At 73.3% G+C, this 111205-nt stretch carries 100 protein-coding genes, 1 tRNA gene and 1 pseudogene (2 of these 102 only partly in view); 54 read left to right on the top strand and 48 right to left on the bottom strand.

What is annotated here, in order from left to right; genetic code table 11:
- Positions 1–881, top strand: partial view of a chromate efflux transporter gene (gene chrA, locus GGQ91_RS23020; RefSeq protein WP_075380009.1) — the 3' portion only. Its footprint begins 361 nt before the window's first position; 881 of the gene's 1242 nt are visible here — the last part of the coding sequence; its start codon lies beyond the left edge, outside the window; it ends in the stop codon at positions 879–881.
- 174 nt (positions 882–1055) lie between these two features.
- Here the strand turns inward: chrA and GGQ91_RS23025 are convergent, their stop codons facing one another.
- Positions 1056–2189 carry a nickel/cobalt efflux transporter gene (locus GGQ91_RS23025; protein WP_075380008.1) on the bottom strand — a complete coding sequence of 378 codons (1134 nt, stop codon included), beginning with the start codon at positions 2187–2189 and terminating at the stop codon, positions 1056–1058.
- 10 nt (positions 2190–2199) lie between these two features.
- Positions 2200–2478: a metal/formaldehyde-sensitive transcriptional repressor gene (locus GGQ91_RS23030; protein WP_043389372.1), complete on the bottom strand. Its 279-nt coding sequence runs from the start codon at positions 2476–2478 to the stop codon at positions 2200–2202.
- Positions 2479–2566: 88 nt separating this feature from the next.
- Here GGQ91_RS23030 and GGQ91_RS23035 point away from each other — a divergent pair, with 88 nt between their 5' ends.
- From GGQ91_RS23035 to GGQ91_RS23055, 5 genes are all read left to right on the top strand, one after another.
- Positions 2567–2770 (top strand): DUF1289 domain-containing protein, encoded by a 204-nt coding sequence (locus tag GGQ91_RS23035; RefSeq protein WP_043756617.1) that lies wholly within the window; start codon positions 2567–2569, stop codon positions 2768–2770.
- Positions 2771–2956: 186 nt separating this feature from the next.
- Positions 2957–3283, top strand: a complete 327-nt coding sequence (locus GGQ91_RS23040) for a YnfA family protein (protein ID WP_182592918.1) — start codon at positions 2957–2959, stop codon at positions 3281–3283.
- A gap of 407 nt (positions 3284–3690) precedes the next feature.
- Complete coding sequence (locus tag GGQ91_RS23045; protein ID WP_043756614.1) at positions 3691–4071, top strand: hypothetical protein; 381 nt, start codon at positions 3691–3693, stop codon at positions 4069–4071.
- A gap of 125 nt (positions 4072–4196) precedes the next feature.
- Positions 4197–5540 carry an efflux RND transporter periplasmic adaptor subunit gene (locus GGQ91_RS23050; RefSeq protein WP_043756612.1) on the top strand — a complete coding sequence of 448 codons (1344 nt, stop codon included), beginning with the start codon at positions 4197–4199 and terminating at the stop codon, positions 5538–5540.
- 11 nt (positions 5541–5551) lie between these two features.
- Positions 5552–8800 carry an efflux RND transporter permease subunit gene (locus tag GGQ91_RS23055; RefSeq protein WP_182592919.1) on the top strand — a complete coding sequence of 1083 codons (3249 nt, stop codon included), beginning with the start codon at positions 5552–5554 and terminating at the stop codon, positions 8798–8800.
- A 118-nt stretch (positions 8801–8918) separates the two neighbouring features.
- On the opposite strand, the gene GGQ91_RS23060 is transcribed toward GGQ91_RS23055, so the two are convergent.
- Positions 8919–9173: a hypothetical protein gene (locus tag GGQ91_RS23060; protein WP_043356624.1), complete on the bottom strand. Its 255-nt coding sequence runs from the start codon at positions 9171–9173 to the stop codon at positions 8919–8921.
- Between the two features lie 933 nt (positions 9174–10106).
- On the opposite strand from GGQ91_RS23060, the gene GGQ91_RS23065 reads away from it, so the two are divergent.
- The 4 genes from GGQ91_RS23065 to GGQ91_RS23080 are packed head-to-tail and all read left to right on the top strand — an operon-like array spanning position 10107 to position 13400.
- Positions 10107–11561: an FAD-binding oxidoreductase gene (locus tag GGQ91_RS23065; RefSeq protein WP_043356621.1), complete on the top strand. Its 1455-nt coding sequence runs from the start codon at positions 10107–10109 to the stop codon at positions 11559–11561.
- An 18-nt stretch (positions 11562–11579) separates the two neighbouring features.
- The gene (locus GGQ91_RS23070; protein ID WP_043356619.1) at positions 11580–11993 is read left to right on the top strand and encodes a DUF4383 domain-containing protein; all 414 of its coding nucleotides are present in this window, start codon (positions 11580–11582) and stop codon (positions 11991–11993) included.
- Positions 11990–13117: a hypothetical protein gene (locus tag GGQ91_RS23075; protein WP_343066847.1), complete on the top strand. Its 1128-nt coding sequence runs from the start codon at positions 11990–11992 to the stop codon at positions 13115–13117. Before GGQ91_RS23070 ends, GGQ91_RS23075 begins: the two co-directional genes overlap by 4 nt.
- Positions 13101–13400, top strand: coding sequence for a hypothetical protein (locus GGQ91_RS23080; RefSeq protein ID WP_182592921.1), 300 nt, complete (start codon positions 13101–13103; stop codon positions 13398–13400). Before GGQ91_RS23075 ends, GGQ91_RS23080 begins: the two co-directional genes overlap by 17 nt.
- A gap of 9 nt (positions 13401–13409) precedes the next feature.
- Here the strand turns inward: GGQ91_RS23080 and GGQ91_RS23085 are convergent, their stop codons facing one another.
- The 12 genes from GGQ91_RS23085 to GGQ91_RS23140 form a co-directional block, all read right to left on the bottom strand.
- On the bottom strand, positions 13410–13754 hold the full coding sequence (locus GGQ91_RS23085; RefSeq protein ID WP_043389361.1) for a hypothetical protein: 345 nt from the start codon (positions 13752–13754) through the stop codon (positions 13410–13412).
- On the bottom strand, positions 13751–14557 hold the full coding sequence (locus tag GGQ91_RS23090) for a hypothetical protein (RefSeq protein ID WP_246410870.1): 807 nt from the start codon (positions 14555–14557) through the stop codon (positions 13751–13753). The genes GGQ91_RS23085 and GGQ91_RS23090 overlap by 4 nt, the downstream gene beginning before the upstream one ends.
- A gap of 143 nt (positions 14558–14700) precedes the next feature.
- Entirely contained in the window at positions 14701–15591 is an 891-nt protein-coding gene (locus GGQ91_RS23095) for a lysozyme inhibitor LprI family protein (protein WP_287089829.1), read from the bottom strand.
- Positions 15592–15729: 138 nt separating this feature from the next.
- On the bottom strand, positions 15730–16149 hold the full coding sequence (locus tag GGQ91_RS23100) for a hypothetical protein (protein WP_052083589.1): 420 nt from the start codon (positions 16147–16149) through the stop codon (positions 15730–15732).
- Between the two features lie 121 nt (positions 16150–16270).
- Positions 16271–17071 (bottom strand): hypothetical protein, encoded by an 801-nt coding sequence (locus tag GGQ91_RS23105; protein ID WP_043389357.1) that lies wholly within the window; start codon positions 17069–17071, stop codon positions 16271–16273.
- Between the two features lie 67 nt (positions 17072–17138).
- On the bottom strand, positions 17139–17918 hold the full coding sequence (locus GGQ91_RS23110) for a hypothetical protein (protein ID WP_182592923.1): 780 nt from the start codon (positions 17916–17918) through the stop codon (positions 17139–17141).
- A gap of 53 nt (positions 17919–17971) precedes the next feature.
- Positions 17972–19318, bottom strand: a complete 1347-nt coding sequence (locus GGQ91_RS23115) for a hypothetical protein (RefSeq protein WP_182592924.1) — start codon at positions 19316–19318, stop codon at positions 17972–17974.
- Positions 19319–19327: 9 nt separating this feature from the next.
- Positions 19328–20767 (bottom strand): peptidoglycan-binding protein, encoded by a 1440-nt coding sequence (locus tag GGQ91_RS23120; RefSeq protein ID WP_043355317.1) that lies wholly within the window; start codon positions 20765–20767, stop codon positions 19328–19330.
- Positions 20764–22125 (bottom strand): hypothetical protein, encoded by a 1362-nt coding sequence (locus GGQ91_RS23125; protein WP_182592925.1) that lies wholly within the window; start codon positions 22123–22125, stop codon positions 20764–20766. The genes GGQ91_RS23120 and GGQ91_RS23125 overlap by 4 nt, the downstream gene beginning before the upstream one ends.
- Positions 22126–22147: 22 nt before the next feature.
- On the bottom strand, positions 22148–24103 hold the full coding sequence (locus tag GGQ91_RS23130) for an AAA family ATPase (RefSeq protein ID WP_182592926.1): 1956 nt from the start codon (positions 24101–24103) through the stop codon (positions 22148–22150).
- A 69-nt stretch (positions 24104–24172) separates the two neighbouring features.
- A complete protein-coding gene (locus GGQ91_RS23135; RefSeq protein ID WP_043355315.1) occupies positions 24173–25273 on the bottom strand; it encodes an AAA family ATPase in 1101 nt (366 codons plus the stop codon).
- Positions 25274–25276: 3 nt separating this feature from the next.
- Entirely contained in the window at positions 25277–25870 is a 594-nt protein-coding gene (locus GGQ91_RS23140; RefSeq protein ID WP_043355314.1) for a hypothetical protein, read from the bottom strand.
- A gap of 274 nt (positions 25871–26144) precedes the next feature.
- On the opposite strand from GGQ91_RS23140, the gene GGQ91_RS23145 reads away from it, so the two are divergent.
- The 3 genes from GGQ91_RS23145 (at position 26145) to GGQ91_RS23155 (ending at position 29829) form a co-directional block, all read left to right on the top strand.
- A complete protein-coding gene (locus GGQ91_RS23145; protein ID WP_043389341.1) occupies positions 26145–26777 on the top strand; it encodes a LuxR C-terminal-related transcriptional regulator in 633 nt (210 codons plus the stop codon).
- Between the two features lie 85 nt (positions 26778–26862).
- Entirely contained in the window at positions 26863–27687 is an 825-nt protein-coding gene (locus GGQ91_RS23150) for a hypothetical protein (protein WP_182592927.1), read from the top strand.
- Between the two features lie 495 nt (positions 27688–28182).
- Positions 28183–29829, top strand: coding sequence for a hybrid sensor histidine kinase/response regulator (locus GGQ91_RS23155; RefSeq protein WP_075379991.1), 1647 nt, complete (start codon positions 28183–28185; stop codon positions 29827–29829).
- Positions 29830–29860: 31 nt separating this feature from the next.
- Here GGQ91_RS23155 and GGQ91_RS23160 read toward each other — a convergent pair whose 3' ends face one another.
- The 7 genes from GGQ91_RS23160 to urtA all read right to left on the bottom strand — a co-directional run bounded on the left by GGQ91_RS23160 (position 29861) and on the right by urtA (position 36623).
- Positions 29861–30145: a hypothetical protein gene (locus GGQ91_RS23160; RefSeq protein ID WP_182592928.1), complete on the bottom strand. Its 285-nt coding sequence runs from the start codon at positions 30143–30145 to the stop codon at positions 29861–29863.
- Positions 30146–30305: 160 nt separating this feature from the next.
- Positions 30306–30443: a hypothetical protein gene (locus GGQ91_RS23165; protein ID WP_236952905.1), complete on the bottom strand. Its 138-nt coding sequence runs from the start codon at positions 30441–30443 to the stop codon at positions 30306–30308.
- 371 nt (positions 30444–30814) lie between these two features.
- Positions 30815–31510, bottom strand: a complete 696-nt coding sequence (gene urtE, locus GGQ91_RS23170) for an urea ABC transporter ATP-binding subunit UrtE (RefSeq protein WP_182592929.1) — start codon at positions 31508–31510, stop codon at positions 30815–30817.
- Positions 31511–31512: 2 nt separating this feature from the next.
- Positions 31513–32316: an urea ABC transporter ATP-binding protein UrtD gene (gene urtD / locus GGQ91_RS23175; RefSeq protein WP_182592930.1), complete on the bottom strand. Its 804-nt coding sequence runs from the start codon at positions 32314–32316 to the stop codon at positions 31513–31515.
- The gene (urtC, locus tag GGQ91_RS23180) at positions 32313–33467 is read right to left on the bottom strand and encodes an urea ABC transporter permease subunit UrtC (RefSeq protein ID WP_182592931.1); all 1155 of its coding nucleotides are present in this window, start codon (positions 33465–33467) and stop codon (positions 32313–32315) included. Before urtC ends, urtD begins: the two co-directional genes overlap by 4 nt.
- A 5-nt stretch (positions 33468–33472) precedes the next feature.
- Positions 33473–35047, bottom strand: coding sequence for an urea ABC transporter permease subunit UrtB (gene urtB, locus GGQ91_RS23185; RefSeq protein WP_182592932.1), 1575 nt, complete (start codon positions 35045–35047; stop codon positions 33473–33475).
- A 280-nt stretch (positions 35048–35327) separates the two neighbouring features.
- Complete coding sequence (gene urtA, locus GGQ91_RS23190; protein WP_182592933.1) at positions 35328–36623, bottom strand: urea ABC transporter substrate-binding protein; 1296 nt, start codon at positions 36621–36623, stop codon at positions 35328–35330.
- 326 nt (positions 36624–36949) lie between these two features.
- Here urtA and GGQ91_RS23195 point away from each other — a divergent pair, with 326 nt between their 5' ends.
- Positions 36950–37168 carry a DUF6894 family protein gene (locus GGQ91_RS23195; RefSeq protein WP_182592934.1) on the top strand — a complete coding sequence of 73 codons (219 nt, stop codon included), beginning with the start codon at positions 36950–36952 and terminating at the stop codon, positions 37166–37168.
- Positions 37169–37476: 308 nt separating this feature from the next.
- Positions 37477–38256, top strand: a complete 780-nt coding sequence (locus tag GGQ91_RS23200; protein WP_043756572.1) for a Crp/Fnr family transcriptional regulator — start codon at positions 37477–37479, stop codon at positions 38254–38256.
- A gap of 49 nt (positions 38257–38305) precedes the next feature.
- Here GGQ91_RS23200 and GGQ91_RS23205 read toward each other — a convergent pair whose 3' ends face one another.
- Positions 38306–39022, bottom strand: a complete 717-nt coding sequence (locus GGQ91_RS23205; RefSeq protein ID WP_043355062.1) for an HWE histidine kinase domain-containing protein — start codon at positions 39020–39022, stop codon at positions 38306–38308.
- A gap of 57 nt (positions 39023–39079) precedes the next feature.
- Positions 39080–39811 carry a Crp/Fnr family transcriptional regulator gene (locus tag GGQ91_RS23210; protein ID WP_043355059.1) on the bottom strand — a complete coding sequence of 244 codons (732 nt, stop codon included), beginning with the start codon at positions 39809–39811 and terminating at the stop codon, positions 39080–39082.
- A 425-nt stretch (positions 39812–40236) separates the two neighbouring features.
- Here GGQ91_RS23210 and GGQ91_RS23215 point away from each other — a divergent pair, with 425 nt between their 5' ends.
- The 5 genes from GGQ91_RS23215 to GGQ91_RS23235 are packed head-to-tail and all read left to right on the top strand — an operon-like array spanning position 40237 to position 45319.
- Positions 40237–41178, top strand: a complete 942-nt coding sequence (locus tag GGQ91_RS23215; protein ID WP_182592935.1) for an ABC transporter ATP-binding protein — start codon at positions 40237–40239, stop codon at positions 41176–41178.
- Positions 41175–42068 carry a branched-chain amino acid ABC transporter permease gene (locus GGQ91_RS23220; protein WP_043389310.1) on the top strand — a complete coding sequence of 298 codons (894 nt, stop codon included), beginning with the start codon at positions 41175–41177 and terminating at the stop codon, positions 42066–42068. Before GGQ91_RS23215 ends, GGQ91_RS23220 begins: the two co-directional genes overlap by 4 nt.
- A 7-nt stretch (positions 42069–42075) precedes the next feature.
- Positions 42076–43110, top strand: coding sequence for a branched-chain amino acid ABC transporter permease (locus tag GGQ91_RS23225; protein ID WP_182592936.1), 1035 nt, complete (start codon positions 42076–42078; stop codon positions 43108–43110).
- A 33-nt stretch (positions 43111–43143) separates the two neighbouring features.
- The gene (locus GGQ91_RS23230; RefSeq protein WP_043358078.1) at positions 43144–44511 is read left to right on the top strand and encodes an ABC transporter substrate-binding protein; all 1368 of its coding nucleotides are present in this window, start codon (positions 43144–43146) and stop codon (positions 44509–44511) included.
- Between the two features lie 7 nt (positions 44512–44518).
- A complete protein-coding gene (locus tag GGQ91_RS23235) occupies positions 44519–45319 on the top strand; it encodes an ABC transporter ATP-binding protein (RefSeq protein WP_182592937.1) in 801 nt (266 codons plus the stop codon).
- Positions 45320–45346: 27 nt separating this feature from the next.
- On the opposite strand, the gene GGQ91_RS23240 is transcribed toward GGQ91_RS23235, so the two are convergent.
- The 3 genes from GGQ91_RS23240 to GGQ91_RS23250 form a co-directional block, all read right to left on the bottom strand.
- Positions 45347–45568 (bottom strand): hypothetical protein, encoded by a 222-nt coding sequence (locus tag GGQ91_RS23240; protein WP_075379980.1) that lies wholly within the window; start codon positions 45566–45568, stop codon positions 45347–45349.
- 91 nt (positions 45569–45659) lie between these two features.
- The gene (locus GGQ91_RS23245) at positions 45660–46889 is read right to left on the bottom strand and encodes a hypothetical protein (protein ID WP_182592938.1); all 1230 of its coding nucleotides are present in this window, start codon (positions 46887–46889) and stop codon (positions 45660–45662) included.
- Positions 46890–46942: 53 nt separating this feature from the next.
- Entirely contained in the window at positions 46943–47221 is a 279-nt protein-coding gene (locus GGQ91_RS23250) for a hypothetical protein (protein ID WP_043389298.1), read from the bottom strand.
- A gap of 535 nt (positions 47222–47756) precedes the next feature.
- Between GGQ91_RS23250 and GGQ91_RS23255 the strand changes: the two genes are divergently transcribed.
- The 4 genes from GGQ91_RS23255 (at position 47757) to GGQ91_RS23270 (ending at position 52676) form a co-directional block, all read left to right on the top strand.
- The gene (locus GGQ91_RS23255; RefSeq protein ID WP_043354144.1) at positions 47757–47963 is read left to right on the top strand and encodes a hypothetical protein; all 207 of its coding nucleotides are present in this window, start codon (positions 47757–47759) and stop codon (positions 47961–47963) included.
- A gap of 13 nt (positions 47964–47976) precedes the next feature.
- Complete coding sequence (gene cysE / locus GGQ91_RS23260) at positions 47977–48849, top strand: serine O-acetyltransferase (protein ID WP_179698537.1); 873 nt, start codon at positions 47977–47979, stop codon at positions 48847–48849.
- Positions 48850–49282: 433 nt separating this feature from the next.
- On the top strand, positions 49283–50716 hold the full coding sequence (locus tag GGQ91_RS23265) for a family 2B encapsulin nanocompartment shell protein (protein ID WP_043389294.1): 1434 nt from the start codon (positions 49283–49285) through the stop codon (positions 50714–50716).
- Positions 50703–52676 carry a family 2A encapsulin nanocompartment cargo protein cysteine desulfurase gene (locus GGQ91_RS23270; protein WP_182592939.1) on the top strand — a complete coding sequence of 658 codons (1974 nt, stop codon included), beginning with the start codon at positions 50703–50705 and terminating at the stop codon, positions 52674–52676. Before GGQ91_RS23265 ends, GGQ91_RS23270 begins: the two co-directional genes overlap by 14 nt.
- Before the next feature lie 236 nt (positions 52677–52912).
- Here the strand turns inward: GGQ91_RS23270 and serA are convergent, their stop codons facing one another.
- The gene (serA, locus tag GGQ91_RS23275) at positions 52913–54136 is read right to left on the bottom strand and encodes a phosphoglycerate dehydrogenase (RefSeq protein ID WP_081948924.1); all 1224 of its coding nucleotides are present in this window, start codon (positions 54134–54136) and stop codon (positions 52913–52915) included.
- A gap of 271 nt (positions 54137–54407) precedes the next feature.
- Between serA and GGQ91_RS23280 the strand changes: the two genes are divergently transcribed.
- On the top strand, positions 54408–55427 hold the full coding sequence (locus GGQ91_RS23280; protein WP_043354137.1) for a zinc-dependent alcohol dehydrogenase family protein: 1020 nt from the start codon (positions 54408–54410) through the stop codon (positions 55425–55427).
- Positions 55428–55452: 25 nt separating this feature from the next.
- On the opposite strand, the gene GGQ91_RS23285 is transcribed toward GGQ91_RS23280, so the two are convergent.
- The 5 genes from GGQ91_RS23285 to GGQ91_RS23305 form a co-directional block, all read right to left on the bottom strand.
- On the bottom strand, positions 55453–55680 hold the full coding sequence (locus GGQ91_RS23285) for a YjiS-like domain-containing protein (protein WP_182592940.1): 228 nt from the start codon (positions 55678–55680) through the stop codon (positions 55453–55455).
- 224 nt (positions 55681–55904) lie between these two features.
- Complete coding sequence (locus GGQ91_RS23290; RefSeq protein WP_043389287.1) at positions 55905–56597, bottom strand: helix-turn-helix transcriptional regulator; 693 nt, start codon at positions 56595–56597, stop codon at positions 55905–55907.
- A 70-nt stretch (positions 56598–56667) separates the two neighbouring features.
- A complete protein-coding gene (locus tag GGQ91_RS23295) occupies positions 56668–57438 on the bottom strand; it encodes an anti-sigma factor family protein (protein WP_043354133.1) in 771 nt (256 codons plus the stop codon).
- Positions 57435–57977: a sigma-70 family RNA polymerase sigma factor gene (locus tag GGQ91_RS23300; RefSeq protein WP_043389281.1), complete on the bottom strand. Its 543-nt coding sequence runs from the start codon at positions 57975–57977 to the stop codon at positions 57435–57437. Before GGQ91_RS23300 ends, GGQ91_RS23295 begins: the two co-directional genes overlap by 4 nt.
- A 337-nt stretch (positions 57978–58314) precedes the next feature.
- Positions 58315–58584, bottom strand: coding sequence for a GCG_CRPN prefix-to-repeats domain-containing protein (locus tag GGQ91_RS23305; protein WP_043756560.1), 270 nt, complete (start codon positions 58582–58584; stop codon positions 58315–58317).
- Positions 58585–59081: 497 nt separating this feature from the next.
- Between GGQ91_RS23305 and GGQ91_RS23310 the strand changes: the two genes are divergently transcribed.
- Positions 59082–59642, top strand: a complete 561-nt coding sequence (locus GGQ91_RS23310; RefSeq protein ID WP_182592941.1) for a hypothetical protein — start codon at positions 59082–59084, stop codon at positions 59640–59642.
- 230 nt (positions 59643–59872) lie between these two features.
- On the opposite strand, the gene GGQ91_RS23315 is transcribed toward GGQ91_RS23310, so the two are convergent.
- Positions 59873–60703 carry an outer membrane protein gene (locus GGQ91_RS23315; RefSeq protein WP_083683394.1) on the bottom strand — a complete coding sequence of 277 codons (831 nt, stop codon included), beginning with the start codon at positions 60701–60703 and terminating at the stop codon, positions 59873–59875.
- Positions 60704–61731: 1028 nt separating this feature from the next.
- Between GGQ91_RS23315 and GGQ91_RS23320 the strand changes: the two genes are divergently transcribed.
- The gene (locus tag GGQ91_RS23320; protein WP_043355782.1) at positions 61732–62214 is read left to right on the top strand and encodes a DUF2721 domain-containing protein; all 483 of its coding nucleotides are present in this window, start codon (positions 61732–61734) and stop codon (positions 62212–62214) included.
- A 246-nt stretch (positions 62215–62460) separates the two neighbouring features.
- Positions 62461–62640, top strand: a complete 180-nt coding sequence (locus GGQ91_RS23325; protein ID WP_043355784.1) for a hypothetical protein — start codon at positions 62461–62463, stop codon at positions 62638–62640.
- 17 nt (positions 62641–62657) lie between these two features.
- Here GGQ91_RS23325 and GGQ91_RS23330 read toward each other — a convergent pair whose 3' ends face one another.
- From GGQ91_RS23330 to GGQ91_RS23340, 3 genes are all read right to left on the bottom strand, one after another.
- Entirely contained in the window at positions 62658–62915 is a 258-nt protein-coding gene (locus GGQ91_RS23330) for a hypothetical protein (protein WP_043355792.1), read from the bottom strand.
- A gap of 311 nt (positions 62916–63226) precedes the next feature.
- On the bottom strand, positions 63227–63580 hold the full coding sequence (locus tag GGQ91_RS23335) for an energy transducer TonB (RefSeq protein ID WP_182592942.1): 354 nt from the start codon (positions 63578–63580) through the stop codon (positions 63227–63229).
- A gap of 208 nt (positions 63581–63788) precedes the next feature.
- On the bottom strand, positions 63789–63965 hold the full coding sequence (locus GGQ91_RS23340) for a hypothetical protein (protein ID WP_159020300.1): 177 nt from the start codon (positions 63963–63965) through the stop codon (positions 63789–63791).
- Positions 63966–64136: 171 nt separating this feature from the next.
- On the opposite strand from GGQ91_RS23340, the gene GGQ91_RS28665 reads away from it, so the two are divergent.
- The 4 genes and pseudogenes from GGQ91_RS28665 to GGQ91_RS23360 form a co-directional block, all read left to right on the top strand.
- A complete protein-coding gene (locus GGQ91_RS28665) occupies positions 64137–64550 on the top strand; it encodes a catalase family protein (RefSeq protein ID WP_246410873.1) in 414 nt (137 codons plus the stop codon).
- On the top strand, positions 64468–65436 hold the full coding sequence (locus GGQ91_RS28670; protein ID WP_246410875.1) for a catalase family protein: 969 nt from the start codon (positions 64468–64470) through the stop codon (positions 65434–65436). The genes GGQ91_RS28665 and GGQ91_RS28670 overlap by 83 nt, the downstream gene beginning before the upstream one ends.
- Positions 65437–65672: 236 nt before the next feature.
- Positions 65673–66713 carry an AraC-like ligand-binding domain-containing protein gene (locus GGQ91_RS23355; protein WP_075379970.1) on the top strand — a complete coding sequence of 347 codons (1041 nt, stop codon included), beginning with the start codon at positions 65673–65675 and terminating at the stop codon, positions 66711–66713.
- A 355-nt stretch (positions 66714–67068) separates the two neighbouring features.
- Positions 67069–67218 (top strand): annotated as a pseudogene (locus tag GGQ91_RS23360) (methyl-accepting chemotaxis protein); the annotation flags it as partial.
- A 24-nt stretch (positions 67219–67242) separates the two neighbouring features.
- Here the strand turns inward: GGQ91_RS23360 and GGQ91_RS23365 are convergent.
- Positions 67243–67386 (bottom strand): hypothetical protein, encoded by a 144-nt coding sequence (locus GGQ91_RS23365; RefSeq protein ID WP_167380411.1) that lies wholly within the window; start codon positions 67384–67386, stop codon positions 67243–67245.
- A gap of 466 nt (positions 67387–67852) precedes the next feature.
- Positions 67853–68149: a hypothetical protein gene (locus GGQ91_RS23370; RefSeq protein WP_043355801.1), complete on the bottom strand. Its 297-nt coding sequence runs from the start codon at positions 68147–68149 to the stop codon at positions 67853–67855.
- Positions 68150–68783: 634 nt separating this feature from the next.
- Between GGQ91_RS23370 and GGQ91_RS23375 the strand changes: the two genes are divergently transcribed.
- The 10 genes from GGQ91_RS23375 to GGQ91_RS23420 all read left to right on the top strand — a co-directional run bounded on the left by GGQ91_RS23375 (position 68784) and on the right by GGQ91_RS23420 (position 90967).
- Positions 68784–69893, top strand: a complete 1110-nt coding sequence (locus GGQ91_RS23375; RefSeq protein WP_043382316.1) for an ATP-binding protein — start codon at positions 68784–68786, stop codon at positions 69891–69893.
- Complete coding sequence (locus tag GGQ91_RS23380) at positions 69890–72190, top strand: DUF5682 family protein (protein ID WP_182592943.1); 2301 nt, start codon at positions 69890–69892, stop codon at positions 72188–72190. The genes GGQ91_RS23375 and GGQ91_RS23380 overlap by 4 nt, the downstream gene beginning before the upstream one ends.
- Positions 72191–72238: 48 nt before the next feature.
- Entirely contained in the window at positions 72239–76108 is a 3870-nt protein-coding gene (locus GGQ91_RS23385; RefSeq protein ID WP_182592944.1) for a DUF4132 domain-containing protein, read from the top strand.
- Between the two features lie 14 nt (positions 76109–76122).
- Positions 76123–80013 carry a DUF4132 domain-containing protein gene (locus tag GGQ91_RS23390; protein WP_182592945.1) on the top strand — a complete coding sequence of 1297 codons (3891 nt, stop codon included), beginning with the start codon at positions 76123–76125 and terminating at the stop codon, positions 80011–80013.
- Positions 80010–81140 (top strand): VWA domain-containing protein, encoded by a 1131-nt coding sequence (locus GGQ91_RS23395; RefSeq protein ID WP_182592946.1) that lies wholly within the window; start codon positions 80010–80012, stop codon positions 81138–81140. Before GGQ91_RS23390 ends, GGQ91_RS23395 begins: the two co-directional genes overlap by 4 nt.
- A 9-nt stretch (positions 81141–81149) precedes the next feature.
- Complete coding sequence (locus tag GGQ91_RS23400; protein ID WP_182592947.1) at positions 81150–83090, top strand: SWIM zinc finger family protein; 1941 nt, start codon at positions 81150–81152, stop codon at positions 83088–83090.
- Between the two features lie 195 nt (positions 83091–83285).
- Complete coding sequence (locus GGQ91_RS23405; RefSeq protein WP_182592948.1) at positions 83286–86417, top strand: hypothetical protein; 3132 nt, start codon at positions 83286–83288, stop codon at positions 86415–86417.
- Positions 86414–88078, top strand: a complete 1665-nt coding sequence (locus tag GGQ91_RS23410) for an SWIM zinc finger family protein (RefSeq protein ID WP_182592949.1) — start codon at positions 86414–86416, stop codon at positions 88076–88078. The genes GGQ91_RS23405 and GGQ91_RS23410 overlap by 4 nt, the downstream gene beginning before the upstream one ends.
- Positions 88079–88406: 328 nt before the next feature.
- Positions 88407–90221 (top strand): reverse transcriptase family protein, encoded by a 1815-nt coding sequence (locus GGQ91_RS23415; RefSeq protein WP_182592950.1) that lies wholly within the window; start codon positions 88407–88409, stop codon positions 90219–90221.
- Positions 90218–90967, top strand: coding sequence for a sel1 repeat family protein (locus GGQ91_RS23420; RefSeq protein ID WP_182592951.1), 750 nt, complete (start codon positions 90218–90220; stop codon positions 90965–90967). The genes GGQ91_RS23415 and GGQ91_RS23420 overlap by 4 nt, the downstream gene beginning before the upstream one ends.
- Positions 90968–91402: 435 nt before the next feature.
- On the opposite strand, the gene GGQ91_RS23425 is transcribed toward GGQ91_RS23420, so the two are convergent.
- The 3 genes from GGQ91_RS23425 to GGQ91_RS23435 form a co-directional block, all read right to left on the bottom strand.
- Positions 91403–92506, bottom strand: coding sequence for an adenylate/guanylate cyclase domain-containing protein (locus tag GGQ91_RS23425; protein WP_043355495.1), 1104 nt, complete (start codon positions 92504–92506; stop codon positions 91403–91405).
- 328 nt (positions 92507–92834) lie between these two features.
- Positions 92835–92910: transfer RNA gene (locus GGQ91_RS23430), tRNA-Ile, on the bottom strand.
- A 37-nt stretch (positions 92911–92947) separates the two neighbouring features.
- The gene (locus tag GGQ91_RS23435) at positions 92948–93625 is read right to left on the bottom strand and encodes a DNA-3-methyladenine glycosylase family protein (RefSeq protein WP_182592952.1); all 678 of its coding nucleotides are present in this window, start codon (positions 93623–93625) and stop codon (positions 92948–92950) included.
- Positions 93626–93813: 188 nt separating this feature from the next.
- Here GGQ91_RS23435 and GGQ91_RS23440 point away from each other — a divergent pair, with 188 nt between their 5' ends.
- The 3 genes from GGQ91_RS23440 to GGQ91_RS23450 all read left to right on the top strand — a co-directional run bounded on the left by GGQ91_RS23440 (position 93814) and on the right by GGQ91_RS23450 (position 95075).
- A complete protein-coding gene (locus GGQ91_RS23440) occupies positions 93814–94371 on the top strand; it encodes a metallophosphoesterase (protein WP_075379960.1) in 558 nt (185 codons plus the stop codon).
- Positions 94372–94438: 67 nt separating this feature from the next.
- Positions 94439–94756 carry a hypothetical protein gene (locus GGQ91_RS23445; RefSeq protein ID WP_075379959.1) on the top strand — a complete coding sequence of 106 codons (318 nt, stop codon included), beginning with the start codon at positions 94439–94441 and terminating at the stop codon, positions 94754–94756.
- A gap of 73 nt (positions 94757–94829) precedes the next feature.
- On the top strand, positions 94830–95075 hold the full coding sequence (locus tag GGQ91_RS23450) for a hypothetical protein (protein WP_075379958.1): 246 nt from the start codon (positions 94830–94832) through the stop codon (positions 95073–95075).
- Between the two features lie 238 nt (positions 95076–95313).
- Here GGQ91_RS23450 and GGQ91_RS23455 read toward each other — a convergent pair whose 3' ends face one another.
- On the bottom strand, positions 95314–96075 hold the full coding sequence (locus GGQ91_RS23455; protein ID WP_043382349.1) for a sigma-70 family RNA polymerase sigma factor: 762 nt from the start codon (positions 96073–96075) through the stop codon (positions 95314–95316).
- Positions 96076–96446: 371 nt separating this feature from the next.
- On the opposite strand from GGQ91_RS23455, the gene GGQ91_RS23460 reads away from it, so the two are divergent.
- From GGQ91_RS23460 to GGQ91_RS23485, 6 genes are all read left to right on the top strand, one after another.
- Positions 96447–97628 carry a YihY/virulence factor BrkB family protein gene (locus GGQ91_RS23460; protein WP_075379957.1) on the top strand — a complete coding sequence of 394 codons (1182 nt, stop codon included), beginning with the start codon at positions 96447–96449 and terminating at the stop codon, positions 97626–97628.
- A 407-nt stretch (positions 97629–98035) separates the two neighbouring features.
- A complete protein-coding gene (locus tag GGQ91_RS23465) occupies positions 98036–98746 on the top strand; it encodes a helix-turn-helix domain-containing protein (protein WP_182592953.1) in 711 nt (236 codons plus the stop codon).
- Between the two features lie 111 nt (positions 98747–98857).
- Positions 98858–100171, top strand: a complete 1314-nt coding sequence (gene larC, locus GGQ91_RS23470; protein WP_182592954.1) for a nickel pincer cofactor biosynthesis protein LarC — start codon at positions 98858–98860, stop codon at positions 100169–100171.
- Complete coding sequence (locus GGQ91_RS23475; RefSeq protein WP_182592955.1) at positions 100168–100989, top strand: ATP-dependent sacrificial sulfur transferase LarE; 822 nt, start codon at positions 100168–100170, stop codon at positions 100987–100989. Before larC ends, GGQ91_RS23475 begins: the two co-directional genes overlap by 4 nt.
- Positions 100986–101666, top strand: coding sequence for a nickel pincer cofactor biosynthesis protein LarB (larB, locus tag GGQ91_RS23480; RefSeq protein ID WP_043355532.1), 681 nt, complete (start codon positions 100986–100988; stop codon positions 101664–101666). Before GGQ91_RS23475 ends, larB begins: the two co-directional genes overlap by 4 nt.
- Positions 101667–101763: 97 nt before the next feature.
- Positions 101764–102873 (top strand): aldo/keto reductase, encoded by a 1110-nt coding sequence (locus GGQ91_RS23485; RefSeq protein WP_043355534.1) that lies wholly within the window; start codon positions 101764–101766, stop codon positions 102871–102873.
- A gap of 63 nt (positions 102874–102936) precedes the next feature.
- Here the strand turns inward: GGQ91_RS23485 and GGQ91_RS23490 are convergent, their stop codons facing one another.
- Together GGQ91_RS23490 and GGQ91_RS23495 are read right to left on the bottom strand one after the other, a co-directional pair.
- Positions 102937–105210: a xanthine dehydrogenase family protein molybdopterin-binding subunit gene (locus GGQ91_RS23490; RefSeq protein WP_182592956.1), complete on the bottom strand. Its 2274-nt coding sequence runs from the start codon at positions 105208–105210 to the stop codon at positions 102937–102939.
- 238 nt (positions 105211–105448) lie between these two features.
- On the bottom strand, positions 105449–106018 hold the full coding sequence (locus GGQ91_RS23495; RefSeq protein ID WP_075379953.1) for a PepSY domain-containing protein: 570 nt from the start codon (positions 106016–106018) through the stop codon (positions 105449–105451).
- A 210-nt stretch (positions 106019–106228) separates the two neighbouring features.
- On the opposite strand from GGQ91_RS23495, the gene GGQ91_RS23500 reads away from it, so the two are divergent.
- Entirely contained in the window at positions 106229–106477 is a 249-nt protein-coding gene (locus GGQ91_RS23500; RefSeq protein WP_043355542.1) for a hypothetical protein, read from the top strand.
- Positions 106478–106481: 4 nt separating this feature from the next.
- Here GGQ91_RS23500 and GGQ91_RS23505 read toward each other — a convergent pair whose 3' ends face one another.
- A complete protein-coding gene (locus GGQ91_RS23505) occupies positions 106482–107246 on the bottom strand; it encodes a 3-hydroxyacyl-CoA dehydrogenase (RefSeq protein WP_236952901.1) in 765 nt (254 codons plus the stop codon).
- Positions 107247–107625: 379 nt separating this feature from the next.
- Here GGQ91_RS23505 and GGQ91_RS23510 point away from each other — a divergent pair, with 379 nt between their 5' ends.
- Positions 107626–108402, top strand: a complete 777-nt coding sequence (locus GGQ91_RS23510; protein WP_182592957.1) for an SGNH/GDSL hydrolase family protein — start codon at positions 107626–107628, stop codon at positions 108400–108402.
- Between the two features lie 26 nt (positions 108403–108428).
- Positions 108429–108716: a hypothetical protein gene (locus GGQ91_RS23515; RefSeq protein ID WP_210281411.1), complete on the top strand. Its 288-nt coding sequence runs from the start codon at positions 108429–108431 to the stop codon at positions 108714–108716.
- Between the two features lie 11 nt (positions 108717–108727).
- On the opposite strand, the gene GGQ91_RS23520 is transcribed toward GGQ91_RS23515, so the two are convergent.
- Positions 108728–109507, bottom strand: a complete 780-nt coding sequence (locus GGQ91_RS23520) for a GNAT family N-acetyltransferase (protein ID WP_182592959.1) — start codon at positions 109505–109507, stop codon at positions 108728–108730.
- Positions 109504–111205 carry the 3' portion of an amino acid adenylation domain-containing protein gene (locus GGQ91_RS23525; protein ID WP_182592960.1) on the bottom strand. 1244 nt of this gene lie beyond the right edge of the window, so the window shows 1702 of its 2946 coding nt (coding positions 1245–2946); its start codon lies off the right edge, out of view — the gene reads right to left on this strand; it ends in the stop codon at positions 109504–109506. Before GGQ91_RS23525 ends, GGQ91_RS23520 begins: the two co-directional genes overlap by 4 nt.

The raw sequence follows: 111205 nt of genomic DNA on the forward strand, positions 1-111205 counted from the left end.
CCCTGTCCGGCCCGGTGGCCGAGGGCGCGATCCACGGGCTCAAGCTGGTCGCCGTCGCGGTGGTCGCGCAGGCGGTCTGGGGCATGGCCCGCGCGCTGGCGCCGGATCGGCCGCGCGCCGGCATCGCGGTGGCGGCGCTGTTCCTCACCGTGTTCGTCGCCGGGTCGGTCGGTCAGGTCGGGGCCATCGCGCTCGGTGCCCTCGCCGGCCTCGTGCTCTGCCGGCTGCCGCCGCAGGAGCAGGCCGGGCTTCTCGCCTTCCCGGTGTCCCGACGGGCCGGCGCAATCGGCCTGGTCGCCTTCGCGCTGCTCCTCGTCGTCCCTCACCTGCTGGCCGCCAGTCTGCAATCCCAGGCTCTGGCGCTGTTCGATGCCTTCTACCGCTCCGGGGCTCTGGTGTTCGGCGGCGGCCACGTGGTCCTTCCGCTGCTGCAGGCCGAGGTGGTCGCCCCGGGCTGGGTCGGCCCCGGCACCTTCCTCGCCGGATACGGGGCCGCCCAGGCCGTGCCCGGGCCGCTGTTCACCTTCGCGGCCTATCTCGGAGCCGTCGCCGGACCGGCACCCCACGGCGTGGTCGGTGCGGCCATCGCGCTGGTCGCGATCTTTCTGCCCGGTCTGCTGCTGGTCTACGGCATGCTGCCCTACTGGGACGCGCTCCGGACGCGACCGCTGGCCCAGGCGGCCATGCGCGGGACCAACGCGGCGGTGGTCGGAATCCTCGGCTCCGCGCTCTACGATCCCGTCTGGACCAGCGCGGTCGGGAACGCGCGCGACTACGCGGTGGCCGTTCTCGCCTTCGGGCTCCTGACCGTCGGCCGGACGCCGCCCTGGATGGTCGTCGCACTCACGGCCCTGGGCGGCGTCGCCCTGGCCCTGCTCTGACGGATCGCTGTCGAGGCCTCGGGCAGCCGTGCGCGATCCGGCCGCCTGCTGAGACCTTCCGGGGGAATCGCCTGCCATGCCCGAGCCCGTCCGTTTCCGGCCGTGCGATAGGCTGTCAGCCCTGGGCCGGAAGGTCGAGGCCGCCGCCGGCGTTTCAGACCCGGCAGTCGTCGCTCACCCGACCGATGTCCCGACCGATGTCCCGGACTGGGCCGCCTGCGCCGCGGCGGCGTGGCGGAGGCCGTCCCAGCCGAGCCAGCCGGTGTAGAGGCCGACCAGCACGATCAGCGCCGCCGAGGCGTACGGCGCCCGGCGTGCGAACGCGCCGAACCCGGACCAGCGGCCGGCCACGTGCCGCACGCTCAAGGCCGCGACGACGCCGGCCGAGACCATCGTGAGCGCCAGCCCGATGCTGAAGCAGGCGACCAGCGCGAAGCCGAGGCTCAACTGCTTGAGCTGGATGCACAGCAGCAGCACCGTGATGGCGGCTGGGCACGGGATGAGCCCGCCGGTCAGGCCGAACAGCACGATCTGCCCCGTGGTCACGGTGCGGCCCTGGAAGCGGCGGCGGATGTCCTCCGCGTGCGCCCTGGCATGGGCGTCGTCCTCGTCGCCGAGGTTCATATGATCGTGGTCGTGGTCGTGCTCCGCGAAGGCGACCTCGTGCATCTCCGACCCGGCCGGGCCGTCGAGGCGGACACGCGCCGTGAACGCGTGGGGCTCGGGGATCTCGTCCCGGCTCTCCAGGAAGCCTTCGCGCGCGACGAATCCGAACGCCTGCCGGGCGCCATCCGGGCGCACCGTCTCGACCGTGACGGCCGCGGGGACCGGCAACGATCCGCCCTCGGCCCGCAGGCGCCAGCGCGGCGGCACGCCGTCCTCGAACACCTCCAGCGTCAGCGCACCGTCGCGCGTGACGATGGGCCGATGCGCGTCAGGGTGGTGATGGTCGTGCGCGTGATGCTGCTCGCGCCAGGTCCGCCACGCCATCCAGAACGCGACGCCGAGGATGAGGGCGGCCGAGGCGAGCTGGAAATACGGCTCGGCGGCCTCGCCGCCCCATTCCCGGCCGAGGTACTGGCCGCCCAGCGCGATGGTCCAGACCACCGCCGTGTGGGAGAGCGTCGCCGCCAGCCCGAGCAGGACCGCCTGCAGGACCGTGCCGCGCACGGCGATGATGAACGCCGCCATCATGGTCTTCGCGTGACCGGGCTCCAGGCCGTGGAGGGCGCCCAGCAGGATCGCGCTCGGCACGAACAGCCAGGCATGGGCGGTCCCCTGCTGCAGCAGGTCGGCGAACGGCGTCATGGGGCGGCCTTCATTTGAGGTAGGTCCGGACCACCTCGATCAGCTCGGCGGCGCCCCGGGCGCGCTCGGCGTCCGGTTCCGCGTCCGGGTTCACGACGTGGTGACGGATGTGGTCTTCCATCAGCTCGGCGGTCAGGCCGTTGATGGCCCCGCGCATCGAGGCGACCAGCATCAGGACGTCGGCGCAGCCGAGTTCGGCCTCCAGGGCCCGCTCGACGGCTTCCGCCTGTCCCTTGATCCGGCGCACCCGCGCCAGGAGCTTGGCCTTTTCCTTGACCGTGTGGGCCATCGCGGGCTTCCTCGTCGTAGTGACGTATAGGGGGGTACCCTATATGTGTCCAGCGGCGGACGGGCCGCCTGGCGTACGGAGCCCTAACATGAAGACGGACGACCCCTGCATCGGGGTTTGCCAGTGGGACGGGCGGACCGGCTGGTGCCTCGGATGCGGCCGCACGGTCCCGGAGATCCGCGCGTGGCGGAAGATGACGCCCTACCGGAAGACCGCTCTCGTTCGCGACCTGCCGCGGCGGATACGGCAGATCGCCGCCGTACAGGCCCAAGCCGGTCCCGACAGGACCTGACGTGGCGCGTGGACGGCAGCGTGCGCCCGGGCGCAGCTTGGCGCCGGCGGCGCCCGCACGGCTCGGCCGCCTCAAGCCGGGACGGGAGGAGGTCGAGACGGCGCCGGCCCGCCGCGTGGTCAGGACCGGCGCCTCCGGCCCGTGTCGCCGGTTTGCCGCACGCACGGCGCATGCGAACACGCGCCCATGCTCACCTATCCCGCCTTCGCCGCGGCCGCCTTGGCCGAGATCGCCGGTTGCTTCGCCTTCTGGGCGTGGCTGCGCCTCGACAGATCCCCGTGGTGGCTCGTCCCGGGGATGGCCTCGCTGGCGCTGTTCGCCTCCCTGCTGACTCTCGTGGAGAGCGGGGCGGCGGGACGCGCCTATGCGGCCTACGGCGGCATCTACGTCGTCGCGGCCATCCTGTGGCTCTGGGGCTTCGAAGGCCACCGGCCCGACCGCTGGGACATCGCCGGCGGCCTCGTATGCGTGCTCGGCAGCGCCCTCATCCTGTTCGGGCCGCGGGGCGCCTGAGCCTCCGCCGACCGCCCCGGACCGTCGTTCGGTCCGGGGCGGTCCGGGGCGGTCCGTTCCGTCGGCGAAGTCGTGGTTGGGGGGATGGGGGCCCCGTTCATCGAAGAACGACCTGTCCTCGTCGCGGCGCGGATGGTGATGCCGGCCGACGTGGTCGTCGACGTGGTCGTGCGGCCGCCAGTCGCCGGAGCCGCCCGCGGAGGATTGGGCGTCTGGCGCCAGGGCGAAGAGGTGTCGTCTCCTGTCGGGTCTCTCCCGATGCCGGCCGAGCCAGGCTGTCGCGACGGCGTTGAGCCGCGACGGACGGTGACATTCCGCACTCCGTCGGCCGGACCGGCGACCTGACCGCCCGGCGTTTCACCCCCGCGTCTTGTGGCCCGACGCCCGAATCGCCCATAAGGAGCACGATGAAGTCGGCGGGACGCCAGCGAGCCTTCGGGGCCTGGACGGGGTGGTGGGCGACCGTCGCCCGCGCGCTCGCGCTCGTCCTGGCGCTGGCCGTCGCTCTCCCGACCGCCGGCCTCGCCGAGGACCTGGCGTATCATCAGAACCATCCGGGCCACGACCGGACGGAGCTGGTCATGGCGTCGGACCTGACGCCGGCCTCGGCCCGGGCGGCGGATCCCGGCATCGCCTGCCACGTCCATTGCGGCTGCCACGTGGCCATGCCGTCGGACGGCCTCGCCCCCGTTCCGCCCGCCCTGCCGTCCCGACCCTGCTACGCCCCGGTCGACGCGGCGCGCGCCTCGATCTCCCCCGACCGCCTGCCGCGTCCGCCGCGCGCCTGAGGTGACGCCGCGACGGCGCGCGTCCTGAACCCCGGGTCCGAGGCCCCGGGGCCGCTTCCTCACGTCATCGCAACGGGACCGGCCCGGAAGCCGCCACGGCACCGGCGCCCCGACGAGCAGGCATCATGCGCATTCTCCTGACTGCGGCCCTGGTGGCCGCCGGCGTCCTCGTGGGCGCCGCCGTTCCCGCCGTGTCCGGCTTCGTTCGCGGCCTCCTCGCCGCGGCCGGGTTGCCGCCGGCCCTCCACACCTTCGCCGCCGGGCCTGGCCCAGCATCGCCGGGCGAGCCCCGCCACGAAGCGGGCGGCGGCCACGACCACGGCAAGGCCGCCGCCCCCAAGGCGGGCGCAGGCCACGCTCACGGAGCGCACGAGCCTTCCGAAGCCGAGGGCGCGGAGGGGCACGTCACGATGACCGCCGAGCAGATCGAGAACCAGGACATCAAGGTGGCCAAGGCGGAAGGCGGCCTGCTGTCGAGGCACATCCTCGTCCCCGGCACGATCACCCCGGACACGGACCGGATCGCCCGCGTCCCGGTCCGCGTCGTCGGCACGGTGTCCGAGATGCGCAAGCGCCTCGGCGACGACGTGCGGAAGGGGGACGTCGTCGCCGTCCTCGACAGCCGCGAGGTCGCCGACGCCAAGAGCGAGTACCTCACCGCCATGGTCCAGTCCGACCTCCAGAAGGTCAATTTCGAGCGCCAGCAGAGGCTGCTGGCATCCGCGGCGGCATCCCAGGCGGCGTTCGACAACGCCAAGGCCGTGTTCCAGGAGAACCAGCTCCGCGTCGACCTCGCCCGCCAGAAGCTCTCGGCGCTCGGCCTGAACGCCGCCGAGGTCGCCGCCGCGCAGAAACGCGACGAGGCGACGCCCAACGCCTCGACCCTGCGCCAGTACGAGCTGCGGGCGCCCATCTCCGGCCGCATCGTCGAGCGCAAGGTCGACGTGGGCACCGCCGTCGGCAAGGAGGGCGACCCGGCCGACGTCTACACCGTGGCCGACCTCTCCACCGTCTGGATCGAGCTCGCGGTGCCGACCTCGGACCTCGACGAGGTCCGGGAAGGCGCCCGGGTCACCGTGAACCGCGGCGGCCGCAGCGTGCAGGGGAAGGTGGTGTTCGTCAGCCCGCTGCTGAACGCCGACACCCGGTCCGCCCGGGTGGTGGTCTCGCTGCCCAACCAGGACATGGCCTGGCGTCCGGGGACCTACGTCACCGCCGAGGTCGAGACCGAGACGGATCGAGTGCCCGTCCGGGTGGCCAAGGCCGCGCTCCAGACCGTCGAGGGCAAGCGCGTCGTCTTCGTGCGCACCGACGAGGGCTTCGAGAAGCGCGAGGTCGAGCTCGGGCGCGCGGATGACGACGCCTACGAGGTGGTCTCCGGCCTCAAGGCCGGCGAGGACATCGCGGTCGCCAATACCTTCCTCCTCAAGGCCGAGCTCGGGAAGAGCGAAGCCGGCCACGAGCATTGAGGGGCCGAGACATGATCAGCCGCATCCTCGACGTCTCGGTCCGCCAGCGCTGGCTCGTGCTGCTGCTGTCGCTGCTCGCCGCCGGCTTCGGCGGCTACGCGGTGACGCAGCTGCCCATCGATGCGGTCCCGGACATCACCAACAACCAGGTGCAGATCAACACGACCGCGCCCTCGCTCGCGCCGGTCGATATCGAGAAGCAGGTCACCTACCCGGTCGAGACCGCCCTCGCCGGCATCAAGGGGCTCGAATACACCCGCTCGCTCTCGCGCAACGGCTTCTCGCAGGTCACCGCCGTCTTCGCCGAGACGCTCGACATCTACTTCGCCCGCCAGCAGGTGGCCGAGCGCCTCGCCCAGGTGAGGCGGGACCTGCCCCCCGGGGCAGAGCCCGCCATGGGCCCGATCTCCACGGGCCTCGGCGAGATCTACATGTGGTCGATCCACTACGCGAAGCCCGGCGAGCGAACGCTCTCGAAGGCGGGCGCGCCGGGCTGGCAGCCCGACGGAAGCTACCTGACCCCCGAGGGCCAGCGTCTCAGGACCGCGCTGGAGCAGACCGCGTACCTGCGCACGGTTCAGGACTGGATCATCCGGCCCCAGATCAAGACCGTGCCCGGCGTGGCCGGCGTCGACGGGATCGGCGGCTTCGAGAAGCAGTACCACGTCCAGCCCGACCCCGATAAGCTCGCCTCCCTCGACCTGTCCTTCTCGGACGTCGTCCGGGCGCTGGAGGCGAACAACGCCAACCAGGGCGCTCGCTACCTGGAGGATAACGGCGAGGGCTACGTCGTGCGCGCCGCCGGACGCCTCGAGGACATGGACGACATCGGCAACGTCGTGGTCGCGACCCGCGGCGGCGTGCCGGTCCGGATCCGGGACATCGCCGAGGTCCGCATCGGCCGCGACCTGCGCACCGGCTCGGGCAGCGAGGACGGCCAGGAGGTCGTCATCGGCACCGCCCTGATGCTGATCGGCGAGAACAGCCGCACGGTGGCCGCCGCGGTCGACGCCAAGATGGACCAGATCCGCAGGAGCCTGCCCCCCGGCGTCGCGGTCCAGACCGTCCTCGACCGGACCCGTCTCGTCGAGGCGACGGTGAGGACGGTGGTGAAGAACCTGTCCGAGGGCGCGGCCCTCGTCATCGTCATCCTGTTCCTGCTGCTCGGCAACATCCGGGCGGCCGTCATCACGGCGCTGGTCATCCCGGTGGCGATGCTGATGACCCTGACCGGGATGGTCGAGGCGAAGATCTCGGCGAACCTGATGTCGCTCGGCGCCCTCGACTTCGGCCTCATCGTCGACGGGGCGGTGATCATCACCGAGAACGCCCTGCGCCATCTCGCCGAGAAGCAACACGCCCTCGGGCGGGCCCTCGAGACCGAGGAGCGCCTTCAGACGGTGCGGGCGTCGGCTGAGGAGATGATCAAGCCGTCCCTCTACGGGCAAGCCATCATCATCCTGGTCTACGTGCCGCTCCTGACCTTCACCGGGGTCGAGGGCAAGATGTTCGCGCCGATGGCGCTGACCGTCATCATCGCGCTGGTCTCGGCCTTCATCCTGTCGCTGACCTTCGTGCCGGCGCTGATCGCCATCGTCATCACCGGCACGGTCACCGAGAAGGACAACCTCATCATCCGGGCGCTGAAGGCGGCCTACCGGCCGGTGCTCGGGGCTGCGGTGCGCGGTCCCCTCGCCTTTCTCGGGGCGGCCCTGTTGCTGCTGGTCGGGGCGGGCGTCCTGTTCACCCGGCTCGGGACCGAGTTCATCCCGCAACTCGACGAGAAGAGCATCGCGCTCAACGCCACCCGCATCCCCTCGACCTCGTTGACCCAGTCGCAGGCGATGCAGCTCAAGGTCGAGCAGGTGGTCTCCAAGTTCCCGCAGGTCGCCTACGTGTTCTCGAAGACCGGCACGGCGGAGGTCGCCTCCGACCCGATGCCGCCGAACTCCTCCGACACCTTCGTCATGCTCAGACCGCAGGAGGCGTGGCCGGACCCGAGCCTGTCGAAGGCCGACCTGCAGGCGCAGATCGAGACGGCGGTGGGGGCGCTCGCCGGCAACGTCTACGAGTTCTCGCAGCCGATCCAGCTCCGCTTCAACGAGCTGCTCGCCGGCACCCGGGGCGACCTCGCCGTGAAGGTGTTCGGCGAGGAGTTCGAGCCGATGCTGAAGACCGCCAACCAGATCGCGGCGGTCCTGAAGGGCATCGACGGCGCCGAGGACGTGAAGGTCGAGCAGACGGCGGGCCTGCCGTTCCTGGAGATCAAGATCAACAAGGCCGAGGCCGCCCGCTACGGCCTCAGCACGGGCGCCATCCAGGAGGTCATCGGCGCGGCCATCGGCGGCAAGGATGCCGGCGTCGTCTTCGAGGGCGACCGGCGCTTTCCCATCGTGGTGCGCCTCACCGACACGGTGCGCGAGGACCGCGAGGCCCTGGAGAATATCCCGGTGCCCCTGCCGCCCGGCCCGAACGGCCGTGCGCGTTCGGTCCTGCTCAAGCAGGTGGCGGGCTTCTCGGTCACGGAGGGGCCGAACCAGATCAGCCGCGAGAACGGCAAGCGCCGGGTGGTCGTCACCGCCAACGTGCGCGGGCGCGACATCGGCTCCCTCGTGGCGGAGGCGCAGGCCGAGGTCGGGCAGCAAGTGCCGTTGCCGCCGGGCTCCTTCGTGACCTGGGGCGGCCAGTTCGAGAACCTCGCCTCGGCCAAGCAGCGGCTGATGGTGGTGGTGCCGGCGTGCTTCTTCCTGATCTTCCTGCTGCTCTACTCGGCCCTGGGCTCGCCGCGGGACGCACTGCTGGTGTTCAGCGCGGTGCCGCTGGCGCTGACCGGCGGCATCGTGGCCCTGTGGCTGCGCGGCATGCCGGTCTCGGTGCCGGCGGCGGTCGGCTTCATCGCGCTGTCGGGCGTGGCGGTCCTGAACGGGCTCGTGATGCTGACCTTCATCAAGCAGCTCGTGGCGGAGGGGCGCCCGAAGCGGGAGGCCATCCTGGAGGGCGCGATGATCCGGCTGCGGCCGGTGGCGATGACGGCGCTGGTCGCTTCGCTCGGCTTCGTGCCGATGGCCATCGCCACCGAGACCGGGGCCGAGATCCAGCGGCCGCTCGCCACCGTGGTCATCGGCGGCCTGATCAGCGCGACCCTGCTGACGCTGGTGGTGCTGCCGGCTCTCTACGCCCGCTTCGGCAGGGTCCGGCCCGCGACGGCCACGTCCCGGGCGCGCCAGCCGGAGCCGGTCCACCGCGAGGCCGCAGAGTAGAGGCGTGCGGTCAGTCCTCCCGCTGGGGTGGCCTGGCCCGGCTCATGTCGCGCCGGTCGCAGGGCCGGGCCGCACGCCGGATCCCGGGGAACGGGGCCCCTCGGGGGCCCCGACCAGCTCACATGCGGTGATGGCGGTGCATATGCCGCGTCATGTGCCCGCGATGATGGTGATGGCGCATCATGTGCCCGTGGCGGTGATGGCGCATCATCCGGTGGTGATGGTGGCCGTGCATCCGGTCCATGCGGACGGAGACCACGTCCGACGGGGCGCTCACGGCGCCGGGCAGGCCGGGCGCGGCCGAGGCCGAGGTCGCGGCGCCGGCCGCGCCGAAGGCGGCCAGGACGGCGACGACCAGCAGGGACTTCCTCATAGGCGTTCCTCTCAGGGTGTCGGCGCGCCGGTCATCGCCGGCGGCTCGGTGCCGGCCAGGGACTGGTCGGCAGGGAGGCAACAGCCAAGCTCACGACACCGTTCCGCACGGCGCGCGCGCCGCCTCGGGCATGCTTAAGAGGCCGAAGGGCTCACGGACGACGCGCCACCGCGCTCGGCAGCGACCCGCGAGACCCACGCGCAAGCGAGCGCCCGAATGGCGTCGCGCGTCGGATCCGCCTCCGGCAACGGATCTGCAGGCGCCGCTGGTCCCGCCGCGGCCGATATCCGCTCCAGCGCAGGGGATGAAGGCCGGCGAGTGGCCACGAGGCGGAAGGTCAGTGTCAAGCCGCGATGGACAATCGCGTGCCTTGAGACGGCTTCGGCCGCCGGGCGGTACGAAGAATCTCGGAAGTCCCGCGGGGGAGACGGCCGGTTTTCTCCGCGCACGCAGAACACTCCGATCCCGGAGCCGGACACGCGCCGGATCCGGCCAGAATCACGCTCTCGGGACAGGCGGGCGTCACAGGGCCGATCGGGTGTCGCCACGGGCCCTGGCCGGACGGACGGGCGGCCGACCGACGATGCGGCGCCCCTCTTACCCCGCGGCCCCCGCAGGGCTTCGTCCTCCCGTTGGGCGGGGCCTTCCCACAGGCGGCAGGCTCGCCGTCACGGGCGCCTGTGGGAAGGCCCGCTGGCAGCAGGTCACGCAAGACGGCATCCTGGCGGGCCTTGAGCAGGCGCAGGACCCGCGCGGCCGGCCGCTGGAATGGGCGAACGAGCCGCCGCGTGCGAAGAGGGCCGGCCGGTTTGTCCGGCCGTATCGCGCTCCGTGCGCGATCTCACGCCGGCGGGCCCGGACCCGTCGCAGGGTAGGCCGGCGGGGCGAGCCGGTCGCCCCGCCGGAGCGAATCGAGGGCTGGGGGCGACGGTCATGGCGGGGATACGACCGAGCAGGCGCAGGATCCTCGCGGGCGGCGGCGCCCTGGCGGCCGCCGCGCTGCTGCCGCGGGCGGCCCGGGCCGCGCCGCGGATCATCCTGAACGATGCGAGCGGCCTCAACCCGACCCCGGTGGCCCGCCACGCCGTGCTCCCGACAGGGTCGACCGAGGCCCTGATCGAGGCCGTGCGCGCCGAGATCCGGGACGCCGCCGCCGCCGGGCGGCCGGTGGCGGTCGGCGTCGCCCGCCATTCCATGGGCGGCCAGAGCCTCGCCCGCGACGGGACGGCCGTGACCCTGGAGGGTGGCCCGATCGAGCCCGACACCGCCGCCGGCCTCTACCGGGTCGGGGCCGGCGCGCGCTGGTCGCAGGTCATCCGGCAGCTCGACCGGATCGGGTTCTCGCCCGCGGTGATGCAGTCGAACAGCGATTTCGGGGTCGGCTCGACCTTCAGCGTCAACGCCCATGGCTGGCCGGCCCCGCGCGGGCCCTTCGGCTCCACCGTCCGCGCCCTCCGCCTCGTCCTGGCCGATGGCAGCCTCGTCACCTGCTCCCGCACCGAGAACGCCGAGCTGTTCGGGCTGGCGATGGGCGGCTACGGCCTGTTCGGGATCGTGGTCGACCTCGTGGTCGAGATGGTGCCGAACCGCCTCCTGACGCCGACCTTCGCGGTGATGCCGGCCGCGGAGTTCGCGCCGGCCTTCGTGGCGGCGGTGGAGCGCGACCCGCGGCTGCGCATGGCCTACGGCCGCCTCTCGGTGGCGCAGGCCGGGTTCTTCGAGGAGGCGATCCTCGTCACCTACGCGGAGGCGGAGCACCCGCCGCAGGTCCTGCCCGCCGCGGCCGCGCAGGGGGCGTTCTCGGCGGTCTCGCGGGAGATCTACCGCGCCCAGGTCGGCAGCGAGTTCGGCAAGCGCGCCCGCTGGATCGCCGAGACCCGGCTCAACCCGACGCTCGACCCCGGCCTCGCCACCCGCAACAGCCTGATGAACGAGCCGGTGGCGAACCTCGCCTCGCGCGACCGCAACCGCACCGACATCCTGCACGAGTATTTCGTCCCGCCCGAGCGGTTCGACGCGTTCCGCGCCGCCTGCCGGGAGATCATCCCGGGCTCGGGCTGCGACTGCCTCAACGTGACCCTGCGCTACGTGGCGGCGGACCCGGACTCGACGCTGGCCTACGCGCCTTCGCCCCGCATCGGTGCTGTGATGTCGTTCTCGCAGGGGCTCACCCCCGGCGACGAGGCCGCGATGATGCGCATGACCGAGGCCCTGATCGAGCGCGTCGTGGCGCTCGGCGGGGCCTATTACCTGCCCTACCGCCTGCATGCCCGGCGCGACCAGATGGCCCGGGCCTATCCCAGGCTCGACGCCTTCGTGGCGGCCAAGCGCCGGTACGATCCCGGGCTGCTGTTCCGGAACGCCCTCTGGTCGACCTCCATGGCCTGACCGCGCAAGGATCCGCTCATGAGACCCACGCCCCCACAGGCGGCCGCCCTCGCCTTCGCGGCCATCCTGCTGTTCGCCGCCGCCACCGACTACATCCCGGCCTTCCGGGACGCGGAGGGCCGCGTCTTCGGCCTGTTCCGGCTCGACGTCTACAAGGACGCGCTCCACCTCGCCTCCGGCCTGTGGGCGCTCGCCGCCGCCCTGTGGTCGCGGCACGCCGCCGTGACCTTCCTGCGGGCCTTCGGGGCGATCTACCTCCTCGACGGCGTGGTCGGGGTGATCACCGGGTCGAGCTTCCTCGACCTGTCGCTGTTCCTGAAGGGCTTCCAGGACAGCCCGCTCCTCTCGAACGGCCCGCACCTGAGCCTCGGGCTCGCCGGCGTGGTGCTCGGCTGGTGGCCGTGGCGCGCCGCCGCGGCGGGCGCGGCGTGAGCCCCCGTCCCGCCCGTCGCCGCCGCCGGGCCGCCCGCTGGGCGGCCGCCGGCCTGGCCCTCCTCGCACTCGCCTGCGCCCTGCCGGTCGCGGCGATCGAGGGGGGCTGCGCGGTCGCGCCCGATCCCACCCTGCAGGGGCGTGCGGGGGGCGGCTCGCGCTTCGGGATCGCCGCCGACGGCTACAAGCGCGCGGCCGGCGACAGCTACCTGACCTTCCCCGAATGGGACATCGTCCACGCCTACGCGGACCTCGCCGGGGTGACGCGATCCGCCTCGGAATCGGCCTTCGACTACTGGGCGGCGACCACCGGCTTCTGGACGAGCCTGTGCGGGGCGACCCGGGCGGCCGGGCGCACCGGCGACGTCACCGCGGGCCAGAAGGTCACCAACTACGTCATCGGCCTCAGCTTCACGGCCGAGATGCTGATCCAGGGCGCCTACGAGCGCACCGTCGGGGCGCTGACCGCGTGGTGGCGGGGGCCCGAGCCCACGGAGGAGGACCGGTTCAACGCCCGGCTGCTCGCGGATTACGCCGTGTTCCTGCGCCAGACCCCCTGGTACCGCTACCCGTTCGACGCGGAGCTGTCCCGGCTCTGGCGCGATGTCCCGTTCACGCCGTCCCTGCGGGCGGTCGAGCGGCGCGGCGCGCTCTCGCTGCAATACGGGGTGAAATGGGCCTACGCCCAGGGGATCGCGTGGCTCGCCGGGATGGACCCGGCCGGCCTGACGATCCGCAGCGTCGTGGCGGGGCTCGACGCCGCCGACGCGGCCGCCGACCCGCGCATCACCCGCCTCGGCCCCGTCCCGGCCGGCGATGGCGGACCGGCCGCCCTGATCGAGACGCCGCGCTACCGGGCCTTCACGGAGATCTTGCGGGGCCTGGGGGCGCGCGGCCGGACCGTGCTGGAGATCGCCGGCAACGACCGGATCCTCACCACCGTCCTCCTGCCGCCGGGTCGGACGGTCGCCCTCGCCGGGGCCGAGCCGCTGTTCGCGATGCCGATCCAGTCCGAGCCGGGCTGGCAGCGCGTCGGCTACGACACCGCGGTGGAGCAGCTCGTCGAACAGATCCGCGCCGTCGAGGCCGCGGGGGGCCGGTTCGAGCATGCCTACGATTACTGATCGGCGCCCCCGGCGCGGCCTGCCGATCGCCCCGGCGGCGGCGGCGCTCGCCGGGTGGCTCGGCGTGACCGCGCTGACCGCCCTCGCGGTCCAGCCGGAGACCGTGGTGGCGCTCGGGAACCCCGCCGCCCTGGCGGCCGCCGACGACGGGGCCCTGGTCTCGGCCGGCCGCGCGTATCTGGTGATCCGGCCCGCCGCGCCGGGCGCGGTCCGGCGCCTCTACGCGGGGGGCGCCTGGCTGGTCCTGCCGGCGCCCGGGACCGGCTGCCTCGGCGCGCGCTGAGGGCGGTGCTCAGTAGGGATCGGACCGCTCGAGGATCTCCTGCCCCATCAGCACGCAGCTCCCGGGCATCGGCGCGTAGATCAGCCGGATCCGATAATCGCCCTTGTCGATGCTGCCCTCCGCCTCGATCACCTGGAAGCGCCGCGTCCCGACCAGGGACGCGACGGTGCCGACGGACCGAACGGAAGCGGGATCGACCGTGGCCCGCGCGTCGCCGTCGCTGTGGAAGCGCAGCAGCTTGAGGGCCTGCCGCTCGGCCTCGGCCGCGCAGGGCGGCGCGGGCGCCGCGACCGCGGCGGTCGCGGCCGGCCCCGTCGCCGCGATCAGCGCCAGCGCCCGCAGGATCCGTCTCATCGGCACGTGACTCCGTATTCGTGGACCTCGGGCAGGTCCCCGTCGCCCGTCGTGGTCACCGAGAGCGTGCCGGCGGCCCCCGCATACCGGAAGCTGCAATAGGCGAGGCCCGTCCCGGAACAGCCGTCGACCTCGATCACGCCGCGCCGGGCGAGATCCCGCTCCCGCGCATCGTCGCTCGGCGGACCCTTCACCGGCGTCCAGCCCGCGGCGATCAGCGCCGCCCGGGCCGTGTCGATCGGCTGGCCGCGGATGGCGGGGACCGCTCCGCGGCCACCGCAGACGGATTCGACCGCGGGAAGCGGCTCCAGGGACAGGGTCCCGTCCGGGCGCAGGGTCAGGTCGCCCACCGGAGAGGGCGGCAGATCGCCGTCCCAGAGGCGCACGCCGCCGGCGCGCGCCGCGATCCGGCCGACCGCGCCGGTCCGGCCGGCGCCGTACACGAGGGCGACGAGGCGCGTCCCGTCGAAGAGGCCGACATTGCCGTCCGCGATGAGGCAGGTGCCGCTCGTCCCCTGCTGCAGGTCGCTGGCGAAGCTGACGGCCCGGTAGCGGCCCAGCGCCGCTTCGCCGGTGACGAACCAGTCCCGGGCGGCCACGGCCTGCGCCGCCTCCGATTGTGCCGGCACGACCTCGCCCGGGCAGCCGGCCTGGCGCCCCGCCCCGCCCGGGGCCCGCGGCAGCGCGGCGAGGGGCACGAAGCGCAGGCCCTTCACGGCGGAAGTGACGCGTGGCGCCGGCGGCCCGTCCTGCGCAGCGGCCGATCCGGCGAGGGGCAGGCCGAGCATCAGGCCGAGGGCCAAGGCGGGTGCCCGGCCGGCTCGGCCGATGCGCGGGCGCCGAGGAGCCTCCCCGGCTGCGCCACGGCCTGCGCGCAGCCGAAGGCCGGCGTCACCCGGATGGCGGCTGCGGGCCGGGTCCGGCAAGGGGGCGTCCGGTCTCATCGTCACTTCCCGTTCGGGTCGCCCGCGCGCGCCGGCGGGCGCGACCCCGGTTCCGTCCCGGCCGCCGGAACCGGGTCGGGCGGCGGATAGGCGGGGTCTGTCAGGCAGGTCGAGAGCCAGGTCTCGGCCTCGGCGTCCGAGGCCAGCTCGACATCGAGGACGGCCCGAGGGCCTGCGGGCGCCGTCGTCGCGCTGGCAGTCGCGGCCGCCGGGACGGCAGGCCGCGTCCAGCGGCCGACGGGGTTTTCGGGACCCGGGCATTCCGCGTCGTCGCCCCCGCCGATCGTGCAGGTCGCGACCGTTCGCACGGCGCCGTCGACGACCCGCCCGACCGTGCGCGTCTCGGTGGTGTGCCCGCTCGCCCAGTCGTCGGACAGCGTGCAGACCCGGTCGCCGTTCTGGAAGCGCCGGCTGCCGAAGCAGCCGTAGACCCGGTCCTGCCCGACGGGCAGGAAATAGCAGGCCGTGTCGAACCCCGCGAAGGGGCCGCCGGTGAACCGTGCCGCGAAGGCCCGCTGGCGCAGCGCCGCCGCGATCCAGTGCGGCCGGGCCGGATCGCTCTTCGCGCGGCCGGACAGGTCCTCGGTCCGGGCCCGGATCGCCCCCAGCACGATGGTGCGCGCGTCGGCCGCGTCCAGGTCGCCGAGCCACGTGTCCCGGGCCGCCACCCAGCGCTTCTGGCTGGCGATCAGCATCGCCCGGATCTCGGCGTCGTCCGTGCCGTGCAGGAGGCCGGCATAGGCCGAACCCAGGGCGGCATCGGCTTTCCGGAGCGCCGCGTCGGCGCAGATCATGCGCTCGAGCGGGCTGGCCGCCCTGCGGCAGTCGATCGCCCGGGCCGCAGACGGCGCCAAGAGGGATGCGGCGACGGCCGCCACCAGGAGCCGCGTCACGGCCGGCCTCGCACTGAACGGCGCATCTGAACCTCGCATCCGGACCGCGCGCCCGGGCAGCGCCGCGGAGCCACGCCGCTCCCCCGTGACAGGCCGCGGGGTGCGGGCGGACGCCCGCAGCCGCGCGCCATCCGGGCCCTACTGCGCCGCGGCATCGACGACGCGGCACAGGTTCTGGTCGACGTCCTGACCGATCTGACCGGCCTGCACCATGAAGAGGGCGTCGACCCGGCTGCCCGTCCCGGCCTTGCGCACCACGACCCGCAGCGTCTGCGGTCGCCCCGAGCCGGACGTCTCCTGCTGGGCCGTCAGGGTCCCGAGCTGCTTCTCGACGTGCACGCCCACGAAGCCTTCGGCCAGGACCGCCCGCGTCACCCGGTCGAACGCGGCCTTGGGGCTGACCGAGGGGAAGATCATCCACGTCTTGTAGGTGATGGCCTGAAGCATCGGCGTCCCCTCGCTCCGGTAATGGTCGCGGCATGTCTCCGCCGCGGCCGCCGGGAGCGCGAGTGTGGACAGGATTGCCGCGTGGACGAACGCGGTTTGCATCGATCCCATGGGGCGCCTCTCACTTCGTTCTGGCGTGGACTTGGCGGACCTGCGCGGCCGGGTCCCGGTCGGGCGTCGATCCGTACGGGTGCGGGAGGCCGGTCCGCGCCGGCCGGCCCCCCGCAGGGTCTCAGAGCTGCGGCGCGGCCGGTGGCCGGGGGCGCGGCGGCGGCGCCATCTCGCGCGGTGCCGGGGGCTCGGTCCGCGGCGGCGCGCCGGACGCGGCCGCCTCCGCCTTCGGAGGCTCAGCGACCGGCGCCGGCCGCGGGGCCGCGACCGAGCCGCGGACCGTGTCGCGCAGGAAATCGCCGGTGCTGGTGCCGGCCTCCCGGGACGCCGGAGCCGGCGCCGCCCGGGCCGCCGGTGCGGCCTGGCCGCTGCCGCCGTCGCGCGGCACCGGCACCTGCGACACCGCCGGGGCCCGGCGGGGCTCGCCCGGCGGCACGGTGATCCGGAACGTGTACGGCACCGTGGACCCGTCCCCGAAGGTGACGGCGACCGACAGGGTGTCGAGGCCGGAGAAGTCGGTGCGTGCCGTGTAGTAGAGCGACATCGCGTCCTTCTTGGCGTCCTCGCAGCCGTCCGGCTGCCGGATCTGCGCCCCGGTCTCGTCGACCTTGCCGCTGAGGATCCGGAATTCCCGCCGCTGCTCGATGCGCCCGCCGCGCGGCGGCCTGACGAGTTCGATCGTGGCCGCGCGCGAGCGGCACCCCTGCGTGGCGAAGTAGTAGGTGAAGCCCTGGAGGAAGATCCGCTGGCCGGGGCGCGCGGTCTTGTTCTCCACCTCCGCCCGGGCCGGCAGGGCGAGGCAGAGCGGCAGGCAGAGCGCTGAGCCGAGCGCCGACCCGAGGGCCAGGACGCCGGCGCCGGTGCGCCGTCGCGGTCGGGTCGGTGCTGCGGATCGGGGAGCGTTCGGAAGGTGCTGATGCACGGGCCTCGTCCTCGGCTTGGCGATGGGGGGGGCGGCCTCCGCCGCAGGGCTGACCGTCCGCGGCGCGTCAGAGCTGCGGCGCGGCGGGCGGGCGCGGCGGTGCCAGTTGCTGTGGCGGCAGCGCGGGCGGTGCGGGCGTGCCGGATACGGGCGCCGCGGCCTCTGCAGCCTTCGGGGGCGGCGAAGCCGGTGCCGGCCGGCCGGCCGGGACCGCGCCGCGGACCGCGTCGCGCAGGAAGTCGCCGGTGCTGGCCTCCTGAGGCGCCGGAGCCGGAGCCGCTCGCTCGGCCGGAGCGGCGCGCGCCGTCGGGGCCGGCCGCGAGAGGCCCGCGTCGCGGGGGGCGGGTGCCTGGGACACCGCCGGCGCCCGCCGGCCTTCGCCCTCGGGCACCGTGATCCTGTAGGTGTAGGTCGCCTCCTCGCCGGTGACGAAGGTGACGATCACCGACACCGTGTCCAGGCCGGAGAAATCGGGCCGGGCCGTGTAGTAGAGCGCCCGCGCGTCCCGCTCGACATCCTGGCAGCCGTCCCGCGACGGGGTGCCGTCGGTGTTCCGGCCGAGGACCAGGAATTCGCGCCGCTGCTCGATGCGTCCGCCGCGGGGCGGCGTGACCAGTTCGACCGCGGCCGCCGGAACCGACGGGCAGCCCGGCCGGGTCTCGTGGGTGGCGTAGCCGTCGAGGCGGATCCGCTGTCCGGGGCGCGCGGTCACGCTCGTGGATCCGGCGAGCGCCGGCCCCGCGAGGCAGAGCCCGAGGAGGCCGAGGAGGCCGAAGAGGAAGCCGAAGCCGGGTCGCCCAGGCCGCACGACCCCGGCCGCTCTCGACTTCGGGACGCTGTGTGCCATGGGACTCCTCCTCGGCCTGCGGGACGGGCGGTCGTGGACCGCGGGCGGGACGCTCACTTCGGGTCGGAGCGCTCCAGGACCGGCTTGCCGCCATCGGTGCGGAACCGGACCGCGTAGGTGCTGTTCGTCGACTGGGCGTTGCACGTGATGACCACCGGGCCGCCCATCGGGTTGGGCAACTCGCAGGTGCCCTTCACCTTGATGGTGGACTGGTCGCGCTCGGCGTACATCAGCTCGTCGATGGGCTGGCGCAGGGTGCCACCCGCGACGAGGCCCTTCGCCGAGGCCAGGAACGCCATGGCCTTGCCGTCGGTGGTGCCGAAGATGAACCCGGCCTTCGGGCTCCCGACGACGGAGGTGTTCACCGCACCCGAGGCGCAGAGGGCGGTGAGGTCCTCCCCGTCCATCACCAGGGATTCGCAGCGGCCCTTGAAGGACAGCTTCAGGAACGTGCCCGGCGGCGGGTCCCGCGCCTCCGCGGTGTCGCGGGGCGCGGGCGGTGGAGACGGTGACTGCGACGGCGGCGGCGGCGTGTCGGGCGGGGCCGGAGCCCGCGCTTCGGCGGGCCGATCGCGGGAAGGCGCGGTCCCGCCGTCCCGCCGGTCCCAGCCGCCGCGAGGCTGGCCGGGCTGCCAGACGCAGAGACGGACGCCGTCATTGTCCCAGCAGGGGCCGCTCGGGGACAGGGCGCCGAGGGATTCGGCGGCGCGCAGGCCACCCGACGACCCGTTCCAGAAGGCGGTGGCCTTCAGCGGGTTCTGCGGGTCTCGGACGAGCTGCGCCACGACGTCGAGCTTGCTCCCGGAATAGGAGCGGATCTCGAAGCCGCGGGCACCGGTCTGCCCGGTCTCCGCCCGGAACTGGCAGGCCCCGTCGAGGCGGACATCGCCGGCGACCTCGAGGTAGCAATCGGCGGCCCGCGGCGCGCCGGCCTCGGGCGCCGCCGCGGGAGCCCCGCCGAAGCCGGGGCGGCCCTCGCCGACCTTCCAGGCGCAGACCCGGCTCCGGGACCCGGTCCAGCAGGCGCCCTCCGACGTGACGCCGTCGGAGGGGCCGTCCTCGGGCTTGCCGCCGGGCTCCCGGTTCCAGGTGGCCGTGCCCCGGCCCGGCGCCGTCACCGACACGACCACCCCGTCGCGCAGGTAGCCGTTGTCGTAGGTGGCGAGGCGGAACCCGCCCACGCCGTAGCTGCGCGCATCGGTCAGGAACTCGCAGACCCCGTCGATGACGGTCCTGCCGTCGGCCGCGAAGAAGCAATCGGCCTTGCGGACCTTGATCTGCGCCTGCGCGGCGGCGGGCAGGAGGAGGCCGGCCGACAGGGCGGCGGCGAAGAGGGCGAGGCGGCGCCCGGCCCGAGGGGCCGGGAACCGCGCAGGATTCGAACGGCGGCGGGGGGCCATGGCCGTCTCCTATGGATTGCCGAGGAGGCGGCGGGCCGCCTGGATGGTGCGGTCGTTGCGCTGGTCGACGACGCGGCCCTGGTAGAGATTCCGGTCGGCGAGGCGTTGCTGGAGCGCGGCCCAGAAGCCGACGCCCCATTTGTCCTGCTCGAGGTTCTGCAGGATCTCGGTGGACTTGAGTTCGAGGGCGCGGATCGTCATGTCGGCCGCCTTGCCGGGATCCCGCTGCAGGCCGGCGCCGCCGATATCGAACAGGAACGCCGCCGAGGCCGCCGCGGGGGCGAAGGAGGCCTCGCCCGCGAGGCGCTCCAGATACCGCCGCGCCAAGAGGCCGTCGGGGGCGGTGATCCGCTGCTCCGTGTTCGCCGGCGACAGGAGCAGCGCGTAGAGATACTGCGCCACCGAGACCCCGCTCTCCGCCAGGCTCCTGAGCTTCGCCTCGTCGGCGGCGTTGGTGGTGGCGCTCTTGAACAGCGCCATCAACGCCTCGACGCTCGGCGCGGAGGCGGGTGGTGTCGCGGGCGGCGGCGTGCCCGGCTTTCCGGGGCCGGAATTGCCCGCCCCGGAATTGCCAGCCCCGGAATTGCCCGCCCCTGGATTGCCGGTCCCCGGATTGGTCTGCGGGCCGGCGGCCCTGCCGGCCAGCGCCTGCACGGCCGCGCGCGTCTGCGGCGTCGCCGACCCGTCGGCGGGGCCCGTGTAGAAGCCGCGCTTCGCGAGATTGCGCTGGATCGCCGCCACGAGGTCGGGGGGCTGGCGGCCGAGCTCGTCCGTGAAGGTGGTGACCGCCAGCGGCAGCTTGGCCGCCACCGTGTCCATGTAGAGATCGGCGGCCTTCTGCGGATCGCGCGGGACGCCGCTCTCGGCATCGGTGTAGCAGCCGGCGATCCAGTAGAGCGTCGACCAGGAATCGAGATAGGCGTTCCGGGCGGCGACCGGGTTCGCGTGGAAGGCCAGCCCGTAGCGGCAGCCCCGCTTGAGATCGTATTGGCCGCGGCCTCTGTTGAGCAGGAGTTCGGTCATGCCGCGCTGGGCCCCGGGGAAGCCGAGGTCGGCGGGCTTCTGGTAGTAGGTCAGGGCCTTGGCGGCGTCGGGCTTGACGGGATTCTTGACGTAGAGCGCGGCCCATTCGGGATTGTAGAGGGCGCCCATGAACGAGCGGGCGCTGACGTCGCCGGCCTCGGCACCCGCCTTGAGCTTCTCGAAGGCGGCCCTGTCGCCGTCCTTGCCGGCCTTGTCGAGCAGGTCGAGATAGAGCTTCTCGTTCTCCTTGCTGTCGGCGGGCTTGCCCCACTCGCCCGCGGGCTTCAGCAGCGCGAGGGCGAGGCCGGCCAGGAGCGCGACCGCGGCCTGGGGCAGGACCAGCCAGGCGAGGCGGTAGCGCGCATCCGCGTACCAGAGCGTCGCGTGCGCCCGGAGCCGGTCGGTCCCGATCAAGACGCCGCTCATGACTTGGCTTTCATGTAGGCGCGCAGGGCCGTGATGACCGCCGGATTGCGCGTGTTCTCGACCGGGAGCGTGTAGAAGCCGCGGGTGGTCAGTTCGGCCTGGAGGGCGCCCCAGAACCCGTCGCTCCAGTGCCCCGCCTCGGGGAACAGCAGCCAGAAGGTGATCTGGTCGTCCTTGAGGTCGATGCCCCGCAGGGCGAGGGCCGCGGCCTTCCGGGGATCCTTGGCGACGTTGCCGTAGCCGGAATCGTGGAGCACCGCGGCCTCGCCCGCCGCCATGCCGTTCCCGGCGGCCGCGGCGCGCTCGTAGGCGGCCACGGCGACCTGCGCGTCCGGCGCGAAGACGTCGCCCTTGTTCATCACCGGGTTGAACAGGCGCGCATAGGCGGTGAGCGCGTCCGCGTCCCCGGCATCGGCCCGGCCCTTGAGCTCGGCCAGCTTCCGCCGGTCGCCGGCCCGGGCGGCGGTCGCGAGGGCGATCACCTCCGGATCCGGGCCCTTGGGCGCCATCCGCCGCGGCTCGGGCCGCGGGGTCGCGACCGTGTTGGTGATCCCCGCCTCCACCTGGAGGGCCGTGATGATCCCGGGATTGGGCCGCCCGTCCACGGGGCCGATATAGCGACGCTGCTCGGCCAGATGCCGCTGGAGGCCCGACACCAGGGCGGGGTTCTGCTGGCCGAGATTGTTGATGAAGGCGTCCATCGTCGGCCGGTGCTTGCGCCACAGCACCGCGGTCACCAGCCCCCCGGCCCGGACCGGGTCCTGCGGCAGGCCGCTCTCGGGCTCGACGTAGCAGGTGGCGAGCTTGACGGTGAGCCGCTCCTCGCCGGTGATCGTGCGCTCGAGCGTCTCGGGATCGTCGAACCAGGTCTGGGCGAGGCGGCAGCCGCGCCGGAGGTCGCGGTTGGGGTTGGCCGGATCGAGCAGCACGTCCGCGAGGCGCGCGACCGCCAGGAGGTCGCCGATCGCGGCGCCCGGTCCGTAGAGGGCGGCCGCCCGGGCGAAATCGTTCGGCGCGGGCTTGCTGGGGAAGTAGGCGGCGGTCAGCGGGTCGTAGAGCGTCCCGAGCTTGGTCGCGGCGTCGATCTGGCCCCGGGTGGCCGCGGCGGTCAGCGCGTCGAACGCCGTGCGGTCGCCGTCCTTGCCGGCCCGGTCGCGCAGGGCGCTCAGCTCGGCGATCCGCGCCTTCGAGGCGGTGGCCGGCTGACCCCAGACGCCCTGCGCGGCCAGCGCCATGCACAGGCCCGCCACCGCGCAGGTCACGGCCTGCGGCAGGGCGAGCCAGGCCAGGCGGTAGCGGCGATCGTCGTACCAGAGGGTCGCGTGCGCGCGCAGCCAGTCCTCGCGTGCGATGCTCATGGCCGCGACGGCTCCCGGGCCGTCACGACAATGCGGCGGGGCGCGGGGCGCCGCCGCCGAGCGCCCGCTCGAAATCCACGAGCTCGAACTGGCCGTAATCGCCCAGGGGATCGCTGGCGAGCCGCATCGCCTGGGCCTCGCGCAGGCGCTCCAGGAGGGTGCGCATCGCGCGGGCATTCGCCCAGTCGTGCCGCTGCGCGCGCTGCTCGACCCACGGGATCAGCAGGGTCTCGAAGCGCGGCGGCAGCCGGAAGGATTGCCGCGACGCCATCAGGCGCAGGATCTCGACGAGGTCGTAAGGATCGTAGGCCGGGAATTCGACGGTCTTGGTGAAGCGGCCGGCGAGGCCGGGATTCGTGTCGATGAACCGGGCCATGTCGTCGGTGTAGCCGGCGACGATCACGATGATCCGGTCGCGGTTGTCCTCCATGAACTTGAGGAGGGTGTCGATCGCCTCCTTGCCGAAGTCGCCCCCGCCCCCGCCGCCCTCGGCCAGGGTGTAGGCCTCGTCGATGAACAGGATGCCGTCGAGGGCCTCGCGGCAGCGCTCCAGGGTCTTGGCCGCGGTCTGGCCGACATAGCCCGCCACCAGCCCGGCCCGGTCGACCTCGACCACGTGCCCCTTCCGCAGGACGCCGAGCGCCCGGAAGATGTCGCCCATGATGCGCGCCACCTCGGTCTTGCCGACGCCGGGCGGGCCGGTGAACACCATGTGCTGGCTCACCGCGCCGACCTCGATGCCCTCGGCGCGGCGCCGGGCATCGACCAGCACCCGCGCCGCCACGGTCTTCACCTGCTCCTTGACCGGCGCGAGCCCGATCATCGCGTCGAGGCGGGCCATGACCTTCCGGGCGGCGTCCATGTCGACCGCGCCGCCGGCCTGGCGGCCGAGGGCCGCGGCGATGTCGGCGGGTTCGAGCCGGTTGATGTCGCCGCCGGGGCTGGCGGCGAGGCGCAGCGCCTGCGCCTGGCGGGCCTTCTCCAGCACCGTGCGCATCTCGCGGGCATTGGCCCAGTCCTCGGCCTTGGACCGGGCGCCGACATAGGCCGCGAGGTCCTTCTCGAACCCCTCCGGCATGACGAAGCCCTGGCCGGCCGCCATGCGCTTCAGGATCTCGGCGAGTTCCGGCGGGCTGTAGGGCGGGAACTCGACGGTCTTGGTGAAGCGGCTGGCGAGCCCCGGATTCGTGTCGATGAACCGGCGCATGTCGTTGGTGTAGCCGGCGACGATCACGATGATCCGGTCGCGGTTGTCCTCCATGAACTTGAGGAGGGTGTCGATCGCCTCCTTGCCGAAGTCGCCCCCGCCCCCGCCGGCGGCGGCCAGGGTGTAGGCCTCGTCGATGAACAGGATGCCGTCGAGGGCCTCGCGGCAGCGCTCCAGGGTCTTGATCGCGGTCTGGCCGGCATAGCCCGCCACCAGCCCGGCCCGGTCGACCTCCACGACGTGGCCCTTGCGCAGCACCTTCAGCGCCTTGAAGACGTTGCCGAGGATCCGGGCGACCTCGGTCTTGCCGACGCCGGGGGGCCCGGTGAACACCATGTGCTGGCTCATGGCCGCCACCGGCAGGTTCTGGGCGCGGCGCTGCTGCTCCACCTGCATCCGGGCGATGACGCCCTTCACCTCCAGCTTCACGGGGTCGAGGCCGACCATGCCGTCGAGGGTCGCGAGCGCGGTGGCCAGGAGGTCCTTCTTCTCCGCGCCCGCGCCGTCGTCCACGAAGCGGATCGGGCGGATCCTGCGGCTCGCCCGGGCCTGGTCCAGGGCGCGCCGCGTCGCCTCGATCCGCGCCGGGATGTAGCTCGCCGCCAGGAGGCCCCCGACGAGGCCGCCGAGGATCAGGCCGTTGCGCAGCAGAGCCGCGGGCGTCGCGGCGAGCGGCCCGAGCAGGTCCGGCCGCAGGGCGACCAGCAGGCCGGTGGCACCCAGCACGATGACCGCGAAGAGCGCGACCGGATGCTTGTCGAGGCGTTCCATGGACGTGACAAACCTTGGTGCTGGCCGTGGTGCTGAACGGGCGCGGGGCGTCCCGCGATCGTCTCGCCGTCAGGCGTCCTCGCCGGTGGCGCGGAGCAGATCGACGATCTCCAGGCGGCGCAGGTCGCCGCCCTGCAGGGCGACCCGGGCGGCCTGGGCCTCGCGGGCCTTCTCCAGGAGGGTCCGCATCTCGCGGGCGTTCGACCAGTCCTCGGCGCGGGACCGCTGCGCGAGCCAGGGGGTGAGCGCCGCCTCGAACCCCTCGGGGAGCGCGAATTGCTGCCGGGCCGCCATGCGCTTCAGGATCTCGCAGAGATCCTTCGGGCTGTAGGGCGGGAATTCGACGGTCTTGGTGAAGCGGCCGGCCAGTCCCGGATTGGTGTCGATGAACCGGCGCATGTCGTTGGTGTAGCCGGCGACGATCACGATGATCCGGTCGCGGTTGTCCTCCATGAACTTGAGGAGGGTGTCGATCGCCTCCTTGCCGAAGTCGCCCCCGCCGCCGCCGCCGGCGGCCAGGGTGTAGGCCTCGTCGATGAACAGGATGCCGTCGAGGGCCTCGTGGCACTTCTCCAGGGTCTTGGCTGCGGTCTGGCCGACATAGCCCGCCACCAGGGCCGCGCGGTCGACCTCCACGAGATGCCCGCGGCGCAGCACCTCGAGGGACCGGTAGATCTCGCCGATCGCCCGGGCGACCTCGGTCTTGCCGACGCCGGGAGGCCCGGTGAACACCATGTGCTGGCTGATCGCCGCCACCGGCAGGCCCTCGGCGCGCCGCCGCTGCTCCAGTTCCAGCCGCGCGATCAGGGCGTTGACCTCGCGCTTGACCGGCGCGAGCCCGACCATGTTCTCCAGATTCGCGATCACGGCCTCGGGAGACCGGGCCTCCACGACCCGGCGCGGCGCCACGATCAGGCGCGGCAGGGCGAGCAGGCCCCCGGCCGGCTGCCCGAGGCCGGCCTCCGCCTTGCGGGCGGCCGTCGCGGTCGCGGCGAGGCCCAGCGCCGCCAGCAGGGCGACGGCGATCCCGATCGCCGCCCTCCACCGCAGCTCCGCTCCGGCGGCGTTCCACCAGGCGACCGGGCCGTAATCGGTGCTCAGCAGGAGCGGCGTGAGGACCGCGACCACGAGGCCGGAGACGACGAAGGGGAGGATGGCGGATTTCGACATCCGTCAGCCTCCGCAGGGCTTGCTGGTGTTCCAGATCACGGGGATCCGCTTGACGCCCGCGGTGGTATCGACCGTCAAACCCGGGGTCAGCTCGACGAACACGTCCTTGGCGGCGCCCTCGATGACGATCTCGCCCTTGCCGGCCTCGTAGGGGGCCGGGAACGGGACCGCGATGTTGATCGGCCCGTCGGTGATGTTGAAGGCCGGCGACAGGTAGTTCCCGGCGCGGATGCGCACCACGCCGCCGGCATCGGCCTTCGTCTTCGACAGGCGCATCAGGCCCAGGGGCGCCCGGCAGGCCTTGGCTTCGGCGACGATCTTGTCCTTCTCGTCGGCGGGCAGGGTTTCGGCGGCCTTGTCGATCGCGCCCGTCTTGACGAGGTTCAGGGCCGGCCGCTCGGCCGTCCCGGCGGTCTCGCCGCCGCCCGAGAGCAGCACGCCCGCGACGGCGCCCGCTGCCACCAGCCCGCCCACGATCGCGATGAGGCTCGGCGACAGGGCCGGCTTGGCGGATGCCGCCGGGCTCGGGGCCGCGTGGGGACCGGACAGCCTGTCCTGAGCCTGCCGCTCAGCATTCTGGCGCTCGACTTCCGACATCCAGCAGGCCCCCGAACATGGAACGACGTAATTCGTGCGCCGCATCGGCACGCACGACAGGACAAACAGCCTTGATGTTTTTGGAAAGATTCAAAAGAACCGGCGGCCGATGCCTGTCATCATGACGGGCTGACTTCTAGGCATGCGGAAAAAACCGGTCTACTAGTGTATCTGACCTATCGTCGCACCCTTGACAGGGCCTGGATTTCATCCGGCATGGCCCTGTGCTGGGGACGTCGTGGGGAAAGATTCCGATGCTGCGATCGGGAGTGGAATGAACGGCTCCGCGCGCGAGACCCTCATCGTCGCCGACGATCATCCGCTGTTCCGCGAGGGCATGCGGCGCATCACCGAACGGCTCTATCCCCAGGCCCTCGTCCGGGAGGCCGCCACGATGGAGCAGGTCCTGGCAATGGCCCGCACCGGGCCGCCGCCCCGGGCGTTCTTCCTCGACCTTCTGTTCCCCGGCCTCGATCCCCGGCACTCCATCGGTGCGCTGCGCGTCGAGTTCGAGCGGGCCTCGATCGTCGTCGTGTCGATGACCGACGACGAGGGCCTGATCCGGACCGTCATGGCCGAGGGCGCCGACGGCTTCATCGGCAAGGCGTTGCCGGCAGCGGAGATCGCCCAGGCGATCGCGGCGATTCGCGACGGGGAGTTCGTGATCCGGCGAAGCCCCGTCTCGGGCCTCGCCCTACCGCGCGGACCGCTCCCGCCCCTGACGCAGCGCCAGCGCGACGTGCTGCGCCTCGTCGCCCGGGGGCACACCAACAAGGAGATCGCCCGGGAACTGGATATCTCGCCCTTCACCGTCCGCATCCACGTCTCGGCGCTCCTGCGGGCCCTCGACGTCACCTCCCGTTCCGCGGCGGCCGCGAAAGCCGCGACGGCCGGTGTCGGTGAATGAGGGGGGAGGGGCGGCGGCTGCGGCGCGTCCGATCGTACACCTGTCCGAATGTCGCCGTCGCGGACCCCGTGGCAAAGGCCGGGGCATGAGGCGATCGGGACACGGGGTCGGGCGTCCGGCCCGCATGCGGCGTCTGGCGGGTCTGGGCCTGGCGGGGCTGTCCGGACTGGCCGCCCGGCCCGCTGCGGCCGATCCCGACCTCGCCATGCTGCCGCATGCCACGGTGCTGGCGGCGGTCTGCGGGCGGCCCGCCGACAAGGAAGCCGAGACCTGCCGGATGAAGGACGGCCGCACGGCGGAGTTCTGGACCGCCGCGATGTTCTCCACCGAGACCGGGAGCTGGTTCACCGGGTTCGTCACGATGCCGGCGCCGGGCGAGGATGCCGCCGCGCCCAACCGGCGGAGCGTCGCGGCCGCCACCTACGCCCTCAAGGACATGCGCTGGCGTCTCGCGGGGGTGCAGACCCTGTCCGGGCGGATCGGGACCGGAAACCGCAACGGCAGCGCCCCGGCGGTGGACGAGCAGCGAGGCGCGGTGTTCAAGCCGCTGAGCCGGGGGCGCCTCCTGATGGGCCTGCGCCTTGCGGCTTCCGGTGCGGCCGGGGCCCGCGACTTCTCCTTTCTCCTCCTGCAGTTCTACGGGGCGCCGACGCGTTGGGTGCTGGCGGGCGAGGTTTCGGCCGGCTCGGACGGCTCGGCCGCCTGCGTCGAGGAGGAGCCCTGCCGGATGGGCACGAGCGAGGGCCGGCTGGAGATCCGGCCGGAGGATCCCCGCGATCCCGCCGCGTGGCCCCCGGTCCGGGTCACCCTCAGCGGCACCGTGCTGGGCGCGGACGGCAGCCTGCGTCCGGCCACGGACCGGGATGCCCGCCTCTATCGATTCGACCCGGCCACCGGCACCTACCGCTGAGGCCGGCCACCCGGCCGGCCTCCCGGAGGGCCACCCGCCACGCCACGGGGTGCCGGTCGCCGGGAGCACTCGGCCGTGGAGCGAGACTATTTTTGCAGTGTCGTAAACAAGATCACACTGAATATTTTCCAAATCGATGTTGTTGCGATGATCGGACTGGGCTGTGTCGAGGATTGTCGAGGATTGTCGAGGATTGTATAGCCGCCCGGCGCCCGGAAATGCCGTCCGCGTCGCCCGATCGCCCCTTCTTTTTACCACTGGTAGTGCTGCTCACCCTCAGGTAGGCTTGAGAGATCTGTCCTCGGTCGGCGACGGTTGCGGCCGTTGCCCGGGTCCGGGCGGTGATACGGCTGGGCAGTTCGCACGATGACGCGACAGCAGGATACCGGGGCCGGCAGGAGGGGGGGCGGGCCGTATGCCGGAGGCGCAGCCCCCATGAAGTCCCGGGACGGCGTCGGGGCCGTGCCGTTCGCTTCCGGCCCGGCCTGATCGCCGATGTTCCAGCCGCGCCGCCAGCGGGACGAGGCGTACGACAACGAGAAGGCGCAGGCCCTCATCCGAGCCGTCGTCATCGGCTGCGCCTGCCTGTATCTCCTGCCCCAGATCTACGGTGGCATCGCCCCGCCGGAAGCCCGGTTCGTCGCCTATCTCGTGACCGGCCATTGGGTCTTCGCCGTCGCGCTGTACGGCTGGATCGCCCGGCATCCCGGCAGCAACACGCCGCGCCGCGTCGTCACCTTCGCCCTCGATCTCGGCGGAATGACCTACGCGATGGCCGTGGGCGGCGCGCCGTTCCTGCCGCTCTACGCGATCGTCATCCGGCTGATCGTCGGCAACGGCCTGCGCTACGGGGGCACCTCCCTGAAGGCGTCCACGGCCGCGGCCCTGGTCTCGCTCGCGGTCACGACGTATTTCAACGCGTACTGGCGCGGCAATCCGTTTCTCGTCCTGACGCTGGCGGCCATCACCGTCCTCGTGCCGACCTACATCTACAGCCTCCTGGAGCGTCTGCGCCGCGCCTATGAGCGCGAGCAGGAGGCGAACCTGTCCAAGTCGCGCTTCCTGGCTCAGGCGAGCCACGATCTGCGCCAGCCGATCCATGCCATCAGCCTGTTCACCGCCTGCCTGCGGGACGCCGCGCTGGGTCGGGAGGAACTGCAGATGGTCGAGAACATCGACCGGTCGCTGCAGAGCGTCTCGCGCCTGTTCAAGTCGCTTCTGGATATCTCGACCCTCGACAGCGGCCGGGTGGTGCCCCGCCCCGAGCCTGTCCCGATCAACGACATCCTCGACGACGTGTGGCGCCAGAATTCGGAGGCCGCCCAGCTTGCCGGGACGGTCCTGCGCCGCCGTGCCTGCGCCAGCGTCGTGGACACCGACCGGGCGCTGCTCACGACGATGCTGCAGAACGTCGTCAACAACGCGATCAAGTACGCGCCCGGCCGGCCGATCCTGATCGCGTGCCGGCGGCGGGGCGGTCGGCTCGCCATCCAGGTCTACGATCGCGGCCCGGGAATCCCGGCCGAGCATCAGGACAGGGTCTTCGACGAATTCTACCAGATCCGCCGCCGCGGCGACCGGGACGTCGAGGGCGTGGGCCTGGGCCTGCCGATCGTCCGGCGGCTCGGCGCGCTGCTGGACCTGGCGGTGACCCTGCGCTCGGTGCCGGGGCGCGGAACCTGCGTGACCATCGGCGACCTCCCCCTCGCCGAGGCTCCGGTGCCCGCGGCCGCGCGCGACGCCCTCGACCCGCCGGCGACGATCGGCGGGCTGCGCGTGCTGCTGGTGGAGGATGACGGCGCCGTCCTGCGGGCGACGGCCAGCCTGCTGCGCAAATGGGGATGCCGCGTTCAGGCCGAGGCCGGGATCCCCGCTGCGCTGCCCGAGATCGACCTCCTCATCACCGACTTCGAACTCGGGAGCGGCGTGACGGGAACGGAGTGCATCGCGGCGGTCCGCGACCTGGCGGGCCGTGCGCTGCCGGCGGTGGTGATGAGCGGCCATGACGAGGCGCGCGTGCGCGAGGATCTGGGCGCACCGGACATCCCGATCCTCTCGAAGCCGGTTCGGCCGGCCGAGCTGCGCTCCGTCCTCATCGCCGCCAGCATCAGGCTGCGCCCGCGGCCGGTGCCGGTCGCGTGAGGCCGGCACGCATGCGGTCGCGGATTTCCCCTTACCGGGCCAGATCGCGCCGGTCCTTGCCGGTACCCTTGCCGGGACGCTCCGTCCCCTCCCCGCCGGCCTGAAAGTCGATCATCGCCTTCAGCAGCGCGTCCCGGGTGAGGCCGTGCTCGGTGGCGATCTGCGAGACGATCCGGAGCGCCTGGGCGGCGGGGGAGCGGTCGGTCACCGGCAGCCGTGCGAAGGCCTGGCTGACGCGCGTGCCCGCCACGTATCCGATGACGATCCCGACGATCACGCCGCAGGCTCCGGCCAGGATCAGGACGCCGATCTTCATGAGTCACCCGTCAGCGGTTGCGAGGCTGGCGCCTTCTGACCCTCCTGCGCGGGTGCTTTCAAGCCGGACCGTGCCGGCCCGGCAGCCGGCGGGACGCCCGCGTCGCGCGGAGCCCGATTCTCACAGGCGGGCGATGGCGTGACCGAATCGGTCGCCGCCGTCAGCCCTGCTCCGCGCGGTCCGCACCGTCGCGCGATTCGGCCTCTCGGCGGGCCGCGCGGGCCTGGGCGATGAGGTCGATGGCCGTCAGCGCGGCGTTCGCCCCCGTGCCGCCGGCCAGCAGCAGACCCGGCGGCATCGTCCGGATCTGGGGGCGGCCGCTACGACCGCCGCGGCGTCCGGTTCTTCGATCGGTCGCGTTCGTCATGAGGCCCCACCGCCTGTCAGCGCGGACCGGTCTGCGGACGCGGCCTTGGTAGGGAGATGGTGACCAGCTCGCCGGTGATCGGATCCAGGATCGTCATGGGCGCCCCCGTGGTTGACCCCCATGGCGAACCCAAATTGTGGTTTAACCTTGGCCGAACGAGGCGGTGAACACAGATTTCGTGACCGGCGTTTCGGATGCCCATCGTCTGATTGCTGAACATCCGTCCGAATAATCGGATCGGAGGGCCGGATTCCCAAGTGCCTCCGGCGCAGCACCGGCAGGGGCGCGGCGACCGGCGCGCCCTACACCGACATCCACCGGAGCACGTCGGCCTCGACCATCCCGGCCCGGGGGCCGGCGAGCACCACCTGCCCGCGATCCATCACCGCGTAGGAATCGCAGAGGTCGCGCGCCCACGCGAAATACTGCTCGACCAGCACGATCGCCATCTCGCCCCTGGACCGGAGATAGGTGATCGCCCGGCCGATATCCTTGATGATCGAGGGCTGGATGCCCTCCGTGGGCTCGTCGAGCACGAGGAGCTTCGGCCGGGTCACCAGCGCCCGGGCGATGGCGAGCTGCTGCTGCTGGCCCCCCGAGAGATCGCCGCCGCGCCGGTGCAGCATGTCCTTGAGCACCGGGAACAGGTCGTAGATCTCCCCCGGGATGTGGCGGTCGCGGCGCTTCAGCGGCGCGAAGCCGGTCTCCAGGTTCTCCTTGACGGTGAGCAGCGGGAAGATCTCGCGGCCCTGGGGCACGAAGGCGATCCCGGCCCGCGCCCGGTCGTAGGGGGCGAGGTTCTGAATGGGACGGCCGTCGAGCCGGATCGCGCCGGAGCGCACCGGCTGCTGGCCGACGATCGCCCGCATCAGCGAGGTCTTGCCCACGCCGTTGCGGCCGAGCACCGTCGTCACCCGCCCGGCCTCGGCCGTCAGGGAGACGCCGCGGAGCGCCTGGGCGGCGCCGTAATAGAGGTCGATGCCTTCGACACTGAGCATGGTCATCGTCCCAGATAGACTTCGACCACCCGCGGGTCGGCCGAGACCGCGTCGATCGAACCCTCGGCCAGCACTGCGCCCTCGTGCAGGCAGGTGACCCGGCAGCCGAGGTCGCGGACGAAGTGCATGTCGTGCTCCACCACGAGGACGGCGTGCTCGCCCGCGATCCGCCGGAGCAGCCGGGCGGTCTCGGCGGTCTCGGCGTCGGTCATGCCGGCCACCGGCTCGTCGACCAGCAGGAGCTTGGGATCCTGGGCGAGGAGCATGCCGATCTCCAGCCACTGCTTCTGGCCGTGGCTGAGATCGGCGGCCGGGCGGCCCCGGTGGGCCAGCAGGCCGACGGTCTCCAAGAGGGCGTCGATCCGCGCGGCCTCCACCCGGTTGCGCCAGCCGAACAGGGAAGCGAAGGCCGCGCGGGGGCCTTTGAGGGCGAGGAGGATGTTGTCGGCGACCGTGTGGCTCTCGAACACGGTCGGCTTCTGGAACTTGCGGCCGATGCCGAGGTCGGCGATCGCCGGCTCGTCGCTCCTGAGCAGGTCATGGGTGCCGTCGAACAGCGCGATGCCGCTGTCCGGCCGGGTCTTGCCGGTGATGCAGTCCATCATGGTGGTCTTGCCGGCGCCGTTCGGCCCGATGATCGCCCGCAACTCGCCCCGGGCCAGGGTCAGCGACAGGCCGCGCAGGGCCTTGTAGCCGTCGAAGGTCACCCGCAGGTCGTCGAGGTAGAGGAGCGCGTCCGTCTCCCGCTTCCGGTTGGCGGGACCGCGGGCCGCGGCATCCGGAGATTCGAGGAGGTCGGTGGTCATGCGCCCTGCCCTTGCTCGACGCGTTCCGGGGCGATCTCGGGCTCCGGCGGCAGCTTGGCCGCCGCGCGCCGGCTGCCGAGCCGCTCGATCGCGGTGCCGACGAGGCCGCGCGGCAGGAACAGCGTCACGACCACGAACAGGGCGCCCAGCGCGAACAGCCACGCGTCGGGCATCGCGCCGGTGAGCACGGTCTTGGCGTAGTTGACCAGCACGGCGCCCAGAGCCGCGCCGACCAGCGTGCCGCGCCCGCCCACCGCCACCCAGATCACCGTCTCGATGGAGTTGGTGGGGGCGAACTCCCCCGGGTTGATGATGCCGACCTGCGGCACGTAGAGGGCGCCGGCGACGCCCGCCATCATGGCCGAGACCGTGAAGGCCAGCGTCTTGAAGTGCTCCGGCCGGTAGCCGAGGAAGCGCGTGCGGCTCTCGGCATCGCGCACGGCGATCAGGATCTTTCCATACGCCGAGACCGTCATGACCCGGGCGATCAGGTAGCCCGAAGCCAAGGCCACGCCGGTCGCCACGAAGATGCCGACGCGGAAATTCTGGGACTGGACGGAAAATCCCAGAAGATCCTTGAAGTCCGTGAGGCCGTTGTTGCCGCCGAGGCCCATGTCGTTGCGGAAGAAGGCGAGCATCAGCGCGTAGGTCAGCGCCTGGGTGATGATCGACAGGTAGACGCCCGTGACCCGCGACCGGAAGGCGAGCCAGCCGAACACGAAGGCGAGCAGCCCCGGCACCAGCAGCACCATCAGGGCCGCGAAGGCGAAGTGGTCGAAGCCCAGCCAGTACCAGGGCAGGGCCTTGTAGTTCAGGAACACCATGAAGTCGGGCAGGACCGGGTTGCCGTAGACGCCCCGGGAGCCGATCTGGCGCATCAGGTACATGCCCATCGCGTAGCCGCCCAGCGCGAAGAACGCCCCGTGGCCGAGCGAGAGGATGCCGCAATAGCCCCAGACGAGGTCGAGGCTCACCGCGAGCAGCGCGTAGGCGAGGTACTTGCCGAACAGCGAGACGAGGTAGGTCGGCAGGTGCAGGCCGGAGCCCTCCGGCACCGCGAGGTTCAGCACCGGCACGGCGCCGCAGAAGGCGGCCAGGACGGCGAGGAAGATCCAGCCCTTCAGGTCGATGAGAGGGGGGCGGGACGGCATGGGGCTCACGATTCCACCGCCCGGCCCTTGAGCGCGAAGAGGCCGCGCGGGCGCTTCTGGATGAACAGGATGATGAAGACCAGGAGGCCGATCTTGGCGAGCACCGCGCCGACATACGGCTCGGCGAGCTTGTTGACGACGCCGAGTGTCAGCGCCGCCACCAGCGTCCCCCAGAGGTTGCCGACGCCGCCGAAAACGACCACGAGGAAAGAGTCGATGATGTAGCCCTGGCCGAGATTGGGCGAGACGTTGTCGATCTGCGACAGCGCCACCCCGGCGATGCCGGCGATGCCGGAGCCGAGCCCGAAGGTCAGGGCGTCGACGTAGGGGGTGCGGATGCCCATGGCGGCGGCCATGCGCCGGTTCTGGGTGACCGCCCGGGTCTTCAGGCCGAACGACGTTTTTCTGAGCACGAACAGCAGGCCCAGGAACACGGCCAGCGCGAACGCGATGATCCACATCCGGCCCCAGGTGATCGACAGGCCGTAGAAATCGAAGGCGCCGCTCATGAAGGCGGGGGCGCCGACCTCGCGGTTGGTCGGGCCGAAGATCGAGCGCACGCCCTGCTGGAGCGCGAGGCTGACCCCGAAGGTGGCGAGCAGCGTCTCCAGCGGGCGCCCGTAGAGGAAGCGGATGATGAACCGCTCGATCAGCACGCCGACAAGGCCGGCGACCAGGAACGCGCAGGGGATGCTGATCGCCAGCGACCAGCCGAACAGGGACGGCGCCTGGGTGCGGATCAGCTCCTGCACGCCATAGGTCGTGTAGGCGCCGAGCATCACCATCTCGCCGTGGGCCATGTTGATCACGCCCATCACCCCGAAGGTGATGGCGAGTCCGATGGCGGCGAGCAGCAGGACCGAGCCCAGCGAGATCCCGTACCAGACGTTCTGGAGGGCCCCGAGGATCGCGAGCCGCGTCTCGATCGCCGCGATGCCCCGGGCGGCGGCATTGCGCACCGCCTCGCTCGGATCCGCCGCCAGACCGCGCAGGATGCCCATCGCGTCGCCATCGCCCCGGGCCTGGATGGCGGGAATTGCGGCAATCCGGTCGGTCTCCGCGGTGCCGGGCCTGGCGAGCAGCACGGCGGCGCGGGCCTCGGTCAAAGCCTGCCGGACGGGCGCGCTGGTCTCGCGCGCCAGGGCGGCGTCGAGGGCCGGCAGGGCCGCCGCGTCCCTTGCCTTGAACACCGCGTCGGCGGCGATGCGCCGCTTTCCCGGATCGGGGCTCGCGAGGTCGAGCTGCCCGCGGGCGGCTTCGATCGCCCGGCGGACCCGGTTGTTGGCGCGCACGGGCTTGAGGTCGGGACTGTCGGCGGCGGCGGCGCCGGTCCGGGCGTCGACCAGAGTGCCGCCCTGCCGGATCAGCAGGGTCCTGTCGGCGGGGCGCACCAGCAGCCGTCCGTCCGACAGGGCCGACAGGATCGCGTCCGCGCGCGGGTCGCCGCTGGCCGCGAGGCCGGAGACGCCCGCCTCGATCTCGGCGTAGCCGTCCCCGGCGAGCTGGCCGTAGGGATCGGGCGCCTGGGCCAGCGCGGGGGCGGCCAGCAGAAGGACGAGGAGGGTGAGGAGACGGAGCATCGAGACTTTCGTTGCGCCTGGGAAGCGGGACGGGGACGCGTGCGGCACCTGAGTTCGCCAACGGGCGGCCGCGGTCTGCACGGATCGGTCGATGCGAGGCGCGACGGGCCCCCTCTCCCGGGCGGGAGAGGGTTGGGGTGAGGGGTGCGCGCTGTCCGGAAGGACCTGATCCCTCACCCTGTCCCTCTCCCGCACGGGAGAGGGGACCCGCGCCTCACCGCGATCCGAAGGTGCCGGACCGAACTGGAGGTCCGGCACCTTCGTTCAGCGGGAGCGCCCCTCAGGCGCCGCCGCAGGTCTTGGTCTTGGTGTTGTAGTTGCCGCACTTGAGCTTGACCCAGTCGGCCTCGAGGTCCTTCGAGCCCTCGAGCTGCTTCGACCACGCCTCGCCGGGGATCAGCGTGTCGGTCTTCCAGACCACGTCGAACTGGCCGTTCGCCTCGATCTCGCCGATGAAGACCGGCTTGGTGATGTGGTGGTTCGGCAGCATCGTGGCGGTGCCGCCGGTGAGGTTCTTCTGCTCGATGCCCGGCAGGGCGTCGATCACCTTGTCGGGGTCGGTGGTGCCGGCCTTCTCGACCGCCTTCACCCACATGTTGAAGCCGATATAGTGGGCCTCCATCGGGTCGTTGGTGACGGCCTTGGGGTTCTTCTTGAACGCCTGCCACTTCTTGATGAAGGCCTCGTTCTCCGGGGTCTTGATCGATTCGAAGTAGTTCCAGGCGGCGAGGTGGCCGACCAGCGGCTTGGCGTCGATGCCGGCGAGCTCCTCCTCGCCCACCGAGAAGGCGACGACCGGGATGTCGGTGGCCTTGATGCCCTGGTTGCCGAGCTCCTTGTAGAACGGCACGTTGGCGTCGCCGTTGATGGTCGAGACCACGGCGGTCTTCTTGCCGGCCGAGCCGAAGGCCTTGATCTTCGACACCTCGGTCTGCCAGTCCGAGAAGCCGAACGGCGTGTAGTTGATCAGGATGTCCTCGTCCTTGACGCCCTTGGACTTGAGATAGGCTTCGAGGATCTTGTTGGTGGTGCGGGGGTAGACGTAGTCGGTCCCCTCCAGCACCCAGCGCTTGGCGCCGCCGCCATCCTCCGACATCAGGTAGTCGACGGCCGGGATCGCCTGCTGGTTCGGGGCGGCGCCGGTGTAGAACACGTTCCGCTCGCTCTCCTCGCCCTCGTACTGGACGGGGTAGAACAGGATGTTGTCGAGTTCCTTGAACACCGGCAGCACCGACTTGCGCGACACGCTGGTCCAGCAGCCGAACACGGCCGCGACCTTGTCCTTGCTGATCAGCTCGCGGGCCTTCTCGGCGAAGAGCGGCCAGTTCGAGGCCGGGTCGACCACCACCGGCTCCAGCTTCTTGCCGAGCACGCCGCCCTTGGCGTTCTGCTCGGCGATGAGCATCAGCATCGCGTCCTTGAGGGTGGTCTCCGAGATCGCCATCGTGCCCGACAGCGAGTGCAGGATGCCGACCTTGATGGTCTCCTGAGCCCGCGCGGGGCTTGCCCCCAGGGCGCCCATCGCGAGCCCGGCGGCCAGCGCGGCGGCCGAAGCCCAAGTTCCAAATGCCTTCATGGCGGTCCCCTGCGTCGTCTTCCTTGCGACGGTTCGGGGCTTCGCAAATCGTATGCCACATATTTAGGCATGCCTCATCGCGCGGCGGCCCGGCCGGAGCGGCGCACAGATGGGCGGCGTTTCGCCCGCGAGACCGGCAGCTTCATGCTGCTTCGGGCGGCGGCGGGATCAACCGGTGGGCATCTGCCATCGGGTTTTCGCCGACACGTTGATCGGGCGCGGATCGATGCCACTTACCTCAACCCGCGGCGCGCGGACGCGTCGCCCGACGGGCGGCAGCCCGCGGGCGGGTCGAAATCGGGTCCGGGCCTGTGCAGAAGGATGATATGGCAGAGCGCTACTATTTTCGCCTGAGCAGCGACGGCGAGACGATCGAGGACGAGGTGGGCGTCCTGGCCGCGTCGATCGCGCAAGCGGAAGCGGAAGCGCTGGTGCTGATCGAGGAGTTCCGGCGCGCCGGCGATCTGCCGGACGCCGGGGAGGGCTGGCGCATGGAGATCCACGACGGGGCCGGCACCGTCCTGCGCACGCTTCGGCTTTCCTGATGCGCCGGGCTCACCCGCGCGATCCGGCCGAGCCTGGGCCTGACGGGCGGGTCTGCACGGCCTTCCCGTCGCGTGGCTCGTCCCGGCGCAGGCTGTGGATCCCAAACGGTCCGGCTCTTGCCCGGTTCTGCTGAACGCCGCATCCGGGCAGCGGTATGCCCGGCCGTTCAATGGTCCGGCGGATCGAGGCCGTCGGCATCCGGGGCCGGACGAGACGGTGATGTGATGACCCGAGGGAGTAGGAATAGGCGGTCGCGCGTTTACGCTGGCGCGGCTCGTGACGCGGCGCGGTCCTTCCGGAACATCCCTTGAACCCCTTCCTTCGCAAGCTGGCGCTGCGCGCAGACCTGGATGAGGCCGACATGGCCGCGCTGGACGCTGCGACCAGCGCGACCGCGCAGGTCGAGGCGGGGCGCGACTTGGTCTCGGAAGGCGAGCGGCCCGACGCCGCCTACGTGATCCTTCAGGGATTTGCCTGCCGCTACAAGCTCGTGCCCGACGGGGGGCGATCGATCCTCGCCTATCTGGTGCCCGGCGACGGCTGCGACCTGCACGCCTCCCTCCTGAACCGGGCGATCCACTCCGTGGCGACGCTGACGCCCTGCACCGTCGCCTCCGTGCCCTACCGGACGATCAAGGAGCTCGCCGCCCGCCGGCCCAACATCTACCGCGCCCTGTGGTGGTCGGTTCTGGTCGACGAAGCCGTGCTCCAGGAATGGCTGGTCGGGGTGGGGCGCCGGTCCGCCGACCGGCAGGTCGCCCATATCATCTGCGAACTCTTCGCCCGCCTGAATGCCGTCGGCCTCGGCCTGGAGCCCGACTACCGCCTGCCGCTGGCGCAGTCGGAACTGGCCGACACGGCGGGGCTCTCGAACGTCCACCTCTCGCGGGTCCTCTCGGATCTGCGCAGGGCCGGACTGATCGAGAGCGGACGCAAGAGCGTGCGCGTGCCGAACCTGAAGCGACTGCAGGACTTTTCCGGCTTCACGCCGGATTACCTCCTCCTGCCCGGATCGACCCAGACCCCGGAGGCGCTCGGCGCGCTCCCCCAGATGACCGGCCAGGTGCGGGCGGCGTCGGGACCGTGAGCGCCGCCGGGGCCGGTGGGGGCCCGCATCGTCCTCCCGGGCCCGGATCTCACCGGCTGTCGCCGTCCCACGCCGTCTCGGGATCCTCGGCGACGTGGCGCCCGATCCGGGCGGTGAGCGGCACGCGGATCGCGCAGCGCAGCCCATCCGGCGCAAAGTGCAGATCGACCGCCGCGCCGAGCTCGTAGGCCAGCATCTCCGTCAGCACGTCCGTGCCGAAGCCGCGCCGGCACGGGGCCGTGATCCCGCTGCCGCCGGTCTCGGCCCAGGCGAGGCTGAGGACAGGCGGCTCGACCTCCAGGTTCACCCGCCACGTGGCGCGGATCCGGCCCTGCGGGAGCGCCAGGGATCCGTGCTCCACCGCGTTGCTGGTCAGTTCGTGCAGGGCCAGCGCAAGAACCTGGGCGGTCTTGGGGCGGAGGCGGACCCGCGGGCCGGCGAGGGTCGCCTGCTCCCCTTCCCGCGCGAGGTGGAACATCAACTCGTCCGAGATCAGGGTGTGCAGGTCGGCATCGCCGAACGCGTCCGTCGCGGCCTGCACGCGCATGATCGCGCCGAACCGTCCGTCGAGATGCGCCACGTAGCTCTCGACATCCGCGGCGCTCTCGGCGGACCGGTGCATGACCGTGCGCAGCATCGCCATCGTGTTGCGCATCCCGTGGCGCAGGCTGTCCGGAAGGCCGGCTTCGTCGAGCAGCCGGCGCAGGCGTGCGTTGTCGGCCTCCAGAGCCGAGAGTCGCTCCGCCGGGTCGCGAGGGTCTGTCATGCCGGGCCACTCCGGATGTCGTTCAACCTGCCTCAATCGCCACGGGGCCGGCAGGGTTCAGCATGCGACGATGCGGTCGACCTCCGTGCGGTGCAGATAGGCGGCGTCGAAATGCGCGAGCCGGGCGAGCGCCGCCGGGTCGTGGATGGTCAGGCGCCGGCTGCGCAGGGTGATCAACCCCAGGCCGCGCAGCTCCTGAAGCGTCCGATTGATGTGCACGCTGGTCTGGCCCATGGCGTCGCCGAGATCGTTCTGCGTCATCGGCATCGCGCAGGTATTGCCGTCCGCCAGCCCGATCGCCGTCAGCCGCGCATGCAGCTCGCAGAACAGGTGGGCGAGGCGCTCGATGCCGGTCCGGCTGCCGAGGCTGACGGTCCACTCGCGCTGGATCGCCGCGGTGGCCAGGCTCTCGCGATGGAAGGCCAGGTCGAGCCGCGGGCTGCGGGCGGTCAGATCCCGCATCGCGCTGCCGGAGATCTGGCCGAGGAGCACCGGCGTGATCGCCCCGATCGTGTGATCCATCTCGTCGAGGAGGAACACATGCGGATCGCACGGATCCCCCGGAAGCAGGAGCGAGACGATCTGGCGGCGCCCGTTGGCGAACTGCCGGTACCGGCAGGCCCAGCCGTCGAGGATCACGTTGATGGCGCGGGGATCGTCGCCCTCGTGGATGATGTCGGTGCGCGGGGCGACCATGCGGCTCGGGCCCATGGCGTCGGCCAAGCACATCCGGTCGTCTTCCGAGAGCCGGACGTAGCAATTGAGCTTCTGCGCGAGCGGGCTTGGCATGGCTGCATCTCCGCAACGGCCTGAGCGTGCAACCCTACATTTTGTTTCCGCGCATGAATACTTACATGGATTAGTTTATGCTACCACAAGGTGTCTTTCCGCCCCTGCTGCCGGGCTGATTCAGCGATGTCCGGGCTCTGTCGCCGCGCCGACAGGGCAAGATCTGACCGTCCCGTGCGGCCCGTCGGCGCGACGATGGAGGCGATCTCGTGCCGCGGCTCCCCAGCGGGAGAATGTTCGCGTGTCGTCCTGAAATTGGAAAGACTGTGCTTTTGACTTCATTCGCCCTGAGCAGCAGGATTTGAACAGCAGGAGCGTCGAACTGTCCTCCCGGGACGGATCATCGTCTTGCGTCTCGTCTTCTCTCAACGGGTGCCGCCGGTTCGCGCCGAAGCGGGCGGCCTGTCCTGAACGGAATCCGGATCATGCAGCCTGCGCTGCGCCTCGTTCGAACGGGACGGGACGGCAATCGGCCCCTCCTCCCGGGGCCCGCCCCCCGCCCGGCTGCCGTCCCCGCCCCCGGCGGGAGCCCGCATCGGGACCGGGCGGGACGGGTCCTGTCGGTCGAGGGGCTGTCCCTCGCCTTCGGCGGCACGGTGGCCTTCGCGGAAATCGACCTCGCGGTCGGGGCCGGCGAGATCCATGCGGTGATCGGGCCGAACGGCGCCGGCAAATCCTCGCTGATCAACGCGATCACCGGCCTCTATGCGCCTCAGGCCGGGCGGGTGCGGATCGGCGCGGAATCCTTCGCCCGGGTGCCGGCCGGGCGGCTCGCCGCACTGGGCGTGGCCCGGACCTTCCAGAACCTCGCCCTGTTCACGGGCCTGAGCGTCCGCGACAACGTCCTGGCGGGGCTCGCGGCGGCCCGGCGCGCCGGGCTCGGGGCCCAGATCCTGGGCCTGCCGTCGGCCCGGCGGGAGGCGCGGGCGCACCGCGACGCCGCCGAGGCCGTGATCGGCCGCCTCGGCCTCGGAGCCGTGGCCGACCGTCCGGCGGGCAGCCTCCCCTACGGGCTCCAGAAGCGGGTCGAACTCGGCCGGGCCCTGGTGGCCCGGCCGCGACTCCTGCTCCTCGACGAGCCGATGGCCGGCATGACGGCGACCGAGAAGGCCGAGATGACCGGCTTCATCCGGGCGGCGCGGGAGACGTCCGGGGCCGCGATCGTCCTGATCGAGCACGATATCGGCGTCGTCATGCGCCTCTCCGACCGGGTGACCGTGCTCGACCACGGCCGCCGCATCGCCACCGGCACGCCGGCGGAGGTGCAGGCGGACCCGGCGGTCATCGCCGCCTATCTGGGACTCGCGGACGGGGATGCGGACGGGGATGCGGCCGCGGATGCCGACACGGGCGCGGCCGCCGCATGAGCCCGGATCTCGCCTTCCTGATCGAGGTCGTGGTCGGCGGCCTCCTGTCGGGCGTGATGTACGCTCTCGTGGCGATCGGCTTCGTGCTGATCTACAAGACCTCGGGCGTGCTGAACTTCGCGCAGGGCGCGATGGTGCTGTTCGCCGCCCTCACCTTCGTGAGCCTGACCGAGCGCGGCCTGCCCTTTCCCGCAGCGCTCGCCGCGACCCTCGCCGCGATGGGGGTGGTCGGCCTCGCGGTGGAGCGGACGGTGCTGCGGCCGCTGGTCAACCAGCCGCCGATCACCCTGTTCATGGCGACGCTGGGCGTCGCCTACGTGATCGAGGGCGCGGCCCAGCTCGCCTGGGGCACCCAGGTCCACGGGCTCGACCTCGGCATCGACGACACGCCGATCGATCTCGGCGGCGTGCTGGTGAGCCGGTTCGACCTGTTCGCCGCCGCGACCGCCGGCCTGATGGTGGCGCTCCTCTCCGCCTTCTTCCGCTACACCCGCACCGGCCTCGCCTTCCGGGCGGTGGCGGACGATCCGCTGGCCGCCCTCAACACCGGCCTGCGCCTGCCCCGGATCTGGTCGGCGGTCTGGATCGCCGCCGGGATCGTCGCGCTGGTGGCGGGGCTGCTCTGGGGCGCGCGGCTCGGCGTGCAGTTCTCCCTGTCGCTGGTGGTGCTGAAGGCCCTGCCGGTGCTCGTGCTCGGCGGCTTCGATTCCATCGCCGGGGCGATCGTGGCCGGGCTGATCGTCGGCGCGGTGGAGAAGGTGTCGGAGGTCTATCTCGGGCCCGTCATCGGCGGCGGCATCGAGGGCTGGATCGCCTACGTGGCGGCGCTGGGCTTCCTGCTGGTCCGGCCGTCGGGCCTGTTCGGCCTGCGCGCCGTCGAGCGGGTCTGAAGACGCCATGGACGCCCTCCCCCGCGCCGCGCCGCGCCCCCACCTGCCCGCCGGAGCCCTCGGCCTCGGCGCCCTGCTGGTCCTGGCCTACGGGATCGTGCCGCTCACCGGCACGAGCTACCTGTTCGAGGCGCTGCTGACGCCGTTCCTGGCCCTGGCGCTGGCCGGCCTCGGGCTCAACCTGCTCACCGGCTATGCCGGGCTGCTCTCCCTCGGCTCGGCCGCCTTCATGGCGGTCGGGGCCTACGCGGCCTTCAACCTGTCGCTGCGCCTGCCCGGCCTGCCGCTCCCGGCGTCACTCCTGCTCGCCGGCTTCGTGGCGGCGCTCGCCGGGCTGGCGGCGGGGCTGCCGGCCCTGCGCCTGCGGGGCTTCTACCTCGCGGTCTCGACGCTCGCCGTGCAGTTCTTCGTCGCCTGGGCGCTGAACCGGATCGGCTGGATCTCCGACGACAGCCCCTCGGGCGTCATCACCGCTCCCCGACTGGTGGTGGCCGGCCTGTCCTTCGACGATCCGCGCGGGCGCTACCTGGTCTCGCTCACGGTGGTCACGCTGCTGACCCTCGTCGCGTGGAGGCTCGTGAGCTCCCCCACGGGCCGCAACCTCGTGGCGATCCGCGACAACGAGACCGCCGCCCGCCTCGTCGGCGTGAAGGTCGCCCGGACCAAGCTCCTGGCCTTCGCGGCCTCGTCCTTCGTGATCGGGATCGCCGGGGCGCTGTGGGCCTTCGCGTATCTGCGCACCGTCGAGCCGGCGGGGTTCAACCTCGACCGCTCCTTCCAGATCCTGTTCATCGTCATCATCGGCGGCCTGGGCACCCTGCGCGGCGCCTTCCTGGGCGCGGGCTTCATCGTGGTGCTGCCCCTGCTGCTGGCCCGCCTCGGCGCGGCGCTCCTCGGCGACGGCTTCGATTCCGGCACCCTGGAGATGGTCCAGCGCATCGTCCTCGGCGCCCTGATCGTGGCCCTGCTGATCCGCGAGCCCGCGGGCCTCGCCGCCCTCCTCGACCGGGCCGGCCGCCGCCTCGGCCGCCGCGCCGCCTGATCCCCTCCCCGTCTGACCAACCCCAGGACGACCATGCCCCTGACGACCCGCCTCCGCGCCGCGCTCCTCGCCGGCACCGTGATGCTCGCCGCCGCCGCGCCGCGCGCCGGATGGGCCGACGAGCAGTATTTCCCGCTCCAGAGCTACCGGGTCGGCCCCTACGCGGCCGGTGGGACCGGCTTCTTCGGCGGCTTCATCGACTATCTCAATCTGATCAACGCCCGGGACGGCGGCGTGAACGGCGTCAAGCTCACCTGGAGCGAGGGCGAGACCCAGTACGAGGTCGAGCGCGGGGTCGAGGTCTACGAGCGGCTGAAGTCCCGGCCCGGCATCGCCGCCTGGAACCCGCTCTCGGTGGGCATCGCCTACGCGATGATCGACCGCATCACCGCCGACAGGGTGCCGCTGGTCACGATCAACCACGGCCGCACCGATTCCACCGACGGGCGCGTCTTTCCCTACGTCTTCCCGCTGCTGCTCAACCCCTACAGCGAGACGAGCGGCATCATCCAGTATCTCGGCACCCGCGCGGGCGGCCTCGACAAGCTCAAGGGCAAGACCATCGCGGTGCTCTACCATGGCTCGCCCTACGGCAAGGAGACGATCCCGATCTACGCGCAGCTCGCCGAGCGGTACGGCTTCACGGTCGCGCAGATCGAGGTGCCCCATCCCGGCAACGAGCAGCAGTCGCAATGGCTGACGATCCGGCGCCTGCGGCCCGATTTCGTGGTGCTGCGGGGCTGGGGCGTGATGAACCCGGTGGCCCTCAAGACCGCCCAGAAGACCGGCTTCCCGGCCGACCGCATCGTCGGCAATGTCTGGTCGAACTCGGAGGAGGACGTGATCCCGGCAGGCGACGCCGCCAAGGGCTACGTCGCCATCACCACCCAGGCCTCGGGGACCGCCTATCCGGTGATCCAGGAGGTCGTCGGCAAGGTCTACGGGGCCGGCAACGGCAACCTCGCCGACAGGAAGCGGATCGGCAGCGTCTACCACAATCTCGGTGTGCTGAACGGCATCCTCAACGTCGAGGCGGTGCGGATCGCGCAAGGCAAGTTCGGTGCGCGCACGCTCACCGGCGACGAGGTGCGCTGGGGCTTCGAGCACCTGCGCCTCGACGAGGCCCGGGTGGCGGCGCTCGGCGCCAAGGGCCTGTTCCACTCGATCAACGTCACCTGCGCCAACCACGAGGGCGAGGGCCGCGTCACCTTCCAGCAATGGGACGGGGCGAAGTGGACTGTGGTGTCCGACTGGATCGCCCCCGACTGGGCGAGCCTGCGCCCGATCATCGAGGCCTCCGCGACCGCCTACGCCAAGGAGCACGGCCTCACCCCGCGCGACTGCGCGGCGGAGGAGGCCGCGGACGCGGCCGGCAAGCAGGCCGCCGCGGCGGCCCGGTGAGCGCCCGATGAGCGCCGCGCCGACCCTTCTGCAGGTCGAGGCCCTGGAGGTCGTCTACGGCGGGGCGGTGCACGCCCTGCACGGCGTCGACCTCGCGGTCCGGGCGGGGGAGATCGTCGCCCTGGTCGGCGCCAACGGCGCCGGCAAGACGACCCTGCTGCGGGCGGTGTCGAACCTGCTGCCGGCCCTGCGCGGCCAGGTCACGGCCGGGCGCCTCGCCTATGACGGACGCGACGTGACGCGGACCCGGACCGACGCCCTCGTCCGCGCCGGGCTCGTGGGCGTGCTGGAGGGCCGGCACTGCTTCCGGGGACTGAGCGTCCAGGAGAATCTCGTCGCGGGCGGACTCGGGCGCGGCTCGGGCCGCAGCGACGTGCGCGCCGACCTGGAGCGGGTCTACGGCCTGTTCCCGCGCCTCGCCGCGAAGCGGGAGGTCGCCGCCGGCCTCCTTTCGGGCGGCGAGCAGCAGATGGCGGCGATCGGCCGGGCCCTGATGGGACGGCCCCGGCTCCTCGTCCTCGACGAGCCGTCCATGGGGCTCGCGCCCCGGGTGGTGGAGGAGATCTACCGGGTGCTCGCCGGCCTGAACCGGGCCGAGGGCCTGACCCTGCTGGTGGCCGAGCAGAATGTCCGTCTCGCCCTGCGCCACGCCCACCACGCCGTCGTGCTGGAGAACGGACGCAGCGCGCTGGCCGGCAGTGCCGCGTCCCTGCGGGCGCGGGACGATGTCCGGTCCCTGTATCTCGGGGGGGCCGAGTGCCCCGAGGCGGCGGCGCCGCCCGAGGCGCGCCGCCGCGCGCCGGCCTGACGGCTCTGGCCTTCCGTGGGGCCTGCGTCAGGATTCCAGATCGGCCCGGCGCAGGGACCAGAGCATGGTCCCGTTCGCGTCGACCAGCCACAGGGCATTCACCGCATCGTCCTCGATCGTCAGTGAGCGTTTGTTGGCGAGGCGTACCGCTTCCTTCGCGTCCGCGGCCGTGAGCATCTCGTCGAGGCGCGGCGCGCCGATCTCCCCGTCCGCGCCACGAACCGCCCCGCGCAGGCGATAATCCGGCATCCATCGACTCCCGTTTCCGACCAGGCTGCCTGAGGTTTGGCGGCGGATGCGAAGATAGGCGCCTGCGCGGCGTGTCGAGAGGGGCGGGCCGCTACGGCCCGGCGCCGTTCGCCAGGATCTGCTGCGGCGCGGCGAGGAACAGCGCCCGCAGCGCGGCGGCCGCCGCGTGGGGCGGCAGGCCGAGGGCGTGCCGCGTGCCGGCGATCCGGGCGGCGCAATCCGCCGACCGGGCGGCGTCCGGGGCTGCCGCGGCCGCCTCCGCACCGTCCGGCCGCCCCGCCTGCGTCCGGGCGAGGAGCGGTGCGAGCCCGCGCGACGCCGGCCGCTCGGCCCGCAGCCGCGCATCGAGCGCCACGAGGTCGCCGGCCGCGAGGATGCCGCAGGCGGCCGTATCCTGCGATCCGGCACTTCGCATCATCGCCAGGATCCGGTGTCCCAGGGCCCGGACGACCCCGTCATCGGCCGCCCGGAAGCGCCGCTGCAGGTAGCTGGCGGCCATCCGCCTCAGGCCTGCCGCGGCCTCCGCCTCGGGTCGGCCGGCGGCGTAGCCGTCCCTGTACCACCGGGCGATCGGGTCGAGCCCCGCCGCGTCGGCCTGCTGCAGGATCGGCAGGGTTCGCAGGATCGCGGCCCGGGCCCCGGCCGCGCTCGGATCCGCGTCCAGGGTCGAATCGGGGAAGCGGTCCGGGCCGACGACCTCGGTGACGATGCCGGCCGCGCGCAGCTCGGCCGCGGCCGGGATCCAGATCCCGGCCGGAGGCACCGCCAGGGCCCGCGCCACGAAGGCCGCTGGCAGGCCGGCGGCCCGGTAGGCCGCCCGTTCCGGCGCGGAATTTACCGGGCGCATCCGGCCCTGCGCCCCGATCTCGTAGGGGGCGTGGAAGCCGAGCCGGCCGCCGGTCGCGAGGTAGCGCGTCCGGCCGCGGACGAAGATCAGCGTGCAGGCCGAGGCGCAGGCGTCGGGGACGTAGGTGGCGAGCCCCCGCGCCGCCACGAGCGCCCCGATCGCCGCCCCCTCTTCCACCAGGCCGCCGTCGCTGGTGAGATGGAGGCGCGCGATCTGCGGGTGCGCGGCGAGGAGTGCGGCGACCCGTGCGGCCACACCCTCGGTGAGATCGCCGGCGAGTCGCAGGTCCCGGCCGCCCGGCCCGACCGTGAGCCGGGCCGGGACGGCCGGCCCATCGGCGGCAGACGCCGCGGAGGCCGCGCCGCGGCCCTTCGGCGGGTGCGCGGCGGCCGGGCCGGCGGCTCCCAGCGCCAGGGCGAGGGCGCAGGCAGCCGTCCCCGTCCGGCGCCTCCACCCGGGGGGGAAGACCGACATGACAGGTGTCCATCGTTCGTGTTCGGGGAGGCCGGCGTGGCCAGACGGCGCGCCTACTGGAGGTAGGCGACGAACATCTCGGACACGGCCCGTGACGCGTAGGCTTCCGGGCTCTCGCCCCGGCGGATCGGGAAGGCCTCGGCCACCCGGCGGCCGGCGAGGATCCGGTCGACCTCGTCGGGCATCAGGCCGTCGTCGAGGGCGCTCGCGAGGGCGGCGCGTTCATGGGAGGGATGGGAGCGGACGCTCCGGGTCAGGATTCGGCCGAGGGAAACGGCCGCTTCGGCGCTCAGGTCGGGCTGGGTGCTCCGGCTCGTGTCATAGGTCAGCATCGGTGTTCGCCTTTCGTGTCTGATGTCGTGCGCTCTCCTCGTCTTGGATGCGGCAACACGGCAGACACGGCGCAGTCGTCCCGGCGATCCGTTTCTTGCTGGCGATCACGGCAAACCTCCATTCGGCTCTGCGTCGACTGCGCGCCGACACCGTCAATCTAGAGGCCGGGGCCGAGAATGTGCTGCCAAATTGGCGAGGACTTGCAGCGCAGGTCGTTCGTCGAAGGCGCACCCTGGAGCAGAAGCTCAGGTCCGGCCCGGGCAGGCCGGCATCGTGGCCGCGATCGAGGACGCCCGTTCCGGCCCGAGGCCGGGCGCACGGGGCTTGCCAAGGCAGGGGCGATGCGTAAATATCAATATATAACAAGGGCTTAGCGAAGATGATGCTCCCGTTTCGCCCGCGCACGGTCGAAACCTTCTCCGCCGGACCGGGGTGCCCGGAAAAGACTTCCCGCCAACGCCGCCGGCCCGGTTCCGGCGCCGTTGGCCGCCGAATCAGGCCGCCGCGACCGGCCGTTCAAGGAGAGCCGACACCATGACCCCAGGGCGGATGATGCAGGGCGACGAGGTCGTGTTCGCGCGGATCGACCTCGCGGAGATTCTGGGGATCTGGCGGCATGCCCGGGGCCGTGTGGTGGGCATCCACCCCCCGGGCAATGCCCCGGCCACCGTGGACGTGAAGTTCCAGGGGCACGACACCCTGAAACGTTATCTGCCCGACCTGTTCCGCCCGGTGCGGTGACCGGCGGCGCCCGATGCATCACGCCGCCCTGCCCCCCGCGGGGGCCACATTGGCCGTGGTCCAGCCGCCGCTGCGCGTCACGAGCCGCGGCACGGCTGAGGCCGAGGTCTGGGCGGACCTGCGCGCCGAGGCCGAGGCGGCCTTGATCGAGGAGCCGCTCTATGCCGGCATCATCCAGGCCACGATCCTCGACCAGCGCTCCCTGGCCCAGGCCTTCGCCTACCGCCTCGCGCACCGGCTCGGGGACGGCGACCTCGCCCGGCTGTCGATGCGCGACCTGTGTCTCTCGGCCTTCGAGGCGGATCCGCAGGCGGGCGCCCACGCGGTGCGCGACCTCGTGGCGATCCGCGAGCGCGACCCGACCTGCCGCCGCTTCCTCGATCCGTTCCTGTTCTACAAGGGGCTGGCGGCGCTGGAGGCCTACCGGGTCGGCCACTGGCTCTGGCACCAGGGCCGGGCGACCCTGGCGCTGCACGTCCAGAGCCGGATCTCGGAGGTGTTCGGCTGCGACATCCACCCGGCGGCCCGGATCGGCTCGGGGGTGTTCATCGACCACGCCACCGGGGTGGTGATCGGCGAGACGGCGGTGATCGCCGACGACGTCTCGATCCTCCAGTCTGTGACGCTCGGCGGCAACGGCAAGGAGAGCGGCGACCGGCATCCCAAGATCGAGCGCGGGGTGCTGCTGAGCGTCGGGGCCAAGGTTTTGGGCAATATCCGGGTCGGCGCGGGTGCCAAGGTGGCGGCCGCCGCGGTGGTGCTGCAGGACGTGCCGCCCCACACGACCGTGGCGGGCGTGCCGGCCCGGGTCGTCTCGCGCCTGCCCGTCGGCGAGGAGCCGGCGCTCAGCATGGACCAGTCCTTCGGTTACGGGGACGGCATCTGAGGCGCGCCGGAAAATCCTTCCCGTGAAACAAAGTCGCCCGGCCTGCGCCGCGCGCCCCGATGGGATGAAACTAAATTCTTCGATCCGGCGATCGCACGATCGCTATGTCCTTTGCGTCGGGTATGCCAAAGGTGCAATTCCTATGAAGCGGCCTAAAATGGGGAAATCATTCCGTTGACCCTTGGGCGAGTCGGGCCTTATCCAGATCCTGTCGGGCCGAACAAGAACTGAGGCCGGATGAGCGGCGGACGAGGATTGTCCGATCGCTGGAAAATACATCATTCGACTGGCGGTCATGCGGTCTGCCGGCCCGTGATCATCATCAAATCATGATCAAGACGTCTCGCGCCGACCCCGCATACGCTGCGGGACGAACCGCTGCTTGCGGATGGATGCGGCGCGCCTGCAACCCTGAATGGAGTGAGGACGAACGATGAGCGGACCGGGTCTGAGCGTGAGCGCCACGGCGGCACGCAATCTCGCGACGGCGACCGTCACCTCGGTCCAGAACGCGGCCAACACGCCGCGCTGGCTGCTCCGGCTCCTGCCCTTCGTTGACGTGGCGGGCGGGGTCTACCGCGTCAACCGCCGCGCCGTCGTGCTGGCGCGCCCCGGCCGGATCGATCTCGCCGCCGAGGAGAAGGGAGACGGCAAGGGAGAGGGAGACGGCAAGGGAGACGGCAAGCGCCGGGTGATCCGCCCCGCCTCCCTGCGGGCCGTGCCGTTGTTCAGCCGGCTGGGCGATGCGGAGCTCGCGGCCCTGGCGGCTCAGTTCACCGAGAGCCGGCACAAGGCCGGCGATGTGATCCACGAGGAGGGCGCCTCCGGCCGCAGCCTCACGGTGGTCGCCGATGGAACCGTCGAGCTGACCCTGTCTGGCCCCTACAAGGGCCGCCTGCGGCAGGGCCTGGCCACGAAGGGCGACTATTTCGGCGATGCCGGCTTGGCCGGCGAGCGTGCGCCCGCCCCGGCCGTGAAGGCCCTGTCGGCGGTGACCCTCCTGACGCTGGACGCCGCCGCGGTGGAGAGCGAGGAGATCCGCGCCAGGATCGCCCAGTACCGCGAGGAGCGCGACCGCCTCACGGGCCACACCAACTCCTACGGCGAGCAGGGCATCGAGCTGCTGGCTGTCCATACCGGCGAGCCGCGCCTGCCCACGACCTTCGTGGATTACGAGGTCGATCCGCGCGAGTACCACCTCTCCACCATCCAGACGATCCTCAACACCCATACACGGGTGACCGACCTCTACTCCAACGAGATCGACCAGCTCCGCGAGCAGATCCGTCTCACGGTCGATGCCGTGAAGGAGCGCGAGGAGTGGGAACTCCTGAACAATTCGCAGTTCGGCCTGCTCCACGAAGTCGGTCCGCGCCAGCGCATCCCGACCCGCGGCGGCCCGCCCACCCCGGATGATCTCGACGAGCTGCTGACGCTGGTCTGGAAGAAGCCCGCCTATTTCGTGGCCCATCCCCGCGCCATCGCGGCCTTCGGCCGGGAGGCGACCCGCCGGGGCGTGCCGCCGGTCGTCGTCCACCTGTTCGGCGCGCCGTTCATCACGTGGCGCGGCGTGCCGCTGGTGCCGAGCGACAAGCTGCCCATCGACATCGACCCGGTGACCGGCGCGCAGACCACCTCGATCCTGCTGCTGCGGGTCGGCGAGGGCGAGCAGGGCGTGGTCGGCCTGCAGAAATCCGGGGTGACCGGCGAGATCGAGCCCGGCCTGTCGGTGCGCTACATGGGCACCAACGACCACTCGATCGCCTCGCACCTCGTGACCCGCTACTTCTCGGCCGCCGTGCTGGTCGAGGACGCGATCGCCCGCCTCGATAACGTGCTCCTGGGCAACTACCATGACTACGCCTGAGGCGACGGCCCTCGCGGTGCCCGGAGCGAGCCCGGGCGACCTCGCGCACGCGGATCTCGTCGGGCGCCTCGCCCGCGAGATCTACGGTCAGGGGCAGGCGGCGAGCCAGCCCTTCGCCCCCACCCTCCCCGCGGGCCCGCAGGTCCCGCAGGCGCTCGACAGCGTGCCTCAGGGGTTCGGCGGCGCTCCGCTGCCGAGCGGTGCCGTGGGCGTGCCCTCGGCACCGGCCGCCGGGCTGCCCGCGGGGATCCAGCCCGACCTGTCCGCCCTCAGGGCCCGCGCCTTCGGCGCGTCGCCGGCCGGCGTCCCGGGCCTCACCGGCCCGGGCCTGCCGAATCTCGGCCCCGCCGGCCCGGCCTTCGCCGGGACCGCCACGATCCCGCCGGTCCACCCGGTGAGCTCGCCTCCGGCCCTGCCGGACATCTCGTTCCCGGGCGGGCCTGAACTGCACCGGCAGGTCGCGGCGGATCACCCCCGCGCCCAGGCCTTCGCGCATGCGCTCGCCCCGCACCTCGTCCCGGCCGACCCGTCGCAGGCGGGCGTGGACGAGGCGCAGGAGAGCTTTCGCAGGACCGGCCGCCTCTCGCGGGCGCCCGAACCGGCCGCCGACAACCTGTCGGACTATTACTTCCTGACCCTCGGCCCCCGCCCGGCCCGGACGGCTCCCGCGACGCCGCGCGTCGAGCCGAGCCGCGCGCCGGGCCCCGCGCCGCGGGCGCTCTCGCACGGGTCGAGCCCGGTCGCGGCGCCCTTCGACGTGGCGTCTATCCGCCGGGACTTCCCGGCCCTGCACCAGAGCGTCAACGGCCATCCGCTGGTGTGGCTCGACAACGCCGCGACGACCCACAAGCCGAAAGCCGTGATCGACGCGACGAACGCGTTCTACGCCCGGCACAATTCCAACATCCACCGCGCCGCCCACACCCTGGCGGCGCGCGCCACCGACCTGTTCGAGGGCGGGCGCGAGGCGGTGCGCCGCTTCCTCAACGCGCCCTCCAAGGACGACATCGTCTTCCTGCGCGGCACCACGGAGGCGATCAACCTCGTCGCCCATTCCTACGGCCGGGCGCAGATCGGCCCGGGCGACGAGATCATCGTCTCGACCATCGAGCACCACGCCAACATCGTGCCCTGGCAGATGCTGGCCCAGCAGACCGGGGCGACGCTCCGGGTGATCCCGGTCAACGACCGGGGCGAGATCATCTTCGAGCAATACGCGGCCTTGCTGTCGGGCCGCACCAAGATCGTCTCGGTGACGCAGGTGGCCAACGCGCTCGGCACCGTGAACCCGGTGCGGGAGATCATCCAGCTCGCCCATGCCTACGGGGTGCCGGTGCTGGTCGATGCGGCGCAATCCGCGCCGCACATGCCGCTCGACGTGCAGGCGCTGGACGCCGACTTCCTGGTCTTCTCCGGCCACAAGGTGTTCGGGCCGACGGGCATCGGCGCGCTCTACGGCAAGGCGCACCTGCTCGCGGCGATGCCCCCCTGGCAGGGCGGCGGCCACATGATCGAGGACGTCACCTTCGCGAAGACGGTGTACAAGGGCGCGCCGGAAAAATTCGAGGCCGGCACGCCCGACATTGCCGGGGCGGTGGGGCTCGGGGCGGCCCTCGACTACCTCGCGCGGATCGGCCTGCCGGCGATCGCCGCCTACGAGCACGACCTGCTGGACTATGCGCAGGCCGGTCTTGCCGACGTGAAGGGCCTGCGTCTGATCGGCACGGCCCGGGAGAAGGCGAGCGTGATGTCCTTCGTGATCGAAGGCCAGGAGAACGAGGCGGTCGCCCACCACCTCGATGCCCGCGGCATCGCGGTCCGTTCGGGCCATCACTGCGCCCTGCCGGCGCTCCGCCGGTTCGGGGTCGACCAGTCGGTGCGGGCGTCGCTGGCCTTCTACAACACCCGCGCGGAGGTCGACGCCTTCCTGACGGCGCTGCACACCCTGCCGCGGCACTGACCCCGGGGGGCGATCGGATCCGCGCCGCGCTCGTCCTCTGCAGGGCGGCGACGCGATCTCGGGTCTCGCCCATGGGTCTCAGGACGGGGCGCGGGTCCCCTCGCCCGTGCGGGCTTGCCAGGAACAGATCTCGGGCGAGCCCGAGCTCTGTGGGAGGCGCACGCGCAGCGGTCGCAGTGGTGTGGACCTCGTCGCCCGCACGGGGCGACGAGGTGGGGCAGCCGTCGGCGTCAGCCTCACGCCACCGCCGGCCGGAGGTGCCGCGTCCGCACCGTACCGTCGATGGCCCGTAGCGCGCCGAGTACCGCGTCCGCCTCGCCAGGCCCCACCGACGCGTCCACCACGACGTAGCCGTACTCGCCGTCCGTCTGCAGGTACTGCGCGTCGATGTTGAGCGACCGGCCCGAGAAGACCGCGTTGATCTGCCCGAGCACGCCGGGCACGTTCCGGTGGACGTGGAGGAAGCGGGCGCCGGACCGGCGCGGCGGCAGCTGAACCTGCGGGAAATTCACCGCGCCGAGCGTCGAGCCGGTCTGGGCGTAGTCGACCAGCTTGCGGGCCACCTCCGCGCCGATCCGATCCTGCGCCTCCTCCGTCGAGCCGCCGATATGCGGGGTGAGGATGACGTTCGGCAGCCCCTGCAGGGGCGAGACGAAGCGCTCCGCGTTGGAGGTGGGCTCGACCGGGAAGACGTCGATCGCGGCTCCGGCGAGATGGCCGTCGCGCAGGGCCGCCGCCAGGGCGTCCAGGTCCACGACCGTGCCCCGGCTGTTGTTGATGAGGTAGGCGCCGGGCTTCATCGCGCGGATGCGCTCCGCGCCCATGAGCCCGTGGGTCAGCGGCGTCTCCGGGACGTGCAGGCTGACCACGTCGCTGGCGGCGAGCAGCGCGTCGAAGCTCTCGGCCGGCTCGGTGTTCCCGTGACGCAGCTTGTCGGTCAGATCGTAGAAGATCACGCGCATGCCCATCGCCTCCGCGAGGTTCGAGAGCTGCGCGCCGATGTTTCCGTAGCCGACGATCCCCAGCGTCTTGCCGCGCACCTCGAAGGCGCCGGAGGCCGACTTGTCCCAGCCGCCGGCATGGGCGGCGATCGAGCGCGGCAGGATGCGCCGGAGCAGCATCACGATCTCGCCGATCGTGAGTTCGGCGACGCTGCGCGTGTTCGAGAACGGCGCGTTGAAGACGGGCACGCCCCGGGCGCGCGCCGTCTCGAGGTCGACCTGATTGGTCCCGACGCTGAAGCAGCCGATGGCGGTGAGATCGGGCAGGGCGTCGAGCAGCGCGGCGGTGACGTGCGTGCGGGAGCGGATGCCGAGGACGGTGACGTCGGCCAGATCCCGGGTATCATCGGGGCTGACGGCACGAGGCAGCTGGCGGATGTCGCCGATCCCGGCCTGCGTGAAGATCCTGGACGCCGTCGGCGCTATGCTTTCGGTCAGAACGACGCGCTCGGTCGACACGGTCTGTGCTCCTTCCACGGACGGGATGCGATCCGCGACCTTGCCGCTGGTGTCGCGGAGCGGCAAGGGCGGGAGGGGCATGCGCCCGGCTCCTGCGCCCGGCTCCTGCGCGCGGCTCCTGGGCGCGCCGGTCCCGGACCGGAGCGCCCGTTGCGGGCCGTCCGCCCCGGCCCCCGCGGCGGACGGTCCCCGTCCGTCGTCTCGACGCCGGGCGTGGGGCCTGCCAGTGTCCGCCTCCCGGCGGCCGCGGCCGCGGAGCGACAGGTGCATCATGACCGGATCGACAGCCCGGGCCGTCATCGTCCAGCCGGGCGGCGGCTTCGACAAGGTGACCTTCGGGGAGCGGCCGGTGCCCGAGCCGGGGCCCGGCGCGATCACCGTCCGCCTGCGGGCGAGTTCCCTCAACTATCACGACTATGCCGTGGTCAGCGGGATGTGGGGGCCGAGCGAGCCGCGCGTCCCGATGTCGGACGGCGCCGGCGAGGTCGAGGCCGTGGGACCCGGCCCGAACGACTTCGCGGTCGGCGACCGGGTGGTCAGCACGTTCTTCCCGACCTGGACCGAGGGCACGCCGCGGGTCGAGGGCTTCGCCACCGTGCCGGGCGACGGGGTCGACGGCTATGCCCGGGAGCGGGTCACCGCGCCGGCCAGCGCCTTCACCCACGCGCCGAAGGGCTGGGACCACGCCGAGGCGGCGACCCTGACCACCGCGGCGCTCACCGCATGGCGCGCGCTCCACGCCGATGCCGGCCTGAAGAGCGGTGACGTCGTGCTGGTGCAGGGGACCGGCGGCGTGTCGCTGTTCGCCCTGCAATTCGCCAAGGCGGCGGGGGCCACGGTGATCGCCACCTCGTCCAGCGACGACAAGCTGGAGCGCCTGCGCGGGCTCGGCGCCGACCACGTCATCAACTACCGCGCCGACCCGGCCTGGGGCGAGACCGCCCGGCGGCTGACCGATGGGCGCGGCGTCGACCACGTCGTCGACGTCGGCGGTCCGGCGACGCTGGAGCAGTCCATGGCCGCCGTCCGCGTCGCCGGCCACATCTCGGTGATCGGCATCCTGTCGGGCGTGGCCGGGGAATTGCCCCTGGTGCCGGCGCTCCTGAAGCAGATCCGCCTGCAGGGCGTGCTGGTCGGCAGCCGCCGCCACCAGATCGAGATGGTCCGCGGCATCGAAGCCTGCGGCCTGCGGCCGGTGGTCGACAGCCGCTACCCCCTCGACGAGCTCGTGGCGGCGTTCCGCCACCAGGAAAGCAACCGCCACTTCGGCAAGATCTGCATCGCGATCTGAGCGGGCCTGAAGGGGTCTGGCCGGTTCAGCGGACGGCGATCCCGAGCGTCGTGGGCAGCGCGATCGTCCGGGATGCCTCCGGCTGGCTCGGCCGGGCCAGCATGTGCGAACAGCCGTTCTCGCAGAAGGCGCGGAGCGTGCGCCGGTCGAGCCCGATATCGCTCAACATATCGTCGTCGAGGGCCGATAAGATGCGCATGTTTCGCGCGGCGATGCGGTTTTTTCGAATGTATTTAACGAACGAGAGGATCATGATCTGGTCTCCGTTGCGCCAAAAAATCGGTTCTTTATCCAATTTCGGCCGGATCAGTGTCGATGAATCGTCTCTTTCTCGCATCACCTGTTCAGGTTACTGCGTGTTTTCGAAGTAGACTTGTTTGCCGGGGGGCGAGCCTGTTGCGGCCTGCCGCCTGACAGGGCAGGCTCTGCCGGTCCAGACGACGCCCCTCCGTCCCGCACGGGAAACCGAGGACGGCTCTACACACCCGCGATCGGCTGCGGGCAGAGCAGGAGCAGGCGCATCAACTCGGCCTGGCGGCGCGTCCCCGTCTTCTCGAAGAGGTGACGCAGGTGCACGCGTGCCGTGTTCCGGGTGATCTGGCGGCGCGTCGCGCTCGCCGCGAGGTCGTTCCCCGCCAGGATGTCGATGGCCAGGGCCGCCTCCGCGGGGGTAAAACCGAACTGGTCCTGCAGAACGCCGGGATCCGGCAGGCGTGGCGCCGCGGGGTCGATGAGGCGCAGGAGAACCGCGCCCTCGGCGATCGGGCGGAAGGCCCCGGGGATCGCGCAGGCGGCGACCAGGAGTGTCCCGTCGGGGCCGTCCAGGCGCACCGCTGCGCCGCGCTGGCCGGCGGCGCAGCGGTCGATGACGCGGCGGAGCGTCGCGCTGTCCTCCGGCCCCGCGCCGCGCAGGCCGCCGTGCTCGAGGCGCAGAAGGCCCCGGTCGATGAGGGATTGCGCAGCCCGGTTCAGGAAATAGGGCCGACCGCTCCGGTCGGTCACGGCCAGCCCCTGTTCGAGATGCTCCGCCAGGAGGTGGAGCGCGGCCTCCACCACGAACGCGTCCGGGACGGTGGGGGCGCCGCCGGACTGGGACCGCCGCGCGTGCACCGGGCCGGCCTCCGGCATGCCCCCGGTTCTGCGGATGTTCATGTGCGATTGACTGATCACGCCAGGTTCCTCGCCGCATCGACTCCCCGATATCAGTAACAACCCGTCGGAAATGCCGATTATTCCCGTTTCAGCTCGGACGTCCGCCGGCCCGAGACCGGAACAGGTCGGCGAAGGCGCGCAGGTCGCGCGGGTTGAGGTCCGACACCGCCCAGTAGGTGAGGTCGCCGAGGTGCCAGCGCTCGATCGTGGACCCGTCCCGCCGTCCCTCGCCGTCCGCAGCCCCGTCGGCGGCGGAGACCACCGTGACGCTGATCACGTGCCGGTCGCGGCGATAGACCAGGGTCGGCACGGGGGTGCCGGCGACGATGTCGACCCGGCCGCCGATCAACGGGAAGCCCCGATCCGACAGGTCCGGAGCCTCGGGCGCGATGGTGGTCCGTCCGTTGAACCAGGGTTTCACCACGTGCCGGTCCGAGGAGGCGACGTCGAAGGGCTGGGGCGCCGCGAGGCCGCGGAGGTGGCCGGCGAGCACGGACGCGCCCGTATCGGGGGCGCCGCCGGGGCGGTCGAGATAGACGGCCCCGGCGCCGAGCGCGGCGCCGCCGGCGAGACCGAGGAGCAGCGTCGCGGCCAGCACCTGCCAGGAGCCGAGCCGGGTGCGGGATGGGGGCGGATCGGAGAAGCCGATCTGCTCGATCACGCCCGCCCGCAGGGTCTCCGGGGCCGACGGTCCCGCCAGAGGGCCGCGCAGGGCGCGCGAGAGGTCGCGGAGGCGCTCTGCCATCGCCCGCGCCGCGGGGTCCGCGGCGAGACGGCGCTCCATGGCCAGGACTTCGCCAGGGGACAGTTCGCCGTCCGCGTAGGCGCTGAGGAGCTGGAGGGTCTCGTCGTCGGTCATCGCCCGTCCTTCGCGAGCCGTACAAGCAGATGCTGCCGCGCGCGGCCGAGGCGCGACATCACGGTTCCGATCGGGACGCCGGTCACCGCGGCGATCTCCCGATAGCTGAGGCCGTGGTACTCGCGCAGGATCAGCGCCTCCCGGAAGGCCACCGGCAGGGACCCGACCGCCCGGGCGAGCTGCCCCGCCTCGTCGCGGGCGATGAGGGTCGACTCGGGCGTCTCCGGGGCCTCGGCCAGGGCGCCTCCGGTCTCCAATTCGGCGCGGGCTTCGGGGGCGAGGTCGTCGGCGAAGACCACCGCCCGCGGCCGGTGCCGCTGCAGCCAGGAATAGCCGGTGTTGCGGACGATCGTCAGGAACCAGGCTCGGGCATTGCCTTCGGCGAACCCCTCGATCGCCCGGTACGCGCGCAGACACGCCTCCTGCATCACGTCCTCGGCGTCGGTGGCATTTCCGGTGAGCCAGTGCGCGAGCCGGTAACCCTCGTCGAGGCGCGGCAGGACGAACTGGCTGAAGCGCGCCCGCGCCAGGGTCGTCATGTCGGCGGCCGGGCCGGGCCCGCCCCGTCGAGAGCCTGCGAAGCCATGGGGTCCCGACCCTCGTGCTCCAGACCGCAGCGTGGTGCCACACGATCAGGAACCGGTGGGCGGCGGGATTTATTCCCGCCCCGCGCCGGGACTTTCGGTCCGACGGCGCGCGGCTCTGCGGCCGGGCCCCGGCCTGCCTGGCGGCACGGGCCGGATGCGCGATCCCGGGCGTTCGCGTCCCTTCCAACGGGAAGGGGCAGGGCCGCCTCCTCGGAGACGGCGCCTGCCCCTGGATCAGCTCGCGGCTCGCGTCACGGTTCGGTGCCGCGATCGATCCCGAGCCGTCGGATCAGTAGCGGCAGACCCGCCGCGGGCCCCAGGGAGTCGGGCGGAAGAAGCAGCGGGGGCCGTAGAAGCGCGGACGACGGTAGATCGGCCGGCAGCGCCCGTACGGGCCGGGCGCCCAGCCGGGTCCACAGCCGAAGGCGACGGTGCTGACAGACGCGGGGCCGGTGATCGCGGCGGCTCCGGCGGGTGCCAGGGGCGCCGCGCTGGCGGAGACGAGGCCGAGGCCGCCGATGACGGCCGCGGTCGCCGCGAACATCTTCACGTGCATCATGATCTGACCTTCTGTTCGATTTGTGCCGGTCGGGACCGACACAAGGCCACGATAGAATGGTCGTCTCGCCTGAATGTGGGCTGACCTCCGCCATAACCGTCCAGAAACAAACATTCCGGAACCCTCCGGCGGCGGCCGCCGAGAGCAGACTTCCGGTCCGAACCGGCGTGATCGACGGCTCCTGAGGCGCTGCGGATGGGGGGCCTCGGCCGCCGACGATGACGCCCTTCGGCTCGCGCAGGGGCTTGCTCAGGGGCTTGCGCCGGATCGGGCTGCTGCGTCTTCCGCTCCCGTTCCCGCGCCTTGAAAGGCGCTCAATCCTGGCCGCCGTCGGGCCGATCCCGCTCCGCTCCGAGACGCGTCCCCTCCCCGGGGATGGCATCGCGGGGCGCCGGGGCGCGGGACCGTACCGGGCGGGGCGCGGGGAGTGAACGCGCCGCAGGAACAGAGCCGCAGGGCTCGTGTTGTCTGCCAAATCTTTTTCACGAGGCGCGACGATGTCGGGTACAGCGAAGAAGACCGACCCCAAGCTGTGGGAGAAGGTCAAGACGCAAGTCACGAAATCGGACAAGGGTGGCAAGCCTGGGCAGTGGTCGGCGCGCAAGGCGCAGATGGCGACCGCCGAATACAAGAAGGAAGGCGGTGGCTATGCCGGCAAGAAGACGGCCGACAACCATCTCCGGCAATGGACCGACGAGGAATGGGGCACGAAATCGGGCGAAGAGAGCGGCAAGACCGGTGAACGATACCTGCCCAAGAAGGCCCGCGAGAGTCTGACGGACAAGGAATATGCCGCCAGCACGGCCAAGAAGCGGGCCGATACCCGCAAGGGCAAGCAGTTCTCGAAGCAGCCGGAGGCCGCCGCCGAAAAGGCCGCCGCAGCGCGCAAGGACGGCAGGAAGGACGGCAGGTCTGCCGGACAGGGCAAGGCGTCCGGCAAGGGCTCCAGCCGGTCGGAGCCGACAAAGGCCGAGTTCATGCGCAAGGCCCGCGCTCAGAACGTGCCTGGCCGGTCGCGGATGTCGAAGGCGCAACTGGAACACGCGGTCCACGCCTGAGGCGTGACGCGGAGGGCCATCGCCAGGACGCAAGACGTCCCGGGCAAGACGTCCCGGGCAAGACGTCCCGGGAATGACTCCCGGGACGCTCCTCGGCTCAAGCGGCCAGTTTGATCGGGCTGGGGATGCTCAGGTCGAGAAAGGATACGGCCTGCTCAGAGGGCCTCGCGCTGTCCCGGTGGCCGGGACGCAGCCCCCCGCGGCGCGGGGGGCGCGATCGCGCGAGGATCTCAGTACGAGCCGAACTTGTAGTTCAGGCCGGCGCGGACGACGGCGAACTCGTCATCGCGGCGGCCAATGGTGTTGTACGCCACCGGGAAGTTGTTGGCGGCGTTGATGACGAACGCGCCCTGGTTGCGGGTGTTGCGGTCGAGGTTGACGTACAGGCCTTCGACCTTGAGCGTCACGGCCGACGAGCGGAAGAAGTTCAGGAAGGAGTCGGTGGGCAGGGCGTACTCGATGCCGCCGCCGACGGCGTAGCCGGTGCGGAAGCTGTCATTGCCGGCGAAGCCGCCGAAGGAGCGGTCGGCGCTGCCCGAGCCGTAGGCGAAGCCGCCGGTGCCGTAGAACAGCACGCGATCGAAGGCGTAACCGATGCGGCCGCGGACGGTGCCGAAGAAGTCGAGGCTGGAGAGGCCGCGCGGGTCGGTGACGTAGTAGCCGGGAGCCAGCGGGCCGACGACGAAGGCGTTGTTCCGGTTACGGCCGAAGTCGAGGTACTGGGCGTCCGCCTCGATACCGACGACGATGCCGGAGCCGGGGGTGAACTGGAAGTTGTAGCCAACCTGGCCACCGCCGGAGAAGCCTTCCTGGTTGCGCTGGTTGAAGAAGGCGGTGGTGCCGTTGCCGTACGGGAAGGGCACGGCGAAGCTGTTGGTGTTGTTGCTGCTGGCGTCGAAGGCGTAGCCGGCGTTGATACCGAAATAGGCGCCGGTCCAGGTGAAGACCGGGACGGGGGTGAAGACCGGCGGCGGGGCGGCGCGGCGCGGCAGGTCGGCGGCCGAGGCGGCGCCGGTCAGGAGGGCCGTGGCGGCGCTCGCGAGAAGAAGCTTCTTGATCATCTGGTCCTCTGTCTCCCGTTGTGCGGGATGTGTGCGGGGCGGACAGAACGACAGGGCGCGCCAGGGCGATAGTGCGTCGCCGCAACAGCCCGGATACGGGCCCTCCCGCCAAGACAGCCAAGTGTGCTGGGGCACATCCCGATCGGGATTGGTCGAAGCGCTCTCGACCATGTGTATCGGAGTGTTTCCGAGAACAAAAAGCCCCGCCGCGCGGTGCGGACGGGGCTGAAGTTCGTTCGTAAACGTTCCCAGGACCAACCAGGAAGCTTCGACATTCACTAGAGCCTACCGGCAGGCGGCCCGCAAGTCCGTCTGCGACCCGAAGAGCGGTTAACATTAATTTACGAACAGCCCAGATCGGTCCCCCGGATTGCCCGCTTGCGCGAGGCGGGAGATCTGCTCCGGTCCGGGAGCGTATCGGATCGTTGCCCGTCGGGTTCGCGCCGGCCCGGCCCTGATCTTCCGGCGTCCGACGGCGGATGCGCCCGCGCGAATAGGGGGCCCGGCCGGATCCGGATCTCGGGCGGACGACCGTGAGTCCGGCCGCGGCCCCATGGACCGATCGATCTCCCGGGGCGCCGCAGATCTCGCGCAAGACCCGGTGCCGGCTCCCGGTGCGGACCCGCTCCGCCCGGCCTGTGGGGAAGAACCTGCGGCCGCCGCACGGCCGAACGGCCGCGGCTTTCCCGGCGCATATCAGGCCCTATCTGCCCGGCCTCGTCATCGGTGGAGAGTTCAGGAGACGCGCATGGGACCCGTCGCGCTGCCTTCGATGCCGGTCCTCCCGGCCCGTATCGGGATCGGGCATCTGTGCCCCACGCCCGCCGGGAGGCTTCGGTGACGGACACGCCGGCCCCCTACATCGCGGTCGCGTTCCTCTCGGCGCTGTTCCTGCTGGTGGCCGGGCTGCAGGCGGAGGGGCTCCTATGGTAGGCTGCTCCGCCCGGGACCCGTGCGCACCCGCGCCTCCATCCGCACCGATGCCCGGCCGCGCCGGGACATGACATGTCCGCGAGCGTAGCGCGTCGATGTTCGGCTTCTCCCTCAATGCGACCGAGCCTGACAGCGTCGCGCACATCATCCAGGTGGCGCTCGCGCCCGCCTTCCTGCTGTCGGCCCTGGCGACGCTGCTCAACGTGTTCTCGACCCGACTCGGCCGGATCTCCGACAAGGTCGACAGCCTCTCGGCGGAGACCGCCCGGGCCACGGCCGCCGAGGCTGTCCGCCTCACCCGCCGTCTGACCTTCCTGCGGCGGCGCTCCTTCGTGCTGGACGTGGCGGTGGTCCTGGCCTCGCTCGGAGGCGGGCTGATCGGCCTGGCGGTGCTGACCCTGTTCGTCGGGGCCCTGCGCGACGCGGCGACCGCCTCCGTCCTGTTCGCCTGCTTCGGCGCGGCGCTGATCTGCACGGTGGCGGCGATCGCGGCGTTCATGACCGAGATCCTCATGGCCGGCCGCGGTGTGCGCGACGAGGTCGAGCACCGTCAGGATGCGGTCACGACGCCACGGTGATTCCGCATCCGAATCACCCGGGCCGCGCCGGGGCCGGTCCAATCCTCGAATGCGCCCCGCAACGGTGCGCCAGCGGTGCCCCCGTGGCGCTTCGTGGCGCTTCGGGGCGTGCGGGGCGCCGTTCAGAGTGCAGAACGGTCGATCCGTGGTCGCGCGGACGGCCATGAACGATTGCGGCGTGCGGGAACCGGGCCTTAATCTTCCGACGGCCTGATGCCGCCGTCGGCTTCGCCTGAGTGTTCCGTGATGAGCTTCGCGATTATGATTGCTCTCGTTGCCGGAGCGCTCTGCCTCGGAGTCCTGTCCGCGCTCCTGCCGTTCGGGGGGCGGGAGGCTGAGGAACCGCAGGACCTGCTCCCGTACGAGGATGAGTTCTTCGATCTGGGCGGCCCGGTGATCGATCTCGAGGCGCGCCACACCCCCTGACCCCGCCGGGAGGTGTCCTACGGGATGCCGGATCCCACCGTGCCGGGCGGCGGCGTCTGCCGGGCAGACCAGACGACCCGGCCTGCGGGGTCCCTCAGAGCCGCCGAGCCCGACCGGCCGGAGAGCAACTGCGTGAAGCGTGCCTTCGCGGTGGCGACCGCCGCTTCGTCGGTGGCGCCGGGAATCTGCTCGTCGTGGATAATGATGCCGCCGGCGCTCTCCCGGTGGACGATGCATTGCAGCCGGTAGGGCACCGGGGTCTCGATCGGGGCCATGGCGATCTCCTGGCCGGTCATGGGGGCGGCGCGCCGCCAGAGCCGGCGCGGCGACGCAGGATTCCGGACGGCGGCCCTTTGTCGGTCCGGATGGCGAGGACGCCGCAGGACATCCAGCCGGCCTGGGATCGATGACTGGCTCACCTCCTTACCAGATTCCTTCGGCGCGGGCGGGGCTCCCCGCCGCGGTCTTCGCGCCCGCCCCGGCCGTCGCCGGGGCACCCCGGTGACACGTCTCAAGGCTCTCGAAGCGCGGTTCTCGCCCCTGCTCGCCCGCCGGGTCAGCGGCATCCCGGGCCGGCCATGGGGCCCTAGCCGCGCCGGCGCCCGATGACGCGTGGGCGGTGCGTCGGCCTGTCCGGCAGGCGGGATGGGCTCGATCCGCCCCGGTCGTCGGCCGACGTCCGGGGCGCGGGCAGCAACAGGGGCGGCGGTCGGGGGCGCTCGACGACGACCGCCTCAAGCAGGACCGGACGTATCGTCCGTGTGGGCCGCGTCACGGGCCCCGGCCGTGTCGCGAGGGTTCCGAGGGCCCAGAGCCCGAGGCAAAGCAGGCCGATGAGGATCCCGTCCCAGGACGGCTCGGTCCGGCACATCAGGATGCCGGTCCCGGTGAGGGACGCCCCGGCCGCGAGCAGGCGCGGTGTCGGATCGGCGGAGTTCATGCCGTACCCTCCGTGGCGTTCCCTGAAGACGCGTGAACGGCATCGCTACACTTGTCGGCAACCCCCCTGTTCTCCCCGATGCACACAGCGGTCGCTGTGGTCGGTTCCGGCGAGCGCATCTCGATCCGCCAGCCCGGGATGGGATATCGGCGCCGCACGTCCAGCCGCACGTCCAGCCGCCCGGCCCGTTGCTCGGCGCGGCGCGGATTCAGACCTCCACCTCTTCGACATGGAGGCCTCCGGCCCGCAGGTGGCTCGGGATCCGGGTGCTGTCGCGGAAGCCGGCTGCGCGCGCCATCGCGTCGAGGGCTGCAAGGGGATCGAGCGCGGAGCCGATCCAGAGGATCGCCCCCGTCGCCGCCTGCATGATCCGGAACACCTTCACGCCACGCCCCAGGTCTCGACCTTCGGACAAGCTCGGGGGGCTGCCGGGTGTTCCCGGCGGAAACGGCGCGGCCCGCAGCTCCCGCCGCCCTAAATGCCCGGAACGGCCTGCATCCGAACGGTTTGCGGCTCGGATCCGCTGCCCGGCGCCCCCGAGTCTTCCCCGAGGCCCATGACCGCCTTCATTCGCTACGCGCCCGACCTGGAGGCTCCGCAGCCCGATGAGGCGGTGGTCCATGCGGGCATGGTCGAGCAACTCGCCAAGATCCAGGGCCCCACCCTGAAGGATGACGGCCACGCGGTGCGCGGGATTCATGCCAAGGCGCACGGCCTGCTGGTCGGCTCCCTGGAGGTGCTGCCCGGACTGTCCCCCGCGTTCGCCCAGGGCGCCTTCGCGGCGCCGGGGCGCCACGATGTGGTTTTGCGCTTCTCGACCAATCCCGGCGACATCCTCGACGACAGCGTGTCGACACCCCGGGGCCTCGCCATCAGGAATCTCGGCGTTGCCGGCGAGCGCCACCGACACCCCGCAGGTGTTCAAGAAGGGCTTCTCGGCCCTGCTGCGCGGCGTCGAGGCGGTGCTTGAGGGACTCGGCACGAAGAGCCCGACAGTCATCGCCCTCGGCGGTCATCCCGAAACCCACATCCTGGGCGAGACCTTCTACAGCCAGGCGCCCCTGCGCTGGGGCGATTACGTCGCGAAGGTCGCGGTGGCGCCGGTCTCGCCCGAACTGACCGCGCTCACGGGCGCCGCCCTGAACGTCAACGGCAAGCCGAACGGCCTGCGCGAGGCGGTCGCGGCCTTCTTCGCCGCGCAGGCGGGCGTCTGGGAAATCCGGGCTCAACTCCTCACCAATCGCGAGACGATGCCGGTCGAGGGCGCTTCGGTCCCCTGGCCCGAGGCCGAGAGCCCCTATCGCCCTGTGGCGCGCATCACCGTGCCGCGTCAGGAGGCCTGGAGCGACGCGAAGGCGCGGGCTCGCGATGACGGCCTCGTCCTCAGTCCTTGGCACGGCCTCGCCGCCCATCGTCCGCTCGGCGCCCTCATGCGCGCGCCGAGTGGTCTATCCCCGCTCGGCCGGCTTCCGGGCCGAGCACAACGGCTGCCCGATCCACGAGCCGGGCAGCGCGGCCGCATTCCGGGTCTGGATGCTTGCACGGGCATGCCCGAGGTCCGCGGCCGATTCGCGCCGCTCCCGTCCGGGCGGGAACAGGGCGGGCCGGGGGCGGTTCTCGAAGGCAAGCCGGCATGGGCCGGCACGTCGAGAATCCGATCGGGATCCAGGAGAGCCATGACCAGCCGAACCGTTCAATCCGCCCTGCTCGCTCTCGCCCTCGTCGCCGGCAGCGCCGGGATGGCCGCCGCGCAGAGCACGCCCAACGGCAACACCTCGTCCCCCGGCGCCCCTGCGGGCGACAACAGCACCGGCAACGGTGCCACCGGCAGCGGCGCAGCCCCAAGCGGACGGTAACGGGGCTCGACCATCAGGATCGCGGTCCGCGATCCTCACAACCGTGTCCCGTCCCGTCCCGCGGCCGACCGGCCTGCGGGACGTTCCACCTCCGGCACCGGATCCCGCAGGACAGGACGAGCCCGGAGCGCAGAGTCCGGTGTTTGGAACGGAGTGCCACTTTTCTAAGCAGCAGGAATCGCCATACTGGCGGCGGGGCCGATGCCATGTGCGCGGTCCGGACCACAACACGGGCGATGCGACCAAAACCGATCCTGCTGCTCACGGGTGAGAGCCCCGGTCATCGTCAAGCCGACGATTGGCGCGACGCCGTCGCGCCGTTCTGGGACTTCACGATCCGCAAGGAAGATCTGTCCGATTTCCGCGGTCAGTCGCGGGTTCGGCACCTCGGCACCGCGATCGTCTGCAGCGCCCGCGCCTCCGGGCTCCGGTTCGTGCGCGAGCGTGGCCTAGTGGCCCGGATGGGCGTCGATCACATCGTCGCCCACATGCGTGTCTCCGGACAATCGAGGGTGGCGGTCAGCGGCAGGGAGCAGGATTGCGCGCCGGGGGACATCTGCCTGTTCGACCTGTCGCGGCCCCTCTCCGCCGCCTCCACGGATTACGAGGCGATCACGGTCGTCCTGCCGCGGCCGCTCTTCGGCGTCCGGCAAAGCGCGCTCGACACCCTGCACGGGGCGGTGATCCGGGGTGCGACGCCGTTCGGCCGGATGCTCACCGACCACTTGCGCTCCCTCAGCACGCACGCGACCGGGTTCTCGGAGCCGGAGGCCGCTGCGGCAGCTGAGGCCACGGCGGCGCTGCTCGGTGTGGCGGCCTTGGGCCTGCCGCAGGAGGATGGGGGCGTCCAGCCACTCGAGCGGGCCCCCCTGCTCGTCGCCATCCGGCGCTTCATCGAGGCCGAGCTTGCGTCCACGGACCTGACCGCCGAGGCGATCGGGCAGCGGTTCGGCGTCTCGCGCAGCGCCCTGTACCGGCTGTTCGTCCCCCTCGGGGGCGTGTCCGGCTATATCCGGCAGCGCCGGCTCGCCCGCGCCTATCGGGACCTCGCCGCCGGCGACGGGCGCTTCGCCCGCATCTCCGATGTGGCGTATCGCTGGCGGTTCGAGAGCCCCGCACATTTCACCCAGGCCTTCCGCGCAGAGTTCGGCTGCGCCCCTCGGGATGTCCGCGCGCAGGTCGCGATCGAACCCGGGAAATCGTCGGGCACAGAGCCGGCGGCCCCGTCGGAGACCTGGACCGACTTCTACGATTGGGTTCTCAAGCTGGCGGCCTGAGCGGATTCGGGCTCCGAACCGCGTGCCCCGGCTCCGGCGGGCGCTCTGGAGCCGCGATGACCTCCGGGATTCGGCAGCGGCACCCGCGGGTGTCGATCCCGGCCTCTCAGGGCACCTCCCGTGGCGCTGCCATCGGGCGATCCGCATGGAAGCAGCCGGGATCGCCTCCCCGGCGCTGCGGCTTCTGCCTTGCCCGATCCCGTCCGGTAGCCTGCCGCCGGCCCGGCGGCAGCGTCGTCCAGCCGATGGAGCCGCGCTGCGACGCACTGCCCGCCGGGACCTTCCGGTTCCTGCGGCAGGGGGGCGCCGGTCTGGTGCGGGGGATCGATCCTGGTTCGCTGAATGATGCGGCGTCGCCCCGATCGAGGCCGCCCGCGCCGGTGAGGCGGGCCGGGGCTTCGCCGTGGTCGCCGCGGCGGTGAAGGTGACCGCCGGACAGACCGCCCGGACGACGGACGAGATCGGCGGCCGGATCGCCGCGATCCGGGCGGCGACCGAACGGGCCGGGCCGGGGCGGCGGCGGTCTCGCTCAGGCCGGGAGGATGTGCAGCATCCCGCCGACCATGCCGAGAGCCCCCATGCCGATCAGCCCGACGGTGATGTACAGCCGCATCCGGCTCGCGTCGGCGGCCGACGACGGGGGGATGTCTTCGGGCAGGTCGGACCAATCCATCAGGTGAGCATAGCCGGTCGGGTGGGCGGGAGGCGCCGCCCTAGGCCGGCCCGATGACGGCTGGATGACGGGGCCGCCGCAGCGGCACAGGTCCCGGCCATGCTGCTGGCGCGATGCCGCCGCAATGCCGCCGCGGTGCGCCGCCGCGGTGCCGCGACGGCTTCACGAGCAGAACGTTCGCTGCCCGGGCGCGCAGGGGGACGGCGCCGCCGTCCTCGAATCCCGGCGTCTCCGGCAGGTCGACGGCCTTCATCAGGGCCCTGCGACCGGCTCCGCCTCGACCTGGGCCATCGCGGCCCCGCCCTTCGATCGCCGTCGCCGTGGCGGGGATATCGTTGCGCGCGCCGTGCTCCATGGGGCCGCCGCATTGCGCGGCCCGTCCGGTTGCCGCCCCCGCCTGTCGCGGCTGGGGCTCCGGCTTCAGGGGCGGGATCGTGGGCCGGATCCCGCCCCGACATGAGGCGAATCAGCGACGGTCCGGGGCTCCGGCCGCGCCGCCGGCCTTGTCGCCGCCCGGCTGGAAGCCGGCCGCATTCGGCGGTCCCTTCATCCGGCCGTCCTGTTTCGGCATCTCCGAGCCCGGTGATCCGGTCGTCGTGCCGGTCGTCGTCCCCGTCGTCGCGCCCTTCCCCGTCTCGTCCTTGCCCGTATAGCCGGCCGCATTGGGCGAGCCCTGCATGCGGGGGCCGGTATTCTCCGCGGCCGTGGCGGCCGCGCCCGTCGCCAGGAGGCCCGCGACGGTCAGGCTGATCAACGTCTTCATGTGTGAATCCTCGGAACGCTTCCCCAGGCTGCCTCTACCGGGCCTGTCGGGAGCAACGCGGCCGGACGGATCCCGTTCACGTCCCCGGGATCGGGGTTGCGCGAGCGCCGGGCCTGCGGGGAAATACTTGCTGCGATGCAATATTTCCGCGTCCGAGAAGGCGCGGCGCGCGTTTCGCGGAGTGATGTATTGATTTATCTTCGGGCTTGAGCGGGTTCGAACAATTGCAATCCACGGCAGAATCTGATTGAATATTCGTATACGTCGCGTCCTATCGTGGTGACTGAATTCGCTTGTGGCCTCTCGGGCTGCGCGAGGAGGTCGAGCATGTACGCTTTGGCCAAGACCAAAGAGAGAACCGACTGGGAGCTGGTCGTCGTCTTCGGTGGCTGGATCGTCTTCGAGATCGCGATCCTGACGTTGTGCTTGGTGTCGATGTAGGCGCTCTCGGAAAGACATCCGTTCTGGCCCGTCCGGTGCCGTGCGGGCCGGCCGGACGCATGCGCCGGGCCACCAATGCTTGGAGATGCTCGGAGATGCTCGGAGGCGCTTGAGAGACATGCCCGTGCCGGGGCATGCTCTGCCGATCGCAGGACACGCCGACAGGATCGGCGCGACGGCAGGGGACGGGTGCATGGCGAAGGCGGTGCGGGCGGGCGGCGATCGCGAGGCGCGTCAGAGACCCCCGGCCGAGGACGTCCACGCTGCGGAACTCGCCCGCCTGCGGGCCGAGGATTCGGCGCCGCGGCCGCCCGGCTGGCAGCTCTCGCTCCAGGCCGTGCGGCGCTTCATCTGCGGTGACGGCGCGACCCCCGCCAAGGTGGTCTGCGCGCCCGCGCTGGTGGAGCGGGCCATGGTCACCCTGGCGACCTCGCGCGCCCTCCTGCTGATCGGGGAGCCCGGGACCGCCAAGAGCCTGCTCTCGGAACTCCTCGCCGCCGCGATCAGCGGGTGCTCGACCCTGACGATCCAGGGCGGTGCGTCGCTGACCGAGGACCAGATCCGCTACGGCTGGAACTACGCGCTGCTCGTCGCCGAGGGGCCGAGCCCCCGCGCCCTGGTGCCGGGCGCCCTCCATACCGGCCTCAGCGCGGGGCGGATCGTCCGCTTCGAGGAGCTGACCCGCTGCCCGCTGGAGGTGCAGGACAGCCTGCTCTCGGTCCTGTCCGACCGGGTGCTCGCCGTGCCGGAACTCACCGGCGCGGACGGGATGGTCTACGCGCGCGACGGCTTCAACCTCATCGCCACCGCCAACACCCGCGACCGGGGCGTGAACGAGATGTCGGCGGCCCTCAAGCGCCGGTTCGGCTTCGAGACCGTGTTCCCGATCGCCGATCTTGAGGCCGAACTCGCCCTGGTGCAGCGCGAGGCCACCGCGCTTCTGGCCCGGTCCGGCGTGCCCCGCAGCCCGGATCCGGAGGTGCTCGAACTCCTCGTGACCTGCTTCCGGGAGCTGCGCGAGGCCGTGGATACGGAGGGCACCGGCATGGAGCGGCTCTCCTCCGTGATGAGCACCGCGGAGGCGGTCAGCGTCGCCCACGCCATCGGGGTGAAGGGCCATTTCCTGCGGGGCGATGCCGGCCAGCCGGAGGACATCGTCGCCTGCCTCGCCGGCACCGCCGCCAAGGACGACGCGGAGGATCTCGCCCGCCTGCGCCGCTATCTCGACCAGCGCGTCAGCCGCCGCTCCGGCGCGGCGTGGCGCCAGCTCTACGCGGCGCGGCACCTCCTCACACCGCAATGAGCGGTCCCGCGCCGGATTCCGGCCGCCTGACCGTCATCGGCGTACGCCACCATTCCCCGGCCTGCGCCGGGCTCGTCCGGCGCAGGATCGCGGCGTTGCGGCCGGCCTTCGTGCTGATCGAGGGTCCGGTGGACTTCAACCCGCACCTGCCCGACCTCGCCCTCGGCCACGACCTGCCGGTGGCGATCTTCTCGTTCCGGGCGGATGCGACCGGCAGCGCCGCCTCCTACACGCCGTTCTGCGCCTTCTCGCCGGAATGGCAGGCGCTGGAGGCGGGCCGGGCGGTGGGTGCGCAGACGCTGTTCTGCGACCTGCCGGCCTGGGACCCGGCCTTCGGACGCCGCGCCAACCGTTACGCCGACCCGCACGGGGCCCGCACCGAGGCCGCCGAGCGGGCGCTGGCCGCCGCCCTCGGCGTCGCCGACCAGGACGCCCTCTGGGATGTCCTCGCCGAGGCGGCCTCCGAGGCGGAGCTGCCGGCCCGGCTCGACCGCTACTTCGCCCTGCTGCGCCCGCCGGGCACGGACGATCCCGCCGAGGCGGCCCGCGAGCGCTTCATGGGCGCCTACGCGGCCCACGCCCTGCGGGCGGCCGGCGACCGGCCGGTGGTCCTCGTCTGCGGCGGCTGGCACGCGGACGCCGTCCGGCGCCACGCCGCGCAGGCGGACGGGACCCGGCCCGAGCCGGCGCCGCCGGAGCCGGACCTGCGCACCGGCAGCTACGTGGTGCCCTACGCCTATCTCCGGCTCGACCGGTTCTCAGGCTACGCGGCCGGCATGCCGGCGCCGGGCTATTACGAGCGCGTGGCCGAGGCGGGCCTCGCCCCCGCGGCCGACTGGGCGATGACGGCGATCACCGCGGCCCTGCGTGAGGCCGGACAGGTCGTCTCCACCGCCGACCGCATCGCCTGGCGGGTCCATGCCGAGGCCCTCGCCCGGCTGCGCGCCCATCCGGCGATCCTGCGCGCCGACCTGATCGACGCGGCCCTCGCCGCCCTGGTGAAGGACGCCCTCGACCGCCCGCCCGCCTGGGCGGCCGGCGGCGCTGCGCCCGGCCACCCCGCGCTCGCCGCGATGCTGCGGGCGCTCACCGGCCGGCGCGAGGGACGCCTCGCTCCCGGCACCCGGCAGCCGCCCCTGGTGGCCGACGTCGCCGAGCGTCTGCGCGCCGCCGATCTGGAGCCGGGGCCGGCGCGCCGCAGCATCGACCTCGACTGGGCCGAGCCGGGCGACCGGGCGCGGGCGCACCTGCTGCACCGGCTGGCGCTGCTCGGGCTGCCGGGGATCGCCCGCGAGGGGCCGGACCGCGCCGAGCCCGGCCTGCCGCGGGAGCGCTTCACGCTCGTGCGCCACCCGCACTGGCTCGGCGCCCTGATCGAGGCCTCGCTCTGGGGCGGCACCCTGGAGATGGCCGCCGCCGCCCGGATCTCCGCCCGGGTCGAGGCGGCGCCGGATTCCCTCGCCGTTCTCACCGGGGCCCTGTCCGACGCGCTGTTCGCCGGGCTGACCCTGGAGGGCGATCTGCTGGCCCGCTTGAGCGCCGGCATCGCGGCGGCGCACGACGTGGCCGCTTTGGGCGCCGCCGGGGCCGGGATCGTGCGGCTGTACCGGTTCGGCGACGCCTTCGCGCCTTCGCGGCCCGCCCTCGCCCGCCTCTGCGCCGCTCTGGCGGCCCGGGCGCTCTTCGTCGTCGAAGGCATCCGGGAGCCCCGCGCGGGGCTCGGCGCCATCCCGCTGCTCCTCGCCTGCCGCGACCTGTTCCGCGAGGTCGGCGCCGAGGTTGCGGGCCTCGACGAGCTGCGCGGGCCCTTCGCCGCCATGCTCGGCCGGCGCCTCGCCGACCCGGAGACGCCCCCGGCCCTCGCGGGGGCGGCCCTCGGCTTCCGGGTCGCCTGCGGCGCGGCCGGCTCGGACCCGGAGGCCGCCCTGTCCCGGCTGCGCCGCTTCGGCCTGCCCGCGACGCTGGGCGACTTCCTCGCCGGCCTGTTCGCCCTCGCCCGCGAGGAGATCGCCGCCGACGCCACCCTGGCCTCCGTCGAGGGGCTGGTGGCCGCCTGGGGCGATGAGGATTTCCTGCGGGCGCTGCCGTCCCTGCGGATGGCCTTCGCGTGGTTCCCGCCCCGGGAGCGTGAGCGCATCGCCGTGGCGATCCTGCGCCGGAGCGGCCTCGGCGAGGCCCGGGCCGAGGTCGAGGCCCTGGCCTGGATGCGCCAGCGCGCCCGCCCGGCCGATCAGGCCGAGGCCCTGGCCCGCGAGGCGCGGGTCGCCGCGCGGCTCGCCCGCTACGGGTTGACCTGAGACGCGACAAGGAAAATTTTACCGCCGCGCCACGGGGGAGAGGACTGCATGCAGCGTTACGAGCTGACGGCGGGATCATCGGCGAAGTTCTGGGAGGCCGGGACCGAGGACAGCGTTCTCATCGTGAGATTCGGCCGGCTCGGCACGCAGGGGCAGTCCAAGACCAAGAGCTTCGCGAGCGCGCAGGCGGCTCGGGTCGAGCTCGACCGGCTGGTGCGGGAGAAGACCGCCAAGGGCTATCGCCCGGCCGGCGACGCCGCACCGGCTTCGGCCGCCGGGGCGACAGCCCAGGCCACGGTTGCCCAGGCCACGGTTGCCCGGGCCGCCGATTCCGAAACCGCCGAGGCTTCGCCGGCCCCCGCCGCCCGGGCGGAGGCGCGCTGCACCCCGGCAACCGGCGGCGCCCCGATCTTCTCCGGCACGCCCCTGCCCACGCGCACCCGCCCCGGGCCGCCCCTCGACGCCGCCGCCGACTGGGCCGCCTTCGCGGCGCGGATCCGCCCGCTTCTGGAAACCGCTCCCGACGAGGCCCGCGCGCCGGCCGAGGCCCTCGCCGCCCGGCTCGACGGTGCGCCGCCGGCCCCCGACCACGCCGAGGCCCGGCACTGGCTGGAGCAGCTCGAGGCGGCCTGCCCGGCGCTGAACCAGCGCCTCTGGGGTGCCAAGCCCGGACCGCAGGGGCCGGCGGCCCGGGCGGCGTTCACCCATTTCGCCCGCTGGCTCGTAGCCCGCTCCGGCACCGGGACGCTCGTGGCCCTGTTCGACCGGCTGCAGCCCCGCCCCTCCGGCCGGTACGGCTCCCTGCCGGTCTCGGCCTGGGACATGCCCACCGCCTTCGGCATCCGGGCCGCCCTGGCCGCCGCCCCCGAGGCGGAATACGCGGAGGCCCTGGAGGCAGCCCTCCGGCTCGCCGCCGCGGAGCCGGAGCCGACCCTCGCCCGCTGGCTCGCGGCGGTCTTCGCGGATGACCGGCCCGGCGCCGACCATGCCCTCTGCGCCCGCGCGGTGCTCGCGCGCTGCGACCCGCCGGATCCCAAGGCCTACGGCAATTCCCACGCCGCCCTGCCGCTGATCGTCGACCTGCCGCCGAGCCAGGCCGCGCCCTGGTACGCCGCGCCGTTCCACCGGGCGACCCTGGCGACCTGCGATGTCGGGGCCGAGGAGGCCGCCGCCACGGTGATCGCCGTCGCCGACGCGGCCGGCGAGCCGGCCACCCCCGCCCTCGTCTGGCTCCTGGAGGGAGCGGTCGGACCCGAGCGCACGCTCATCGCCCGGGCGCTCCTGGAGACCCGGGCCGCCGACGCCCTCGACGCCCTCCTGCCCTTCGTGGGCACCAAGCTGGTCCGCGACGCCCTCGACGCCGCAGACGCGGCCTTCCCCGACTGGATGCTGCGGGCCTATCTCGGGGCGCTCCATGGCAAGGGGGAGCCCGCCTTCGGCCCGCGAGCCGTCACGCTCGCCGAGCGCCACGGACATGAGACCGCCCGCGCCTGGGCGGCGGCCGACGGGGGCCGGGGCGCGGGGCGCCTGGACCGGCTGCTCGCCGCCGGCAGCGGGCCGCAGGCGGCGCCGGAGGCCCTGCCGCCCGTGCTCCGGGACCCGCCCTGGCGGCGGCGCGGGGCCGCGCGCGCCCGGCCGGAACGGGTGGTGGCGCCGATCCCGACGCCCTTCGCGCACGGCTTCGACCCCGAGCAGGCCCTCGACCGCAGCACCTTCTACTTCCAGGCCGGAACGCTTGTGGAGGCCATGACGGACCTCGCGGCGCGGATCTGCGCCACCGAGGCGGAGGCTCTCTACGACATGCCGATCCCGCCGCCGGCCGAGCCCGTGCCGGCCGCCGACGCGGATCCCGCGGCGGCCCTGGCCTGGCTCGACCGCCGGCTCGACCTCACCCGCGAGCAGTTCACGGGCTTCTTCTACTTCAACTACGGGCCCTGGTTCCGGATGGTCGGGTGGCAGCCCGAGCCCCTGGCGCTGATGCTGTGGGAGAAGACCGGGCCGCAGCGCGCCCATTACGTGGCGTGGCGGCGCACCATCGCGGTGATGCTGTCCCGCTTCGGCGAGCGGGCCGTGCCCGGCCTCGTCCGCCTCGTCGCGGCGGATCCGGCGCAGCTCCTGCCGGAGGTCGAGCCGGTGGACGCCGCCGACCTCGCCCCGGTCGCCGCCCGGGTCTTCCACCGCACCCGCAAGCTCCGGCCGGCCGCGGCCGCGTGGCTGCGCGCCCATCCCCGCACCGCGGCGCTGCGGCTCCTGCCCGAGACCCTCGGGCCCGCCGGCCCTGACCGCGACGCCGCCGACGCGGCCCTGCGCTTCCTCGCCGCCGAGCCCGCGGGGCGCGCCGCCCTCGACGCCGCCGTCGCGGCCTATGCGGAGCGGGATCCCGGCGTGACCGAGGCGGTGGCTGCCGGGGTCGACAGCGACCCGCTGGAGCAGGTGCCGGCCAAGCCGCCGAAGCTCCCCGACTGGGTGGTCCCCGCCGCCCTGCCCCGCCCGGTCCTGCGGAGCGGCGGCGCCCTGCCCGACGCCGCCGTCACCGCCCTGTGCGAGATGCTCGCCTTCTCGGACCCACTGACGCCCTACGCGGGCGTCGCGCAGGTCCGCGCCGCCTGCACGCCGGAGAGCCTCGACGCCTTCGCGGTCGCGCTGTTCCAGTCCTGGATCGCCGCCGGCGCCAAGGCGACGGGGGAATGGGCCCTGCAGGCGCTGGCCCTGATCGGCGGCGACCACGCCGCCCGCGACCTCACCCGTCAGATCCGCGCCTGGGGGCAGGCCGGCCTGAAGCCCCGCGGCCGGGCCGGCATCGCCGTGCTCGCCGGGATCGGCACCGACGTGGCGCTGATGAACCTCAGCGCCATCGCCGAGAAGAGCCCGCTGCTGCAACTGCGCGAGGCTGCCCGCGCCGCCATCGTCGACGCCGCCGAGGCGCGCGGCCTCGACGAGGTCGACCTCGCCGACCGGCTCTCCCCCGATCTCGGCCTCGACGCCCGGGGCGGGCTCGACCTGTCCTTCGGGGAGCGCCGGTTCCGGGTCGGCTTCGACGAGACGCTGAAGCCCGTCCTGCGCGACGCCGAGGGCCGGCGGCTCGCCGCCCTGCCCCGCCCGACCAAGGCGGACGATCCCGAGGCCGCCAAGGCGGCGTCCCGGCACTGGGCGGCCCTGCGCAAGGACGCGGAAGCCGCCGCCGGCCTGCAGGTCACCCGGCTCGAGGCCATGCTGGCGTCCCAGCGCCGCGTCGCCCCCGGGGTGTTCTGGCCGTTCTTCGCCGCCCACCCGCTGATCCGCCACCTCGCCGGGCGCCTCGTCTGGGGGTTCTATCCGGACGGTGCGCCCGCGACGCCGCCGGGGCACGTCTTCCGCCTCGCGGAGGATCTCTCGCCGACCGACGCCGCGGACGACGCCCTCGCCCTCGACGTCGCGGCGGCCGAGGGCGTGGTCGGCCTCGTCCATCCCCTGCACCTCGACCCGGAAGCGCTGGCGGCCTGGAGCGGCTTGTTCGCCGATTACGAGATCGCCCAGCCCTTCCCGCAACTCGCCCGCGAGACCTTCGCGTTCACCGAGGCCGAGCGGGGCGGCGCCGAGACCCTGCGCTTCGACGGAATCCGGGTGGGCGGCCGCCGCCTGCGCGGCCTGCGGCCCCAGGGCTGGTCGACCGACACCGGTGGCGAGCACGTCCATGCGGTGCAGCGGCCGGTCGCGCTGCCCGACGGAACCCGCCTCGTCGCGGTCCTGCGCTTCGAGGACGGGTTCTGGCACCGGCCCGGCCCGGAGGGCGACGGGATCCAGACGCTGCGGACCCTGACCCTGTCCGAGACCGGCTGGCGCGCCGCGGCGACCCACCGGTTCGGCGACCTCGATCCGGTGACCGCCAGCGAGGTCCTGCGCACGCCGAGCCTGCTCGCCGCCGCCGGCGACGCGTGAGAGGGAGACAGCCCATGGAACGCTACGAGCTGGTCGAGGGCAGCGCGGCCAAATTTTGGGAGGTCGGTGTCTCCGGCCCGACGCTCACCGTCCGCTTCGGGCGCCTCGGCACCCAGGGCCAGAGCAAGGACAAGACCTGCGCCGATGCGGCCGCGGCCGTGAAGGAAAAGGACAAGCTCGTCCGCGAAAAGACCGCCAAGGGCTACGTCCGCGCCGACGGAGCGGCGCCCGCCCCGGCCGCGGCGTCCGCCCCGGCACCGACCGCCGCCGCCAGGAAGCCCGCCCCGGCGCAGGCGTCCGGGCCGGCCGGCGAGACGGTTGTCGAGCCAGCCGCGGAGCGGGCCGCGGAGCCGGCCGCCCCGCCGCCCGCCGAGCCCCCGCCGGCTGCCCCGGCGGAGCCCGTCCCGCCCCCCGACCCGGCCGCGGTCTTCGAGGCGGTGCCGCTGCCGACCCGCCTGCGCCCCGGTCCGCGCCCGGACGCGGCGGAGGCTTGGCGGGCGATCGCGGCGCCGTTGGCGGCCGCGCTCGGCGATGCCGAGGCCGCGCGCCTCGCCGGGGCGCCGCCGGACCGGGACGGCCTCGCCGCTTGGCTGGACGCGATCGTCGACGCCGCGGAGGCGCGCCGACACGGAAATCCGTCCCGGGCCGCCACCGGCGACGCCATCCTGCGGCGGGCGCTGGAGGCGATCCTACGCTACGCCGTGGCCCGGGGCGGGACGGAGGCCGTCGCCCGGCTGGCCGACCGGCGCCGCCCGACCCCGAAGACGCCGCGCCCCTACCAGCGCCTGTCCTGGGCGGAGCCGCTCCACCTCGCCCTGCGGGCCGCCCTGGTGCACGCCCCGGAGGCCGATTACGACGCCGCGGTCGCGTTCCTGAATGCGCGGATCGCCGAGGATCACGACTGGCCGGCGGCCTGCGCCTGCGCGTTCATCCTGGCCGACGACCGGCCCGCCCCGCACCCGCTCCAGCCCCGCGCCGTGCTCGAAGCCGCCGCTTCCGCGGGGATCGACGTGACGGCCGATACGGCCTTCGTGCCGCTGCTCGCCGATGCGCCGCCGGACGCGGTGGCGCCCTGGCGGACCAAGCGCAGCTACCATTTCTACTTCGTCTACTGCGCCGTCGACGCGGCCGAGGCGGCCGCGACCCTGCTGGCGGTGGCCCGCGCCGCCGGGCAGCCGGCCCTGCCGCCCCTCGACTGGCTGCTGCACTACGCCACCGACGACCAGCGCCGGACGGTCGCCCTGGCGATCCTGTCGACGGGGGAGGCCGGCGCGCTGCCGGCCCTGCTGCCCCATCTCCACGAGAAGCCCGTCGCGGCGGCCCTCGACGCGGCACTGGAGGCCGATCCCGCCGCGATCCTGCCCCGCTGCCTCGCCGCCCTCGCGGGCGGCCGATCGGAGCCGGCCCTGCGCGCCCGGGTGAACCGGGCGCTCGATATCCACGGGATCGACCGGGTCCGCGGCTGGCTCGCGGCGTCAGGCGGGCGTGGAGGGGGGATCCTTGAAGCCCTGGCGGAGGCCCGCGCCGTGCCCCTCGCGGAGCCCGCCGCCTGGCCGCGGGTGCTGCGTGACCCGCCCTGGCGGGCCAAGGCCCGGACCCGGGACGACCTCGTCCTCGCCCTCACGCCGCTGCCGACGCCGTTCGCGCATGCGGTGCCGGAGGTGGCGCCGAGCTACTGGCGGGAGCGGAATGCCGTGACCCTCAATGGCCTGGAGGCCCTGCCGGCCTTCGTCACGGCCGCCGAGCTGGCCCATCCGACGCAGGGCTGGAGCCGGATCCCGCCCCCGCTCTCCGAGCCGCCGCGCGACGACCCGCCGGCCCTGATCGCCTGGGTCGCCGCCCGCGTCGCCCAGATCGACGAGGCCTGCCGCTACTGGGCGAACTCGCCCTATCGCCAACTGGTCGGCAGCCTGGAGCGGCAGCCCGAGCCCCTGGCGCTCGCCATCTGGGCCCAGTCGCGCGTCGTTGCGGGATGCTTCCACGTCTCGCAATGGCCGGAGATCGTGTGGGCGATGCTGTCGCGGTTCGGCGAGCGGGCGATGCCGGGCCTCGTCGGGCTGGTCGAGGCCGATCCGGTCGGGCTCCTGCCGGCGGTCCTGGCGGTGGACGATGGCCGTCTCGCCGTGCCCGCCGCCCGCGCCCTCACGAAGCTCAAGAAGGCCCGCGAGCCAGCGCTGGCCTGGCTGCGCCGCCATCCCGAGACCGCCCTCATCCGCCTGCTGCCCGACGCCGTGGGCCGGCCCGGGGCGCTGCGCGACGCCGGCGAGCACGCCCTGCGCGTGCTGGCGCAGGACCGGGCGGACGGCCGCGCCATCATCACTTCCGTGGCCGCGCGCTACGCGGACCAGGCACCGGACGTGACGGAGGCGGTCGCGCAGGTGCTCGACCGCGATCCCCTCGCCCGCGTCCCCGCCAAGGTCGGCAAGCCGCCCGCCTGGGTCGTGCCGTCCATGCTGACCCGCCCGCGTCTGCGGGACGGGACCGCCCTGCCGGACGCGGCGATCCTGACCCTCTGCGAGATGCTGTCCTTCACCAACCCGGACGCCGTCTATGCCGGCGTGCCGATGGTCCGCGAGGCCTGCACCGAGGCGAGCCTCGCGGCCTTCGCGTGGGACCTGTTCTCCGCCTGGATCGCCGCCGGGACGCCCTCGAAGGACGGCTGGGCCCTGCGCGCGCTGGGCTGGTTCGGCACCGACGCCACGGCCCGCGACCTGACCCGCCTGATCCGCCGCTGGCCCGGCGAGGCCGCCCACGCCCGCGCGGTCACCGGACTCGACGTGCTGGTCGATATCGGCACCGACGTCGCGCTGATGAACCTAAACGGCATCGCCGAGAAGCTGAAGTTCAAGGGGCTCCAGGAGAAGGCCCGGCAGAAGATCGCCCAGCTCGCCGAGGCCCGCGGCCTCACCCCCGAGGAGCTGGCCGACCGGCTCGCCCCCGACCTCGACCTCGACGAGCGCGGCGGCCTCGACCTCGATTTCGGCCCCCGCGGCTTCCGGGTCGGGTTCGACGAGACCCTGAAGCCCTGGGTCCGGGACGCCGCCGGCCAGAGGCTCAAGGACCTGCCCAAGCCCGCCAAGGCCGACGATGCCGGCAAGGCCGCGGCGGCGGTGGCCCGCTGGGGTGCCCTGAAGAAGGACGCGCGGGCCGTGGCGAGCCTGCAGGTGGCCCGCCTGGAGGCGATGCTCGCCGGCGCCCGCCGGGTCCAGCCGACGGTGTTCGGCCCCTGCTTCGCCGCCCACCCGCTCGTGCGCCACCTCGCCCAGCGCCTCGTCTGGGCCACCTTCGCGGATGCCGACCCGCGGACCGGCCCGGGCCTGACCTTCCGGGTGGCGGAGGATCTGACCTTCACGGATGCCGACGACGCGCCGCTCGACCTCGACCTGACCGGGGCGGCTCCGGGCCTGATCGGCCTCGTCCATCCCCTGCAGCTCGATGCCGGGGCGCTGGCCGCCTGGGGGGCGCTGTTCGGCGATTACGAGATCGTCCAGCCCTTCCCGCAGCTCGCCCGCGAGACCTACGCCTTCACGGAGGCCGAGGCGGCCGCATCGACCACGAGCCGCTTCGCCGGGACCGTGGTGGAGGCCAACCGCCTGCGCGGCATGGCCGCGAAGGGCTGGCCCCTCGGGTCACCGCAGGATGGCGGTGTGGTCTGGTGGATCGAGCGCGCCGTCACCTTCCCGGGGGGCGCCGCCGGCCAGGCCTCGCTGATCTTCTCGGAGGGCCTGTTCACCGGCGCGGTGGAGTTCGAGGACCGGGAGCAGACCCTCGGCGACCTGACCCTCGGCTCGCCCTGGAGCAACCGGACGGAGCCGGGCCAGCGGACCTTCGGCGCGCTCGCGCCGGTGACGGCGAGCGAGCTCCTGCGCGGACCGAGCCTCCTCGCCGGGACGCGGCTGCGGTGAGCCTCGACCCCGTCACGCGCTGGCGGCTCATCCTGGGCGAGGCGGCGGAGTCCGCCTGCGCGGGGGCCGGCTGCGCCCTGTCGGGGGAGGCCGCCGCCATGGATCAGGCCCTCGACTGGCTCTACGGCCGCGACGCCGACGGCACGGCGCGGGGGGAGCGGCGCCAGGGCGGCCGCGAGGGCTCGACCCTGACGGTGCCGGGCTGGATCAACGCGGTCCACACGCTCTTCCCCCGCGAGACCATCGAGCGGCTGGAGCGCGACGCGATCGAGCTCTACGCCATCGACGACGTGGTCACGAACCCCGAGGTGCTGGCCCGGGTCGCGCCGAACGAGACGCTGCTGAAGGCGGTCCTGCGCACCAAGCACCTGATGGCGCCCGACGTGCTGGTGATGGCCCGCAAGCTCGTCCAGGAGGTGGTGCGGCAGCTGATGGAGCGGCTGGCCCGGGACCTCGCGGTGGCGTTCTCGGGGGTGCTCGACCGGCGGCGGCACACGCGCCTGCCCGGCGCCCGCGACCTCGACCTGAACCGGACGATCCGCGACAACCTGCGCCACTACGATCCCGAGAGCCGGCGGATCACCGTCGAGCGGCTGCACTTCTTCGCTCGGAACCGGCGGCAGATGCGGCCCTGGCAGGTGATCCTGCTCGTCGACCAGAGCGGGTCGATGCTCGATTCGGTGATCCACGCCTCGGTGATGGCCGCCTGCCTGTGGAAGCTCCCCGGCATCCGCACCCATCTCGTCGCCTTCGACACGGCGGTGGTGGACCTGACCCGCGATTGCGACGACGCCTGCGAGCTGCTCATGAAGGTCCAGCTCGGCGGCGGCACCGATATCGGCGGGGCCCTGGGCTACGCGGCCGGCCTGATCGCGGCGCCGGAGCGGGCGATCGTGGTCTTGGTCTCCGACTTCTACGAGGGCGCGAGCGAGGCCGCCCTGGTCGCTCAGGTGCGGGCGCTCTCCGGCCAGCGCACCCGCGTGCTCGGGCTCGCGGCCCTCGATTCGGCGGCCCGGCCCGCCTACGACCGGGCGATGGCCCAGCGGCTCGTGGCGGCCGGTGCCGAGATCGCCGCGATGACGCCCGGCGAACTCGCCGGCTGGCTCGCCGCCGCGATCCGGAGCTGAGCCGCGGCGATGGCCCGCCCCGACCTCCGCGCCCTCACGGATGACGGCCTCGTCCAGCTCGCCAATGCCGGCCTGGTGAAGCGCGCGCTGCGCGAGGTGGCCGCCGGCCAGGGGCCGGCCCTCGCGGAGGCCGAGGACGGCACCGTCGAGGCGCGCTTCGCCGACGGCACGGTCACGCGGCTCGGCCCCGGCCGGCCCCCGGGCGAGGCCAGCTGCACCTGCCCGGCGAGCGGGATGTGCCGCCACCGGGTCGCCCTCGTCGTCGCCTACCGGGCCGCGGCGGTCGCGGATGGACCGGCGCAGCCAGCCGCACCCGCGGCGGTCGCCTGGGATCCCGGCAGCCTCGACGGCGCCGCCTTCGAGGCGGGGCTCGGCGGCGCGGCGGCGGCGGAGCTGCGGCGCCTCCTGGCGGGTGGGATCACGGTCGGGCTGGAGCGCGGCGCCGTGCCGGCCGCGCGGCTCCCGACCGCGACGGTGCGCTTCCTCGTGCCCGACGCGGTCGGCTACGCCCGCTGCGACTGCGCGGCGGGGGGCGGCTGCGCCCACGTCGCCCTGGCGATCCGCGCCTTCCGGGCGGCCGGGGGCGCCGCCGAGATCCGCCTGGGCGGGGCGGCGCCGGCCGGAGCGGAGGCGGGGCCGGCGGAGGAGGGACTCGCGGAGGCCGCCGACCGGGTGGTCGCCGGCCTGCTGGAGGCCGGGGTGGTATCCGGTCCGGAAGCCCACGACGCCGCCCTCGTCCGGCTGCGGCGGGTGGCCGAGAGGCGGGGCGCCACGCAGATCCTGCTGGCCGAGGCGGACCTGGCCGGGCAACTCGCGGCCTATGCCGGGCGTCACGCCGCCTACGACGCGGCCGTGGTCCTGGCGCTCGCCACGGAACTCCTCGGCCGCGTCCGGGGCGGGGAGGCCGCCCTCGGCGTCGGCCAGCCCTACGAGACCGCCATGGGCAGGACGCGCCTCGTTTCCCTGGGCGCCCGGCTCCTCACCCGCGGGCGCGGCGCCAGCGCCCGGGTCGCCCTGGCCGACACCGATACCGGCGCGCTCCTGGCCCTGGAGCGCGATTTCGCGCCGGGCGAGGCCGAGGTGGATTTCGTCGGCAGCCTGCCCGGGCGGCTCCTGGGATCGGGCCTGTCCGTCTCGGGCACCGGCCAGGGCCAGATCCTGACCAGCGTCGCCCGGCGCCGGGCGGACGGGCTCCTCGCCCTCGGCCGGGGCGCGCAGGGCCGCACGGCCCTGCTGCCGCGGGACGCCCGCGTGACCGTGCCGGCCCCCCTGGCGGCGCGGGACGTCCCGTCGATCCTGCGCCGTCTGGCCGAGCGGCCGCCGGCCTTCCTGCGGCCGCGCGACCGGCTGGAGGCCTTCCACGTCTTCCCCGTCGATGCGGTCCTGGGACAGGCCTGGGCACCGGGCGCCCAGACGTGGCAGGCCGCCGTCGAACTGCCGGAGGCGGGCGGCACGCTGCATCTCGCCCGCGCCTACGACCCCGCCGCGCCGCACGCCCTGGACGCCCTCGCGGGCGCCTGCTCGGGGCGCTGGGGACCGGTGCGGCAGGTCGCCGGCCCGGTGCGGATCGCCGACGGGGCCCTGGTCTGCGATCCCTGGTCGGTGTCGGTCGACCGGCTCGTCGTGCCCGACCTCGCCGCCCCGGACGGCGCCGGCCACCCGATCCCGCCGGCACCGGACCTGGGGCCGGCCACGCTCCTCGACGAGGCGGCGGCACTCCTGGCGAACGCCCTCCATGCCGGGCGGCGGGCCTTCGCGGCGAACGCCCGCGCCGGCGGGGCCGACCTCGTGGCGCGCCTCGCGGCGGCGGGGCATCCCGCCACCGCCGCGCGGCTCTCGGCCTTCCTCGCCGCCGCCCTGGCCCCCCCGGGCGCGGAGCCCGATCCTTTCGCCCGGGCTGCCCTCTGGGTCGCCGCCATGCGGGATGATCCCGGGCCGGCGGAGGGCTGATCACGGAATCGTGGGGACGCGGTTGCCCCATCCGGCGCCCTGGGGCAGCTTGCCGCGGTTTCGGGCGCCGTGATTCGCCGGCCGTCCCGTCCCGATCGTTGCGTGAGGAGCCCGAATGCGCGGATCCGTCGATCGTCGCCCAGGCCTGGGCCATCCCGTTCGTCCGGCGCGCGGCCCGCACGCCCACGCGGTGGCATGAGGGTCGTCCGCGCGGCGCGCCTCCACCTGCGGGACGCCACCTCCGACAAGGTCTACGACGTCGATCTGATCGAGAACGAGGCCCTCGGGACGCCCGAGCGCTACTTCGTCAACACACGCTACGGCCGGCGCGGCGCGACCCTGCGCGAGGGCTCCAAGACACCCCAGCCCCTCACCGCCGAGGCGGCGGCCCGGGTGTTCGACAGCGTGATCGTCGCGAAGATCAACGGCGGCTACCGGCGGATCGACGGCCTGGAGCCCTCCGCCGCGTCGGAGCCGTCGGCCGACGGGCGCGCGGCCGTGCTGCGGGCGCGGCTCTCCGCCTGCCTGCACCAGCGCTGGCCCGAGCGGGAGCGCGACCGCCTGCTCTGGCGCATCGGCGAGCTGCGGCTGGCCGCGGCCGCCCCGGACCTGATCGACCTGGCGCGGGCCCTCGGTCCGGCGCAGGCGAGCTACGCTCTGGTCTGGGCGCTCGCCCGGGCGGCCGGCGCGGAGGCGGGCCCGATCCTGGACGCGATCGCCGCCGACGCCCCCGGAAGCGTCGTCCGGGACCTCGCCCGCTTCGCCCTGGCCGCCCCGCTCACCGGGGCGTATCGCCCGCCGGAGGCCGAGCCGGACCTGCCCGGCATGGTCGCCCGGCCGGCCGAGGCGGGCGACGTCGACGGCCTGTGCGGGGCGCTGGACGGCCTCGCCCGGCATGATCCCGGCCGGGTCGGGCCGGCCCTGGTGGCGCTGGGCCGGCTTGCCCAGGGGCGGCCCGCGCTGCACGCGACGCTTTGCGCCGCCCTCCTCCGGCTGCCGGCGCGGCCACCCTACCTGATCGGCCTGCGGCGCCTGTTCAAGCACGCCGAGATGGCCGACGATGCCGCCCTGTTCGGCGCCGCCGCCCAGCGCTTCGAGACCGCGCAGGCGATGTACCAGGCCGGCCGGAGCCACGCCTACGTCCCCGACCTCCGGCGCTACGTCGCGGTGGACGCGGCGCGCCACGGCCCGGAGGCGCGGCTCGGCCTGTCCACGGCCACCCGCGCCTACATGAAGCGGCGGATCTGGCGCGCCCTGCGCAAGCGCGGCGCCGTCGGCGACCCGGCCTTCACCGCGCTGGCGACGGGCTTCCTGCTGGCCCTCGGGCCGGAGGATCTCGACCCCCCGACCCGCTGGACCGCCTGGGGGCGCAAGCCGGACGGGACCTGGGGCCGGCAGGCGCGGGCACGGGGACCGCTCGGCCGCAACTGGACGGCGAGCCAGCTCCTGTACCGCCACGCCCCGGAGGCCCGGCCGCGGACGGGATCGCTGACCTTCCTGGAGACCGGCGCCGTCGATCCCGACCGGCGCGACGAGGCCTTCCCGGATCTCTGGAGCGCCCGTCCGGACCTGGCGCTCCGCCTCGCCGCCGAGGGGCGGATCGAGCCGGTGGCGCGGCTGGGGCTGCGGGTGCTGCGCGCGGACCCGGGGGCCTGCGCGGCTCTGGACGCCGCCGCGATCGGGCGCCTCCTGGCGGCCCCGCACGACGCCGTGCGGACCTTCGCCTTCCAGATCGCCCAGGCGCGCCTCGCCGCCGGGATCGCCGATTCCGCCGACCTCGCCGCCCTGGTGGCGGCGCTGCTGGCCGCAGCCCTGCCGGAGGCGCGGGCGCTTGCCCTGCGGCGCCTCGAGGCCGGGGCGCCGGTCGTCTGGTCGGATCCGGACCTCGCCGCCGCGCTGCTCACGAGCCCGGAGCCGGATGTCCAGGCGGCGGTCCCGGGGCTCGCCCGGGCGCTGCCCCCAGGGCTCGCGGCGCCCCTGGTCGCGCGGCTGGTGGCGTGGCTGCGGGCGATGCCGCCGGAGCCCGACGCCGCCGCGACGGCCGCGATCCGGGCCCTGCGCGCCGCCCTGCCCCTCCTGTGGCCGGACCACGACCTGCCGGTGCAGCCCGAGACTGCCGCCGCCCTGATCGCGCACCCGGCCGCCGCCACCCGATCGGCCGGCCTCGCGCTCCTGGCGCAGTCTCCTGCCGGAGCCGACGGCCTGCCCCCGGAAAGCTGGGACGCGCTGATCGGCACGGGCTCCGAGGACATCCGGATTGCCGCCCTGGTCCTGCTGGCGCGTCTCGACGACGCGCGGCTCGGACCCTACGCCGAGCGGATCGTCGCCTTCGCCAGCGGGCCCGGCAGCGCCGTCCGGCAGGCCGCCCGGCCCCTGGTGGCGCGCCTCGCGGCGGCGGATCCGGGTCTCGCTCCCCGCCTCGCCCGGGAGCTGATCGGCAGCCTGTTTCGCGCGGCCCCCGACGACGCCTACGCCGCCGACGTCGTGGCCCTGCTGCGCGAGGCCCTGCCGGGGGAATGCGCCGCCCTCGACGACGGCACCCTGTGGCGCCTGCTGCAGGCCCGCGCCGACGGCGCCCGCCGCCTCGGCGCCGCCCTCCTGCCCGACCGGCGCCCCGCGGCCTTCAGCGTCCGCCAGATCGCCCGGCTCGGCGGCCACCCGTACCGGGCGGTGCGGGACTGGGCGATGGCGGCCTTCGCGGCCGACCCGGCTCGGTTCCAGGCCGCGGCGGCCGAGGCCGTGCTCCTCGTGGAGAGCGACTGGCCCGACACCCTCGCCTTCGCCCGCAGCTTTTTTGAAACGTGGCCGGAGGCTGCCTGGACGCCCGGGGCGCTCGCCGTGGTCACCGACAGCGTCAAGCCGGAGGTCCTGGCCTTCGCCCGCCATCTCCTGCGCAGCCGGCTCCGGCCCGAGGATGCGGAGGGGCAGGTGCTGCGCCTGCTGGAGCACCCCGCTCCGTCCATGCATCTCCTGCTCACCGAACTCCTGACCGAGCAGGCCGTGGCGAGCGAGGCGGCCTTCGCGCGGCTGATCCCCCTCGCCCGCATCGTGATGCTGCAGGTGCTGCGGGGCCGGGTCGCCAAGGACCGGATGGCCACCTTCCTCCGGGCCGAGGCCCTGCGCAGCCGCGTCCGCGCCGAAGCGCTGCTGCCGCTCTTCGCCGATCTCACCCTGAGCGGCACGGCCCGGGACCGCAGCGCCGCGATCCTGGCGCTGCGCGACATCGCCGAGGCCCATCCCGGCCTCGCCGTGCCCCTCGTCCGGCGGCCGCCGGAGGTGCGGGGGCCCATCTCTCCCTCGGCACCCGTCTCGGAAGGGGCTCGATGAACTTCGTCCATCGCTACCTCGGCGAGAGCCGGGCCGTCTCGGATGCGGACGCGACCCGGCTCGGCTTCGTCCCCGACACGTTGCGCGAGCCGACCTACTTCGCCGGGACGGTGGCGCGACACCTGCCGTTCCGCGAGGCGATCTCGGCCCTGCATCACGTCGTGGTGTCGGACCTGCGCTTCAAGCCGAAGGACCGCACCGCCTATTTCGCGTGGCTCCAGGCCCACGAGCAGGAACTCCTGGCCGAGGCCCTCGCCGAGAAGGACAGCCTGCGCGCCGAGATCGAGGCGCTGCGCGCCGAACACCGGGACATCGCGGCCCGCTCCGACGCGGTGATGCGGCCGTTCTACGACGCGCGGAAGCGGTACTTCGACTACCTCTACCGGGAGAATTTCGACGCCTGGATCGTCCTCGACCCGGTCATCACCGTCCATCCGGACGAGGTCTTCTTCGAAGCGTTCAGCCTCGACGAATCGAGCTACGGGCGCCTGTCCTGCGACCACGACACCTTCGCGCGGATCGGCGACATGGCCTGCGGCACGACCAACATCGACTACAGCCACGCCCTCTACGACGAGTTCCAGAAGATCCGCAGCTACCGCGATACCGAGCTGGCGATCGACCCGACCGGCTTCGCGGTCCAGACCTCCGGCGAGGCCGCCTATCGCGAGGACAAGATCGAGCTGCCGGATTCCTGGATGGGGGGCTTCCTACAGGTGTCGAGCGCCATGGCGCAGCCCGCCCACGTGGTGGACCTGCACCCGGTCGACATGCACGCGATCCTGACCCGCCTCGCCGCGCGCCGGGAGCGCCACGGCCCGCGCGCCCTGCGGTTCCTGCTCGAGCCCGGCCGGCCGGTCAGCGTGCTGATCGAGCCCTGGAACGAGCGGCTGACCTTCCGGCGCTCGATCTACCGCGGCGGCGAGGCCGCTGAGATCCGCCTGTGGGGCCGGCGGCGCCTCGCGATCCTGGCCCGGACCCTGCCGCTCGCCCGGTCGGTGCGGCTGCACCTCCTCGGCACCGGCCTGCCGAGCTTCGCGGTGGTGGATTTCGGCGGCCTGCGCTTCACCCTCGGCCTGTCGGGCTGGACCGCCAACGACTGGTCCCGGGCCGGGCAGTTCGACCTGCTCGCCCCCCGGGGGGAGGTCGAGGCCGACACCGCCGCCCGCGTCTTCGCGGCGCTCCGGCGCCACCACGCCGCCGGGACCGGGCAACTCGCCGCCGAGACCGGCCTCGACCGGTCGACCGTGGAGGCGGCGCTCGGCGGCTACGTGCAGGCGGGCCGCGCCATGTTCGACCTCGACAAGCGGGTCTACCGCCTGCGGGAGCTGACCCGGGAGCCACTAGCGCCGGGCGCCCTGCGCTTCGCCTCCGAGCAGGAGGCCAAGGCCGACCGGTTCCTGGCGGCCGGGCTCGTCACCCTCGGGCCCGTCGAGCAGGCGGGGGACCGGCGGCGCCTGAGCGGGACCGTGCTGGATGACGGCCGGAGCCTGACGCCCGCGGTGGAGCTCGATTCCGACGACCGCATGGTCGGCGGCACCTGCCAGTGCGGCTTCTACACCCACAGCCGGCTCACCCGCGGCCCCTGCGCGCACATGCTGGCCGTGCGCCGCTTCTTCCACGCCCAGGTCGAGGGCAAGCCGGCGCGGTGGCAGGCGTGAGGCAGACCCGATTGATGCGGCCGCAAGCCTGGCCTATCCTGACCGTGACGAGGGGCGTCGGCCGGGGCGGACCTTGCATTTCGGGCGGCGATTCGCCGTCCCTGCACCCTGCCCGGCAAAGCGTCACTGGCCCGCTCTTCACTGGGCCGGCACTGACCACCGGTGCGCGTTCGCGGTTTGGGTTCGCTGAACCCAAACGCGCACCGGTGGTCGTGCCGGCGTCGAGTGGACCGGGCCAGTCCCGAGACTTGACGAAGGCATCCTGGCCGACGTCCCCCGTCACGCTTCCCCCCGTCACGCCTCCCGCCGCCCGCGCCGGAGGCCGCCGATGAGCCCGCAGCCCGGCAGCCTGACCCGCCAGCAGCTCTACGACCGGATCCGCGAGAGCTCGAAGGACGAGGTCATCCTCGAGGAGATGATCCGGCTCGGATTCTGGCCGGACGGGGCAGAGCAGCCCAACCCGCCGGAGGACCTGATCCGCCGCCGCGGCGAGATCGCCCGCGCCCTCGCCGATCTGCACCGGCGGGAGGCGGCGTGGCGCGACCCCGAGGCCGCCCTCAAGGAGATGCATCGCCGCCGCAAGACGGCGGCGCTGGAGCGGCGGCGCGAGACGAAGCTGCGCAACGCCCGCGACCGCCACGCCCGGGCGCAGGCGTGGCACGCCCGCCGGGAGGCGGAGATCCTCCATCTCGGCGGTGGCGTCTCGGCCGGCCTCGCGAACGCGGATGCGCCCGCGCGGGGGCCCGCCCCCGGTCTTCCCGCCCTGGCGAGCCCGAAGGCGCTGGCGGAGGCCATGGGGATCGGCCTCGGCGAGCTGCGCTTCCTCGCCTACGACCGGGCGCTCAGTGCGGTGAGCCATTACCGGTGCTTCACCATCCCCAAGAAGGCGGGCGGCCTGCGCCGCATCTCGGCGCCGATGCCGCGGCTGAAGCGGGCGCAGTACTGGATCCTCGACGCGCTCCTCGCCCACGTTCCCGTGCATGGGGCGGCCCACGGCTTCGTGCCCGGCCGCTCGATCGTCACCAACGCCGCCGCCCATGTCGGGCGGGACGTGGTGGTCAATCTCGACCTCAAGGACTTCTTCCCGAGCCTCGACTACCGGCGGATCAAGGGGAAGTTCCGGGGCCTGGGCTACGCCGAGCCGGTGGCCACCGTGCTGGCGCTGCTCTGCACCGAGCCGGACGTGGACGCGGTCGAGATCGACGGCGCGCGCCTCTACGCCGCCCGGGGCCCCCGCCGGCTGCCGCAGGGCGCGCCGACGAGCCCCGCGCTCACCAACCTCGTCTGCACCCGGCTCGACGCCCGGCTCACCGGCCTCGCCGCCAGCCTCGGCTTCACCTACACGCGCTACGCCGACGACCTGACCTTCTCGGCCTCCGGCGCGGCCGCCGGGAAAGTCGGCGCGCTGCTCAAATACGTCCACGCCATCGTCGCCGGGGAGGGCTTCACCGTCCATCCGGACAAGACCCGGGTGATGCGCCGCGGCCGGCACCAGGAGGTGACCGGGCTGACCGTCAACGAGCGCGTCGGCGTGCCCCGGGAGACCCTGCGCCGCTTCCGCGCGCTGCTGCACGGGCTCGATCGGCACGGGCCGGCCGGGCGGCGCTGGGGCGCGGCCGGCGAGGGCGACGTGCTCCGCGCCGCGGTCGGCTTCGCGCAGTTCGTCCGGATGGTCACGCCGGAGACCGGTGCGCCGCTGGTGGCGCAGGCCCGCGCCCTCGCGGACCGCCACGGGCTGCGGCCTGCGGTGCGGCCGCAGCCGGACTTCCGCGCCCGGTCCGCGCGGGGAGCAATGCCCCTGGCCCGCTGGTGGGCGCCGGCCCCCCGTCCCGCGCCCGAGCCGGACCCGATCCTGGCCGAGGCCGAGGCGGCTGCCGCGCCGGTGCCGGGCCGCAGCGGCGTGCCGGCCTCCGGGCGCCCGCGGTTCGGTACACCCGAGCCGGTCGCCCCCGCGCAGGCCGCGCCCGGCACGGTCGCGGAGGCCGACGACGCCCCCATGAAGCCCTGGAAGGTGGTCCTCGGGGTCTTCGTCCTGTTCCAGGCGGGCGCCCTGCTGCATCCGGCGCTCGGGCTGCTCGTCCTCGTGGTCGCCCTGGTGCTCGGCCTCCGACGCCTGCTGCGCCGCTGGCGCCGGCGCCGGTGAGCCCGCCCCGGCGCCGTCTGGCCGGGCGAATCCTGGCCAGCCTCGCTGCGGCCCTCGCCCTCGCGCGCGGACCGGCGGCCCGGGCCGAGGAGGCGCCCGGCGCGATCATCTTCAACAAGGCGGAGGCCGCGGGGATCGGGGAGCCGCTGCGGCAGGACCCGGCGCTGCTGCGCAGCTTCCCGGCCTGCCCGGCCGACACCTTCGCGCGGGAGCGCCCGGTCTGGCGGCGGGCCTTCGCGCCCCGGCGGCCCACCGAGCGCCGCTGCGCGCGCGAACCCGCGGCCTGCTTCGTGCTCTGCACCCGGTGGTCGAACGCGCCGGCCTGCTTCGACCTCGCCCTCGCCTTCGAGCACCATTCCCTCGACGTCCCGGATATCCTCGACAAGGAGCGCCTCTACGCCCTCGCCTGCGCGGGCGGGTTTCCGGCGGGCTGCACCAACCGGGCCGCCGGGATCCGCAACGGCGGTTACGCGGCCGATCCCTTCCGCGATGCGCCGCGCGCGGACACGGACGCCTGCCTCGCCCGGAGCTTCCGCCTCGATTGCGACCGGCGCGGCGCCTGGGGCTGCGCCATGCTCGGCCAGGCCTACCGCCTGGGCGAGGGCGTCCCCGCCGAGGCGTCCCGCGCCCGGGCGGCGTTCGACATGGCCTGCGCGATCAACCCGGACTTCGCGGCCTGCGCCTTCGCCAAGCGGCAGGTGGCCGAGATGGACGCGCCGCCGGACAGCGCGGACGACGCGCCGTGATGTCCGGCGAGGCGGGGGCGGATCCCGAGGCCCTGCGGGCCCTCTACGGGCGGAGCGATCCGTGGCCGGCCGGTCCCCCTGCCCCGGGCCTCAGGCGCGCCTGCCTGTGCGTGGAGGTGGACGAGGCGGACGACGTCGCCGCAGCGGAGCGCTGGATGCTGGCCCATGCCGGCCGGCTCACCTGCGTGCGCAGCACCGGCTGCGGCTGCTGCGTGATCGGCTGGGACATCGAGGGGCCGGCGGCGATCATCGACACCCTGCCGGCGGCGCTGGCTGCGGCGTTCGACGGGCCGAGCCCGGCGGCGGCCCCCGGCGCGCGCCGGTCGCCTGGGGGCGGCGCCTCTGGAACCGCTGCTTCCGCCGCGGCTGAGACGCGATCCCGGACCGGCCACGCCGCGCGCCGGGCGCCGGCCGGGATGCGCGGCATGCGACCTCCTAGCGCCGTTCCGCGACGACCTCCGGGCGATCCGGCGCCCTCGGATCCGGCCTCCGCCCCGGGATCGGCCTCTCCGCCACCGCGGCTCCGCGTTCGAGGGTGGCGACCGCCAGGGGCGCCCCCCGGCCGCGCAGGGCGTGCAGGCCCAGGGGGCGGGCGCGGACGCCGTCGGGCAGCGGGTCCAGCCGTCCGAGGAGATCCTGCGAGATCAGGATGCCGACGCCGAGCGGGCGGCACAGGGCCTCGATCCGCGCCGTCACGTTCACGGCGTCGCCGAAATACGCGATCTTGTGGCGGTCGACTCCGACCTCGGCCGTGACCACCGGGCCGCCATGCAGCGCCGCCCGCAGCCGCGGGACCGTCCCGAACCGGGCGGTCCAGGCCGCGGCATCCGCCTCGATCCGGTCGAGCACCGCGAACAGGCCGGTGACGCAGCGCGCGTCCTTGAGGCCGCGCCTCATCGGCCAGGTGATCATGGCGAGATCGCCGACATAATCGTCCACGGAGCCGCCGTTGCGCCGCACCGGCTCGGCCAGCGTCGCGAACACGGCCCCGAGATACTCCTGGGCGCGCAGATCGCCGTGGGTCTCGGCGAAGGCGGTGGAGCCGACGACGTCGAGGAACAGGAAGATCCGCTCCTCCTGCACCGGCTTGTGGTAGCGGCCGATCATGAAGTTCACGAACACGGCGCCGCCGATCAGGTCGCGCATCCGCATGGCGAAGACGAGGAGGGCCGACACGGCCAGGGAGTAGGCGAGAAACCGCGGCGTGATGCGCACGGCCGTGGACAGGCTGTCGCCGGTGAGGCCGAACCCCCAGACGACCAGGCCGCCGAGGGCGCAGCCGAGGGTGATCAGCACCACGTAGAGCAACTCGGCCGCGAGCATGTAGACCAGCGCCGGCAGGCGGCGGATCCGCGGCTGGAGACCCGACAGGGTCAGGGCGGGGACGAAGGCCAGCACCGTCCCGCCCACTGCCAGGGCGTAGACGAGGCCGGCGAGCATCGAGGCCCCGCCGACGAAGAGCACATTGTAGAGGAGGCCCGCCCCGCCGCAGGCGAGGAGGAGGGTCAGGGCCCAGAGCCAGCGGTAGTGCGGAAGCATGGGCTGTCGGCGGGAGAGAGCGTGGCGGCGGGCGCGGTGCGACCGACGCGATGGCACGGGAGGAAGGCGAGAGAGCGACGAACGCGGCGAAGACTCGGTCTGATTCGGTGCGCCGCAGACTGCCCGTTCGCGCTTGATCGATCGGGATCAATGCGCACCGTCCACATCACGGTGTCGCGGCCGTGCCACAGGGCGCGTTCGGCCTCGCCGTCGTGAGCGGCTCCTGGGCGAGGGACCGATCCGGGCTCGGCCCCTGTGGGTCGGCGGAACCGCGTGAATGCGGGATACGGGGGGCCGGCGAGGGTGGTGCGGCTGCCCGCGGCCAGCCTGGTGGGCCCGGCAGGACTCGAACCTGCAACCAGACCGTTATGAGCGGCCGGCTCTAACCATTGAGCTACGGGCCCGGGAGGCGCCGACGGATAGCCGATCCCCGGCCGTCCGTCACCCGGATTTCGCCGCCCCGCGCAGGCGCCGGGTCCGGGGGGCCGGGGCCTGACGGGCTGATTCGTCCCCCGGCAGGGGCGCCCCGTCCTTGATGCGCCACAGGTAGCGCGCCAGGATCGAGCGGTACGGTGCGAAGGCCGACGCCACCGCGCCGGCATCGGCCTGCCCGGTGAGGCGGCGCAGGCCGCCCACCGCCGCCACGTCGCCCGCGGGCCAGATGTCGGGGTCGTGGAAATGGAAGATGCCGACCATGTCGGCCGTCCAGGGGCCGACGCCGCGTATGCCGCACAGGATCGCCGCCCGCTCGGGATGCGGCAGGCCGGCGAGGCCGGGGCCGAGCAGGCCCGCCGCCTCGGCCGCCACGATCGCCTGGAGGGCCCGCACCTTGTTGCCCGAGATCCCGCAGGCCCGCAGCAGGTCCGCGTCGCCGGCCTCGAACAGGCCCCGGGGGCTCGAATCCGCCGCCGCGGCGGCGGCCTCGATCCGGGCCCAGATCGCCCCGGCCGCCCGGGTGGAAAGCTGCTGGTTGACCACCTCGACGAACAGGCGGTCGGCGACGCGCGGATGCGCCGGCGGCTCGATCCGGATCGGACCGGCCTGAACGAGGGCGGCCCGCAGCGCCGGATGGGCGCGCGCCGCGTCCAGGAGATGGGCGTAGATCGCGGGATCGAGCATCGCCTCAGCCCATCCGGCCCGCACGGCGCTCCGCCCCTCGGGGAGCCGGCCGGCCTCGCGCGCCGCACCCGTATCCGAGCCGCGGCCCCGTTTCCAGTCCGACAGACGGGATGCCGCGCAGCGCCATCTTGTCCGGGCCTCTCCGGCCGGTCTGGACGGAACGCGATGGTGGCCCAGGTCTCGACGGCATGGCGATCTTCTTCACCGCGGACACGCATTTCGGCGACCCGCACATCCTCCGCCACCGCGGGGCGCGGTTCGGCAGCCTCGAGGCCCACGACGAGGCCCTGGTCGCCGGGTGGAACGCCGTGGTCGGCCCGGAGGATGCCGTCTGGCATCTCGGCGACTTCGCCGCCCATGCGAGCCCCGCCCATTGCGCGGCGATCTTCGCGCGGCTGAACGGCACGAAGCGCCTGGTCCGGGGCAATCACGATTCGAACCGCGTCCTCGACCTGCCCTGGGCGGAGCCGCCGGTGGAGAGCGCCCGCCTCTCCGTCGCGGACGCGCAGGGGCGGCCGCACCGCCTGTTCCTGTCGCACTACGCGCATCGGGCCTGGCCCGGGCTGTGGCGGGAGACGCGCCACCTCTATGGGCACAGCCACGGCTGCCTCGCCGACACCACGCGCTCCTGCGATGTCGGCGTGGATGCCTGGAACGACCGTCCGGTCACCCTCGACGCCATCCTGATCCGCCAGGACGCGGCCGCGGGCGTGCCGGAGGAACTCGCGGCCCACGGCCTGCGCTGATGACAGGCCGCCGGCGCGCGCTATCGTCCGCGGGAGACGCGAGATCCCGGCAGGAGGCCGCATCGCCATGACCGACATCCCCGCCCCGCCGTCGGGCTGGACCGCCGCCGCGACGCAGGCCGCGGCAGAACTGGGCCTCGGCACCGATTGGGTCGCTCTCGCCGCGCCGGACTGGACGCGGCTCTGCCGACGGGCCGGCGAGATCGTCGCCGGCCAGGGTCACGCGCCTCCGGCCGGCTGGGAGGGCGCCCTGGCGCGCGCCCTCGGCCGCCCCGATCCGGCGGTGGCCCGGGACGAACTGGCCCGGGACGAGTTGGCCCAGGACGCCGCGAACACCGTGCTCGCCGAGCGGGGCGAGGTGTTCGCGCCGGAGGACGATGCGTGAGGCGGACGACCCGGGCGCGCCTTCGCGCCGGCAGGTGGTTGCCGTCGCGGGGGTGCGGGCCGATGTAGAAGGCATGCCTTATCCCGAACGCCGGCGCGCAGCCCCGAGACCGACCGAACGCTATGGCCCCGGCCCGGCGCCCTCCGCCCTGCGCGTGGTTCCCCTCTCGAGCAGCCCGGTTCTCGACGCGCAGACGCGCCTGCGCCTCGGCCACCAGATGCGGGCGATGTACGATCCGGTGATCGACGAGGCTCTGGATCCCCGACTGGCGGAGCTGCTGCAGCAGCTCGACACGGACCGGGGCGGCGGTTCGACCTGAGGTCTAGGCTGAGACCCACCTCTGCCCGGCACATCCGCCGGAGATGCGGGAAGAGGCCCCCATCGGTGGATCGGGGGGATGTCACACCGATGGGAGCCGAGCCGAGTCGACGGATCGACCCAACCCGCTTCATATCGCCCAGGCGCCGGCCCGGACGCTTTCACCTAAGTCAAATTTCCTGCCGAATACGGCGGTCTGAGTGTCGAATTGGCTTATTCGACCGGGAGAATCGTCCCGATCAGGCCGAGCTGCCGGTCACCGACAGCATGACCCCGTCGCTGCCGATCTCGGCTCCACTGTATCCGAGCATCCGCGCGAGCTGTTCGCGGGCGCGCCAGACGCGGCTCTTCACGGTCCCGATCCGGCAGTTCATCACGGCGGCGGCCTCGTCATAGCTCAGGTTCTCGATCGCCACGAGAACCAGCGCCTCCCGCATCACCGGGGCGAGGCGGTCGAGGGCCGCGCGCACGTCCTGAAGATCGAGATGGCCCCCCTGCTCGGGAATGCTGGTCAGCCGCTCGGCATAGGTGCCGTCGGTGTCGGCGACCTCGCGGCCCTGCTTGCGGTGCTGGCTGTAGAAGACGTTCCGGAGGATCGTGAACAGCCACGCCTCCAGATTGGTGCCGGGGGTGAAGCCGCCGCGGCCGCGCCAGCCGCGCAGCAGGGTGTCCTGCACGAGATCGTCCGCCGCAGCCGGGTCGCGGGTCAGCGAGACCGCGAATCGGTGCAGCGCCGGCACCACCTCCAGCAGACCCGCCCGGAACAGCTTGTCCCGCTCGCCCTCGGCCTGCGCGAGGGCCGTCTCCAGGCGCGCCAGCAGGTCGGCGAAGGGGTCCGAGGCGGGCTCCGACCCGAGGCCGATCCGGTCGTAGGCGCGGCCGAGCAGGGTGCCGAGATGGGCCCGCACGGCCTCCGGCAGGCCGTGGCGGGTCTCCGCCCCGGCCTCCTCTGCACGATCCGTCACGGGATCGAGGAGCGATGAGCCTTCGGTGTCGGGCATACGGTCCGGTCGTCGGCGAGTGGGCCGGTTGCGCCCATGGGACCGTTTGTGGCGTGCCCGGGCCGCCCATGCCGCAACATGGGTTAGCGCTTTTCCCGAAGGGGGCTCGGCCGCGGGGCCGCGCCGGCGCGCAGCGCCGTCGGGACGGGCCGGCCGATGCCGCCCGAGGTGCCGGTCACGACCGCCGACCCGCCGCTCAGGCGCGCCGATCAGGCCCTGCGTCCCGCGTTGCCGTCGTATTGCAACTGGACGGCGAACCCTTGCCCGCGCCGCGGTGTTTGCCTTCGCAGCTGCAGCCGGTCGGGTGCGCCGTCATGCGCGGCCGACTGGCCTGCGCCGACACGTCCGCCCGAACCCCGCCGAGGTCACCGATGCCAGCCCCCGATCCAGCCCGCACCGCGGGTTCCGCTCCGGAGGGGAGCGCCTCGACGGTCTGGACGCTCGCCCTCGCCACCGCGCTGATCGGCCTCGTCGCCCTTCCGCGCCGGACGGGGCCGCCGGCCCCACGCCCCGCCGACCGCTCCGGAGACCGCTCCGCCGGGCGGGACGGGGCGCGCCGGACATCGCCCTCGCACGCGGGCCAGGAGGCGCAGGCCGTCGCCCGGACCCAGGCCGATCGCGGGCGGGGGGCCTCGACGCCGGCCGAGATCCCCGCCAAGGGTTGGAAGGACATCGCGCTGCGGGCCTATCACGACATCGGCGAGAACCGCCTGTCGCTGATCGCGGCCGGCGTCACCTTCTTCACGCTCCTGGCGATCTTTCCCGCGGTGGCGGCCCTGGTCTCCTGCTACGGCCTCGTGGCGGATGCGGCGACCATCAACGACCAGCTCGCCAGCCTCCAGGGTATCCTGCCCCAGGGCGCCCTGGAGATCGTCGGCGACCAGGTGAAGCGGCTGAACGCGGAGGGCAACAGCACCCTCGGGCTCAGCCTGGTGTTCGGCGTCGTCCTGTCGGTGTGGAGCGCCAATGGCGGGGTGAAGCACGTCTTCGACGCCCTCAACCTCGTCTACAACGAGCGCGAGAAGCGCAACTTCTTCGTGCTCAACTTGGTCTCCCTCGCCTTCACGGCGGGCGCGCTGCTGTTCCTCGTCCTGGCGCTGGCCGCGGTGGTGGCGGTGCCGGTGATTCTCGCGTCTGTCGGGCTCGGCGCGGATGCGTGGTGGCTGTCGCTGCTGCGGTGGCCGGTTCTGCTCCTGGCAGTCCTGCTCGGGCTCGCCCTGCTCTACCGCTACGGGCCGAGCCGGGACGCGCCGCGCTGGCGCTGGGTCACGCCCGGGGGCGCCCTGGCGGCTGTGCTGTGGCTCGGCGCATCGGTGCTGTTCTCTTGGTACGTCGCCCATTTCGGCAGCTACAACAAGACCTACGGCTCCCTCGGTGCGGCGGTCGGGTTCATGACATGGATCTGGCTCTCGACCATGATCATGCTGGCCGGCGCCCAGGTGAACGCCGAGATGGAGCACCAGACCGCCGAGGACACCACCGTCGGCGCGCCCCAGCCCCTGGGCACGCGCCGGGCACGCATGGCCGATACGGTGGGCGCCGCCGCGGACTAGCGCCGCACCCGGTCCGGCGCGAACGGTCTTTCCGAGCGACCCGCGCGTACGATCTGCGCGAACAACCTGCGCGGGCGCACCGGATCGACGCGTCCCCCGTCCTCAAGCCCGGGAACGACGACTTAACACAGGTTGGCGCACGTTTTTCTGCTGCAGGCACAAGCCGATCAAGATGATCCGGACTTCGATGTTCGGATGACGGTTTGGTCCCTGCCGATAGAAATATCCTTGTCCCATTATTTCACCGATACCCCCGGCGGCACCGTCGTGCGGGACGCTTCGGACGCGCGCGACGTCCCCCGGTCCCGTGCACTTGGCCGCGACGCGGCCGAATCTCCGGTCGGGCCCGTCTCCCTCCCGAGGGTCGCCGACACGCCGGTGTCGCGGTGATCTGACCGGAGGGGGACGTGGAGAACCCGTTCGTGCGGAAGATGGAGCGGCACGTCCGGCTCGCACCCGAGGACCGCGCGGTCCTCGACGGGCTGGGGCGCCAGCACGTCCGCCATGTCGCGGCCCGTCAGGATATCGAAGGGCAGCAGAGCGACCCGTCCCACACGCACCTCATCCTCGACGGCTGGGCCTGCCGGTACAAGCAGTTTCCGGACGGGCGGCGGGCGATCGTCGCGCTGCTCCTGCCGGGCGACCTGTGCGATCCGTTCGTCTTCCGCCGGGCGCACATGGACCACGCCATCGGCGCGCTGACCTCCGTCACCGTCGCCCGGATCGCGCCGGACCAGCTCGGCGACGCGATCCGCGGCCGGCCGGCCGTGGAGGAATGCCTGTGGCGGGAGATGCTCGCCACCACGGCCCTCCACCGGGAGTGGATCGCCAGCGTCGGCCGGCGCTCGGCGATCGAGCGGCTGGCGCACCTGTTCTGCGAGCTGCACCTGCGGCTGGCACGCGTCGGCCTCGCGGACGGGATGACGCTGCCGATGCCGGTGACCCAGCCCGATCTCGCCGATGCCCTCGGCCAGACGAGCGTGCACATCAACCGCACCCTGAAGGAGCTGCGCATCAGCGGCCTCGTCGCCCTGCGCAGCCGGCGCCTGACGATCCGCGACCTCGACGGGCTGATGGAGCGGGGGCTGTTCGATCCGGCCTATCTGCAGCTGTCCTGACCGGCGCGGGCGATACGCCGCGGCCCCGCAGGCCGGCCGAACCTTGCCGCGGAACCGCCGCGGCCGATCTGAGGCGGACCTCCCTCCCGGCACGGGCCCGCGCGACACACGATGCACATCCACCTCGACGCGCTCGGCGGCGTGGCCGGCGACATGTTCGCCGCCGCCCTGCTGGACGCCTTCCCCGAGCATCAGGCCGGCGTCTCCGCCAGCATCCGGGCGGTCGACGGGCGCATCGCCTGCGCGGTCCGGGCGCACAATGACGGGATCCTCAGCGGCGCGCGCTTCGCCGTTTCGGCCCCCGGGGTGGAGCCCGGACCCGCGCCGCACCGACACGACCACCCGGCACGCCACGACCATCCGCATCCCCACGATCACGCCCACGATCACGCCCATGATGACGGCCACGGTCACGGCGATGGCCACGATCAGGGTCACGGTCACGGACACCGGCCCTGGTCGGAGATCCGCGCCGCGCTGGAGGCGGCGGATCTCGCGCCGGCGGTCCGGGCGCAGGCCCTCGCCATCTTCGGCCACCTCGCCGCGGCCGAGGCCCGGGTCCACGGCATCGCGGTCGAGGCGGTGGCGTTCCACGAGGTCGGCGCCTTCGATTCCATCGCCGACATCGTCGCCGCCGCCCACCTGATCGCCGCGCTGGGGGTGCGGAGCTGGAGCGTTTCGGCTCTGCCGCTGGGCTCCGGCCGGGTGCGGACCCAGCACGGTCCCCTCCCCGTCCCGGCCCCCGCCACGACGCTGCTCCTCGAGGGCTTTTCGACCCTCGACGACGGCGTGCCCGGCGAGCGCGTCACCCCCACCGGCGCGGCGATCCTGCGCCATCTCTGCGGCGAAGACCCCGGGCGGGGCCGTCCGCGGGGCATTCTCGGGCGCACCGGCATCGGGTTCGGCACCAAGGTCCTGCCGGGCCTGAGCAACTGCCTGCGCGTCCTGGTGCTGGATGAGGCGGCCGCCCGTCCCGGCCGGCGGGACCTCGCGGTGATCGCCTTCGAGATCGACGACCAGTCCGGCGAGGATCTCGCCATGGGCCTCGACCGGCTGCGGGGTGAGCCCGGAATCCTGGACGTCGTGCAGGCGCCGGTCCTCGGCAAGAAGGGCCGGATGATGGCCCGGATCCAGGTTCTGGTCCGCCCGGAGAGCCTGGAGGCGGCGATCGCGGCCTGCTTCCGGGAGACCACCACGATCGGCCTGCGCTACCATCGGGTCGAGGGGGCGGTGCTCGACCGCGAGGCCCGCACGGTGGATCATGCGGGCCGACCCGTCCGGGTGAAGGTCGTGGACCGCCCCGGCGGGCGCACCGCCAAGGCCGAGGCCGACGATGCCCGCGACCACGCGGGTCACGCCGCACGGGCGCGCTTGCGCCGCGAGGCCGAGCGCCTCGCCCTGACTGTGCCGGAGGAGGAGCGGTGACGCGCCAGAAACTCGAAGCCGTCCTGGCGGGACTCGGCCCCGTCGCCGTGGCGGTGAGCGGCGGGGTCGACAGCCTGACCCTCGCCACCCTCGCCCACCGGCTGGCGCCGGGCACGACCCTGGTGGTGCACGCGGTCTCGCCGGCCGTGCCGGAGGAGGCGACCGCGCGGGTCCGCGCCGAGGGCGCCCGCGAGGGCTGGACCCTGCGGGTGATCGAGGCCGGCGAGTTCGCCGACCCGGCCTACCGGGCCAACCCGGTCAACCGCTGCTTCTTCTGCAAGACCAACCTGTACGGGGCGGTCCGGCAGGTGACCGACCGGCAGATCCTCTCGGGCGCCAACCGCGACGACCTCGGCGAGTACCGCCCCGGCCTCGACGCCGCCCGGGAGCACGGCGTGCGCCACCCCTACGTGGAGGCGGGGTTCGACAAGGCTTCCGTGCGGGCGCTCGCCCGCGACCTCGGCCTCGGCGCCGTGGCGGAGCTGCCGGCGGCCCCGTGCCTGTCGAGCCGGGTCGAGACCGGCATCCCGATCGAGCCGGAGACGCTGGGCTTCATCCACGCCGTCGAGCGGCTGGTGGGGGGCGCCCTCGCTGCGGGGACCGGCGCCAAGCGGGCGGTCCGCTGCCGGGTGCGCGCCGAGGGCGTGGTGGTGGAACTCGATCCCGGGAGCTTGGCGGCCCTCGACGCGGACAGCCGCGCCGAACTCGGGGCCGGGATCCGGGAGATCGCACCGGCGCGTCTCGCCGGCCCGGTCCGGTTCGCGCCCTACCGGGTCGGCAGCGCCTTCCTGGTGCAGCAGGGGGAGGCCCGCTCGTGAGCGTCGCTGAAGAATTCACCCTCGACTTCGCCCGGTCGGAGCGGATCGGGCTGGAGGAGGCGATCTTCTGCGCCGGCAAGAGCCCTGAGCAGATCGACGCGATCCTGGAGTCCGCCCGCGCCCGGGGCGCCTCGCTCCTCCTCACCCGCCTCGATCCGGAGAAGCGCGACCGGCTCGATGCGGCGGCCCGCCTCGACTATTGCCCGGTCTCCCGGACGGCGGTGTTCGGCGAGGCGCCCCGGATCACGGGCCCGGCCCGGGTTGCCGTGGTGGCGGCCGGCACCTCGGACGTGCCCGTCGCCCGCGAGGCCCTGCGGGTGCTGGCCTATGCCGGCCGGGCCGCCGCGCTCTTCGCCGATGTCGGCGTCGCCGGCCTGTGGCGGCTGACCACGCGGATCGAGGAGATCCGCGCGCATCCGGTGGTGATCGTCGCCGCCGGCATGGATGCGGCGCTGCCGAGCGTCGTCGGCGGCCTCGTGGCCGGCGCGGTGATCGCGGTCCCGACCTCCGTGGGCTACGGCGTCGCCGCGGGCGGCCGCGCCGCCCTCGACGCCGTGCTGGCGAGCTGCGCCCCCGGCATCACGGTGGTCAACATCGACAACGGCTACGGCGCCGCCTGCGCCGCCCTGCGCCTGCTCCACGCGGCAGGACGCCTCGCCGCGGAGACCGAACGATGAGCCGGCGCGAGCCGTTATCCCACGCCACACGGCAGGCAGCAGCCCCGACACGGTGCCGGCCGGCCCCGATCCCCACATCCTCGAACGGAGACAGCCGATGGAACGCCGCAGCTTCCTACAGGGCGCCGTGCTCGGCGCGGGCCTCGCGGGCGCCGGCAGCGCAGGTGCGGCCGTGAACGCCCCCGTGCTCCCGGGCAACCGCCCGCAGGACCCGGCGGACCTGCCCTTCGTCACCGATCCCGGCGAGCGCCGGGGCGAGATGCTCTACCGGACCTTCGGGAAGACGTCGGAAAAGATCTCGGCGATCGGCATGGGTGGGTTCCACCTCGGCAAGAAGGCCGTGACCGACGACGAGGCGACGCGGCTGATCCATGCCGGGATCGACCGCGGCATCACCTTCATGGACAATTGCTGGGACTACAACGAAGGGCGCTCGGAGCTGCGCATGGGCGCGGCCCTCGCCCAGGGCGGCTATCGCGATAAGGTCTTCCTGATGTCCAAGATGGACGGGCGGACCAAGGAGGAGGCGATCAAGCAGATCGACCAGTCGCTCCTGCGCCTGCGCACCGACCGGATCGACCTCGTCCAGCACCACGAGATCCTGCGCTTCGACGACCCGGACCGGGTCTTCGCCGAGGGCGGGGCGATGGAAGGCTTCCTGGAGGCCAAGAAGGCCGGCAAGCTGCGCTACATCGGCTTCACCGGCCACAAGGACCCGCGCATCCACCTGCAGATGCTGGAGGTCGCCGCCGAGCGCGGCTTCCACTTCGATTCCGTGCAGATGCCCGTCAACGTGATGGACGCGCATTTCCGCTCGTTCAGCCACCTCGTCCTGCCCTATCTCGTGCAGAACGGCATCGCGCCGCTCGCCATGAAGACTTTTGGCGACGGGGTGATCCTGAAGGCAGACGCGCCGATCAAGCCGATCGAGTACCTGCACTTCTCGCTGAACCTGCCGGTCTCGGTGGTGATCACCGGCATCCAGAACCAGCGCGACCTCGACCAGGCCTTCGAGGCGGTGAAGACCTTCAAGCCGATGGACAAGGCGGCGGTGGCCGAGCTGCTGTCGCGGTCGAAGCCCTACGCGCTGGAGGGCAAGTACGAGCTGTTCAAGACGAGCGCGACCTTCGACGGCACGGCCAAGAATGCCGCATGGCTGGGCGAGGATGTGGCAAGCGTGAAGAAGCTCGCGCCGACGATGGAGTAGAGCGGGTCGCAGAATGGCGCGCCCTCCCTCCCCCGCAGAGGGGGGAGGGAGAAGCGGCCGGCGTTACGCCACGTCCTCCAGCCGGATCGGCAGGCTGCGGATGCGGCGGCCGGTGGCGTGGTGGACGGCGTTGGCGATGGCGGCATTCACCCCGATGATGCCGAGTTCGCCCAGACCCTTCAGGCCCAGCGCGTCCACCCGGTCGTCGGGATCGGGTACCAGCAGCGCCTCGACCTCCGGCGCGTCGGCCGCCGTGGGGACGAGGTATTCGGCCAGATCCGGGTTGCGGTAGGCGGCGCCGTCGAGCACCGTCTCTTCGAGCAGCGCCGAGCCGAGGCCCCAGATCATCCCGCCCGTGAGCTGGCTCCGCGCGGTCAGCGGGTTGAGGATGCGCCCCGCCGCGAACGCGCCGGTGAGCCGGGCCACCCGGATCTCCCCGGTCTCGGCATGGACGTGGATCTCCGCGAACTGCGCGCCGAAGCCCCAGGACACGGCTTTCCCGCCCCCGCCCAGGCTGAGCCCGATATGGCCCTGCCGCAGGCCCGCGAGCGCCGTCTCGTGGTCGCCGCCTTCGGGCACGAACGCCGCGACGGTCTCCACGCCCGCCGGTCCGACCGCCTCGGCCAGCGCGATCCCGGCCCCGTCCGGGGCCACGAGCCGCCCGTCCGCGAGGCGCAGCCTCCCCGGATCATGGCCGGCGAGGCGGCCGCCCTGCCCGGTCGCGGCCTGCGCGAGGGTCTCGCGAATCTGCCCGCAGCCCAATGCCAGGGCGTTCATCAGGCTGGTGGTCGTGCTCGATCCGCCCGAGATACCCGCCGCCGGCAGGTCCGTGTCGCCGAGCCGGACCGTCACCCGCTCAACCGTCACCCCGAGCCCGTCCGCCGCGCCCATCGCGAGCAGCGTGGTGATGCCGTTGCCGATCTCGTGATGCGCGCAGGCCACCTCCGCGGACCCGTCCGGGCCGAGCCGGACCCGCATCGTCGCGGCGGCGATCTTCACCGGCCGCACCGAGGTGGCGCAGCCGAGACCCACCCGCCAGGGACCGTCGCGCATCGAACCCGGACGCGGCGCCCGGCGCGACCAGCCGAAGGCCTTGGCGCCCGCATCGAAGCAGGCCATCAGCGGCCGGGTCGAGAACGGTTTTCCCGAGACCGGATCCACCGCCGTGTCGTTGAGCCGGCGCAACTCGATCGGGTCCATGCCGAGCGCGGCCGCCATCTCGTCGACGGCGCTCTCCAGGGCGAACAGGAACGGGACCTCCGGGGGCGCCCGCATCGGCCCCGGCGTGTTGCGGTCGACCCGCACGGCCCGCTCCTCGGTCCGGATGTTCGGGCAGGCGTAGAGGCTCGCGGTCACCTCCGCGCCCTCCATGACGAAGGGATCGAAGCGCGAGGTCACGGTGTCGGCTTCGTGGGCCAGGGCGGTGAAGCGGCCCGTCCGGTCGGCGCCGAGCCGGATGCGGTGGCGGGATTCCGGCCGGTAATTGGCGATGGTGAAGCATTGCCGCCGGCTCGGGACCAGGGAAACCGGCCGGCCGAGGCGCTTGGCTGCCAGGGCGACGAGCGCCGTGTGCTGCGACAGCGCGAATTTCGAGCCGAAATGGCCGCCGATCAGGCCTGCCACCACCCGCACCTGCGCGGGATCGAGGCCCAGTTGCGCGGCGAGTCCGTGCTGGACCGCGCCGACGTAGCGGGTCGGCTCGTGCACCGTCAGTCTGTCGCCGTCCCAGGCGGCCCGGGTGGTGAACAGCTCGATCGGGTTGTGGTGCTGGACCGGGGTCTCGTAGCGCGCCTCGATCCGGACGGCCGCCGTATGCAGGGCGGCTTCGGCATCACCGCGGGCGATGTCCTCGTGATGGGGCTTCAGGTCGGCCAGCCGCACGGTCTCGGCGCCGGGCGCATCGAAGCCGCCGGCGGCGGGCTCGGCCGCGTAGGCGACCCGGACCGCGCCCGCCGCCGCCGCGGCCGCTTCCTGCGTCTCCGCCACGACCAGCGCCACGATCTGGCCGGCATAGGCGATCGCCTCGGAGTCGAGAGGGCGGTGCGAGCTGTTGGCGAAGCCGCCGGCCATCAGGTGCTTCACCGGCGCCACCGCGCCCGCGAAATCCCGGTGGGTGAAGATCCCCAGGAGTCCCGGCACCCGCCCGGCGGCTTCGAGGTCGAAGCCGGTGATGCGGCCCCGGGCGATGGTGCTGGTCACCAGGGCGGCGTGGGCCGTGGCGGTCTCCGGGCCGACGCGGTCGGAGCTGTAGAGGGCCCGGCCCGTGACCTTGTCGGGACCCTCGACCCGGGTATGGGCCCGTCCGAGATGACCCTCGTCCAGCGCGCGTGCGTCCATCCTGCCCTTCCCGTCCGCGGCCGCTCCGGCCGCCGCTTACGAAGGGAATGGACGAGACGGTGGTTCGGGTCCGCTCGCCGCGGGGCGACAGGTTGCAGCGGCCGCTCCGGCCGAGCCGTCCTCGCGCGTGAAGCGCTTCGGGGCAGCGCGGCCTGGATCGGCCGGGCGTCCCCCGGATTGCGCGCGCCCCGCGCGAGGACGGGGCGGGCTGCGGCGGCCTGCGCCGCAGCCCGGCGCCTCAGTTCAGGACCTTGCCGTCCGGCCCGACCTTGATCTCCTGCTCCTTGTCGGCGCCGGCGACCTTGATCTCGTACTGGACCGCGGAACCGTCCTTCTCGACCTCGGCCTCGTAGGCCTTGCCGCCGCCGGCCTTCTGCTCGGCGATGGCCAGCGCGTCCTTCAGCGAGGTCTTGGCGTTCTGGAAGTCGGAGGCCTTCAGCCGGGTGAAGTAGCGCTCGATCGGCTGGTTCTCGGTCTTGTAAAGGGCGCCGGTATCGGCGTTGATGCCGTATTCGACCAGCTTGCCGCTCGGGTAGACGACCTTGATCGCGTAGTGGGCCGGATCCTTGCTGTCGGCCTTCTCGAAGTCGGCGTCGATGGCGCGGCCGCCTTTCTCGTCGCCCTGCGCCTCGGCGGTGGCGAGCGCCTGGGCGAGGCCGACCTTGGCGACCTTGGCGACCTGCCACTCCTTCAGGTTGCTGTCGGCCTTGGTGGCGGGTTCGGCGGGGGTCGCGGTGGGGGTCTGGGCCACGGCGAAGCTGGCGGAGAGGGCGAGCAGGCCGGCGGCGGCGGTGAGGCGGGTGATCATGGCGGGTAGTCCCTTTGCGGGCTCGTTCACGGGAGCGTGAAACGTCGGGTCCGGAAATCCGGTTGCCCGCGCCCGGAAAAAATTCTGCCGCCGTCGCCCCGGAGCGCGGCCGGGCGCCCCGCGAGACGGGCGGCCGGGGCCCCTGTATGAGACGCTGACGATCCGGCGTGCCCCTCGGCGACGGCGGAGCCCTCACGGATGGAGCAGGCCATGACCGCGCACGAGCCCGAGCCGCTGGACGATTTCACGCGCCTGCACGCCAAGCTGTCCGCCCTGGAGATCGTGCTCGGCGTCCTGATCGGGCGGCTCTCCGAGGAGAACCCGGAGATCCGCGAGGACGTGAAGCGCGACGTGGCGGCGATCCTGTCGGATATGCCGATCGACGGTCCGAGCGAGGAGATGATCGCCGCCGAGGTCCGCCGGGCCGCCGCGGTTTTGACCAGCGTGTCGATCGGCTGAGCCGTCAGCGCGGCGGCATCCGCAGCGCCCCGTCGAGGCGGATCGTCTCGCCGTTCAGCATCGGGTTCTCGCAGATGTGGCGGACGAGGTCCGCGTATTCCGACGGGCGGCCGAGGCGCGGCGGGAAGGGCACGCTCTGGCCGAGGGTGTCCTGCACGTCCTGGGGCAGCCCCGCCATCATCGGGGTCTCGAAGATGCCCGGCGCGATGGTCACCACCCGGATGCCGTGCCGGGCGAGTTCCCGGGCGAGGGGCAGCGTCATGGCGACCACGCCGCCCTTCGAGGCCGCGTAGGCGGCCTGCCCGATCTGGCCGTCGAAGGCCGCGATCGAGGCGGTGTTGACGATCACGCCCCGGGCGCCCGCCGCGTCCGGCGCCTCCCGGGCGATGGCGTCGGCCGCCAGCCGGATCATGTTGAAGGTGCCGACGAGGTTGACCGAGACCGCCCGCGCGAAGGTCTCGAGCCGGTGCGGCCCGTCGCGGCCGACCACCTTCTCCCCCGGCGCGATGCCGGCGCAGTTCACGAGCCCGTGGAGGTGCCCGAAGGCGTCCAGCGCCGTCCGGACCGCCGCCGCGCCATCGGCCTCGCGGGTGACGTCCGTCTCGACGAAGCGCGCCTGCGTCCCGAGATCCGCCGCCACCCGGGCGCCGGCCTCCCGGGCGATGTCGGCCACGACCACCCGGGCCCCCGCCGCCGCGAGGCCCCGCGCCGTCGCCTCCCCGAGGCCGGAGCCCGCGCCCGTGACGATGAAGACCCGATCCCTGATCATCTCGCTGGCCATCCTGGCCCCCCGACGGTTCCGGGCGACCGACGGCGCCCCGCGGCAACCGACCTAGCGCGGCGCCGCAGCGGCCGGAAGTCGTCCCCGTTCGGATCCGGGACCGATCCGTTCCGCTGGGCGATTGACGTGTGAAATTTTCCCACATAGAAGATGCGAAGACGATCTGCGGTCGCGGATCGGATGTCCCCGTGTTTCCCGCGCTTCGGTGCCCGGTCGCCAAGTCATGCCGTGTCCATGTCAGGGAACGGCCAAGTCATGGTGCGGCCGAGTCGTGCGGTCGCGACGGTTCTGTCGCGGACCGCACCCGTCATTCTCCGGTCCCGGCCATCCGGGAGCGGCCGAGCCCTCACGCCTGATCAGGACAGTCATGGACGTCCCCTGGATCGAGACCGCCGCCCGGCACTGGCGGCATGGGCGGATCGTCGGGCGCCGGTTCGCCGACCGGCGTCCCGGCATCCGCGCGGCCCTGCGGGCGGCCGCGCCGGACAGCGTGCTGCTGGCCGGCAACTCCCACGCGGAGTTCGTCGGAACGCCGGATCTCGGCGGCCGGGCCTGCATCAACATCGCCGTCGGCGGCAGCACCGCGGCCGATTGCGGCCGCCATCTCGCGGAGCTGCGCGTGCCGACCCGCTGCGCGGCCGCGGTGCTGATCATCGGCACCAACGACCTCCAGCGCTGGCGGCATCCCGAGCGGGCCCGCGTGGTCGATCGGTTCGAGGCCGATGTCCGGCGCATCCTGCGCAGTCTGGATGCGTGGTCGGCACAGGTGTTCGTCGCCGCCGTACCGCCGGTGGGAATCGGGGCGACCGGCCGGGATCCCGCCGCCGTCGCGGTCTTTTCGGACCGCTTGGCGAGGCTGTGTGCCGAGGGGGGCCGCACCTTCTTCGACCCGTTCGCGGCGTGGCGCGCCGGCACCGGGGGGCTCGCCGGCCCCGGTCTCCACCGGGACGGCGTGCATCTGGCCGATTACGCGCCCCTGGCCGCGGCGCTCTCCCGCGCGGTGGCGGGCATGGTCCCTCCGGCCGGGCGGCCGCTCCGCCCGGACGTGCCCTGTCCCGGGCCCCGCCCGGCGCCCGCCGCGACCGCGCCTGCCGCGACGGCGCCCCTGCGGGTCCTGCGCGCGGCCTGGGTCGGCCGGCCGTGAGGATCCGCGCGCTCCGGGTCGCGGCCATGCGCCCGCCCTCGCGCGGCGACAGGCCGTCCCTGCCGCGCCGGGTCTGGCCCGCCGACGCGGCGGCTTGGCGCGACGAGAACGGCGTCCGGCATCCCCGGGCGGCGCGGCGCACCCTCGCGGCGCTGGCGGCCCTCGAGTCCCGCGGACGGTACGACGCCTGGGCGGAGGGCGAGGGCAAGGTCGTCGCCGGGCCGGTCAGCGCGCTGGTCCTGGCCGATGCGGAGGCGGAGATCGGGTTCGTCTTCAGCCTCACGCCCGACGCGTATGGCGCGGAGCCGTTCTGAACGGATCCCCATCAAGGCGGGCTCGTGCACAGCAGGGTGGGCGCGCAGACCGTCCGGAAGCCCGCCCGGACGTAGAGCGCCTCGACCGCGCCGCCGGCCGGGCATTGCAGGAAGACCTGTATGGCCCCGCGGGCCCGCGCCTCGCGCAGGGCCGCGACGGTCACGGCGGTGCCCAGGCCGCGACGCTGCCGGTCGGCCCGCGTGCTGACATTGTACAGCCCCGCCCTGTCGCCGCGCAGGTAAAGGCTCGCGCAGGCCGCCGGACCGGTGGCGTCGCGCAGGACGAGGTGCAGCGGCGCGAGTCCGGTCCTGCTCCGGGCCGCGCGCAGGGCCGGGATATAGAAGCGGCGCAGATGCGTCCGCACGCCCGGGTCGTCGGACAGGTGAGCGAAGACCCGCTCGAAATCCGGCCCCGGTGCGGGTGCGGCCTGCACGGTGATCGCGCCACCCGCCGCGGACGACGACGGCCGCGGCCACGCCACCATCCAGCTCGCCGGGTAGAGCGCCGCCGGCTCGAACAGATCGCGCAGCAGCGCCACCTCTGCGTCGTCCCGGGCCAGGAAGGCCGGTGCCCGGGCACGCCCGAGGGCCGCGGCCCCCGCCCAGGCGAATTGGTCGGGCCGATGCACCCCGAAGGCGAAGTTCAGGGTCGGGTCCGGAATGCTCCGCGACCAGACGTAACCCGCCCCCCCGGGGCCGTGCTCGACGCCGTCGATCAGGGAGCCGGTGAGCGCGGCCACATGGGCGTCGCGCAGGGCCTCGAAGGTCAGATCGGGATCCCGCGGAGTCATGCGGCGGTCCCGGCGGCGGCTCCGGCGGCTCCGGCGACGGTCCGCGCGGCCCGGCCCCATGCCCCGGCACCGGGCGCCATCAGCGCGGCGATCCGGTCGTGGAGATACGGCGACAGGACGATGTCGAGATGATCGGTTTCCGGTACGGTCTCCACCGCGAGAAGCCGGCTCGTGAGTGCGGACCAGTCGATCACCGGCAGGCCGCGGGTCAGGGACTCCGCCGCCACGAAGCTGTGGACCGGCACCGCGGCGGGTTCCAGCCGGAGGCCGCGGAACTGAATGGCGTGGTCGACCAGCGTCCAGAGCATCCGCTCCCGGCTTCCGACCTCGGGTCCGTCGGTCGGCAGGGGCTGCGGCTCGGCGGCCAGGAAGCGCAGGAACTGCAGGTCGGCCTCCGGGTCCATGCGGGCGCGCAGGGCCGCCCAATGCGCACGCATCGGCGAGCGCTCGAGCCAGGCGCCGACCAGCGATTCGTGGGCCGCCCGCTCCTCGGGCGCGATCGGCCGGCCGGCGCCGGGGGCAAAATTGGCCTCCAGGCCGCAGGCATCGAGCATGCCGACGCACGCCAGGGGGAAGCCGGGGCCGAGCCGGCGGGCGGTCTCGTAGGCCAGCACTCCGCCCCAGGACCAGCCCAGGAAGACGCACGTGCCGGCGCGGCCGCGCATCAGGCCGCGCACCCGCTCGGCATAGGCGTCGGCGAGGTCGGCCACCGCCGGCAGCGGCCGGACCGCCTCCACCAGGGAGGCGCACAGGAAGCCGTGCGCCTCCTGCCTGGGGCCGAGATGGGCCACCAGGGGCTCGTATTCCCGGGTGCTCACCAGGAGTCCCGGGAACAGCACCAGCACCGGCCGGTCGCTCTCCGGTTGCCCGGCGGACAGCCGGACCGTGGGGGCGAGGCCCTCGTCGGCCGCCTCCGCTCCGGCATCGATCCGCGCCGCCAGCTCCGCGATGGTGGGATCGCGCAGGAGGTCCGCCACGCCGATCCCGCCCCGGGGCGCGATGAGGCGCAGGCGCGCCACCAGCCGCAGGGCCGACAGGGAATCGCCGCCGAGTTCGAAGAAGCGCCGGTCCGCCACCCGGACCGGAAAGCCCAGGACCTCGGACCAGATCCCGGCGAGCCGCCGCTCCGTGGCGGAGCCGGGGGGCCGCCCGCGCCGGTCGTCGGCGGCGGGGTCCGGCAGGGCGTGGCGGTCGAGCTTGCCGTTGGCGGTCACCGGAAGCCGGTCGAGGAGGGTCAGGCTCGCCGGCACCATGGGCTCCGGCAGGGTGCGGGCGAGGCCGGCGCGCAGGCGGCCGGGCTCCGGGCGGCGCCCGCGTGACGGCACGACGTAGCCCGCGAGATAGGCACCGGCCGGGCCCTCCCGGCGCAGGACCACGGCCTCCGCGACGCCCGGCAGCCCCCGCAGGGCCGCCTCGACCTCGCCGATCTCGATCCGGTGGCCGCGGATCTTGACCTGATCGTCCGCCCGTCCGGCGAAGGCGAGGCTGCCGTCGGGGCGGCGCCGCACGCGGTCGCCGGTTCGGTACATCCGGCCGCCGCCCGCGGCGAAGGGGTCCGGCAGGAACCGCTCGGCGGTGAGCGCCGGACGCGCCCAATAGCCCCGGGCGAGGCCGCCGCCGATGTAGAGCTCGCCGGTTTCCCCCGCGCCCACGGGTTCGAGATTGGGCCCCAACACGTAGGCCGCCCGCGCGCCCACC

The organism is Methylobacterium fujisawaense, assembly GCF_014138435.1.
Taxonomy (GTDB): domain Bacteria; phylum Pseudomonadota; class Alphaproteobacteria; order Rhizobiales; family Beijerinckiaceae; genus Methylobacterium; species Methylobacterium fujisawaense.

Bases quoted from the DNA above. Each gene is read 5' to 3' on its own strand.
- GGQ91_RS23025 (WP_075380008.1), bottom strand. From the start codon at position 2,189: ATGACGCCGTTCGCCGACCTGCTGCAGCAGGGGACCGCCCATGCCTGG.
- GGQ91_RS23030 (WP_043389372.1), bottom strand. From the start codon at position 2,478: ATGGCCCACACGGTCAAGGAAAAGGCCAAGCTCCTGGCGCGGGTGCGC.
- GGQ91_RS23035 (WP_043756617.1), top strand. From the start codon at position 2,567: ATGAAGACGGACGACCCCTGCATCGGGGTTTGCCAGTGGGACGGGCGG.
- GGQ91_RS23040 (WP_182592918.1), top strand. From the start codon at position 2,957: ATGCTCACCTATCCCGCCTTCGCCGCGGCCGCCTTGGCCGAGATCGCC.
- GGQ91_RS23045 (WP_043756614.1), top strand. From the start codon at position 3,691: ATGAAGTCGGCGGGACGCCAGCGAGCCTTCGGGGCCTGGACGGGGTGG.
- GGQ91_RS23050 (WP_043756612.1), top strand. From the start codon at position 4,197: ATGCGCATTCTCCTGACTGCGGCCCTGGTGGCCGCCGGCGTCCTCGTG.
- GGQ91_RS23055 (WP_182592919.1), top strand. From the start codon at position 5,552: ATGATCAGCCGCATCCTCGACGTCTCGGTCCGCCAGCGCTGGCTCGTG.
- GGQ91_RS23060 (WP_043356624.1), bottom strand. From the start codon at position 9,173: ATGAGGAAGTCCCTGCTGGTCGTCGCCGTCCTGGCCGCCTTCGGCGCG.
- GGQ91_RS23065 (WP_043356621.1), top strand. From the start codon at position 10,107: ATGGCGGGGATACGACCGAGCAGGCGCAGGATCCTCGCGGGCGGCGGC.
- GGQ91_RS23070 (WP_043356619.1), top strand. From the start codon at position 11,580: ATGAGACCCACGCCCCCACAGGCGGCCGCCCTCGCCTTCGCGGCCATC.
- GGQ91_RS23080 (WP_182592921.1), top strand. From the start codon at position 13,101: ATGCCTACGATTACTGATCGGCGCCCCCGGCGCGGCCTGCCGATCGCC.
- GGQ91_RS23085 (WP_043389361.1), bottom strand. From the start codon at position 13,754: ATGAGACGGATCCTGCGGGCGCTGGCGCTGATCGCGGCGACGGGGCCG.
- GGQ91_RS23100 (WP_052083589.1), bottom strand. From the start codon at position 16,149: ATGGGATCGATGCAAACCGCGTTCGTCCACGCGGCAATCCTGTCCACA.
- GGQ91_RS23110 (WP_182592923.1), bottom strand. From the start codon at position 17,918: ATGGCACACAGCGTCCCGAAGTCGAGAGCGGCCGGGGTCGTGCGGCCT.
- GGQ91_RS23115 (WP_182592924.1), bottom strand. From the start codon at position 19,318: ATGGCCCCCCGCCGCCGTTCGAATCCTGCGCGGTTCCCGGCCCCTCGG.
- GGQ91_RS23120 (WP_043355317.1), bottom strand. From the start codon at position 20,767: ATGAGCGGCGTCTTGATCGGGACCGACCGGCTCCGGGCGCACGCGACG.
- GGQ91_RS23125 (WP_182592925.1), bottom strand. From the start codon at position 22,125: ATGAGCATCGCACGCGAGGACTGGCTGCGCGCGCACGCGACCCTCTGG.
- GGQ91_RS23130 (WP_182592926.1), bottom strand. From the start codon at position 24,103: ATGGAACGCCTCGACAAGCATCCGGTCGCGCTCTTCGCGGTCATCGTG.
- GGQ91_RS23135 (WP_043355315.1), bottom strand. From the start codon at position 25,273: ATGTCGAAATCCGCCATCCTCCCCTTCGTCGTCTCCGGCCTCGTGGTC.
- GGQ91_RS23140 (WP_043355314.1), bottom strand. From the start codon at position 25,870: ATGTCGGAAGTCGAGCGCCAGAATGCTGAGCGGCAGGCTCAGGACAGG.
- GGQ91_RS23145 (WP_043389341.1), top strand. From the start codon at position 26,145: ATGAACGGCTCCGCGCGCGAGACCCTCATCGTCGCCGACGATCATCCG.
- GGQ91_RS23150 (WP_182592927.1), top strand. From the start codon at position 26,863: ATGAGGCGATCGGGACACGGGGTCGGGCGTCCGGCCCGCATGCGGCGT.
- GGQ91_RS23155 (WP_075379991.1), top strand. From the start codon at position 28,183: ATGTTCCAGCCGCGCCGCCAGCGGGACGAGGCGTACGACAACGAGAAG.
- GGQ91_RS23160 (WP_182592928.1), bottom strand. From the start codon at position 30,145: ATGAAGATCGGCGTCCTGATCCTGGCCGGAGCCTGCGGCGTGATCGTC.
- GGQ91_RS23165 (WP_236952905.1), bottom strand. From the start codon at position 30,443: ATGCCGCCGGGTCTGCTGCTGGCCGGCGGCACGGGGGCGAACGCCGCG.
- urtE (WP_182592929.1), bottom strand. From the start codon at position 31,510: ATGCTCAGTGTCGAAGGCATCGACCTCTATTACGGCGCCGCCCAGGCG.
- urtD (WP_182592930.1), bottom strand. From the start codon at position 32,316: ATGACCACCGACCTCCTCGAATCTCCGGATGCCGCGGCCCGCGGTCCC.
- urtC (WP_182592931.1), bottom strand. From the start codon at position 33,467: ATGCCGTCCCGCCCCCCTCTCATCGACCTGAAGGGCTGGATCTTCCTC.
- urtB (WP_182592932.1), bottom strand. From the start codon at position 35,047: ATGCTCCGTCTCCTCACCCTCCTCGTCCTTCTGCTGGCCGCCCCCGCG.
- urtA (WP_182592933.1), bottom strand. From the start codon at position 36,623: ATGAAGGCATTTGGAACTTGGGCTTCGGCCGCCGCGCTGGCCGCCGGG.
- GGQ91_RS23195 (WP_182592934.1), top strand. From the start codon at position 36,950: ATGGCAGAGCGCTACTATTTTCGCCTGAGCAGCGACGGCGAGACGATC.
- GGQ91_RS23205 (WP_043355062.1), bottom strand. From the start codon at position 39,022: ATGACAGACCCTCGCGACCCGGCGGAGCGACTCTCGGCTCTGGAGGCC.
- GGQ91_RS23210 (WP_043355059.1), bottom strand. From the start codon at position 39,811: ATGCCAAGCCCGCTCGCGCAGAAGCTCAATTGCTACGTCCGGCTCTCG.
- GGQ91_RS23215 (WP_182592935.1), top strand. From the start codon at position 40,237: ATGCAGCCTGCGCTGCGCCTCGTTCGAACGGGACGGGACGGCAATCGG.
- GGQ91_RS23220 (WP_043389310.1), top strand. From the start codon at position 41,175: ATGAGCCCGGATCTCGCCTTCCTGATCGAGGTCGTGGTCGGCGGCCTC.
- GGQ91_RS23225 (WP_182592936.1), top strand. From the start codon at position 42,076: ATGGACGCCCTCCCCCGCGCCGCGCCGCGCCCCCACCTGCCCGCCGGA.
- GGQ91_RS23230 (WP_043358078.1), top strand. From the start codon at position 43,144: ATGCCCCTGACGACCCGCCTCCGCGCCGCGCTCCTCGCCGGCACCGTG.
- GGQ91_RS23235 (WP_182592937.1), top strand. From the start codon at position 44,519: ATGAGCGCCGCGCCGACCCTTCTGCAGGTCGAGGCCCTGGAGGTCGTC.
- GGQ91_RS23240 (WP_075379980.1), bottom strand. From the start codon at position 45,568: ATGCCGGATTATCGCCTGCGCGGGGCGGTTCGTGGCGCGGACGGGGAG.
- GGQ91_RS23245 (WP_182592938.1), bottom strand. From the start codon at position 46,889: ATGTCGGTCTTCCCCCCCGGGTGGAGGCGCCGGACGGGGACGGCTGCC.
- GGQ91_RS23250 (WP_043389298.1), bottom strand. From the start codon at position 47,221: ATGCTGACCTATGACACGAGCCGGAGCACCCAGCCCGACCTGAGCGCC.
- GGQ91_RS23255 (WP_043354144.1), top strand. From the start codon at position 47,757: ATGACCCCAGGGCGGATGATGCAGGGCGACGAGGTCGTGTTCGCGCGG.
- cysE (WP_179698537.1), top strand. From the start codon at position 47,977: ATGCATCACGCCGCCCTGCCCCCCGCGGGGGCCACATTGGCCGTGGTC.
- GGQ91_RS23265 (WP_043389294.1), top strand. From the start codon at position 49,283: ATGAGCGGACCGGGTCTGAGCGTGAGCGCCACGGCGGCACGCAATCTC.
- GGQ91_RS23270 (WP_182592939.1), top strand. From the start codon at position 50,703: ATGACTACGCCTGAGGCGACGGCCCTCGCGGTGCCCGGAGCGAGCCCG.
- GGQ91_RS23280 (WP_043354137.1), top strand. From the start codon at position 54,408: ATGACCGGATCGACAGCCCGGGCCGTCATCGTCCAGCCGGGCGGCGGC.
- GGQ91_RS23285 (WP_182592940.1), bottom strand. From the start codon at position 55,680: ATGATCCTCTCGTTCGTTAAATACATTCGAAAAAACCGCATCGCCGCG.
- GGQ91_RS23295 (WP_043354133.1), bottom strand. From the start codon at position 57,438: ATGACCGACGACGAGACCCTCCAGCTCCTCAGCGCCTACGCGGACGGC.
- GGQ91_RS23300 (WP_043389281.1), bottom strand. From the start codon at position 57,977: ATGACGACCCTGGCGCGGGCGCGCTTCAGCCAGTTCGTCCTGCCGCGC.
- GGQ91_RS23305 (WP_043756560.1), bottom strand. From the start codon at position 58,584: ATGATGCACGTGAAGATGTTCGCGGCGACCGCGGCCGTCATCGGCGGC.
- GGQ91_RS23310 (WP_182592941.1), top strand. From the start codon at position 59,082: ATGTCGGGTACAGCGAAGAAGACCGACCCCAAGCTGTGGGAGAAGGTC.
- GGQ91_RS23315 (WP_083683394.1), bottom strand. From the start codon at position 60,703: ATGATCAAGAAGCTTCTTCTCGCGAGCGCCGCCACGGCCCTCCTGACC.
- GGQ91_RS23320 (WP_043355782.1), top strand. From the start codon at position 61,732: ATGTTCGGCTTCTCCCTCAATGCGACCGAGCCTGACAGCGTCGCGCAC.
- GGQ91_RS23325 (WP_043355784.1), top strand. From the start codon at position 62,461: ATGAGCTTCGCGATTATGATTGCTCTCGTTGCCGGAGCGCTCTGCCTC.
- GGQ91_RS23330 (WP_043355792.1), bottom strand. From the start codon at position 62,915: ATGGCCCCGATCGAGACCCCGGTGCCCTACCGGCTGCAATGCATCGTC.
- GGQ91_RS23335 (WP_182592942.1), bottom strand. From the start codon at position 63,580: ATGAACTCCGCCGATCCGACACCGCGCCTGCTCGCGGCCGGGGCGTCC.
- GGQ91_RS28665 (WP_246410873.1), top strand. From the start codon at position 64,137: ATGACCGCCTTCATTCGCTACGCGCCCGACCTGGAGGCTCCGCAGCCC.
- GGQ91_RS23355 (WP_075379970.1), top strand. From the start codon at position 65,673: ATGCGACCAAAACCGATCCTGCTGCTCACGGGTGAGAGCCCCGGTCAT.
- GGQ91_RS23365 (WP_167380411.1), bottom strand. From the start codon at position 67,386: ATGGATTGGTCCGACCTGCCCGAAGACATCCCCCCGTCGTCGGCCGCC.
- GGQ91_RS23370 (WP_043355801.1), bottom strand. From the start codon at position 68,149: ATGAAGACGTTGATCAGCCTGACCGTCGCGGGCCTCCTGGCGACGGGC.
- GGQ91_RS23375 (WP_043382316.1), top strand. From the start codon at position 68,784: ATGGCGAAGGCGGTGCGGGCGGGCGGCGATCGCGAGGCGCGTCAGAGA.
- GGQ91_RS23380 (WP_182592943.1), top strand. From the start codon at position 69,890: ATGAGCGGTCCCGCGCCGGATTCCGGCCGCCTGACCGTCATCGGCGTA.
- GGQ91_RS23385 (WP_182592944.1), top strand. From the start codon at position 72,239: ATGCAGCGTTACGAGCTGACGGCGGGATCATCGGCGAAGTTCTGGGAG.
- GGQ91_RS23390 (WP_182592945.1), top strand. From the start codon at position 76,123: ATGGAACGCTACGAGCTGGTCGAGGGCAGCGCGGCCAAATTTTGGGAG.
- GGQ91_RS23400 (WP_182592947.1), top strand. From the start codon at position 81,150: ATGGCCCGCCCCGACCTCCGCGCCCTCACGGATGACGGCCTCGTCCAG.
- GGQ91_RS23405 (WP_182592948.1), top strand. From the start codon at position 83,286: ATGAGGGTCGTCCGCGCGGCGCGCCTCCACCTGCGGGACGCCACCTCC.
- GGQ91_RS23410 (WP_182592949.1), top strand. From the start codon at position 86,414: ATGAACTTCGTCCATCGCTACCTCGGCGAGAGCCGGGCCGTCTCGGAT.
- GGQ91_RS23415 (WP_182592950.1), top strand. From the start codon at position 88,407: ATGAGCCCGCAGCCCGGCAGCCTGACCCGCCAGCAGCTCTACGACCGG.
- GGQ91_RS23425 (WP_043355495.1), bottom strand. From the start codon at position 92,506: ATGCTTCCGCACTACCGCTGGCTCTGGGCCCTGACCCTCCTCCTCGCC.
- GGQ91_RS23435 (WP_182592952.1), bottom strand. From the start codon at position 93,625: ATGCTCGATCCCGCGATCTACGCCCATCTCCTGGACGCGGCGCGCGCC.
- GGQ91_RS23440 (WP_075379960.1), top strand. From the start codon at position 93,814: ATGGCGATCTTCTTCACCGCGGACACGCATTTCGGCGACCCGCACATC.
- GGQ91_RS23445 (WP_075379959.1), top strand. From the start codon at position 94,439: ATGACCGACATCCCCGCCCCGCCGTCGGGCTGGACCGCCGCCGCGACG.
- GGQ91_RS23450 (WP_075379958.1), top strand. From the start codon at position 94,830: ATGCCTTATCCCGAACGCCGGCGCGCAGCCCCGAGACCGACCGAACGC.
- GGQ91_RS23455 (WP_043382349.1), bottom strand. From the start codon at position 96,075: ATGCCCGACACCGAAGGCTCATCGCTCCTCGATCCCGTGACGGATCGT.
- GGQ91_RS23460 (WP_075379957.1), top strand. From the start codon at position 96,447: ATGCCAGCCCCCGATCCAGCCCGCACCGCGGGTTCCGCTCCGGAGGGG.
- larC (WP_182592954.1), top strand. From the start codon at position 98,858: ATGCACATCCACCTCGACGCGCTCGGCGGCGTGGCCGGCGACATGTTC.
- GGQ91_RS23485 (WP_043355534.1), top strand. From the start codon at position 101,764: ATGGAACGCCGCAGCTTCCTACAGGGCGCCGTGCTCGGCGCGGGCCTC.
- GGQ91_RS23490 (WP_182592956.1), bottom strand. From the start codon at position 105,210: ATGGACGCACGCGCGCTGGACGAGGGTCATCTCGGACGGGCCCATACC.
- GGQ91_RS23495 (WP_075379953.1), bottom strand. From the start codon at position 106,018: ATGATCACCCGCCTCACCGCCGCCGCCGGCCTGCTCGCCCTCTCCGCC.
- GGQ91_RS23500 (WP_043355542.1), top strand. From the start codon at position 106,229: ATGACCGCGCACGAGCCCGAGCCGCTGGACGATTTCACGCGCCTGCAC.
- GGQ91_RS23505 (WP_236952901.1), bottom strand. From the start codon at position 107,246: ATGATCAGGGATCGGGTCTTCATCGTCACGGGCGCGGGCTCCGGCCTC.
- GGQ91_RS23510 (WP_182592957.1), top strand. From the start codon at position 107,626: ATGGACGTCCCCTGGATCGAGACCGCCGCCCGGCACTGGCGGCATGGG.
- GGQ91_RS23515 (WP_210281411.1), top strand. From the start codon at position 108,429: ATGCGCCCGCCCTCGCGCGGCGACAGGCCGTCCCTGCCGCGCCGGGTC.
- GGQ91_RS23520 (WP_182592959.1), bottom strand. From the start codon at position 109,507: ATGACTCCGCGGGATCCCGATCTGACCTTCGAGGCCCTGCGCGACGCC.